The organism is Nocardia sp. NPDC047654, from assembly GCF_043205035.1.
In the GTDB taxonomy this organism is placed as follows: domain Bacteria; phylum Actinomycetota; class Actinomycetes; order Mycobacteriales; family Mycobacteriaceae; genus Nocardia.
On sequence record NZ_JBIDDF010000017.1, the window covers coordinates 55,776 to 156,356 of the forward strand.

Here is a 100,581-nt window from a genome sequence, read left to right on the forward strand (position 1 = left end):
AATCCCTACCCGACTAGCACGACCGTTGAAGTTCACTACCTGTGGTTGTTGGTGTACTCAACCGGACTTGGGCGTGACCTGACCCCGTTGGAGGCCGCGGCAAGGACCGCAGTCCGATGACGGTGTGGTGGCTCGACCATGGCCACGAGGATTTGTTCAGCTTTCTCGCCGAACATGAGCTGCTGGCCGATGAGCCGGATCTGTTGGAGGCGGCCCTCGACCTCGACATCCTCGTCCCAGGTGCTGATCGCCGACCACCCTGGATGGCCGGCTTCGTCTGGTCGTCGTCGTTGCCGTCGGTCCGCATGCGTGGATGCAGGTGTACACGCCGGTTGATGAGGTGGCGTGGGGAAAGTTGCGGGAGTTGTCGGCGATGAGTCCGCAGGAGCGGCGGCGTCCGTGGGCGGAGCATCGGGAGATGTATCACACGCTGAGGTTCGTGGTTCCTGCGGTGCCGTGGGCTGTCCAGATCCGGATGCGAGGAACCGCCGGCTGTGCTTACTCCGACAAGAAGATCGCCGAAGGCAAGGCCCGGAGGAAACGAAGCGCTTTCTCAAATGCCGCTTGGCCGATCTGTGCTGGCGGACGATGGCTCGGGACGAACGACGCACCGGACCAACCGAATCCAGCCATCACGCCGACGCGGCTTGACAGATACAGAGGTATCGCGAGTTGATGGCGCTCACCCGTTCAGGCCCCGGCGACCGGTTCGGGTAGCGCGGCAAGCTGGGTGGTCAGCTTTGCGCGGATCGCGGTGATAGCGTCGAGACCCAGCGGCAGTCGCAACGGCGGCGCGGAGGATCCGACGGCGGCGATGATCTGCTGTGCCGCATGGGAGGGGTCGCCGTGCGCGCTCGGGTCCAGATCGCTCAGGCGCTCGAGCGCCGCCTCGACGCTGTCGGCGTAGTCGGGTTGCTGCACGGGTGTCATGTCCAGCGCGGCAACGAAATTCGTGCCGAACATACCGGGCTCGACGATCGTGACCGAGATGCCGAGGTGTGCGACTTCCTTCGCCAGGCCCTCGTTCATGCCCTCGACGGTGAACTTGGTGGCCGCGTATAGACCCAAACCCGGCGAGGGAGCGGCGACACCGGCCACCGACGAAATCTGCACGATATGGCCACGTTTCTGCGCACGCAAGACCGGCAAGCAGGCACGGATCACGTTCAGTGATCCGAACACATTCGTCTCGAAGGCCGCTCGTACCGCACTGTCGGGGATCTCCTCCAGCGCCCCGAAAACCCCGTAGCCCGCATTGTTCACCACGACATCCAGACCGCCGAAATTCTCTACCGCCTGCGCCACCGCCTGCCGGGCCTGCTCGGCGTCGGTGACATCCAGCGGTACGACCAGAACGTGACCGGGATGGGCCGCCGCCAGCTCCTGCAACGACTGCGATCGCTCGGGAGTGCGCGCGGTCGCGACCACCCGGCCACCGCCGGCTGCCACTGCCCGGCTGATCTCGTAGCCGAATCCAGACGACGCACCGGTCACCAGCCACACCCGATCAGCATTCACGATGAACCTCCTTACCAGCCATTATTTACGATACTGACCATATCGTATTCAAAAGGATAGACTACTGCCATGGCAGAGTCGATGGGTGCGCGCGGGCCAGGACGACCACGTAGCGAGCGATCACGCAGAGCGGTACTCACCGCAGCGCGGGAACTGCTGACCGACCGCGGGCTGCCCGCGCTGAGCATGGACCACATCGCCGCGCGAGCCGGCGTCAGCAAGAACACCATCTACCGGTGGTGGCCAACCAAAGCGGCGGTGTTGATGGACGCCTTCACCGACGCCTTTGCTGACCGCGTGACGGCCCCCGACGATGGCGATGCCCTGACCCGGCTACGGATCCAGGTCCGGCGCGTGGCGCAGTTGATGAACACACCCGAGGCCCGTCGCCCATTCATAGCCCTGGTCGCAGCCGCCCAGCACGACCCCGAACTTGCCGCCGCACTACGCGAACGGTTCATCGACAGCCGACGCGCCGACGTGAGCCGGCTCATCGCCGCCGGGATCACCGACGGCCAACTCCGGGCCGACCTCGACACCGACGTCGTCATCGACCTGATCTATGGGGCGCTCTACTACCGGCTCCTCGTCAGCGGCGCGCAGATCGACCCGGCGTACGCCGACCGGCTCGTCCAGGCGCTGGCTCCCGTCCTGCGAACCTGAACAGCCAGCCGGCTGGTGGGGTTCTTTCCCCGACCAGCGGATTCGGAAACTCATTCCCCCTTTCTCTCGCATCCTGGCGGGGCCCCCTAATACTGCAACGGCACTCGGTTCGGGTTGTGTGCCTGCTTGGTTGTGATGTTGTTGCAGCGGAGTCTGATTCGATGTACGCGAGATCGGTGGCCGGTTCACGCGGTCGGAGCCGCGGGGCCGGGCGCGGAGTCTGTGACCGGGCTGATGGCGGGTCCGGAGCGGAAGAACGGGTGGACGCCGGCCGAGTGGGCGGGTGAGGTGAGTCCGGACGGGATGCAGCGATTGTTGCGGTGGGCGGACTGGGACATCGACGGAGTGCGCGACGACGTGCGCTCGTATGTGGCCGAGCGGCTCGGTGAGAAGGATGTGGTGCTGATCGCTGATGCCATCCGGACAATCGGGACGTCCTGGAACGTTGGGCTCGCGGCGACGAGGGCGAAAGTATGAGACGGAAGCGAACCCGGCCGCACGCGCCGAGCACGAGGCAGCGCTGATCCGCGGAGTGAAATCGGAAGGCGCGAACGCGGGCGCCGCGATCCGGGTGGCTGGAGCCTTGGGCGGAAACCTCTTCGAGCTCGGTAACGACCGCACCGTGACGCCGAAATCCCGGAAGATGAACTTGCCCCACGGGCTGGTGTACGTCGACTATCCCACCATCAAGGAGATGGCGATGGCGGTGGACTGGGCACAGGGCGGCTTCCTAGCGGTCCTGGAGGCCCACCCGGGGTAATCAGGCTGCCGCTCGCGGACTGGGCTGCGGCCGTGGGAGCCGTCGACGCGCTCACCGGCGAACCAGCACAGGCTGTTCCAGATGAGGTGCGCTCGCTGTTCGATCGGCTCGTGCAGTACGGCAACAACGGCTACGGCGACCGGCGGGGAAACTACTTCGTCCGGGAACTGGTCCCCGAGATCGCGGCAGACATCCGCGCGACCGGCTACACCAACGATTTCATCGCCAGCTACCTGCTCGCCTACGGGCTGACCGAGGACAACGAGAAAAGTCTGCGCAAGGTGATCGGCTTGGTCACATCCTGATCGCCGCCGGAGTCGCCGGTGGGCTGGTCACGCCGCCGATTTAAGAGCACCGGTTGTGGAAGCGGATGCACGAGTGCGGCCGACGATCTCGGTCGTCAGCTCGGATGCCGGGCTTGTCCGTCGAGGACCGTGACGTTCGCCAGGACGGCTGTATGCAGGCGGGTGTTCTCGGTGGCGAGTTCGTGGATGAGCTGGGCATAGACGACAAGTTGCTGTTCGAGTTGGGCTTTGTCGGTGCGTAGTTGCTCGTTGCGGGCGGTCAGGTCGACGACGCGGGCTTGAGATGCTGATAGGCGGCAGGCACTCCGTTGGCCTGGGTTCGCTTGGACTGGAACTCCTCCCGTAGGTCGGTGTGCTTGTGGGTCAGCACCCAACGTTTGACTCCGGCTTCGGCGGCCAGTTGCAGTACGGTCAACGCGCCGGTGGAGTTCGTGGGCGCACCGGACAGCAGCCGTTCCATAGCCGCGCGGATCGCGGCGCGCTCCTCGTCGTCGGTCATGGTCACCTGGTGCTCCGATGCTCGGCGATGATCTTCTCGATCCGGGTCAGCTCCCGCTGCTCCCGCATGGACCGGATCGGCGGCGCGAGCGGGTCGGCCACGGCGAGACGCAGTTGGTCGGCCTGCTGGGCAAGTTCGGCGATGTCACGGTCAGTGCGTGCGATGTTGGCGCATGTGGGACGACAATTGGTGATGTCGGGGGTGCGGCAGGTGCCCTGGTCATCGCCGACGAGCCGACAGGCAGCTCGCGCGGGGTCCAGGACACAGGTCATGGCGTTGCCTTCGTAGATCTGAAGATCGGGGTTAGCCAGCAGTGCTGCCGCGTCGCGGGATTGGCGTAGCACTCGCCCGGCGAAGCGGGTCGCCGATTCGACACGTTGGCGGTAGGCCTCGGCGGCGGGGCCGGAGACGTGCTCGCCGTCGCGCAGACGTTGGTGGGCGTCACCGGGGTCGCCGTAGTATCGGCCGAATTTCGGGCGGATATGGCGTCGCCGCTGGTCAGTGGGTGCGGGAAGTGCCGGGGCCGATGAGGCTGGTCAGTTCGCGCATCGCCTGCGGAGATGGTTTGAAGTAGCGGCGCAGGTTCTCGGCTTTGCGGTGGCGCGATTTGGCCATTAGTTCGAGCAGGCTTGCGCCGGATTCGCCGAGGTGTGTCAGGCCGGAGTGTCGGAGTTCGTGCAGGTCCCAGCCGGTGCCGGGCCCGTCGGTGGCGGTGGCGGCGTCGAGTAGGTCGCGGGCCTGGTCGTAGGACAGCCGCGCGAGTCCGGTGTCGGGGCAGAGGTCGCGGTCGGCGAGGTATTTGCCGGGCCGGGGGCGGCGGTGGGTCACGAATACCGGCCCGTGGGTGCGGTCGCGGATCAATCTCGGAAGTAGCCGGGCGGTGCCGGCGTCCCAGTACACGGTTTCCAGGACGTGTTCGTGGTGGGTGGCGCCGCGGCGGCGGGTGCGGGGTTTGGCGCCCTTGGATTTCACCCGGGCGCACCGGCCCGCCAGGTCGAGGTCCTCGATGTTGAGCTGGAGCAGTTCCTCTGCGCGAGCGCAGGTTTCGTACAGCATCCGCCACAGCGTCTTCTCCCGCAGATGGACCTCGCGGCGGGAAGTGAGCCGGTCGATCGAGGTCCGCGAGCGCACCGGTGTCTCGGAGTCCGGCGGGGTCGATCGCGCGGCCGACGCCGGGACTGCCGGGGTGTTCCAGCCTTGCTCGTGACACCAGGCAAGCCATTTCGCGACCGCGGCGCGTCGCGCGTTCCAGGTATTGACCGCCGCTTGGCCCCATAGAGTTTCGAGGGCTGCGCCGATCTCGTGGTCGGAGACCGAGTCCAGGGCCCGACTGGGGCCGGGTAGTCCGTCGGGACAGTGGCCGTCGAGCTGGTCGACGGTCTTGACGACCGCGATGCCGTAGGCACGGCGGGTGTTGCCGGGCCCGATGGTGTCCAGGAACGCCTCGGCCGACGAGCGCAGGGTGCGCGCCGGTGGGGTGCGCAGGCGGGTCACGCTCGCGGCCATCGGTACCCACCTTTCCGGCTTGTCCCGGATAACAGGGCCGGGTCGCGTTGTACTGCGGCAGGATCGCCGCAGGGCAGATCTGACGATACCCCGGATAACAGGCCGTTATCCGGGGTAGGTTCGCATCCGCCGAGTAGTGCTATCAGTCGCGCGGTTGCGGCGTAGGCAGAGCTGTGTCAAGCAACTGGGAACCAATCACCGATGCCCCCCTCCAGGAGGTCGAAGGCGCGTTCTGCCTCGGCGACTGCCACCGGATGCCGCTGGGCTGCGCTCTGGCCGTTGACCAGTGCGTGCCAGTTGGCCTCACTGAGGTTGCGTTGTACCGCGATGATCGCGCTGGCCGCGAGCCGCGCGTCCAGTTCCTTTGCTGGCCCGAGTGTCTGGGCGAGTGCAACCTCTCCAGTGGTGAGGAAGTGGGCAAGGCGAGCGGTCAACGCTGGGGTATTCAGTACCAATCGATAGCAGGCCAGCACCTCGGGCACGTCGCACAGGCCGGTGCTGGGTTCGTGATTGTCCAGGCCGGCGCGGAAGGCGGCTCGCAGAGCAGCCAGGGGTGCCTGCCCGTGTGCCCGGTTTCGTACCGCGCGGGCAGCCTCATCGACGTGGTCGGCGAACCGGTGTACGACGAGGTCCTCCTTGGAGGGGAAGTATTTGAACAGTGTGCGCTTGGACACCTCCGCGGCGGCCGCGATGTCCACAACCGACACCGCGTCGAACCCCTCAGCGAGGAACAGTCGGAGGGCGGCGTCGGAGATAGCTGCGTGAGTGTGCTGTCTCTTGCGCTCGCGCAGGCCCGGTTCGGGGGTCATGTCAGATAGTCTAGCCAAAATATAAACCGAGTATATAAGTAAACTTGGTGTACTTTTGTTGGTATGCGAATCGGCGTTGCCCTGCCAACGGACTACTACAACCAGCTCACCCCGGGTGTGAATCCCGTCGACTACCTGCTCGACCAGGCCCGCAAACTGGCCGGGCTCGGCGTGCCCGCGGTCTGGCTGACCCAGCGGTTCGACTACGACGCACTGGCGGTTGCCGCGCTGATCGGGCGCGAGTTGCCGGACATCACGGTCGGGACGGCGGTCGTCCCGATCCACCCACGCCACCCCAACGCACTGGCCATGCAGGCGCAAACAGCGCAGGCGGCCAGCAACGGCCGCTTCGAACTCGGCCTCGGCTTGTCGCTGCCGGACATCGCCGCCGGCTACGGCAACACCCACCCACGCATCCGCTACCTCCGCGAATACCTCACCGCCCTACGCGATCTGCTCCACACAGGCGCAGTCGACCACACCGGCGAGACGCTGGTGGCCAAATCACCGACACGCAGCATGATGCCGACGGTCCACTCACCGGTGCCTGTGCTGCTGGCCACTTCGGGCCCGCTGACCCTGCAGGTCGCAGCCGAACTTGCCGACGGTGCCCTCCCGCTGCTCACCGGTCCCAACACCCTGGCCGACTTCACGATCCCCACACTTGCTCGACACGCCGCGTCAGCCGCTCGGCCGACGCCCCGCGTGATCGGCATGGTGGGCGGCGTAGTCACCGCTGACGTCGCCGCCGCACGCGATCGCGCGGCGCAGCAGATGGACAGATACGGCCAGATGCCGACCTACCGTGCGTTGCTGGACCGTGAGAAGGTCTCCGATCCAGTGGAATTGGCCGTCATCGGCGACGAGCAGACCATGGTCGACGCGGTAGCTCGTTACGCCCAGGCCGGCGCCGACGAGCTGATCTTCGCGCTGACCGCAATGGGGTCGACGCGCGACGAGGAGCGAACCTGGGCGTTACTCGGCGAATTGAGCAGAACCCAGCCGCGCCTGAAGGCGAGCTGACCCGGACCAGCCGGCTGGCGTTGTCGATACTCGACACCCGTGACGGCAATGCCCATGAACCCTGTGCCCGACTGTGGAGGTTGTGGCGAGTACCCGCAGCATCCTCTTCCAACTCGAAGCCTCGGCCGTCATCGGCTGTTGCAGGAGCAGGTAACTGGACGTGGCGTGATCAGAACAGGGTGTCGCGTACACGTAGCGGCCGGTATCCGGTCGGGCCGAGTGCGGCGAGTTCGGCATCGATGTCGACCTCGATGGCGCCGAAGAAGTTGATGTTCTCGCTGTGAGCCGGGCTGATATGTGCCAGCACATCATCATCGATCCGGCGCCCGGCCCGGCGCATCTGCTCGACCGCGAGCCCGTAATACTCGGTGGTCCAAGCGATCACGGCGTTGGTGGCCAGAGTCAGGCACCACAGTTGCTCGGTCTGGTCCTCGAGCTGCCGGACGCGGATCACACCCTCGTGCGCGTAGAGCAGGTCCCGCCGCAGAGCGTGGAGGGATTCGCCCTTGTTGAGCTGGCGGGAAATCTTGCGGCGGTAGTCTCGATAGTTGAGGTTTTTCTGGTCTCTGATAACGCATGTCGTCGAGCAACTGCTGGCCAGCCCGGAGCCGCTCGGCGATCGAATCGCTCGTTGCGCCGACCCGCAAACCGGCCACTCGTGCTCCAAGACCCGCGCCGGTCGTCGTCGACGCACTCGGCATCCACTACTCCACCGCTCACCGGCACGTCGCCCAGGCCGGAGGTACCCGGGAATCACTACGCCCTCGGCGACCACGACCGGTGACGACCACGCTCATGGCCGAAGACTGACTACTCGAATAGGGGTCGCTGTCAGTCGCCTGATCAGCTGCCTCGAAGGAGCTCGATGTAGCAGATCTTCCACGTGTTGTCTTCTTTGGCGTAGCTGTACTTGCTGACGGTCGTTGATCTCGTCCGATCGCTCTTGTATTCGCCGGTCACGGTGACCTCCGCGGTAGCGTTGTTGCCGTCGACCGTGATCTTGTTGACCGACCAATCGATGATCCGACCGCCTCCGAGGCCCGGTGCTGCATGCGCCTCGGATGACATGAAGAAGTCGTGCAGCTCTCCGCAGCTAACTCGTTTGCCGGTATCGACGTCGAATTTCTCACCCGCGACGAGAAGACTGTGCGTGACCGATCTGATGGCATCGGTCGGATTATCGGAGCGGCTCGAACCTCCGCAACCAGCGATTCCAACGGCCAACCCGGCAACGAGTAGTACTGCCGCACAGAGGCTGACGAGAGGGTGCTGCTGTCTTCGGATGTTCATACCTGGTCGCCTTCACACGTTCTGTTGACCGAACGGCAGATAGCATGCATGTCCGTGGCCCTGCTCGTGACAGAAGTACGCCTATCGGTGGTGACACGCAGGGCAGTGGATCAGAACGGCGCGTCGCTGACGTAGGAGTGGGTTCGGTTAAGTCGCACCGCGAATGCTGCACCGACAATCAGGACAGTTGAATACACGGGGCATGCCAGTCTCCCCTTCGGGCCTGCGCTGCCAAGCCCGGCCAAGCTGGACGATGTCGTGGGCAGCCTGGTCGGATGCGTGGTGATCGCCAATCGGCGATCAGAGGCGACCTCAGGTCGCCAACCTGCAAACCACAACCGCGCCGTACTCGGCCCCATGAATCTCGACACCCGCTGGGCCCGGCCAGGATGACCGATGGGGGCCTGGGTTGGTCGCGAATCGCCGCGTGGTGGAGGGTTCGGGATTTTCCCTGCACGCAATTCCAGCTACGGCTGTAGCCCTAGGTGTGTGAGGGCGGTTCGCGGCTACCGTATGGACGGTCAGAATCGAGTGAAGCCGGTGAGCGCTCGCCGTACCGTCACCTCGCCGACGGGTCCAGCACGCAGCCCGTCGAGCACCTCGTCGGACATCTCGCCGTAGGTCTCGAACGACTGAATGCTGCAGTGCTCCATCACCTCCCGGATGTAGGGGTCGGACAACTTCCAGTGTGCGAGCACTGCCTCCGAGTCGCGATAGAGCTGGAAACTGTGTGCGAGCCCGCGGTCCTCGTCGAGAAAGACCTGCACCATCAGTTGCGGGCCATGCTCTTCGACGAACGCTACCGCCCGCTGTACGGCCTCCTCGAACTGTTCGAGATGACCGTCGGTTATCCGCATGGTGTTGTGGAACAGAATGGTCATTCCTCAATAATTGAACCTCGATCATGGTTGAGGTCAAGTCGAACCTGCTCGACGTCTCATCTCATACAGCTGCCGATGACCTCCCCTCGGCTCGTGGCCTGCCCCAGCAGGCGATCGTGGATGCGACGCCAACAGCTAGTTGAGGGAAGCAGCGAATTGAGCGAACCGGCCACTGTTCATAAATTGATGGTGGATTCAACTGGCCAATGCGACACCGGGTGGATTGCTGTCTGGTTGTGAGAGTAGCTGCTTGAGTGCTTCGGCAGGGCTGCGCCAGCCGAGACGTTTGCGGGGCCGGTTGCCGAGTTCGGCGGCGACGAATTGGAGGTAGTCGGGGTGGTAGCCGGACGGGTCGGCGGACACCGACGCCGCGTGGATCGTCTACCTCGAACAGGACAAGGGCAACAAGCCCAAGACCGTCCATGCGGTGGGAATGCGCGCCGGGCGCGGACGGGCTGGACAACGGCTACGAGCGCTTCGTGCACCAGGTCTGCACGCGACCAGGCGAGGTACACGATTCGCTAGTCTGGAATACCTACATCCGACCGCTCGTGGATCCGTTCGTGGAGACCACAACGACTTCCGGTACTGCGACGAGCTGCGTCGGTTCGTCTTCCGGCGGTTCGATGACCGGATCCTGAGTGGCTTGCCGGTTCGGGGTCTCCGTAGTTGATAGCGGCGGTGCGGCGGCACTTCTCCAGAGGGAGACTGGTTACAAGCCCCGCGACCAGTCGGCCCTGGGTCATCACGCATCAGCCACCATCCGAGCAGCGGGACGCCGACGTGCCGAGCGGCACCGAGACGATCGGCTCCCGCGTGAGCTCCACAACCTGACGGATTCGACTGATCTCAAATTGTCTAGTAGTTTCAGTATTATCTGAAACTACTAGAAGGATGGACGAGATGAGTAGGTCGGATTCCGACCGTGAGCGAGTGCTGGAGTGGGTCGAGCAGGTGGCGATGTTCTGCACCACGGAGTACGGGGTGCCGCCGATCGCGGGTCGAATCCTGGGATGGTTGCTGATCTGCGATCCGGCGGAGCAGTCGGCCGAACAGATCGCGGTGGCGGTCGGCGCGAGCCGGGCGTCGCTCGCGACCAATATGCGGGTGCTGACCGACGCCGGTTTCGTGCGGCGACGCACGAAACCTGGCGAGCGTACCCACTACTACCGGATGGACGACGACGCCTGGGAAACGGTCGTCCGGCGCCGTGTAGCGAGCCTGGCCGCATTCCGCGACGTCGCCGCCGCCGGAATGGAATTGGCGGGGACCGATACGGCGCGTGTTCGGCGACTGCGGACCGCGCACGAGGTCTACGACTGGATGACCAAGCGTCTCACCGAGGAACCCCTTCCCTTCCGAAAGGACGACAAGTGACAACCTCATCGACGCGCGGCGAGCGGACGGCGATCGTGGCCGGTGGCGGCATCGGCGGACTTGCCGCCGCAATCGGGCTGCGGCGGGCCGGATGGTCGGTCACTGTGCTGGAACGCCGCCCCGATCTTGGCGAGATCGGGGCCGGCTGGTCGTTCGCACTCAATGCCGTACGCGCGGCGGACGCACTGGGTGTCGGCGACGACTTGCGCGCGGTGTCGGTCCCGACGCAGGCCGGGGCGACATTGCGCACCCCCGACGGCCGCTATCTCATGCGATTCCGCCCGGATCTCGACATGGCACTGCTGGCGAACCATCGTTCCGATCTGCACCGCACACTGCTTGCGCACGTGCCTGCCGAATGCGTGCGCGCCGCAGCCGAAGTCACCGGTATCGAGCAATATGAGGGCGGGGCCGTGGTCGCCTACCGCACACCGGATGGTCCAGAGCAACTCACCGCTGAGGTGGTCGTCGGAGCTGACGGGATTCACAGCGCGGTACGCCGATCGGTCTTCCCGGATGCTTCGGGGCCGGTTTTCCAACGTATTCTGTGCTGGCGCGGCGTCTCCGCATCGGGTTCGGTGTGGCCCGTCGAGGGATTCCAGACCTGGGGCCGTGGTGCGCGGTTCGGCGCCCACCCGTTGCCCGGACAGCGCGTGTTCTGGTTCCTCACCGTCCGCCAGGATCAGCCCGGCGCCCGATACGACGACGATCCGGCCGAGATCCGCCACCGGATCGGCGATTGGCACGACCCGATAACCGCCCTGGTGGATGCGACACCTCCCGAATCGATACTGCGGCACGATATTTTCGACCTCGATCCACTGGACACCTACACCGACAATCGAGTGGTGCTGCTCGGTGATGCCGCTCATGCCATGACGCCGTTCCTGGCCCAGGGTGCCTGCCAAGCATTCGAAGACGCGACGGTGCTCACCGCGCAACTCTCGGGCGATACCGACATCCCCACAGCCCTGGCGCAGTACAACCGACTCCGCCGACCGCGCAGCCAACGGGTACAACGCCTGGCCCGCCGAGACCCGAAGATCAGCCTGTCCACCAACCCACTCGCATACGGGGTCATGACCCGGCTCACACAGATGGCCGGCGGCGCCGTCGCTGCCCGCAAATCCGCGCGCCTGTGGGACTGGACCCCACCCGCCCTGGACCAACACCACGCCAATCCAGTCGAGGGTGAATGACGGGACTTACGAACAGATCATGTTCGGTAGCGGCGAGGTGCGATGCGCCGCCGACGTCTAGCTGCCGCACGGCAGCCGCGACCCGGGCCCGCTTCCGGCGATAGTCATGGACACGGCGTGCACATGGTCAAGGAGGCCCTGCGGCCGCATGCGGACTACCTGGTTCGCGCCGGATACGCTGTGCTGGCAATCGATTACCGCAGCATCGGGTCCAGCGCAGGCGTCCCCCGCGGGCAGGTCTTTGCCGACCGCTACGTCGAGGACTTCCGCAACGGAGCCTCCTACCTGGAATAATGCGAGGACATCGACCCCCAGCGATCGGAGTGTGGGGCCACTGTCTCGGGGCGACAGTCGCCGTCCAGTCGCGGCTATCGACCGCAGAATCGGATGCGTCGCCTGCCAGAACCGCAGCATGTCCAACGGCTGGCGAGCCATGGAAAAGGGCCACGGCCGCGCCGGTGTACAGACGCTGCTCGACACGATCGACCGAGACCAGCAGCAGAGATTCACCACCGGCGCCGGACTGCGCATCCCACTGCTCAGCACCTGCGACCCCGCATCGTCGACTACCTCGCCTTGGCCGAAAAGAGGCATTCCCCACCTTCGACGAGGTAGAGGCAGAGTCCCTCGCCGATATCCTGACCAAACCACCGCCCGCTACTCCGGCCACAACGACCACAAAGCCAGCGAATCAGCTGACCAGGTCATCGCAGGCAGACCGCCCAGAGTACGCGCCAACATGCTCAGTATCGCCGCCTGAACGGCGGCAACCCGACCTGCCCGGCGCAACAGCGGATTTCTCAGATGCTGCGAGCGCGAGATAGATTCGATCGTCAACTGTTTGAGCGATCGGATGGTAGGCGCGAATACCCCTGAACGAGCCCCGAACCGCCGCAGACCGGTGCGGGGCTCATTCGGATTCGATAGGCCTGCCGACACCGTCGTGGTGCCATCGACCCTCGCGCCAGCGCGGCCGACCGCCCCGCCGAAGTCGCGCTTCCTGTCCAACTGCTGAGCAAGACGCGCGTGGCCCAGTTCGTTGTGATGCGGTGCGCGACGACTGGTTCGGACTGGCGCCAATCCTTGTGCATCACGTCGCCGCGATCACTCGCGGTGATGAGTGCGACTGGAATCGCAAACATCGCTTTAGCAAGAGCAGGGTACCGGTAGTAGGCGCCAGTTGTGGCGGAGTTGTTGGTCGTCAACGTTTCTCATTGTGGAGTGGCGAGTGGTTCGGCGATGCGTGCCGGGGTTGTGACGAGTGCAGCGCGTTCACCCGTGCGCCCTCCCGGCCCATGCCATGATGCGAGAAGCCCAACGCTCACCCGAAGGAGACAACAGTGCGACTCACCCGCCTATTGGCTTTGCCCGCCGTCGCGCTGCTCGGTTGCTGCGTCATGCTCGCCGGCTCGTCCTCCGCCCTCGCTGAGGGTCCCGGACTCGACGTCGCGGCCTTCGACTGTCCGCAGCCTGACGGACTCTTCCCTTACCCCGGGGATGTGACGAAGTACGTTCAGTGCTCGAACAATGTCCCGACCGTTTACAGGTGTCCGGACGGACTGAATTGGAACCGGACTGGCCAGTACTGCGACTGGCCGGCCAGCGCGGGCGCGGTGGCTGAAGTCCGGCAGCGGTAAGAGCGACGGAAAGAACAGCTCAGGATGTGGAGTGGCCCAGGCCAGGGTTCGGGTGTATGTCCGCAGCTGGCGGCGAGCGGCGGCGTGACCGGATTCCGTCGCGGCCAGTGGCGCTTGTGTTACTTCGGCGGACAAGATCTCTGGTCGGCAGTTCGAGCAGCGGCGAGTTCTCGTCGCGTTCTCGAGCTGCGCTCGCAGTACTTGCGAAGCGTGGCCAGCGTCTATGGCCGGGATTACTCCTGGAATCGGTAGCCCATCCCCGCCTCGGTGAGCAGATGCTTGGGATGTGACGGATCGTCCTCCAGTTTGCGGCGCAATTGCGCCAGATAGACCCGCAGGTAATGGGTTTCGGTGGCGTAGGAGGGGCCCCATACTTCGCGCAGCAGCTCTCGCCGCCCGACCAGTTTGCCGCGGTTGCGGACCAGCATTTCGAGCATGCCCCACTCGGTGGGGGTGAGGTGCACGGTCTCGCCGCGCTTGGTGACCTTTTTGGCGGCCAGGTCGACGGTGAACGATTCGGTGGTCACCACGGGTGCGGAGGCGTCGGGGTCGGTAGTGCCGCGGCGTACCGCAGCGCGTAGCCGGGCCAGCAGTTCGTCCATGCCGAAGGGTTTGGTGACGTAGTCGTCGGCGCCCGCGTCCAGCGCTTCGACCTTGTCGGCGGAATCGGTCCGGGCCGACAGCACGATCACCGGAGCCGAGGTCCAGCCGCGCAATCCGGCGAGCACCTCGATGCCGTCCATGTCGGGCAGGCCGAGGTCGAGGATCACGACGTCGGGGTGCCGGTCGGCGGCCGCGCGCAGGCCCGCGCCGCCGGTCGTGGCGGTGATCACCTCGTAGCCGCGGACCGACAGATTGATCCGCAACGCGCGCACGATCTGCGGTTCGTCGTCGATGACGAGCACCTTCGTCGCCACCGCCTCGGGCGTCTTCGCCACCGCCGCCTCCTGTGTCGTCACGTGGACACCTCACTCACCCGCGCGCGTCGTCTCGGGCGCGACGGCGCTGCCCGTGCCGTCCGCGTCCGGCGGCTCGCCGCCGGGCAGGTCGACCAGCATGGTCAATCCTCCGCCGGGGGTCGGCTCGGCGTGCACGGCGCCGCCCATGGCGTCGACGAACCCGCGCACCACCGACAGGCCCAGGCCGACGCCGGTGGTGTTGTCCCGGTCGCCGAGGCGCTGGAAGGGCTCGAACAGCTGCTCCTCGGTGCCGTGCGGTACGCCGGGCCCGGTGTCGACGACGGCGATCGAGACCCGGTCGCCGGTGCGTTCGGCCGTGACCCGGACCGTGCCCGCGCGTGGCGCGTGCCGCAGCGCGTTGTCGATCAGGTTGGCCAGTACGCGTTCCAGCAGGCCGCTATCGGCGAGCACCGAGACGTCGCCGACCTCGATGCGGACCCGGTCCATCGCGGCGCGGCGCAGTCCGCGCGCGCCCATCCCGACGCTCACCAGCGCGCGATGCACTGCCTCGTCCAGGTAGACCCGCCGCAGCCGCGGGGTGACCACGCCGACCGCGAGCCGGGAGGAGTCGAGCAGGTTGCCGACCAGCGCGGTGAGCTGATCTACCGATTCCTCGATTGTCTCCAGCAGTTCGGTGGTGTCCTGCGGGGAGAACTCGATGTCGTCGCTGCGCAGGCTGGAAACCGCCGCTTTGGCTCCGGCCAGCGGTGTGCGCAGGTCGTGGCTGACCGCCGACAGCAGCGCCCGTCGCAGACGGTCGGCTTCCAGCAGGGCTGCGGCGGCGCCGGCCTCCTCGGCCAGGCGCGTCTGTCGCACCAGGGCGACTGCCTGGTTGGTCACTGCGTTGAGCACCGGACGGTCGGCCGCCGCGAGCGGACGGCCGGCCAGCAGCAGCCAGTGACCGGCATCTGCCGCCTCGACCACGGTGTCGGCGTCCGGCAGCCGCCGTGGCGGGTCGATTCCCACCTCTGCGAGTACCTGGTCACCGGCTACCAGGGCGACCGCGCGCTGCGCGAAGACCTCCCTGATCTGTTCGAGCAGCCGGGGGAGATCCGCGCCGTGCAGAATCGCGCCGGAGAACATGGTCAGCAGCTCGGCTTGCCGGGACGCTTTGCGCGCCTGGCCGGTTCGCTTCGCGGCCAGATCGACCAGCGCCGCTACCGCGACGGCGACGATGAGCAGCACCACCACGGTGATGAAGCTGTTCGGCTCGGCGATGGTCAAGCTGTAGCGCGGCGGCGCGAAGAACCAGTTCAACAACAGGCCCGACAGCAGCGCCGAGAACGACGCGGGCACCACGCCGCCGAGCAGCGCCACCGCGACCACGCCGACCACGAACACGGCGCTGATCCCGCCCAGATCCAGCACGTCATCGAGGTAAGCGGCGCTGATAGTGCAGACCAGCGCCGGTACGAGAACGGCGGCGAGCCACGCGGCCACGGGTCGGCGCGGACGCAGAGCCGCGTACCGGAACCCGCGGTGGACCTGCTCGTGCGTCACCATGTGCACGTCGATCTTGCCGGAGCGCTGCACCACTGTGGAGCCGATGCCCTCGTCGAACATCCTCGCCCAACGCGAGCGACGCGATGTGCCGAGTACCAGCTGGGTGGCGTTCGCCTCGCGGGCGAACTCGAGCAGGGCGGTGGGGACGTCCTCGCCGGTGACGGTGTGCAGCGAGGCGTCCAGGCTGGCCGCCAGCTCACGCAGCCGCGCCATACGCTCGGTGGAGATCCCGGCAAGGCCGTCGCCGCGCACCACGTGCACCACCACGAGGTCGGCGCTGGATTTGGTGGCGATCCGGCTGGCTCGGCGCACGATGGTCTCCGATTCCGGGCCGCCGGTCACCGCCACGACGACGCGTTCGCGTGCCTCCCACAGCTCGGTGATCTGATGGTCGGCCCGGTACTTGGCCAGCGCGGCGTCGACCTGGTCGGCCAGCCACAGCAGCGCCAATTCGCGCAGGGCGGTGAGGTTTCCCGCCCGGAAGTAGTTGCGCAGCGCGGCGTCGATCCGCACGGCGGCATATACGTTGCCGTGGGACAGTCTGCGCCGCAGCGCTTCCGGCGTGATATCGACCAGCTCCACCTGATCGGCTTCGCGCACCACTGCGTCGGGCACCGTCTCGCGCTGCTGGATGCCGGTGATCTGCTCTACGACATCGTTGAGGCTCTCCAGATGCTGCACGTTGACCGTGGAGATCACGTCGATGCCCGCCTCGAGCAGGTCCGTCACGTCCTGCCAGCGCTTCTCGTGCTTGCTCCCCGGCGCGTTGGTGTGCGCCAGCTCGTCGACGAGCACCACCGCTGGAGCGCGCCGCAGCACCGCCTCGACGTCGAGTTCCGGGAAGGTGCTGCCGCGATACTCGATCAGTTTCGGTGGAATGCGCTCGATGCCGTCGAGCAATTGCGCGGTCTTCTTCCTGCCATGGGTTTCGACCACCGCCGCGACCACGTCGCGGCCCCGCTCCAGCCGCCGGTGCGCCTCGCCGAGCATGGCGTAGGTCTTGCCGACTCCAGGAGCGGCGCCGAGGTAGATCCGCAGCTGACCGCGTTTCACGTGTCCATCATCGCGCGCCGCGCGTCCTCGGCCGTACCGCCCTCGGTCGTTCCGGCGCGCTGTGCCGGGTTCCGGACCGCGCCCCTCGCACGTCACCGCCGCGCATGGTTCGCCTCGATCACCACGGCCTGGCGGGCGCGGGCCTGCTCGCGGGCGCCGAGCGCGCGGATGATCAGCGCGCAGCAGACGAACAAGACGACTACGGCTACTGCCGACATGACGATCCTCTCTTCCCGCCCGGCGGGTGATGCACCGGCCGCCCCGGCGTTCCCGGCCTGGCCGGCTCTCCACTTCTACCTTCGTCGCACCCGCGGACCTCGATTTTTACGGTGTGTTGACGGTTCACCCGAATACCTTGACGCGTTACTTGCGGACCTTGCCGGGGTGTCAACGAACCGCAAATGCCGTGGATCGGGGCGTCAAGAAGTCGTCAGGAAGCGACCGGAAAGGCCGGATGGGCGCTTCACTCGCTCTGTCGCGCCGAAGCATGGCGCGCGGATGGAGGTTGTCGAGCTATGTCGGTCGTGGTGTTCACCGCGCTCACCGTGGCGGCGTTCGCGCTGCTCGGGCTGGTCCAGCGCGGGGTGGAGAAGTTGTGACCGCGAATCTGATCGGTTTGGTTCTGGCCGTCGGCGTGGCCGTCTACCTGATCGCGGCGCTGCTGTTCCCCGAGAGGTTCTGAGTGAGCACGACAACCGCCGGGGTCGCTTTCGTGGTGGCCTTGATCCTGGCGCTCGCGCTGGTGCACGTGCCGCTGGGGGATTACATGTACCGGGTGTACGAGGGACGTCGGCATTCTCGTGTCGAACGCCTCGTCTACCGCGCGATCGGCGCGCAACCCGACGTCGAGCAGCCGTGGCCGGTGTACGCACGCAGTGTGCTGGCCTTCTCGGCGGTCGGCATTCTCTTCCTGTTCTTCTTCCAACTCTTGCAAGACAGATTGCCGCTGCACCTGAACGATCCGGGCACCGAGATGACGCCCGCGCTGGCCTGGAACACCGCGGTCAGTTTCGTGACCAACACGAACTGGCAGAACTACTCCGGTGAGTCCACACAGGGGCACCTGGTGCAGATGGCCGGTCTGGCGGTGCAGAACTTCGTCTCGGCGGCCGTGGGCATGGCGGTGGCGGTGGCGCTGGTGCGCGGGTTCGCCCGCAGGCACACCGGCGACCTCGGCAACTTCTGGGTGGACCTGGTGCGCGGCACGCTGCGCATCCTGTTGCCGATCGCGTTCGTGTTCGCGCTGGTGCTGGTGGCGGGCGGTGTGATTCAGAACTTCCAGCTGCACGATCAGGTGGCGCAGACCCTGAACGGCACCCAGCAGACGATCACCGGCGGCCCGGTCGCCAGCCAAGAGGTGATCAAGGAACTCGGCACCAACGGCGGTGGCTTTTACAACGCCAACTCCGCGCACCCATTCGAGAATCCGAACGCGTGGACCAATTGGGTGGAGATCTTCCTGCTGTTGGTGATCAGTTTCTCGCTGCCCCGCACCTTCGGCCGGATGGTGGGCAGCCGCAAGCAGGGCTATGCGATCGTCGCGGTGATGGCGACGATCGCACTGATCAGCGTCACGCTGACCAACCTGTTCCAGCTGCAGCACCACGGCACCGTGCCGACCGCGATAGGCGCCTCGATGGAAGGAGTGGAACAGCGCTTCGGTGTCTCGAATTCGGCCACTTTCGCCGCCTCGACCACACTGACCTCCACCGGCGCGGTCGATTCGTTCCACGACTCCTACACCAGCCTCGGCGGCCTGATGACGATGTTCGACATGCAGCTGGGTGAGGTCGCGCCGGGCGGCACCGGGTCGGGTCTGTACGGCATGCTGATCCTTGCGGTGATCACGGTATTCGTCGCGGGCCTCATGGTCGGGCGCACACCGGAGTATTTGGGCAAGAAGATCACGCCGCGTGAGATCAAGCTCGCCGCGTCGTACTTCCTGATCAGCCCGCTGATCGTACTGATGGGCACGGCCGTGGCCATGGCGCTGCCCGGCCAGCGCGCGAGCATGCTGAACTCCGGGCCGCACGGTCTGGCGGAGGTGCTGTACGCCTTCACCTCGGCGGCCAACAACAACGGCTCGGCGTTCGCGGGCCTGACCGGCAACACCGAGTGGTACAACACCGCGCTGGGTCTGGCGATGCTTTTCGGCCGTTTCCTGCCGATCATCTTCGTGCTCGCCCTGGCCGGTTCGCTGGCGCGGCAAGGCGCCACGCCCGAGTCGATCGGCACGCTGCCGACGCACCGGCCGCAGTTCGTCGGCATGGTCGTCGGCGTGACGGTGATCCTGGTCGCGCTCACCTTCCTGCCCGCGCTCGCGCTCGGGCCGCTCGCCGAAGGAATCCACTGACATGTCCAGTCCCGTCATTGATGAGAACGTCGCCGCGCAGACCGTGCTCGCGCGGCCGCGGCGGGGCACGAGCGTCCCGAGTGGAGTGCTCGACCCGAAGCTGCTGCTGACCTCGCTGCCGGACGCGGTGCGCAAGCTCGATCCACGCACGCTGTGGCGCAACCCGGTGATGCTGATCGTCGAACTGGGTGCGGTGTGGTCGACCATTCTCGCGCTGGTGGACCCGACCTTTTTCGCCTGGGCGATCGTCGTGTGGCTCTGGCTCACCGTGATCTTCGCGAACCTGGCCGAGGCCGTCGCCGAAGGCCGGGGAAAGGCGCAGGCGGATACGCTGCGCAAAGCCAAGACCGACACCATCGCGCGGCGGTTGGTCGAGTGGTCGCCGGGTGCGCGGTTGGTCGAGGAACGGGTCGCCGCGCCGGACCTGCGCCGCGGCGATCACGTCGTGGTCGAAGCCGGGCAGGTGATCCCCGGTGACGGCGACGTGGTGGAGGGCATCGCCTCGGTGGACGAGTCGGCGATCACGGGTGAATCCGCCCCGGTGATCCGCGAATCCGGCGGTGACCGTTCGGCGGTGACCGGGGGCACCACCGTGCTGTCGGATCGGATCGTCGTGCGGGTGACCCAGGAACCGGGCCAGAGTTTCATCGACAAGATGATCGCGCTGGTGGAAGGCGCGAGCAGGCAGAAGACGCCGAACGAGATCGCGCTGAACATCCTGCTCGCCGCACTGACGATCATCTTCGTCTTCGCGGTCGTCACCCTGCAGCCGATGGCGATCTTCAGCAAGGCGAACAACCCGGGGGTGCCGGACACCTCGGCGCTGGACGGGCACGGCGTGACCGGCATCGTGCTGGTCTCGTTGCTGGTGTGCCTGATTCCCACGACCATCGGCGCGCTGCTGTCGGCCATCGGCATCGCGGGCATGGATCGGTTGGTGCAGCGCAACGTGCTCGCCATGTCCGGGCGCGCCGTCGAGGCCGCCGGGGACGTGAACACCTTGCTGCTGGACAAGACCGGCACCATCACCCTCGGCAATCGTCAGGCCGCGGACTTCGTCCCGGTACCGGGCGTGAGTACGGACGAATTGGCCGACGCCGCACAGCTTTCCAGCTTGGCAGACGAGACCCCAGAGGGGCGCTCCATCGTGGTCTACGCCAAACAGGCGTACGGGCTGCGGGAGCGGACGCCGGGTGAACTGATCCACGCACACTGGGTCGAGTTCACCGCGCAGACACGGATGTCGGGCGTCGACATCGATGGCCGCCTGCTGCGCAAGGGGGCGGCGAGCGCGGTCACCGAATGGGTGCGAGCCCATGGCGGTTCGGTACCGAGCGAACTCGGCGCGACCGTGGACGGGATCTCCGCGGCGGGCGGCACTCCGTTGGTCGTCGGCCGGGTGGCCGACGGATCGGCGGACGTGCTCGGCGTGATCCACCTCAAGGACGTGGTCAAGCAGGGCATGCGGGAACGGTTCGACGCGATGCGCCGGATGGGCATCCGGACGGTGATGATCACCGGCGACAACCCGCTGACCGCCAAGGCCATCGCCGACGAAGCCGGGGTCGACGACTTCCTGGCGGAGGCGACCCCGGAGGACAAGCTCGCGCTGATCAAGCGGGAACAGGACGGCGGACGGCTGGTCGCGATGACCGGTGACGGTACCAACGACGCACCCGCCCTGGCGCAGGCCGACGTGGGCGTCGCGATGAACACCGGCACCTCGGCGGCCAAAGAGGCGGGCAACATGGTCGATCTGGACTCCGATCCGACCAAGCTGATCGAGATCGTGGAGATCGGCAAGCAGTTGCTCATCACCCGGGGCGCGCTGACCACGTTCTCCATCGCCAACGACATCGCCAAGTACTTCGCCATCATTCCGGCGCTGTTCGTGACGCTGTTCCCCGGTCTGGACCGGCTCAACGTCATGCGCCTGGCCAGCCCGCAGTCGGCGATCCTGTCGGCGGTGATCTTCAACGCCCTCGTCATCGTGGCGCTCATCCCGCTCGCGCTGCGCGGGGTGCGCTACCGGCCGTCCCACGCGTCGAAGTTGCTCAGCCGCAACCTGACCGTCTATGGGCTGGGCGGCGTCATCGCGCCGTTCCTCGGCATCAAACTCATCGACCTCGTTGTCCACTTCCTCCCCGGGATGTCCTGACATGCGCTTTTCAACCTGGATCCGACAGCATCTCGCCGCATTGCGCGCCTTGCTCGTGCTCACGGCGATCACCGGGATCGTCTATCCTCTCGCGGTTTTCGCGGTCGCCCAGTCGCCGGGGCTGCGGGAGAAGGCGGACGGATCACTGGTCGACGCCAACGGAACGACCGTGGGCTCCAGCCTCATCGGGCAATCGTTCGCCGACGCCGACGGCGCGGCCCTGGCGCGGTACTTCCAGAGCCGCCCGTCGGCCGCAGGCGACGGCTACGACCCGATGTCCACCGCGGCGAGCAATCTCGGACCGGAGGACATCGTCGACACCCCCGCCCGCGCGAGCCTGCTCACCACCGTGTGCGCCCGCAGCAAGGAGATCGGCGGCCGTGAGGGGGTCGACGGCAGCCGTCCCTACTGCACGAAAGATGGTGTGGGCGCGGTGCTCTCGATCATCGGCCCGCGTGGCCCCGACGGGGATGTGTCGCATCCCGTGCAGGTCGTCAGCGTCAACGAGGCGTGCGGAGCCCAGCCGTTCCTTGGCACGTATCGCGGGGTGCGAGTCGACTGCGCCGAACCCGGGCGGGACTACTCCGTGGGCCGCATCGTGCCGATTCGCGGCAACGCCCCCGATGCTCCGGCGGTGCCCCCGGATGCCGTCACCGCGAGCGGCAGTGGGCTGGACCCGAATATCTCTCCCGAGTACGCGGCCATTCAGGTGGCGCGGGTCGCGAAGGCGCGCGGCGTGACCGAGGAGCAGGTGCGCGCCTTGGTCACCAAGCACACTGCTGGTCGAACACTAGGATTCCTCGGGCAGCCGCAGGTCGATGTCCTCCGCTTGAACCTGGAGCTGGATCAGCGTCACCCCTACCAGGGTTGAGTCTTCGCGAAAGTACGAGATCGACCGCCTCCGGCCACCCTCGATACTCCGTGACAGGGTTCCAGTGGTAACCGCGCGAAAACAACGAAGTCCGGGTAGCAACTGGTCGGGGTGATTCCTGGTTCCGGCCGCGGCGCGAGGTGTTCGGTGCCCGGCTCGGCTACCGCCGAGATTGGTCGGTGTGCGGGAGGGCCGGGTTCGTGGCGACGAGGGTGTTCGCGAGCGAGGAGTCGGAGCGTCCGCGGAGGTCCCCGGAGATCAGCAGCGAGAAGTTGTGCCTCCGTCGCGCCGCGTCTTGTCGACTTCGATCGCGTCTACGGCGCGATATGGTGCGGGCCCAGGTTGAGAAGGAGCACGGCACATGGTTACCGAGACACAGGCCGGTTCGCCTGCGCACACAGCGGGTCGCGGCCCGGTACGTGCCGCGGTGGTGGTGGGCGCGTTGGGGGTGGTGTTCGGTGATATCGGCACCAGCCCGATCTACACCTTGCAGACGGTGTTCAACCCGGCGGATCCGCATCCGGTCCCGGTCAGTACCGCCAACGTGTACGGGGTGGTCTCGCTGATCTTCTGGTCGGTGATGATCATCGTCACCCTCACCTATATCTCGCTGGTGATGCGCGCCGACAACGACGGTGAAGGCGGGATCATGGCATTGATCACGCTGCTTCGGCGTCTCGGCGGAACACGTGGCCGCCGCGCAGCCGCTGTCCTGGCCGGCGTCGGAATCTTCGGTGCCGCTCTGTTCTTCGGCGACAGCATGATCACGCCCGCCATCTCGGTGCTGTCGGCGGTGGAGGGACTGAAGATCGTCGAACCCGACCTGGAGAACCTGATCATCCCGATCACGGTGGTCATCATCATCGCCCTGTTCGCTGTTCAGCGCCGCGGCACCGCCACCGTGGGGCGAGTGTTCGGGCCGGTGATGATCCTGTGGTTCCTGGTAATCGGCGCCCTCGGCATCGCGGAGATCGTCCGACATCCGGAAATCTTGAAGGCTCTGTCGCCGACATATGCGCTGAGTTTCGCCATCGGGCATTTCCACATCGCGTTCTTCGCCCTGGCCGCCATCGTCCTCGCGGTCACCGGCGCCGAGGCCTTGTATGCCGATATGGGCCACTTCGGCCGCAAGGCCATCACGTGGGGGTGGATGGGGCTGGTCCTGCCGGCCTGCACGTTGAGCTACTTCGGGCAGGGCGCACTGATATTGGGTGACCAGGCCACCGTCAGTAGCCCGTTCTTCCTGCTCGCTCCCGGCTGGGCGCGGCTACCGCTGGTGCTGCTGGCCACCGCCGCGACAGTGATCGCCTCCCAAGCGGTGATCACCGGCGCCTTCTCGGTGGCCTCCCAAGCCGTGCAGCTGGGGTACCTGCCGAGGCTGCGCATCGCGCACACCTCGGAATCGACCATCGGGCAGATCTACGTTCCCTGGATCAACTGGCTGCTCATGGTGTCGGTACTGACCCTGGTCTTCGCTTTCCAGTCCTCCGCCGCGCTGGCCTACGCCTTCGGTATGGCGGTGACCGCGACGATCACCATCACGACACTGCTGTTCTTCTATGTGGCCCACACCAAATGGCGCACCCCGCTGTGGCTGGTGCTGCTCGGCGCGATCCCCCTGCTGGCCATCGACGCACTGTTCCTGGCAGCGAACCTCACCAAGCTCGTCCACGGCGCCTGGTTACCGCTGCTGATCGGCGTCACCGCGTTCACCGTGATGATCACCTGGGCCCGCGGCCGTATCGTCGTCACCGCCGCACGAGAGAAGGCCGAAGGACCGCTACGCGAATTCATCGATCAACTCCGGCACCGGGAACCACCGCTGGCCCGAGTCCCGGGCACCGCGGTTTTCCTCAACCGCGGCAGCCGGACCACACCCCTGGCGATGCGCGCCAACGTGGAGCACAACGGCGTCCTACACGAACACGTCGTGATCCTGTCGTTGGAGACCCAGCCCGTCCCCCGCGTCGCCGAAGCCGACCGTGTCCGCATTGATGCGCTCGGTTACACCGAGGACGGCATCATCCATGTCACCGCCTATCACGGGTACATGGAGCCTCCCAACGTGCCGCGCATTTTGCGTCGGCTGGATCCGGCCCGCACCGAAGGCCCCATCTCGGTGGACGACGCTTCCTACTTCCTGTCCAAGATCGAACTGAAGAAAGGCGACGCGGCCACCATGGCGGCATGGCGCAAACGCCTGTTCATCGCCACCTCCTTCATCACCTCCGACGCCGCCGACTACTTCGGGTTACCCCGGGAGCGGACCGTGATCATGGGCTCCCAGGTCGAGGTATGACCAGTCGAAAGCCACGACTCGCCGCCGCCGGCAACCAGGATGCGACCGACGAACTCGTCCAACTCGCCTCTGAACGCAACGACATCGATAAATTGCGCGAGCTCGCCGCCAACGGCAACACCGACGCCGCCGACCTACTCGACGAACTGACCGAGGAATAGTCAGCAGCCGATCGTCTCCACCCGACACGCTCCGAGGTCCGGTCGGGTGGTGTTCGTTTCTGGCACAGTCCCTGACCGCGGCTAGAGATGTCGAGATTCGCAACGAAATCGCTTCGCCGCCGCGGGCAACGCGACGCCGCTTACCTTCTCGCGGAACTGTCAGCGGAGTAGTGACCCGCTCCCGGCAGTCGCCCGCCCCCCGAGCCGGTGCAGGGCTGGGGTCGCCGAGCAACCGGCTCCGGCGGTCATTCCCTTCTCTTGCCGAGGTCCGTGCTGATGGAATCCTGATAGATGTCGGCGTGGGTTTGTGAGTCTTTCACCAGGTCATCGCAGAAAGCTGCGACATCGTCACCGATGAGTTCCAGAACTCCTTTGCCGGTCGCGACCCCTTCCTCGAAGAAATCGAGCATGCTCGACAGCAGGCTGGTCCCACCGACCAGTTCGACCGGCCCGATCTTGAAGAAGTACTTCTGGCTCTCCTCGTAGACGATCTTGTAGTCGGGAGGCAGCGCCTTGACCCGCGCCACGTGCGCCCGCCATTCCCGCTTGCCTTCGATGATGTCGCGAATGCCCACGTCATACTCCTAGCCGGCCCAGTTTTCGTGCCACGTTCTTGTTCAACTGTTCGCGCCACTTGTCGCGAAAGCTCTTCGCTCCTTCTTCGCCGGCGATCGCCGCGCAGAAGCCTTTGATGTCGTCGCCCAGCGCCTCGTGGACACTCTGTCCCTCCGCTGCTGTTTCCTCGAGCAGGCCCAGGACGCCATCGAGGATCGGCATCAAGTTGCGACCCGTGATGTCGGAGTAGAGCGAAAGGTGGGTGCTGATCTCTGCCCACGCCGCTCGATACTCGGCCGGAAGAGTCTCGGCTCGAGCTTCGAAGGCTTTGTATTCCCTGGTCAGATCACTTCCCGTGATCGTCTCCCAGAAGTTCATCGTTCGGTTCCCTTGAGTTGATTGATGCGCGATGAGATGTACTCCCATTTCGACCAGAACGTCGCGAGCTCTGCACGCCCGGCGTCGTTGAGGGCGTAGAACTTGCGTGGCGGGCCGACTTCGGACGGTCGTTTCGACACGTCGACCAGCCCGTTCTTCTCCAATCGCACCAGGATCGCGTACACCGTTCCTTCGACGACGTCGGCGAAACCGAGTTCGTTCAGCCGGCGCGTGATGGCGTACCCGTATGTCTCCTCGGTGCCGATGATCTGGAGGACACAGCCTTCGAGCGTGCCTTTCAGCATCTCCGTCAAGTTGTCCGTGGCGACCTCCTTCGATCGTGACCACTATTCAGTGTCGCTGACTACCACTAGACTGTAACACAGAGTAGTGGCCGACGAATGGGCCTTGACCAATAGGTACTCAGTGTTACCGCGAGCAGTGGTCAGTGGCAGTGAGTAGCAGGTCCGAGAGGTGGTGAGCATGGAATCGACCACGAGGATGCCCGAAGGTAAGCCGCAAGGCATCGTCCTGACGATCGAGGGGGCAGCGGCGTGGGCCGGGGTTGCTGTAAGCCCCGTGCTTTACATCAATGGCCACGTCGCCACGCAGCGGAACTGGCGACGCGTGATCGCCGAGCTCGGGCAGGGCTGGCGCCACATCACCTACGACATGCGAGCCCGCGGCAAATCCGGCACGTCATCGGACTATTCGTTCGAGACCAACGTCGCCGAATCGACGCCGTGCTCGCAGCCAGAGGTGTGCAGCGGGCGCTGGTGGTGGGCTGGTCCTACGGGGCTTTCGTCGCGGCGCACTGGGCCAGCCGCAACCCCGATCGGACCGGGGGGCGGTCCTGGTCGAGGGCGCACAACCGCACGACTGGATCGACGAGATCGATATCGAGGCGATGCGCAAGTTGTGGCGGCGGTTGAGCTGGGTGATGCCGCTGCTACGCCCGATCGGCATGGCACCGCGGATGACCGCAGAACAGATGGCCCAGAGCAACATCGAGGTCGGCGGGATCGCCCGCGAACGTGTCTTGGGCCCGGTGATGGACAACATCACCGTCCCGACCCGGTATGTCAGCGCCTCCGGGTCCTCGCTCGGCAGCAAAGGCGATGAGCAGGAACGCATCCGCGCCAGCCTGCACAAGGTGGTCGAACGCAACCCGAACATCCAAATCCACGCGAAGGTCCCCAGCAACCACGGCAACATCCTGCGCAAAGACTTCCGCGCCATCGCCGAAGCTGTTCGCGCGGTCGCTGGGCCTGACCGCGAACATCCTGATGACAAGACCCACCCGCACTACCACCAGCCGAGAGGGTGTGGCCGAGGCACGGTCAAGATCGTGACCCGGACTCACCCTGTCGACGAACTTGTTGGCGGGAGTGTCGGGTAAACGGCGGATCTGACCCCGGTGTTGGTTAGTTTCCGGTCGGGGTGATCCGGCCTTCGAAGGTGATAGCGAACGCGTTGAGTGCGGGCTTCCACCTCATCGCCCATCGTGCCTTGCCGCGCCCGGTGGGGTCCAGCGAGCGGGTGACCAGATACAGGCACTTCAGCGCCGCCTGCTCGGTCGGGAAATGCCCGCGCGTCCGCACCGCCCTGCGATAGCGGGCGTTGAGGGACTCGATGGCATTGGTGGAGCAGATGACCCGCTTTATCTCGACGTCGTAGTCGAGGAAAGGCACGAACTCACTTCACGCGTTCTCCCACAATCTGACGATCGCGGGATACCGTGGCCCCCACTTCGTGGCGAACTCGCCGAACCGCTCTTTTGCCGCGGCTTCGGTCGGTGCGGTGTAGACCGGCTTGAGATCACGACTCATCTGGTCCCAATACTGCCGGGCGGCGTATCGGAAAGAGTTGCGCAGCAGATGGATCACACACGTTTGCACGATCGTCCGTTCCCAGACGGTGGTGATCGCCTCCGGCAAGCCTTTCAGCCCATCGCACACGGCAATGCACACATCGGCGACGCCACGGTTCTTGATCTCGGTCAGCACAGCCAGCAAAAACTTGGCGCCCTCGCCACCGTCGCCGGCCCACAACCCGAGGATGTCGCGCTCACCGGCCACAGTGACACCGATGACCACGTAGATCGGACGGTTGGCGACCTGGCCATCCCTGATCTTCACGTGAATCACATCGATGAACACGACCGGATACACGCGATCGAGAGGCCGGTTGCACCAGTCGGTCATCTCCGCGACCACCTTGTCGGTAATCGCGGAAACGGTGTCCTTGGACACCGAAGCAGCACCGTAGATCTCGGCGAAAATGCGCCGAGATCTCCCCGGTCGTCAACCCCTTCGCGGTCAGCGACAACACGATCTCATCGACCCCCGACAACCGCCGCTGACGTTTCCTGACGATCTTCGGTTCGAACGTCGAGCTGGTGTCACGCGGCACGTCGATCTCGACCGGACCGATCTCGGTGACCACCGCTTTCGAGCGAGTTCCGTTGCGAGAGTTGCCCGTTCCACGCCCGGTCGGGTCGTGCTTCTCATAGCCGACATGCTCGGTCATCTCCGCTTCCAACGCGGTCTCGAGCACGGTCTTGGTCAGCTGGTTGAGCAGCCCACCCGGCCCGACCAGGTCGATCCCCTGTTCCTTGGCCTGCTTCAGCAGCTGCTCGGCTAACTTCTTGGTATCCGCCGCGTCCTTCTTCGCCACGGCGTCGAGTGTCTCCGACACTGCTCGATCCTTCCCGCCGAACCGTCAGGTCCGGCCAGTCAGACCAAGGTCAAATCCGCCGTTGTTCCGACAGTCCCGTCCCCTGCGGTGTCATCACGATGGTCAGGCCGTCGAGCAGCCGTTCCAATCCGAATGCGAACAGTGATTCCAGGTCCACTTCGGTGTTCGGCTCGGTGAGCTTGGTGATCAGCGGTCGGTCGACGGCGAGCCGGGCAGCGCCCCATTGTTTGCTCGTCATTCCGGTGTCCAGTTCGGCGCGGGCTTCGCTTTCGATGTTCATCGCTGTGCCCCGCACGTAGTTGACCAGGGTGGCGTAGACGTGGAGCCGGGTGGAGGAATCCAGTTCCAAGCCGTCGAAGGCGCGTAGCGTCCACAATCCGTAGGCGATCATTGCCGGCAGGGTGGCCGGGCGGGTGATGGACACCAGCGGCGGTACCCATGGATGACGCTGGTAGACACCCCATTGCAGTTGTGCGGCCACTCGCAGATGTGAGCGCCACGCCGGGGCCGGTTCGGGGTAGTCGATCTCGGCGAACGCGGCATCGGCGAGCAGTTGGGTGAGTTCGGCGTCGGCGTCGAGGTGGCGGCGAAGGGTCAGCGTCGCGACGCCGAGTTCGACGGCTACTGCCCGCAGGGACAGTGCTGCCAAACCGCGGCTGTCGGCGATCTGCATCGCCGCCTGCACGATCTGCTCGCGTTCGAGCCCTGCGGAGTTTCGCGAGGGCAACCGACGCGCAGCGACCACGGCACCGACCCGGGAGGTTGATTCGATGGTGCCCGAGTGTTTGAGGGCGGCCAAGGCTTTGGTGGCTGTGGCGATGGCGACGCCCCATTCGCCCGCGATGGCCCTGGTGGTGGGAACCGGATCGCCCGGCCGCAGCTCTCCTGCGGCAATGCGCCGCTCGATCTCGGCGACGATTCGAAGGTAGGGCGGTCGGGGATCGGTCACACCATCATGCTGGCATGAGTCAGTGGTCGGGCAGCCAGTTGCCGTGCAGGCCCAGCGGTACGCGGGCGGGCAGATGGATACGCGCGACGGGTTCACCGGTGAAGTCCTGGGCGGCCAGCACGACCAGATCGGCGGCGTTGCGGTGCGGATCGTGTATGTAGGCGAGTAGGTATCCCTGGTCTTCCCCCGGCCCGGCGGCCACGAACACGGCCTCGCCCACAGTTTCCTCTGCCCCGAACGCGTGCACATCTACGGTGCCCCGCTGAAAATCGTGTTTGACCAGTACGTTGGTGAAGGCCTCGTGCGGGGCCGCGCCCTCGGATACGAACGGTATCCCGTACAGGGCTGTCGCGGCGGAATAGCCGTAGCGGTGAGGGCGTGCGGCGTAGGCGTCGTTGATGCGGGGAAAGTCCTGTGGCCGGTCGTCGATGCGTTGCTGCTGGACCGTGTCGGTGGTGATGGTCCAACGATCCAGGACCGGCCGGATCGCGCCGGGATCGGCGGGATCGAACGGGCCCTGCGCGGTGACCAGGTCCACGACGACCGAATCACCGTCGTCGTAGGCGTTGAGCGTATGACTGACGTGCACAGGGTCGATATCGTGCCAGCGCACCTCACCACCCGTCCGCGGCATCACGCCCACACGTGTGGGGTGCTCCGGCAGCCATCGGCAGTCGAATCCGTCGAAACCCAGCGGAGTATCCCAGAGCACCACGTGGTTGCCGGTGAGCGCGAAGTCGTGCAGAAACGGGGTCCGTGGCATCTCGATCGGTACGACGCGAACCACCGCCCCAGCGGCATCGGTCACGATGTACTGCACGAACTCACGGCCGGGCATATAGGACAGGGAATGCAACTCCCCAGTGCGTGGGTCGTGTTTGGAGTGGGCCCCTGCGGTGAACCCCTCCGCCGTCGCTCCCAACTGGGAAAATCCCACGGTGTTCAGCTCGTCGTCCAGCAGCGCCGGCGGCAATCCACCCTCCGCCATGGCCAATGTCTGCCCCGCATGTTCGATCACATGCACCATGGGCGCGAATCCCGGGACACGCACGAAACGGTTGCGGTACCACTCGGCCCGCCCGTCACGCAGCCGTACCCCGTGCACCATGCCCTGACCCATTCCCCACACATGCGTGCCCGGGTCCTCAACGGCCGCCGGATTGGGACCGTTACGCACATACCGCCCATCGAGTTCGGCCGGGATACGCCCGGTCACCGGCAGGTCGTAGGCCGTGACCTCCACCTCTACCGGCGCGAAATGACTTTCCAGATACCTCATGAGAACACGGTAGGCACCGGCCCGCCAAAGGCGCTTCCGCACACCACAACCACCGCGCTGTGCACTAGTACAGGCCACCGCGTGGCGGCCGATTACACGAACCCAGCCAACAGCCGCACTGCAAACCTGTCCATAAAAGGACAGAAAAAGAACAACCACATGCCGATCAATATCGTTGACCAGCTATATTCCTTACAGTCTATGTCCAAAAATGCATGGCATTACCGCGCGTTCCAGAAGACCGACCGCGGCTGCTCCGGGTTGTCGAGGCCCGGCGGTCGAACGCTGTCGAAGTACGCCCCGTCCATCAACTCTTGCCAGCGCCGGCACTGGCTCAGCAGACCCTCGGCAGTCCACCCGGGACGGATCGGTGCAGTCGACGAACAGGCAGCGTTCACAGCGCTGGCTCTTGGCAACGAATCTCGATCGCGTATGCCTCTTGTTCGAGGTGTGCACTTGCGCGGGCCGGTATCAGGTGGGTCTGTCGCGCCAGTAACCATCGAATGGGGACGAATTGGGGATCAGCCGGATCCCGGCGCCACGGACGGGTTTGGGGCCCAAACATTCCTGCGTGACGCGACGGCGGCGTTGTGATCGGCTCATCGGGCGGTTCGGGCACGGACGAAGGGGAACTGTACTGGGGTCGGGTTGCCGGGCCGATGGGCTTCGATGAGGTCGAGGTGTTTGGTGAGGCCGGACAGGCTGGTGATCCGGGCTTGGCTGGAGGGAGTACCGGCGAGCAGGATTTCGATTCGGCAGTCGCTGATGACGTTGGTCGGTGTGGAGCGGTCGAGGGTGACCACAATGGTGGTGATCGGTTGCAGGCCTTGGATCAATTGGTCATCGCTGATGTCGGAGGGCTCGTAGTTGAAGGTGAGAACTTCCGGGCCGGAGCATTCACCGATGAAGCTCCAACCGCGGACACGCAGCATGATGGCCAGCCCGCCGAAGACACGCATGTCTTCTTCGGCCAGCGGGTGCCCGCAAGTGGTGCCCAAAGCCTGCAGGACGCTGACCGGCGGGTAACGGCCATGCCAGATCTGCGACTGCATCACGGTGAGACCAGCTGCCCGTGGTGTCGCACGGTGGCGGTTTGCGTGTGCTGTGGCCATGGCCAGTGATGTTCGCAGCTCGGTTGCCGATCATCGTGCTGACACGCGCAGCCAGTGTCGTACCGGCCTTGCTGGTGTGGTGGTCAGTGCTGTTGGTGCCACATCCAGGGTGTATCTGGAGTTTGCCGAACTGGACGCTTGTGAGATTGAAAGTGGTCCGAACTGTGGATTGGATCGGCAAATGCCTCTGGCCCCACAGCGGTTCGAGGGTGTGAGCATTATCGTTCGCCTCTTCCAGTGACTTCTCGCCCAGCGGTCAGGCGATCACCCAGCCCACGCCACGCCGAATCCGTTGACGGTCGCCGAGTTCTGCCGAGTCGTCGCGGCATAATCTCTCGACACGTTGTGGGAGAAAAACCGACCGACCGACTGTTCCCCAGGGTGGCTGATGTCGCGGTTTGCAGCCCTTTGATACACGTTTCGACAACCGAGAGACCGGACAGCTTGCTGTCGACCGAGGCATGACTGTCGGATCCACCCAATGATGACTCGAACCGCGCCGATCGCTGATTCGGAGAGGAGTGATTTTGGGTTTCACCGAAGTCGACAGCGAGGACGCTGTCGCCGAAGCCGTTGTGAGCGTGCTCGAACGCGACAATGTGCGTGATTCCACGCTGTGGCCGAAACTCGCCGAGTCCGGCCTACTCTCGGTAGCGCTGCTCGAGCGCTGCGGCGAGGACACGGGCCTGCTCGAGGTGTCGGCCATGCTCACCGAGCTCGGCACCGACGCTGTGCAAGTACCGGCCTTGGCAACGCTCGGATTCGGAGTGCTACCACTGGCGCAAACAGCTCCCAAAAGCTTGACGCAGAGAATATTCCGTGCTGTAGCGCAGGGCGCGATACTCACCGCCGCGCTCAATGAACCCGGTTCACCGTTCGTGGCGACCCCGAAGACAGCAGCGGTCCTCGGGGGTGGGTCGGTGCGCATCACCGGTCACAAGGTGTGTGTGCCGTATGCCGAGTCGGCACGCTGGATTCTGGTGCCCACGGATCGCGGTGTCGCCGTCGTGGAATCCTGCACACCTGGTGTCAGGTGTGTCCGAAGCCCGGGTGTGAGTAGTGCACCGGAGTATTCGGTGTACTTCGAGCAGGCCGAGATCCCCGCAGAACAATTGTTGATCGACGGCGCCGCGCCACTGCAGCGGCTGGCGGTGGCAACCATCGGGTCCGTCGCCGACGGGCTGCTGAAAGGACTGCTGAGGGTGCTCACCGAACACATCCGCATCCACCGTCAGTTCGGGCTGGCACCCGCCGCATTCAACGCGGCGAGACGAGAGTTCGAAGAGGTCCATGACGTGTCGCGGCTGCTGCAGACAGCATTGCGCTCGGCGATCCAGTTGCTGTTACAGCGAGACGACCACCCCCAGTACGACGAACGCGTCCGCGACGAACTCGGCACGCTCGCTCACTGGATCACTGCCCAGTTACCCGCAGCGATGAGCAAATGTCATCGCCTGCACGGCGGCCCAACTACCGCAGAGCCGTTCCACCGCTACTACGCACAAGCCCAAGACCTGGTGCGCTGGCTCGGCGATCAGTCGATCCCGATGTTCTCTCCCCCGGGAGAAGGTCCAGCACTCCCAAGCTTGAGGCCGGCCGCAGATACGGAAACGGGAGACCTCATGGCCGGCGTAGCGGTGGCGGGAAGGCGGACCTGACCGATGCCGAGCGGGTATGGCCGGCGCGTTGCTACTGCCTCGCGGTAGAAACGGCGCGCCGCCCACCACTGCGGACGAACGGCAGCTCATCGACGGGATCCGGTGGCGGACTCCGGGTTGGTTGCCGTGGCGCGATAATACCATCGCGGTACGCCAACGGGGGGCGGCGATGTACGAGCTTTCCGGCGCTGGCGCATCAGGAGGATGTTTCGGACAGTCCCCACGCGCCGAGCGGGTCGCGGGAGTACCAGTGCCCGGTCCATTCCCGACCGGACTCCAGGGCGGCATAGAACTCCGCGTCATCCGGCAACTCGGGGGTGTGAGCGTGCACGATTCCGGGCTGAGCGCGGTAGAAGCGGCGGGCGCGTTCCACCGAGCGGGCGGCGTATTCGGCGCGGTAGGCACGCTGGATGATCAACCATTCCTCGGTCATGCGCGCGCCCGCGCTGCCTCCGTAGTCGAGAGGGTAGTGCATCTGGTACTCCAGCCGCGCCCACTGCTCGCCGGCGCGGTCGTGCAACCACGCGATCCACGCGGGCAGTTCTGGCTGCGCGGCAAGCGCACGGGCAACGAATGCGCTTCCTGCGGTGGGGCTTTCCGGATCGCATCGCACCGCGGAGGCAGCGGAGTCGATGCGGTTGCATTCCAGGTCCTTCCGATGCCTACCTCCCATAGCAGCCAACTATAGATCTTGAATCGGGTCGCTGGTGCCGGTTCCTTGCTCGGCGAGGGAGGTACCGAGCGAGGCCTTACGGTGCGTAGCTGTTGTCAACGCCAGCCGAAATCAGCCGGGCGCGACATCTGTCCTCTGCGCTGTCACGAATCACCGAAGTGCTTGTGACAGCAGGCATGTTAGATCTCGCGCATCCGGTGTGCCTGGAAGCGGGGGTTCACGCGTGTCGCGAGAGTTGTCGTGGCGTTGGGCCTGGCAGTAGCTGGCACCTGCAGCCGCTCGCCAGACCCAACATTCCCAGTCTGGGCAAAGCCATGGGCAGGCGGCCGGGATTTGCGTGGGTTTGCGCCATTGTGGGGTTTCGACCGCATGATCCGGCTGGTTTCGGTTTCGGCGCCCGCACCGAGACATCGATCCTCACCGGATAGCCTGGTTATTCGCAGGGTTCGACGTTCACGACGTACTCGAGGTCTTTGATCTGGTCGGCTACCCCTGCCGGGGGCACAGAGGACGACGCGGTCGGTGCCGCTCGTGCGACCAGGCCCGGCTGGGCCCGCGCCACCGGCGGTTCCGGTCTCGGGCTGGCGATCGTCACCGAGATCGTGCTGCCGTGACCGAACCCGGAGCGCTGACGATGAGTCCCATCTCGAGGATATCGCCCACGATGCTGATCGTCTTCCCGGCTGCGGTCAGGCCGGTGCTGCGATGGGCGATCGTCCAACGCAGCCATTGCGTGAAACTTCAGCAGCTGGAAGACCGAGAAGACGGTTTCTGCCGGGATGCCATCCGGGGCATCCTCGGCGAGCAAACCGGCAGCGCCCTCACCTCCACCACCTCGCGGGCCGCGGGGCGACGTGCGCGACTCGGCAAGATCGATCGAACGCCCTGCCTTCGAACTGCACTGCCCGCACATGCCCACGCGCATGCGCACCGAAGCCGACGCAGGCCCAACCTGAGGTTCCACCGCTTCCTTGGAGGGCTCTGAGCATGGTCCGATAGGACCGGGAAGGAGCCCCGCGTGGCAGCACCGAAGAAATACCCGGACGACCTGAAGGCACGAGCGGTCCGGCTGTATCTGGAGTCGGACCCGAAACCGACGATCCGCAAGCTCGCCCAGCAGCTGGGTGTCCATCACGAGGCGCTTCGGAACTGGATCCGCCAGGCCGGTACCGGTCAGCGACCGCAGCCAGCGGCGACGGATTTGGCCGAGGAGAACAAGCGGCTGCGTAAACAGGTCGCCGAGCTGGAGCGGGTCAACGACATTCTGCGTTCTGCGAGTGCGTATTTCGCTTCGGAGCTCGGCCAGACCCGGAGGTGATCGTGCGGTTCGTCAAGAACAGCGGGCACCCGGTCGAGCTCGTATTGCGGGTACTCGGGATCGCCTCGTCGACCTATTACTGGTGGTGCAAACGCCTGGAACAGCCCTCGGCGCAGCAGGTCTCCGACGAAGCATTGCTTGCCGAGATCGTCGATATCCATACCAGCTCCGGCGGCACTTACGGGTCTCCTCGGTGCATGCGATGCTGGCGCGGCGCGGCATCTCGGTCGGCCGCAAACGGGTGGAGCGGGTGATGCGTGGCGCCGGGTTGCAGGGCGCGTTCCTGCGGAAACGGTGGCGCACCGCCTCGACCCACGGTCGGGCACCTGCCCGTCACGATGATCACGGCTGGTGTGGCCGATCGTGCGGTGGGCGCCTGGATCGCCGACGGGTGCAGTAAGTCGACGGTGAAGAACACCTTGGCGGTGTGGGGCCGCGTGATGGATCAGGCGGTGCGTGATGAGCTGATCGACCGGAATCCGGTACAGGTTTCCGGCTGGCAACGGCAGTTCGCGCAGGTCGAGGACGAGTTGGAAGACCCGCGTGCACTCGCCCTGCCCGATTGGCAGACGCTCACCGCGTTGGCGGATGCGCTCGTCGCTGCGTCGGCGGACAACTACCGCGGTTGGGGTGAGGTGGTGATCTTCGCAGCCTGCACCGCCACCCGCATCGGCGAGGTCTCCGGCTGCCGGGTCACCGATATCGACGTGGATGACTGGGTGTGGACGCTGCGACGGCAAACCACTCCTGGACCGGGCGGGATGCAGGACAAGGGCACGAAAGGGAAACGGGCACGCAAGATTCCGATCATCGCGGAACTCCGCCCGCTCGTGTCGCGCCGGATCGCCGCGATAGGGGACAAGCCGGAGGCGCGGTTGTTCGTCGGCCCCCGCGGCGGACGCATCTCGACCGGCGTCCTGCGGCGGGCCACGCACTGGGACGACGTGGTCGCCGCACTGGGCTACGAGCATCTGCGGCGGCACGGGCTCCGGCACACCGGCCTGACGTGGTCCGCCGACGCCGGCGTGCCGGTGCATCGGCTCCAGAAGATCGCCGGACACCGCGATCCCCGGATCACCGAGCGCTACCTACACCCGGACATCAAGTCCTTGCAGGATGACGGCAACCTGCTCTCGCAGCATCTACGGTCCCCACGTGGTCCCCAACTCCGCGTGGTCGGCGAATGAAGAAAGCCCCTCCGACGCTGGTCAGAGGGGCTTTCTCGTCTGTCGGGCTGACAGGATTTGAACCTGCGACCACTTGACCTGGGTTCAAGTTTCCTGGACCGATCCGAACCCATCTCATCGTGCCTGTTCAGAAGGCAATTCCGGCGAAACTCGGTGCTGGAGAAGCCCCATCGTATCCGGACATTTCCCGCCGAAAGTGTGAGATTTTGGTGAGATGGGTCAAGTCGGTCGCATGCGTCGCCGTTTTGGGCCCCGGGCATGGACAGAGGGTGCGGGTTCCAGCTGGCTTTGGGTGGCCCACCTGCGGTATCTGGCCGCGGTCGGCTGCGTACGCCCGATCGTGAGTTACGCGCGTCCTTCGGCGTGTCGGTGAGTGGACACACCGAAACATTCTCAGGGCGGCTATTTCATAGCAAACTTCGGTCTGCGGCGTATAGGCGGGATTTCCGTCCCTCACCGAGCGTGCGCCTCAAGCGAGGTGTCGCTCGGCTTGCTTCCTCGAACACGTCACGGGGTGACCGGCCACGCCCGGGGCTTCATGCCAACGGCTGAGTCACCCTCGAACCGGGAACGTGTTACCGGCTTGAAGTGCCCGCAACATGTTCGTTGCCTTGGAAGCCTCGGATGTCGGAGGTGCGGCGCTTGCCGATCCATCGGCGGGTACCTGCAGGTTGCGCGAGCACTGAGGTCGTGGTGGTGGACTCGGGTGCGAAACAGCGCGCGCGGTTGGCAGGGACGCCGGGGGCTGGTGTGGCGGCGTGATTGCAGTGGGTGGCCCGGTCGGACCCTCTGATCGGGCGAGTAGTTCTCCGACTGCGCCGGTCGCCTGAGGTAAAAACAGGTATACCGCGGGTCATTCGGCCGTCGCCCACCGCGTCTTTCCAGAACAGGCTGGAGCGGAACCGGTCAGCATCCTCTCGTGGAGGCCCGTATGCACCCGCCAGACCTGAAGCACCCTGCGAATTCCCTCGGCGACGACAGGCAGCCGTGCGCGGATGACATGTTGATGATTCACCGCTGCGTGCGGTGTGCCAAGCTGCTCGCGCCGATCACGTCCGGGTGTTCGTCCTGCGGATCCGACGAGCTCGAGCGTGTGCCGTCGTCTGGTGCGGGTTCGGTCGTGTCGTGGCGGGTGGTGGATCGGGCCCCGACCGACCGGCGAGGCGGGTTGGTGCCGCTGACGATCGCGATCGTGGCGTTGGACGAAGGTCCGTGGGTCTGCACCTCCCTGGAAGGGGAGATCCCCCGATCGCCGAACGGGGCGGTGCGCGTCCGGTTCCAGCCCCATCCGTGGGAGGACCGGTTCCCTGTCTTCGCGGTCAGTGCAGATCCGCGGGCTCGACATATCGGTCCATGACCACCGGGAGGGTCAACTTCTCACCGTGGACCCTGATCACCGGAGTAAGGAGAGGGTTGTGGCCGACCGCGAGGGATCGGCGAATCTCAGGCAGGACCGAGCCCATAGCGCCGTATCTACGACTATTTTCTGGGCGGCAAGGACAACTACGCGGCCGATCGAGAGGCTGCGGTCGTGCTCGCCCACGCTCGGGCACTTAGAAGGCCACGTGGCCTTCTAGGCGCGCCACCATCGGGTCCCGGTCCTCGTAGCTCCAGATCACCGGTTCACCCCGTCGCCGTCGCAGTGCCGGTACGTGGCCACTCCTTTGAACGGGCACACCGTGCTGAGCCCTTCGGCGCGCGACAACGGAACCAGCAGGACCTGCTGCCGCAACTCCGGGCACTGGGTGCGTGGACGCGGGCTGGCGGGGGGCGATGCCACCCTCGTTGGTCTGGAGGAATGGCCGGGCGTGGCGGTTCTGGGGCAAAGGGCGGTGTTGTGTCGCCCGTGCGGGTGTCCGCGAGGAGGAAGCGGAGATTGATATTCCGTCGGTAAGAATTCTCCGGCGATAGGCTGAGGGAAAGAGGAGTGCATCTGGCGGAAGGTGGGAGCGCGACACGGCCTATGACCGGAGACGATCCGCTGCAGACGCGCCGTGAGGTGGTATCACCGGTCACGGTGGAGTTGGACGCCGCTGGTTTCGAGGACGCAGTGGAGATCGGTCGCGGGGGTTTCGGGGTGGTGTATCGCTGCTGGCAGCCGAGGCTGGATCGGATGGTGGCGGTGAAGGTGTCGACCGCGGATCTGGATGCGGACAATCAGGCGCGGTTCTTGCGGGAGCAGCGGGCGATGGGCCGGTTGACGGGGCTGCCGAACATCGTCACCGTGCTGGAGGTCGGTACGACGTCCAGTGGGCGGCCGTATCTGGTCATGCCGTATTACCCGCGGGATTCGTTGGATGCGTGGATTCGCAAGAATGGTCCGCTGCCGGTGGAAGGCGTGTTGGACATCGGGGTGAAGATCGCGGGGGCCTTGGCCGCCGCGCATCGGCTCGATATCGTGCATCGGGACGTGAAACCGGGCAATATCCTGCTGACCGAGTACGGTGAGCCGGCCCTGGCTGATTTCGGTATCGCCCACATCGGCGGTGGGTTCCGGACTGCTGCGGGTACGTTGACCGGTTCACCCGCGTTCACCGCGCCGGAGGTTCTCGAAGGCGAAGTCCCGACGCCTGCGGCGGATGTGTACGGGCTGGGGGCGACGTTGTTCTGCGCGTTGACCGGTCATGCGGCGTTCGAGCGCCGGAGCGGGGAGAACATGGTGACCCAGTTTCTGCGAATCACCACCCAGCCGGTGCCAGATCTGCGGGAGATGGCTATCCCAGGGGAGGTGTCGGCGGTGGTGGAGAGCGCGATGAGCCGTGACCCGAAGAGGCGGCCGTCGGCGGCGGCTCTGGGGGAGAGCCTTCGGCAGGCGCGGCAGCTGCTCGGATTCCCGTCGGGTGAGATGGCGTCGGAAGGCGAGATACCGCTCGTTCATCGGGGCCGCGAATCACTGACCGGAGGAGGGATTCGGCCGGTCGCGGCGGTCGGCCGGATTGACCAGGGCAATCTCCCGTTAGAGCTGACCAGTTTCATCGATCGCCGCCGCGAGTTGGCGGAGGTGAAGAATCTGCTGGCGGCCTCGCGGCTGGTGACGCTGACGGGGATCGGGGGGGTCGGGAAGACGCGGCTGGCGCTGCGGGCGGCGTCGAAGGCCCGGCGGGACTTCATCGGCGGAGTGTGGTTGATCGAACTGGCCGACGTGTCGGACCCGGCGTTGCTCGTCGGCGTCGTCACGGCCGCCCTGGGTGTGCGGGATGTTCCCGGCGCGCCGTTGGTCGAGGTCGTGGCGCGCTTCATCGGTTCGCGAGACGTGCTGCTCATTCTGGACAATTGCGAACAGGTGGTGGAGGCGGTAGCGGAGCTGGACGAGACGTTGCTGCGGGTCTGCCCGGGACTGCGGTTGCTGGTGACGAGCCGGGAGCCGCTGAATATTCCAGGGGAAGCAGTGCTGCGGGTGCCGCCGCTGACGGTCCCCGATCCCGAGCGTGAACCGGCCATCCGGGAGATGCCCCGTTTCGACGCGGTGGCGTTGTTCGCCGACCGCGCCGCCGCGGCCGTCCCCGGTTTCGAGCTCGACGAGGACAACAAAGCCACTGTCGCCCGGATCTGTGCCCGGCTCGACGGCTTGCCGCTGGCGATCGAATTGGCCGCGGCTCGGATGCGCACGATGTCGGCCGCCCAGATTCTCGAGCGCCTCACCGATCGCTACGCCTTGCTGACCCGTGGTAGTCGCACCGCGCCTACCCGGCAACAGACGCTGCGGTGGTGCATCGACTGGAGCCACGCGCTGTGTACTGCGGCCGAGCAGCGGATGTGGGCGCGGCTGTCGGTGTTCGCCGGAAGTTTCGAGCTCGACGCCGCCGAACAGATCTGCGGTGGGGATGCGGTGCCGCCGGATCCGCTGGAGGTGTTGTCGTCCCTGGTCGACAAGTCGATCCTGATCCGGGAGGAATCGAACTCGGTCGTACGCTTCCGAATGCTCGAAACGGTCCGCGAGTACGGCCGCGCGAAGCTGCGCGAATTCGGCGAGGACAAGGGTCTGCGCCGACGGCATCGGGACTGGTATCAGCGGTTGGCGTTGAACGCGGAAGCCGACTGGATCAGCGACCGGCAGCTCGACTGGATCGCGCGACTCGAGCGCGAGCTGCCCAACTTCCGTGAGGCGCTGGAATTCTCCTTGTCCGAGGAGGGCGAGGACGCGGCGGCAGCGGGATTGCGCACCGCCGCCGCGCTGTTCCAGTTCTGGTCTTTCCGCGGTATGTTCTGGGAAGCCCGGTCTTGGCTCGACCGCGTCATCGACCACTCCGGCCCGCAACCGCCCTCCGAGCGCCTCAAAGCATTGTGTGTCGGAGCGTGCATGGCGGCGTCCGTGGAGGATTTCGAGTCGGCGGCCGTACTGCTGGAGCAGGGCCGGATACTTGCGCGTCAGGCTTTCGCCCACACGGTGACTCCGGCTATCGAGGGGCGGATCGAATACACCGCGGGGTTTTTGGCGATGATGCGCGGTGACGCGGCTGCGGCCTGCGATTTGCTCATACAGGCGGTCGAGATGCTCCGCTCCAATGGACCCGACGATATTCTCGTCAGCGCTTTGACCGTTGCCGGCTGGGCATACGAAGTGCGAGGTGACATGGCTCGCAGCGCCGAGTGCTACGGCCAGGTGGTTGCCATCACGGAGGCGCGAGGCGAACTGTTGTATCGATCGATCGCGCTCCGTGGTTCGGGTGTTGTCGCGTGGCGGCGAAACGAACGCGACCGTGCCCGGCAACTGCTCGAGCACGCTTTCCGTGTCAGCGCGCGGGCGCACAGCCCGGTGACCATCGCCTACGCTCTCGAAGCGCTGGCCTGGACAGCAGCCGACCGCAGTGCCGAGCGTGCGGCCGTCCTGATGGGGGCCGCACAGCGAATCTGGCCCTCGGGACCCCGCGAAGGAGTCTTGCTTCCGGCCACGGCGGTCTTCCATGACGAATGTGAGCGGATAAGTCGTAGTGCGCTCGGAAATCGGCGGTTCGACGCGGCTTTCCGGCGAGGACAGATGATGGACACCGACGCTTGTGTCGCCTATGCACTCGGCGAGAGAGCGAGTGACACCTCGCCGACATCCGTGAATTTGACCAAGCGCGAACGGCAAGTCGCCGACCTTGTCGCCCAGGGACTGAGCAACAAACAGATCGCGGCCGAATTGGTGATCTCCCACCGCACCGCCCAAGGCCACGTCGAACACATCCTGACGAAACTCGGCTTCAATTCTCGCGCTCAGATAGCGGCCTGGGTCGTCGGTGAAGCCGAAAACCGCAATTCTTGATTCCTATCGCCGTTGTCCACCTGATTGCCCGCGGTTCGCAGCGCTCGCAGCTGACGCGATGGACGGAGAGCCAGGCTTGTGTCTGGACATGGGTGAGGTCGGGATGGATGGCCTCGGCGGTCGCGAGCAGCTGCGGCAGCAGGGTACTTGCGCACGGCCGCCGCCGAGTACCGGGCGGCTTGCGTAGAGATGTTGACCGCAGCGATCACGGCGCCGATGTGGTCGCGGATCGGCGCGGCAAGTGACCGCAGCCCCTCCTCGAGTTCCTGATCGACGATGCAGTAGCCGTCGGCGCCCAACCTTGGCCACTTACTTGCGCAATCTGTCGGTGGTGATGATGGCCCGTGCTGTGAGAGGGTGCGAGGGTGATGTGTGCGAGGTAGTCCTCCAGCGAGGCGTCGGACAGCCCGGCCAGCAGCACCCGGCCCATCGAGGCGGCGTACGCGGGGAAGCCCCGGGCCACCGCCCGCCGCTTCCTGCTCACCCTGGTCCGTACACCACGTCCGCGCCGTCGAGAACGTGCGCGGTGATGCGCAGCCAGACCCGACCGGGCCGGGCGGGCGTCTCCGGGCCGCAGGAGGCGATGATTCGGCCGCTGCGTGCCGGCGATGTGGCCGTGCCGGTGCCGGCGCAGCTGTGAACAGGAGCTTGCCGATGACCGAACACTCGGGTTTCGCCGCCCGTCCCGACTATCGGGTCGATGTCCACGCCCGGCGCAACCTGGTCACCGTCGAATTCGGTGATCGCATGGTCGCGGAGTCCACGAGAGCGCTGCTGGTCGACGAACAGGACCACGGACTGGTGTTCTACCTGCCCCGCGCCGATGTGCTGGTTCCGTTGCCGCGCGCCGAAGGGCTCAGCACGGTGTGCCCGTTCAAAGGAGTGGCCACGTACCGGCACTGCGACGGCGACGGGGTGAACCGGTGATCTGGAGCTACGAGGACCGGGACCCGATGGTGGCGCGCCTAGAAGGCCACGTGGCCTTCTACCAGGACCGGGTGCGGCTTCGCGTCGAAGTGGCGACGCCCGCGGTGAGCTGGCGTACGGCCTGAACCGCGGGTGACGTCATAGGCTGAGCTGATCCGGCCGCACGGTGTCGTGCCAACCGCAGGGCAAGCCGCAGGTGGTGGAGACGACCGTCTCACGCCGACCGTCCCGGTAGGCACGGACTGTCGCGGAGGCCTGGGCGAAGTGGCCGCAGCGTGGGCACTTCTGAAAGTAGTCCAGGATGTCGTGGACCATGATGGCGTCGAACGGTTCCTCACTGCCGGTCGGCCGTGGCGTGTCGGCCGGGCGAAGGCCGGGCCGCGTTCGCGGCTCGGGTGGGCGTGGTCGGTTCATCGGCTCGGACTCCCGTCATTACAGGTGGCGGATCAGCGCGCGGTCACGGCGTCTCGAGGGCATCAGAAATGCGCGGCACCGCCATCGATGGAGAGTGGCACTGCGGTGATGTACTTCGACTCGTCGCTCGCCAAGAACAGCACCGTGTCCGCGATTTCTTCCACGGTTGCGGACCAGCGGGGCAAGAAGGGGGTGCCCATGCCGTTGAGTAAGGGATTGGTCTCGCCGGCGGCCGCCATGGCGGCCCGCATGTTTCCCGATCCCATGGGGGTCTCCACAGCGCCGGGATGGATGCTGTTGACGCGAATGTCGTGCTTGCCGAGTTCGGCGGCGAAGGCTCGAGCCATTCCGGTGACGGCGTGCTTGCTCGCGGTGTAGTGCACCATGAACGGCTGCATCTTCGCACCGGCATAAGAACTGGTCAGCACGATCGAGCCGCCGCGCCCGCCGACGACGAGGTGCGGTGCCGCGACCATGACGGTGTTCCACACGCCGATCACATTGGTGTCGATGACATTCCGGAATTCCTGCGGGCTGATCCCGTCCCAAGGGTTGGGAACGCAGATTCCGGCATTAGCGATGACGATATCGAGTCGGCCCAGTTCGGCCACTGCGGCATCTGTGGCCGCTCGCAGAGCGTCGATATCCCGCACGTCGGCGATGGAGGCGATAAGCCTGCCGCCCCGTTCCTTTACCAGGCGCGCTGTTTCGTCCAAATCATCCGGGGTGGGGGAGTCGTAGGGCACGCCAGGCAGCGGGCCGGCCAGGTCCAAAGCAATGATGTCGGCGCCCTCACTGGCCAGCCGCACTGCGTGCGCCCGGCCTTGGCCGCGCGCCGCACCGGTGATGAGCGCGACTTTGCCCGCTACACGTCCTGCCATGGTGGGTCCTTTCATGGGGTTGTTCCTGCCGGATTCCGGCGAGTCCGGTGGTGGTGGCGAGGTGTGCCCCCCGGTTCATGCTGTGCTCTTGACGACCGTCCTCCGCCACTGTCGTCGCAGTTCGGGTTGTGAAGGCGAATGTTCGGCCGGCGAGGGCCAACTTGTTCCTCGGGTGCGTGTTTTGTCGCCCTGTATGCGCGAATCTCCGGTGGTCGGTGATGGCGGGGTGCTCGGCACCGCGGGCGCCGGCCTTCGCGTACAGTCCGCCGATCGGTCGGCATTCGTGATTGCGACCTCGGTCCTGTTGTCGGTGGAAAGGCGCTGCCTGGACGAGCTCGCGAACATATCGATGAAGTTAGCGGATCGCCTGGCCGCGAGGAAGGCTTTGGTAAATTTAGTTAGTTTATTGATCTCATGCGGAGGTTCTGGTCTACTGCGGTGGAAGCTCCTACGACGGCCGTCGTGAGAGCGATCGGAGTCGATCCAAGAGGCTCGACAACTCGGGTCGAGGAAGGAGTGATCGTGAAGTTCCTCTACTCGATGAGCGGTACGGTCCGGGAGAACTCCGCGTTCTCGCGAGTACGAGGGCTCTGACGGAACTGGCCCGCGCGGCGGAGGAGGCCGGGTTCGATGGCTTGTCGTTCGACGACCATCCGGCCCCGCCGCGGCGACGGCGTGCAGATCCGGGAGGGCATGACTGTTTCGACCCGTTTGTCGCCCTGGCCGCTGTTGAGGCGGGAACCACGTCACTTCGATTGTTCACTTCGCTAGCGGTGCTTCCGTACCGCAACCCTCTTCTGCTTGCGAAGATCACGCCACGCTGGACATCGTGTTTGGCGGCCGGGTTGAGCCGGGCCTGGGTACCGGGTACCTGCCGGACGAGGCCGCAGCTCTCGGCGTCGACTTCTCTTGTTCGGCCCTTCGACGCAGAAGCAGATGTTGCGGACAGCTACTGCAGCTGGAGCAGGAAGGTGCAAATCCGCATGGCCTCCAAATGATCGAGCTCGACACCGGAGCAGTGACACGCGGGAAGCTGGCCGGCCAAGTTGCGGTTGTCGTCGGCGGCGGGCAGGCGCCAGGCGAGACCATCGGCAACGGGCGTGCGGCGTCGCTGACCTACGCGCGGGCGGGCGCTCGGGTCTTGGTGGTGGACCGGGACCTGGTCAGCGCGGAGCAAACGGTGCGGATGATCGTCGAAGAAGGCGGGATCGCGCAGGCTCATCGCGCCGATATCACCGATGAAGAGGATTGCCGTTCGATCCCTGCTGCAGCTGTCACCGCATTCGGCCGGATTGATGTTCTGCACAACAACGTCGGCATCGTCCCCGGCGGGTCGACCGAACAGTTGAGTGTCACCCAGTGGCGCACAGGGTTGGAGATCAACCTCACCGGAATGTGGTCTACCTGCAAGTACGCCCTGCCGCACCTGCGTGAACAGGGCCACGGCGCCGTGGTGAACATCTCTTCGCCGGCGGGCCTGCTGGCCAGCGGTGAGGCGATCGCCCATTCGACCGCCAAGGTTGCCGTCAACTCGATGACCCGTGCACTGGCGCTCGAGTACGCGCCGCACGGGGTGCGGGTGAACTGTGTGGCTCCAGGAATGATCGATACCCCGATGGGCGTGGATCGAATTGCCGACGCCACCGGCAATTCCCGGCAGCAGGTAGCGGCCGCGCGTGCATCGAAGCTTCCCATGGGGCGCCAGGGCACGAGCTGGGACGTGGCCAACGCGGCCCTGTTCCTCGCCTGTGATGATTCGGCCTTCGTAACCGGGGTCGTTCTGCCGGTCGACGGCGGCGGTGCACTGCGGACCGGGGCCCGCTGAAGCATCGCCTCTGCAATCAGAGCAGCGGCATGAGCGGTGCAGGTTCGAATGTCACCGGTAGTTCGGCCAGGGCTCGCTGGAAGAGGCCCGGACGCCACTGTAGTTCGTTGCCGGCCACGGCGAGCCGAAGTTCGGGGAGGGCGTCGAGCAGCTGATCGACGGCGCTCTGCGCCATCAGATAGGCCATCGACCGGGCGGGACAGGCATGTGTCCCCGCGCTGAAGGCCAGGTGGGACCGGTTGCCGATGTGGTCACCGGTGGCGATCTCCGGATCGCGGTTGCAGCCGGCCGCACTGACGATGACGGGCTGGTTCGCGGGTAGCCAGACGCCGTCGATCAGGATCGGTTGCCTGGGGTAGGTAATGCTGTTGTTGGGCAGCGGCGGATCTTCGAAGAGAGCCTGGTCGAGCGCATCTCGGGTGGACAGAGCACCGCCGACGACTCCGTCGCCGAACCTGTCGTCGATCAGCAGCAGCCGCAGAGTATTGGTGATGAGGTTTTGCACCGGTTCCATCCCGATGCCGTAGAAGACCAGCAGTTGTTGGAGGATCTCCTCGTCGTTCAGGGTGCTGCCGTGGCGGAGGAGGCTGGTGGTGAGGTCGGGTCCCGGCTCGGCCCGTTTAACCGCTACCAAGTGTCGCACCGCGTTCTCGAATGCTCGGTTACCGTCTTGGGAATCCGTGCCATCGAGAATCGCCGCGACGCTGGCCGCGGCTCGCCGGCTGATCTCCGGTGGGCATCCGAGCAGCTCGTTGATGACCATGAAGACGAGCGGGCCGGCGTACTGTGTGACGAGGTTTGCTGCGCCGGTGGTGCAAAAAGCGTTGATCAGCGGCACAGCGGTGCGTTGGACTACGCCTTGGATGGTGTGCAGGTCGAGTTCATCGAGAGCTGTGCTGACGACTGTGCGCAGTCGAGCGTGATCTTGTCCGGCGCTGCGCATAGCGATCGGGCGCCAGCGCAGAACTTCCAGTACCGGGCTGTCAGTCGGTACGGTTACTTCCCAGGCGCGGGGATCGGCCGGGAAACGCGCAGGGTCGTTGAGGATGGCCAAACCTGCTCGGTAGCCGATCACAAGGGTGGCGGGTACACCGGGCGATAGTTCGACCGGGACGAGCGCGCCGTATTTTCTGCGCATCTCCAGGTACGCGCCGTGTGGGTCGGCGCTGAACTCGGAGGAATACAGCGGGACGCGCGGGGCATCGGTCGATACGAGATCCGACGGGGGTGTGATCAATTCGTTCTCCGGGCACGGGAGGATCGGTGCGACAGCTTGCGGCCGAAAAGCTGTTGGTCCGGCTGCTCAGGACATTAGCGCAGTCCGCTGAATCGGGACGGGTGATCATCGGATACGAGCGTTCTATCGTGACGAGGCGACCGTTTCGTCGTATCTGGCATACCTCTACCCGGGCGGTCTGGAAACAGCGTTGTCACCGGACAGACTGCCCGTCGATCCAGACGTGACGGACGAGCGTTGGGTCTGGTGCGTCGAGGGCGGCTTGCAGTGGTGTTTCGAGCAGGACGAGATCGGCGGCAGTTCCAGCCCTCACCCGGCGAGACCGCAGCGTACCGTCGCGCAGGTATCCAGCGAATACGGTTTTCACCGGAACTCGTTCGTCCGGGCACAGGTCGCGAGTCGCGGCGGCGCGCATCACGGCCCAGGGGTCGATGGGGCCGTAAGGTGCATCGCTGCTGGGCAACACCTGGACCCCAGCGGCCAGCAGACGGGCGAAGGGATAGAGGTAGGGAAGGTCGTCGGGTTCGACTTCGTCGATGTATCTCCGGCGGTTCACCACCGGAAACGCGGGCTGAGTGACGACGGTGAGCCCGCGTAACAGTTCAGGCTCGGGTACGACAGCGCCGTGTTCTATGCGGTCCCCCTGACGGACGCCCGTTTCGTTGAGAACTGCCAGGGTCAACAGCAGCGAGGTCCGGGTCACACAGTGCACGGCGACGGGTAGATTGCGTCGCCGTAGCGTGCGGACACGGTCGAGGAGTTCGTCATAGGTCGGGAGGTCGTGGTCGTGTAGCAGGAGTTTTCGTTCCCCCAAGAGGGTCACACGCTGGGGCAGGTGTGGGGGTATTTCGGTGAGTCCGGGTGTCGCGTCGGTGACTCCGGTAAGGCCGAATGCAGCCAGTTCGTCGCCGAGCGCGCGCAGGTCGCCATGCGGCGGCCAGGTCCCGCGAAGAAGTTCGTCGAGTCGCCAGAGCCGTCCGGTCGGGATACCAGCGGAGTCACGTTCGACACCGGGTAGATGCGGGAGCGGCTCCAGTTCGCTGAGTGCGCAGGTGTTGAGCATCCACAGCGCGCCGGATCGGTGCTGGACTCGTACGGGGCGGTCGGGCACGAGCTGGTCGAGCGTGTGGCGATCGACGGACTCGTTGCCGCCCACCGCGCGGATCCTGGCCGCGTGGGAATCGAGTAGAGCGTCCAAGCCGCGTGAGCAGTCGACGGATTCTCGGGCAGCGGCGGTTGCGTGCAGATGCAGGTGGTGGTCGTGCAGACCGGGTACGAGTGCTCCGCCACGCCCCTCCACCTCGGTCTCCCCGTGGGCGGCCAGCGCGCGCCCCACCTCGGTGATCCAGCCGCCGACGATTCGGACATCGACAGCTGTTGTCCCGTTGGGCAGTTCGACATCGCGGATCATCCAGCTCACAGCAGTGACTCCAGCGTATGCGCGCCGTGAGCCGGAGCGGTTCTGGTTGTGGTTCTGCGGGGTGGGTTGAGGACCGGGAACGTCCCCGCCGCACAGTCGACCCACCAGTTCTCCCCCCTGCGGGAAACCGAATGCGGTTCCGGTGGTCTCATGGCCGCTGTGGCGGCAACGTCGTGCATCGAGATATCGACGAGCCGTGCGTGGGTGTCGAGCAGAGCCTCGGAGGCCTCGGCCGCGGCAATTACGCCGGTGAGCGGATCCGCGATGGCGTCGCCGCACGGCAGCGGGGTGCCGTCGCTGTCGACGAGGTACAGGCCCGCGCCGGCGGCGATATCGTCGCCGAAACCGACCCGGTCGGACTGCCGCCCGCGGGCGGTGATCGACAACCAGGACACGCCGGATCCGACGAGCGCTTCGGCATCGAGACCGAGGCGCTGCAGCGCGCGGGGCCGGGATGCTTCGATCACCAGGTCGGCACTGGCCACCAATCGGGCGAGGCGGGAGCGGTCCGTCGCGCAGCCGAAATCGATCGCTACACAGTACTGACCGCCGTGCAGAAGGGAATAGAACTCGGTAGGGCCGCGGCGGGCACCGTCTGGGCGATTGATGCTCTCGACTTTGATCACTTCGGCACCGCTGCATGTGAGCAGGTGGCTGCACAGCGGGCCTGCCCACAGGGCACTGAAGTCGACGATCCGAGGGCGTTCGCGGATCCATGTCCGGTGACCACCGGTGTTGCGCCGTACCGGTTCCCGCTGGGGAACCGGTACTTTGTCCGGAATTATGCCTCCCGGCAGACCGAGCAGGACCAACCGCTCGTCCGCCTCCGCAACGGTGGTGCGGCGGGCCCAGTCCTCGACCGCGGTCCACGGATTACCCGCGATGTCCGCTTCGACGAGGGCGGGGACCAAAGCGATATCGGCCGGTCGCGCCAGCGAAAGCCCGATAAAGCCGTCGCCGGCGCGGACGGCTCGGTAGTGCCCACCGCACGACCAGGGCGCGTTCCTGGTGAAGCCCGCAATGGCGGCCCGCTCGGACAAAACGGTGACATCCGGAAGATCCGCGCAGGTGCCAGTGCGTGCCAGCGCGGCCGCGCCGACTCGGGCCAGCGCCTGCTCGACAACGAGGGCGGGATGGCCGGGGGAGGCGAGGGGTGGGCCGCTAGGCCGCCCGGTCAGCGCCATCGCGCCGGAGCGTGCCCAGGCGGCGAGTGCCTGTGCCGTCACATCATGCTCCTTCCAGGATGGCGTTGCGATGAGCATGCTTCGTGGTGGCCGCGGAGGCGGTGCCCGGCGTCACCGATCGAGCAGGCTCGGCAGGCGCTTTCCCATGATTTCGGTGGCCTCCTCAACGATCGCGGTGACAACCTCCGCGCACGACCCGATCTCCTCGATCAGTCCCTGTGCCATACTCGCCCACCACATGCCGTCCTCCATATCGCCGGCCCCGAGCACGTTGGCGCGGCCGCGGGTGCCGGAAGCGAGTTCGGCGACGTCGGCGAAGGTAGCGCCTGGTCGGCGTCCGATCTCTGCGATCCGCTCGGAGATCCCGTTGCGGGCGACGCGAGCGGTGTTGTGGAACTCGCGGAACACCAGCAGCGTATCGCGTTCGGTATTGGCGACGATCTGCTGTTTGACGTTGGTGTGGATGGGTGCCTCGGTGGTTGCCATGAACCGGGTGCCCATGTTGACTCCGTCGGCGCCCAGGGCGAGCGCGGCGGCCAGGCCGGCGCCCGTCGCGATACCGCCGGAAGCGATGACGGGTATGTCGAGCCGCGCGACGGCCGCTGGGATGAGCACCAGGCCGGGCACATCGTCCTCGCCCGGGTGTCCCGCGCATTCGAACCCGTCGATGCTGATCACGTCGACCCCCTTGCGGGCAGCGGAAATCGCGTGGCGGACGCTGGTGGCCTTGTGGATCACCTTCACTCCGGCCGCCTTGAAGTCCGGCAGGTGCGGTTCCGGGCTGGAGCCCGCCGTCTCGACTACCTTCACGCCCGACTCGATGATGACAGCACGGTAGTCGTCGTAGGGAACCGGTTCGATCGTCGGCAGAATCGTGAGGTTCACCCCGAAAGGTCGGTCGGTCAGTTCCTGGGTGCGGGTGATCTCCGCGGCCAGGGCCTCCGGAGTCGGCTGGGTCAGCGCCGTGAGGAAGCCGAGCGCTCCTGCTTCCGCGACAGCCGAGATGAGTTCGGCGGTGCCCAATCCGGTCATCCCGCCGCAGATCAGGGGGTGGTCGATGCCGAATAGCTCGGTGACCCGGGTTCGAATCATGCGTGTGCCCTCTCCTACACGATGACCGTCTGAGGTCATCAGTAATCTGATTATACTTATTATGAAGGTATTGAATGCTGCAGAGTGAGGAGCACACCGATGGCCCTGCGGGAACCACCACGACTTGCGTCCATGCTGCCCGTCGATGCGCTGGCCGGCCGGGTCGCGCTGGTCACCGGCGGCGGGTCCGGCCTCGGGCGGGAGACGGCCACGGCCTTCGCGCGCTGCGGCGCCGCTGTGGGCCTGGTCGGCCGGACCCTGGCCAAAGCCGAGGAATCGGCGCGGCAGATCGCTGCGGAAACCGGAGTCCGGGTGATCGGGGTGGGTGCGGACGTGCGCAAGGGAGATGAGGTCGCCGCGGCATTCGAAGCGGTGGAGCGCGAGCTCGGGCCTATTTCCATCCTGGCCAACAACGCCGGAGCGAACTTCGCCGCAAAATCGGCGGATCTCTCGCCAAACGGTTTCGCGGCGGTGTCCCGAATCGCGCTGGAAGGCACCTTCATCACCTCGGCCGAATTCTTCCGCCGGTATCAGGACGCCGGTCTGCGGGAGGGTTCCATCATCAACAACGGCGCGCAATATCAGGCCACCGGCTATCCGGGGGCGGCCGCGTCGTCGAGCGCCAAGGCTGGGGTAGCCACACTCACCCAGTCGCTGGCCGCCGAATGGGCCGGTGACGGGGTCCGGGTGAACAGTATTGTCGCCGGGTGGTTTCCGCACGAGGGATCACGGACCGCCACCGCCGAGGAGGCCGACGCCAGAGTCCGGCCCCGGCTCGTGGCCGGCCGGGTGGGGAGGTTACGGGAGATCGGCTGGCTCGCGACGTTTCTCGCGTCGCCCTACGCCGCTTACGTAACTGGCCAGAACTTCCATCTGACCGGTGCCGACCATCTGCGTAGGCGCCCGATCGGTTTCCCCTACCTGCCGGTCGATGAGCGTGACAACCTGTGGGAATCCGATCTCACCGACGGCACAGAATTCGAAACGGAGGAGCTGCGATGACGCGCGGACTGCCCACCCCACCGGCTGATGTGCACCTCGCACTGCCCGCGGCCACGCTGGCCGGCTCCAAGGCTGTGCTCATCGGTTCCGGGTTCGCGACCCGGACGGCGCACGAGGCGCTCGCCGCGCTCGGTGCCGACGTGGTATTTTCCGATGCCGCCGATCCGGGGGAAGCAGCGCGGTGGGTAGGGGCTGCCGACGCCGACATTCTGGTCTTGGGCGCCACACTGTCGCCACCGCGCCCGGCCGAGGATATCGGCCCGGCCGATTGGCGCGACGGCCCCGGCCGGGAGCTGGCGACCGCCTTCGCGGTACTCAGCGCCTTCGGGGCGCGTCGCGGCGAACGAGGCGGCGTCGCGCTTGTGCTCCTGGATCCGGTGGCGCTGCTAGGCGGGCCGGGGGTGAGTGCGGCGGCGGCCGCCCACGCCGGACTCGTTAACCTCGCGCAGTCGCTCGCCGTCGAGTGGGCACCGCGCGATATCCGCGTGAACGCGCTCGCGGTCGGCCGCTTCGAGGGCGGCGACAGCTTCGGCGGCCTGCCGGGGAACATTCCGGCCCTGCGGCTGGGGCAGGCGCGGGAACTCGGATGGATGGTGAGTTATCTGTGCTCGCCGTTCGCCGCCTACGTCACCGGTACCTGCGTGACCATCGACGGCGGGGACTCGCTACGGCGCAACTTGCTCGAGCCGCGGTACTCGCCCGGGGAGTTCCTGGCGACCGCTACATCGCCTGCGGCGCAGATCGTCTGAGCACACTCAGAGTATTTCGGATCGGATCGGATCGGCTCGGAGCCCTGCGGCGGGCCGGTGCACGCGACCGCGGCGGTTGACAACGGCAACCACGCCGACGACCGCCGCGGTCGCCAGTACCGCGGCTGCAGGCCCCGCAAGATCTGCCAGCAGGCCGTCGAGTACGGCGGCGAGTGGGCGTGAGCCGGTGAAGCACACCAGCCACAACGCCATGACCCGTCCACGGTAGGCGGCCGGGATCCGCTCCTGTATGGCGGTGGTCAGGCCGGTCAGGGCAACAGTCATGCCGATCCCGACGACAGCGAAGCCGATGAGGGCGGCGACCGGATTGTGGACGACGGCCACCGCGATCAGGCCGGTGGTGAGCAGCCACAGTCCGGTCGTGCCGCCGGACCATCGCGGAGCGAACCGCTCGATCAGAGCGCCTGCGAACAGCCCGGCGAAGGCGCCGGAACCGAATGCCGAGGTGATCAGGCCGGCGTACTGCTCGCCCTGTCCCAGTGCTTCGGCCAACGGCGGTCCCAGTGTTGTCGTCGGTTCGGTGCCGATGCCGATGGCCGTGACCCCGATCAGAAGGAGCAGTAGCGGTCGGTCGGCCACGACATGGCGCACCGACGACCACACCGAGAAACTCTGCTGGTCCCGGTCGATGTGCTGTTCTGTGCTGGCTTGGAATCGCTTGCGTAGCCAAGACGTCGGCGCGACGAAGATCAGGTGCGTCGCGGCGGCCAGGGCGAATATCAGCGCAGGGTCAGCTACCAGCATCAGCAGCGCACCGGCGGCGGGGCCCGCGGCCCGTGACACCGTGAGCGGTGCGGTGTTGAGCCGCATCGCCCGGGGTAGCTCACCTGTGCGAATGATCATCGGCACGATCGCTTGGAGGGCCGGCCCGCTGAGGGTGAAGCCGATACCGGTGATAAGCGAAGCCGCCACGATCGGTCCCGGGCCGAGTCCGTCACCGGTGAGAAGTACCCATCCCGCGAGCCCGGCGGAGCCGATTGCGCAGACGATCCGGCCGAGCACCATGGCCGACACCAGATGGCCCCGGTCGGCGTACTTGCCGCTGAGAGGAGCGAGCAGGACCTGCGGGGTGAACTGCACCGCACTGACGATGCCGACCCACAATGCCGACCCGGTGATCTGGAAGACGAGGATCGCAGCGACCACATTGTGCACCCATACGCCGACCCCGACGGCGAGTTTGCCCCAGAAGATCGTGCCGAAGAGGGGGTCGAACAGGAGCTGGAAGGAGTTGCGTGGCGGTAACTGCGTCGACTGATCGGGTGAGCCCGTTTCCCGGGCGGAAGTCACTGCTGCACCTCATGTTTCGGGCCGGGAGAGCGGTTGGGCATCTTCACGGCAGCCGACTGTGTGGCGCGGGCGTCGACGCGCACCAGCCGGTGGCGGAACCGCCAGCGGCCCTCGTGCGGGACGAGCACGTCGCGGTACCTGCCCCAGTGGTCGAGTCCCTGCGGGCCGAGTACCTGGAAATAGGCGGCGGTCCGTATCTCTGTGTCGGTCACCAGCTCGAAGTCGATATTGATGACGAAATGCCGGATGAAAAAGCCTGGGGTCTCCGCCGTGCCCCGGTCGCGCTGGTTGGCGGCGAGCCTGGTGACGATCTCATCGCGGCCGGTGGCGGTCCATGCCGAGTGCACCTCCAGCGTCCCTTCGGGAGTGAAGCACGCGGCCAGCTCGTCGAGTCGTCCTCGGTCGCCGGCGATGGCGTAGCGGGTGATGGTGTCCCGCACCGATTCGCGGGCGGCGAGATCGTGGATGTCGGGGCTCATGCGACGGGAAATCGGTGGTCGGTGGTGGTCATCATGCCTCCTGGGTTCGGTACGACGGATACACTTACGTTGTATCAGTAAGTTCATTAAACGATTGACGCGCTTGTCGTGCGACCGAAAGGAGCCGCTGTGCCGGAAGCAGTAGTCGTCGCGGCCGTCCGCACCCCTGTTGCCACCGCCGGAAAAGGCACGTTGAAAGATGTGCCCGCTGAGGAACTGGCCACCCTGGCAGTCGGTGCGGCACTGGAGCGTTCGGGGCTGGCGTCGGAGGACATCGACGATGTGGTCTTGGCCGAATCTCTGTACGGCGGGGGTGTGCTGGCCCGCTATGCCGCCGTGCAGGCCGGTCTCACGCACGTCCCGGGCCAGGCGGTCAACCGGCACTGTGCGGGCAGCTTGACCGCGGTGGCGAACGCCGCCGGCTCGATTCGCAGCGGGATGGACCGCGCGGTGATCGCCGGAGGCGTGCAGTCGAGCTCGACCAAGCCGACGCTGAGCTGGCGAGACCTCCCCGGAAGGGAGCCGCGCGAGGGGATGCTGCCGACGTTCCCCTACTACGACGGTTACACCGATGACGTCACCGTGACGGTCGGCTGGAACACCATGGTGGAGGCCGGGCTCACCCGGGCCGAGGTCGATGCCTGGGCTCTGCGCTCCCATCGGCGGGCCGTCTCGGCCATCGACGCGGGTGTCTTCGCCGATGAGATCGTCTCGGTGCCGCTGGTCGGCGAGGGGGGCGCGCGGCAGGAGTTCGCCGTCGACGAGCATCCGCGCCGGGATACGACCGCCGAGCGACTCGCCGCGTTGAAGCCGCTGCACCCGGAAATTCCAGATTTCGCGATCACCGCCGGTAATGCCAGCGGTGTCAACGATGCGGCGGCCGCGCTGATGCTCGTCGGCGACGATCTGGCAGCGCAGCGCTCGTTGCGGCCGCTGGCCACGGTACGTGCGTGGGCCTCGATCGGGGTAGCGCCGCACCGGATGGGTCTGGCGGCCACCGAAGTGATCCCGGTGGTGCTGAAGCGGGCGGGGCTGGACCTGGCCGATGTGGACCTGTTCGAAATCAACGAAGCATTCGCTCCCGTTCCCCTGGCCTCCTGCCGTTTGCTGGATATCGATGAAGAAAAGGTCAATATTTTCGGCAGTGGCTGCAGTATCGGGCACCCGGTCGCGGCGTCCGGCGCTCGGATGTTGACCACACTGACCCACGAACTGCGTCGGCGTGGCGGGGGGATCGGGCTGGCGGCGATGTGCGCCGGCGGCGGAATGGGAGGCGCGGTACTGCTCGAAGTCCACTGAGTTCCGGGGTTGGCCGGGTCCCCGGTATCGCGAACCTCAATCCTCTAATATAGTTAGATGAATAATCTAATGAGAGGATGTGTAATGGCCGACGCTGCCGACCACGACGGGATCATCAAGGAGGAGGACGTCGCGCAGGCCCGCAAACTGTGCGGCCACTACTTCGCCGAGAAGAACGCCGAGCTCTACACTGCCGCGCACGCGGACGCCCTGCGCAACTTCGCGCAGGGCTACGGTGACGACAACCCGCTCTACACCGACGAGGAATACGGTGCAAATACGCTCTGGAAGACTCAGATCGCACCGCCGTTGATCGGCGTGGCGGTCAACAAGCCGCTGCTGGGTGATCCCCGTCCGGCGGATCTCAAGCGACCGGCCTTTCGCGGGGTGCACAATTTCGTGTCGGGCACCGAATGGGAGCTGTACCGGCCCGTGCGATCCGGTGACACGCTGTACACCTTTCAGGGCTACGAGTCGGTGGAGGAGAAGGAATCGGAGTTCGCCGGGCGAACCGTCATCATCAGACGGCGCCACATCCGGATGAACCAGAATGGGGAAGTCGTCTCGGCCGCCCGGGTAATCCTCATCCATGCCGAGCGCAAGGCTGCCCGGTCGCGTAAGAAATACACCATCGAACCGGCTTCCTATACCGCTGCCGACCTGGCCCGCCTCGACGAAATCTACGCGGCCGAGCATCGGCGCGGCGCCGAACCGCGCTGGTTCGAGGACGTTTCGGTCGGTGACACCCTGGGTCCGATCGCCAAGGGGCCGCTCACCTCTACCGACATCATCGTCTTCCATGCCGGCGGTTACGGATTCACTCCGTTTGCTCCGACAACCAGTCGTCTCGCCCACCGCAATCGTCATCGCATCAAGTCGTTCTACGTGGACAACGCTCAAGGGGTTCCCGATGTGGCGCAGCGGGTGCACTGGGATTCGGACTGGGCGCGACAGGTCGGTGCGCCCATGGCCTACGACTACGGCGTGATGCGCGACTGCTGGCTGTCGCATCTGGTCACCGACTGGATGGGTGACCATGCGTGGCTGCTGCGGCAGTCCAGTGAGATCCGCAAGTTCAACTACATGGGCGATTCCCACGTGCTCACCGGCGAGGTGGTCGCCAAGCGGGTCGAGGACGGACATCCGGTGGTCGATCTGGAGTTGCGCGGCCTCAATCAACGCGGGGAGAACACCTGTCCTGCCACTGCCACCGTTGTGCTGCCGAGTCGTGAACACGGGAATGTCCGGCTGCCCGATGTACCCGCCGATCTGGCCGAGGAAGCAGCGCGCATGATGCGTCGCCACCACGAACTCCGCGCCGCCGCGCGGGGCTGAGACATGCAGGAGTCGATATGACTATCAAGGGCCTCGGTACCGCCACGAACACGGCACTGATCATCAGCGAGTGTCAGAACGGGATGACCGATCCCGCGCACTCGACCAATGACCTGCTCTCCGGGCAGGTCACCAAGCGGAATGTGATCGGCAATATCGATACCCTCGCCGCCGGGCTCCGGCGGCTCGGCGTGCCGATCTTCCATGTCACCTTTCAGGGGCTGACCGGTTTTCGAGGGTGGGCGGCCAACAGTCCCCTCACTGCCAGTATTCGGAAACGGCCGCTGGTCGAAGGGCATGTCAGCGTGCGGATCAACCCCGGTATCACTGTCGACCCGGACGACATCATCGTTGCGCGCCATCGCGGGCTGACTGCCTTCCACGGCACGGAACTGGAATATCTGCTGCGCAACATGGGTGTACAGAGCGTTGTCGTCACGGGGGTCTCGCTCAATGTGGCCCTTCCCGGGAGTGTCATCGAGGCGGTCAATCGAGGTTTCTCCGTCGTGGTTCCGCGGGACTGTGTCTCCGGAGCAACCGACGAGACGCACGATTTCGTACTGACCCACATGCTCCCTGTGCTGTCCACCGTCACCACCTCGCAGCAGATCCTGACGGAATTCGCGATGGGTGATGCCGCGAAATCGTGAATCAGATTACTCCTTGCAATCGTCTAACTGATATGGCAGATTGCTAGTGATAAGCAACACATCTGGGGCCCCAGTGGTATGGAGGCCGAGAATGGAGCAGTGATGACAGCAGTGCATGCAGAGGGGCGGCCGGATATCCCGGCGGAGCTCGTCTTCGACTACGACATGTACTGGGATGACCGGATCGCCGCCGACCCGCACGAGGGGTGGCTCGCTCTGCGCGCAGAGACGCCCGATGTATTCTACACCCCCCGCAACGGCGGGCACTGGGTCGCGGTCGGCACGGACGCGATCACCGCGATTCTGCGTACACCGTCGACGTTCTCGAACTCGAATCAGCTCATCCCGAAACGGGATGCGATGCCCCGGATGATCCCGGAATCACTCGATCCACCCGAACACCTGCTGTACCGACGTCTGATGATGACCTACTTCGAGCCGAAAGCGATCGCTCATCTGCGCACGCAGGCCGAGCAAATGGTGGATTCGCTGATCGCGGAGGTGCGCGACAAGGGTGAATGCGAATTCGTCTGGTCGATTGCCCGCCCGATGCCGGTCAAGGTATTCATGCAGTTCGTCGGATTTCCACTGGAGCGGTTCGAGGACTTCGTCGGCATGATCGACGCCTACTTCGGCGGCCGTACTCCGGAGACCGCCGCGCCTATTCTGGCCGCGATCGACGATCTCATCGAGGAGAAGAAGCGTCACGACACGGGCGATATCTTCTCCCGGCTGGTACGTGCGGAGTTCCAGGGCCGGTTGCTGACCCACGAAGAGCTGCAGTCCATGGGCTTTCTGCTCTTCCTCGCGGGCCTGGACACCGTCACCACTGGGATGGCGTACGGGATACGGCATCTCGCTCGGTTTCCCGAACACCAGGAGGAACTGCGCCGGTCGCCGGAGCTCATCCCGAATGCGGTCGAGGAACTGCTGCGGGCCTACACCTACACCTCGGTGCCCCGGCTGATCACCCAGGACGTCGAACTCTGTGGCGCCCCGATGAAGGCGGGCGACATGGTGCTCCCGCTTCTTGCCTTCGTGGGCCGGGACGGGTCTCTGAACGAGCGTCCCGACCAGGTCGACTTCCATCGAGAGAAGCGCACCCACTTCGCCTTCGGCAGTGGTGGGCACACTTGCCTGGGCCGTCATCTGGCCAAACTGGAGCTCAATGTGCTCTACGAACGCTGGCTCGCCCAGATGCCGACATTCCGGCTCGACGAGTCCAAGCAGGTCGGCCGGGTGCGAGGTGGTTCGGTGACGGAGATGCCGCACGTGTGGCTCACCTGGCAGCCGCAGTGAGCACGGCCGATTCGTCGGCGCCCCGCGACATCGTGGTGGTCGGCGCCGGTCAAGCGGCCGCCCAGGCCGTCGGCGCGATCGCCGGCGCCGGCCATTGTGGGCGGGTCACCGTCATCGGGGACGAACCGGTCGCGCCGTACCAGCGCCCACCGCTGTCCAAGGGCTACCTCAAGGGTGCCGTCGACGCCGAGCGGCTCCGCCTCCGGTCGGCCGACTGGTACGAACAGCACGGTGTGGACCTGCACACCGCGCAGACCGTTGTGAGCCTCGATCGCCGACAGAAAACCGTCACGACCAGCGGCGGGCGCGTGCACTCCTTCGATGTGGCCGTGCTCGCCACCGGCTCCCGAGCCAGGAAACTCGCGGTACCGGGGACTGATTTGCCCGGCATCCACCGTGTCCGCACCCTCGCCGATATCGACGGACTGGCACCCGGCATGGTGGCGGGGAACCGGCTGCTGGTCGTTGGCGCCGGATTCATCGGGCTCGAACTCGCCGCGGTGGCACGCGGTCTCGGCCTCTCAGTGGTGATCGTCGAGTCGGCGCCACGGTGCCTGGGCCGGGTGGCAGCGCCGGAGACCGCGGCCGTACTGGCCCGCGCGCATGAAGAGCGTGGTGTCCGATTCGTCTACGAACGTACGATCGTCGGCTTCACCGGCAACAAGCGGGTCGAGTCCGCTCACATGGACGACGGGTCCGAAGTGCCCTGTGATCTCGTCGTCGTCGGAATCGGCGCCGTGGCCAACCAGGAACTGGCGGCCGCGGCTGAAATCAACTGCGACAACGGCATTCTGGTCGATCTGGACGGTCGCACCAGCGATCCGTCGATTTTCGCGGCCGGTGACTGCACCAACCGTCCACTGGGCCAGGACGGTACGCGTGGGCGTCTGGAAAGCGTTCACAACGCGATCGAACAGGGAAACCTGGTCGCCGCCGCTGTCCTGGGACTGCCCCGGCCCAAACTCGATGTGCCGTGGTTCTGGTCCGATCAGTACGACCTGAAATTGCAGATGGCCGGCGTCGCCTTCGATCCGGACCGGCTGGTCGTCCGGCAGGGACCGAACGGTTCCGGGTTCGCGGCATTCCACCTCAAAGGGAGCCGGGTGCAGGTCGTCGAAGCGATCGACGCCCCCGCCGCCTTCATGGTCGGTAAACGCCTGATCGCCTCCGGCCGGGAGGTGCGGGACGAGCACCTGGCCGATCCCGAATTCGATATCAAGCAGTTGATGCGGGCGAGCTGACGCCCGCTGGAGGTTCACATGGTCACCATTACGTTCCGGTGGGCCGACGGGTCCGAGCGCACCGTTGAGGCCAAACCGGGAGAATCGGTCATGGAAGTGGCAAAACGCCATGATGTCGACGCTATCGTCGCTGAATGCGGTGGCAGCTGCGCGTGCGCGACCTGTCACGTGATGTTCGAGCCGAAGACGTTCGCGAAGGTCGGAGACCCCTCGGAGATCGAGGCTGCGATGCTCGATTTCGCCGAAGAGCGCAGCGAGACCTCACGCCTGTCCTGCCAGATCCAGGTGGAACAGGAACTGGACGGTCTTGTGGTTCAGCTGCCCACGCGGCAGCAGTGATCGCGAAGGCAGCGATATGACGAAACACCTGCGAAGCGCGGTCCGCCGGATCTCGCTCATCCTTCTCGCGCTCACCCTGGCCGCATGCGGTTCGGCCGAGCGCGGCGTCAACAGGACCCCTGATCCCGGCGCCACCTTGAATACCGCCAATATGATCTCGACCGAAACCCTTGATCCACATATGATCCAGAACGAGCTGGTGTACCTGCTCTCGGCACCGTACCTCGCCTACGACCAGCTGTTCGTGCTCGGCCCGGACGGCGCGCCCCAGGGCCGCCTCGTTGAGAAATGGTCAGTGTCCGAGGACGGCCTGCGGGTGACCATGAAACTGCGTGAGGACGCCAGTTTCCGGGACGGTAGTTCACTCGACGCGGCGGTGGTCGTGGCGAATCTGGAGCGGGCGCGCACGCTGCCCAGCCCGCTGATCAAGTCCCAGATGGCTGCCGTGGTGGGGAGCGAGGTGACCGCGCCCTACGAGGTCGTCGTAACCTTGGGCGGCCCGACGCCGGTCCTGCCCTATTTGCTGGCGGGTGGCGCTGGATACATCATGAATCCGGTGCTGTTCCGCGAGGGCGACCCGGCAACGCAGACTGACGGCTCGGGTGCCTACCGCGTGGAAAGCTTCACGCCCCGAGAGCGAGTCAGCTATGTGCGCGACCGCGACGACTACTGGGACCGCGAGGCGGGTAAGTTCGCGCGACTCGTGCACCGCGCGATCCCGGACGCGACCGCGTTGGCCAACGCCTTCGCGGCCAGGCAGGCCGATATCGGCCAGATGCAGCCCAACGAGGTGAGCAGCCTGACCAGACGTTCCGATATCACGCTGCATCGCGCCGGCGCAGCCTACGCGATGGATCTCTACCTGAATTTCACCGAGGGACCGCTCATCGATCAGAAGGTCCGGCAGGCGGTCAATCACGCCTACGATCGGCGCGCGGTGGTCGACGTCATGTTCCCGGGGTCCGAGCCGCGCTGGCAGCAGGCCCGGGCTGGCCTTCCCGGATTCGATCCGGCGCTCGAGGAAATCTACCCCTATGACGTGGAGCGGGCTCGGGCGTTGCTGACCGAAGCGGGCTACCCGGGCGGAGTGGAACTCGGCGAGGTACTCGTCAGCTCGTCGGCACCACAGGGACTGGAGGATCTTCTGACTCAGCAGCTGGCTGCGGCGGGAATCAAAATCACCACCCGCCGGGTCGATGCGCTGCAGGCGTACCAGTTCTGGAACCAAGGCCGTAATGCCGGCATGATCGCATACGCGAGTTACGGGATGGAGTACAGCCTCGGCGCGTCCTACCGCTGGAAACTCCGCCAGCCCGGCACCATGCCCGCCGAGTTCACCACCCTGCTCACCGCCGCCGCGGACTCTCGCTTGCCGGACGCCGAACGGGACAAGGGATATCGAAAGGTGTCCGACTATCTCGCGCGGCAGGCGCTGTCCGCGCCGCTGGTCTGGGTGAGCTATCCGTGGCCCACCAGCGACCGGGTGATCGGGTTCGATCCCGCCACCACGAACTACAACCGCAACGTCGGGCCCCACGACTTCCGGCATGTCGCCGTGGCCGCCCGCTAGACGTTTCGCACCATAAGGAGAGCAGGACAATGGACTCGAAAGTCGCATTCATCACCGGGGTCGCCCGTGGTCAAGGCCGCGCCCATGCGGTGAAGCTGGCGGGCCGGGGCTTCGGGATCATCGGCATCGATATCTGCGCCGATATCCCCTCGATGGATTACCCCAACGCGAGCCCCGAGGATCTGCAGGAGACGGTCCGAGCGGTCAAGGAGGCCGGCGGCGAGATCGTAGCGCTCCAAGCCGACGTTCGGGACCGGGACGCACTACAGCGCGCGCATGACGAAGGGGTCGGGAAGTTCGGCCGGATCGACGTGCTGATCGCCAATGCCGGCATCACCAGGTTGTCGACCGGCGGAGACCGGGCGACCATCTGGAAGGATGTCATCGACGTGAACCTCACCGGGGTGTGGAACACCGTCGAGGTCGTCCTGCCGACGATTCGCGCCGGCGAGCGTGGCGGGTCGATCGTCATCACCAGTTCCTCGGCCGGGCTCAAGGCCACGGGCACCGACAAGGCCGGGGCGCAGGCCTACACCGCAGCCAAACGCGGGCTCGTCGGCCTCATGCAAGTCCTGGCAAACGAGTATGCGCCGGAACGGATCCGGGTTAACACCATCCACCCGACCGGCGTCGTCTCCGGGATGACCGTCAACGACTCGATGAAGGCGCTGCACGAAGCTGCCGCTCGCGGTGAGAAGACGACGATCGGCGCCATGCAGAACGCCTTGCCGATCGACATTCTGCAGGCGGAGGACATCGCCAACGCCGTGGCCTGGCTGGTCTCGGACGAGGCCCACTACATCACCGGTGTCGCGCTGCCGCTGGACGCCGGCTACACGGTCAGATAGTTGCCCGAGACTTGGATAGGAGCACCCGAATGACATTGGTGACCCCGAAGGCTCACCTTCGGTACGGCGACAAGGTACTGGACGAGGGCAGCGGGGGGTTCTTCGACCACCGGCACCCCTTCACCCAGCAGGTCCAGGCGCGGATTCCGCTGGCGGGGGCCAAAGAGGTCGACGAGGCGGTCGAGCTCGCCGACTCTGTAGCCGGGGAATGGCGACGCTGGAGCCCCGAGGCTCGGCGCAACGTGCTGAACAAACTGGCCGATCTGCTGCTGGAGCACCGGCAGGAGTTCGCCGAACTCGCCGCGCTGGACGGCGGCACCCCGACAAGCTACGGCCTCGGTGGGGTCGACAATGCCGTGAATTGGACGCGTTACTACGCCGGCTGGTGCGACAAACTGTCCGGGGAGTTGCTGTCCACCCTCGACACCCGCGGGCAGTTCGCCTACACCGCCCCGGAACCGTACGGTGTCGTCGGCATCATCATCACCTGGAATGGTCCGCTCATCTCACTGGGTATGAAGGTCGCGCCCGCACTTGCGGCGGGGAACTGCGTGGTCGTCAAACCTTCGGAGTTCACGCCGTTCGCACCGGATCTGTTCGCCAGGCTGGTCCGGGAGGCCGGGATTCCCGACGGTGTGTGCAGCATTCTGTCCGGTGGTATGGAGGCCGGCGAGGCGCTTGTCGCACATCCGAAAGTCAAGAAGATCTCGTTCACCGGTGGGCCGGTCGCCGCTCGACACATTATGCGGAGTTGCGCTGAACTGCTCAAACCCGCGGTCCTCGAACTGGGCGGGAAATCGGCGGCGCTGGTGTTCCCCGACGGCGGCGACCTCGATATGCTCGCGGCCCGCGCGCTGCGCTGGAGTATCGGCGTCTTCGCCGGTCAGGGCTGCGTCCTGCCCACGCGGCTGCTGGTGCACGAGGATATCTACGATGACCTTCTCGACAAGCTGGTCGAGCAGGTCCGTGGCTACAAGGTGGGCGATCCCTTCGATCCGGAGGTGACGGTAGGGCCGCTGATCAACGCGGCGGCGGTCGAGCGAGTCTGCGGAATGCTCGACCGAGCCCGAAGCGAGGGCGCCGGGCGCATCGTTTTCGGTGGTGGACGGCCCGGCGGCGAGCTGGCCGACAAGAACTTCGTCGAGCCGACCATCATCGCCGACGCCGATCCCGAGCACGAGATCGCTCAGGTCGAGATCTTCGGCCCGGTGCTGCTGGTCATGAAGTTCTCCACCGAGGACGAGGCGGTTGAACTGGCCAATGCCACCCCGTACGGGCTGGGTGCCTTCATCCACTCGACCGACCTGACCCGGGTGCACCGGCTGGCCGAGCGACTGAACGCGGGGGGCATCTACGTCAACGGTGCCAAACCGAACCTGCCGCACACGCCGTTCGGTGGCCTCGGGCTCAGTGGTTTCGGTAAGGAGGGCGGTCGGGCAGGTATCGACGAATTCGTCCATTACAAGACGGTCAGTATCGTCGAGAACATCTAGACGAGTAAGTCCGTACCTCGGACATGGGCGGAAGGCGTCTGAAGTCATTGTGTGACGAGCAATCTCGACGCCCTCCTGACGGCACTGCACGGGAAAAGCGATGATGAATCGGCAGGTCCGCGCTGGATGGGGCGGGCGCCGGTTGCTGACCGATTCGGGACTGGTGTGTCTGGCGGTGGCCCAGTCGCCGCTGGGGTTCACCTCCGAGGCGCACTGGCTGCGATACGCCCGCGCGCATCTGACCCGGATCCGTATCTGCCGCAGCAGTCCGGCTACAACAAGCGGCTGCGGGACACGCTCGGGCTGGTCAAGCTGGTGATCCGGATGCCGGCTCGCTCCGGCGATTTTCGGCTCGATTATTGCTGGACCGCGTTGACCGACTCGATCAGCTGACGGACCTTCTTCAGCGTGTACTCGCTATGGCCGCCGCGAACCGGCACCAGAGCCTGGTCGGCGCACCGAATACCCGGTCACTGATCGCGTACGACCACTGACCAGAGCTTCGGACTTACTCGTCTAGCAGCGAAGTGTCGCCGCGAGGCCGACACCGCGCAAAAGCCGGAAATATACCGGATCTGAAAGGAACAAAGATGAGGAAAATCGTCACGGTGGCCGCGGGTCTCGTCGCCGCGGTCGGGATCGCTTCCGGCTCGGCCGGTGCCCAGCCCGGAGCGGAGGAGGCGGTCGGTTTCACCGCCCACGCCACCGATACCCAGTCCATCATCACGACCGATGCCGGATCGATGGTCGTCGAGGACGGCGTGTTCAAGATCAAGGCCGCCAACGGTGACGTGCTCACCGGCACGCCGCTGACCTTCCGGGTCGACGACTTCGAGTTTCCTATCGTCGCCTATATCGCTGGTCGCACCGCCACTCTGACCCCGCAGTTCGATATGGCGCACGCGGTCTACAAGCCGGTGGCCCTGCCATTCGAGGACAAGGCGCCGTGGAAGAACGACTACGACCGTGAGCAGGCTGCCTGGGCTCGCATGACCAGCACCATCGTCATGGGTGCCACCATCGGCACTCTGATCGGCGGTATCGGCGGCGGCGCCGTCGGCTGCGTCCTTGGCGGCATCGCGGGCGCGACCGTCGCCTCGGCGGCGATCGTCGGCCTGTTCGGTGCGTTCATCCCAGCGGCGGCCATCGGCTGCCTCGGCGGCATCATCGCGATCGGCGCCCTGGGCACCCTGGCGGGCCAGATCCTGGTCACCGCTCCGGTGGCGATCGGTGCCGCCATCCAGTACTTCGCCACTATCAACCAGCCGTCGGTCGCACCGGCCAAGTAGGTAGCGGGGAGGAACACCCAGCTCGTGCGCTGGGGGACGACAGACCCCGTCCGGCCTTCGAGCCGGGCTGGGTTCGCGTTTCACGACGACCAACAGCCGTACCGCAGTACGAGTGTGCCGGGCCGACGCAGCTGACGGAACTGTCAATCTGCGCCCGTGGAGATCCCGATACTTACTCGAGACAGCACGTGCGACAACGTTCGACAGTACTGACACAGCGAGCGGTTCGGCATAGCGCCATACGCCACTTGCAGTCGGAACCGCTCTGCGTCATCCGCGCTATAGGTAGGAAGAAGCGGCCCACAACCCGTGACGATTCATCTCGGACCCGAGGCGTCGCGGATCTTGTCCACGACGCCGGCATTGTCGTTGTCGGTGATCTGCCACCCGTCTGGTGTGCACCCCGGTCCGGATGCCGATCCTGTGGTCGCTTGCCGACCCGAAAGTTGGTGAAACGCGAGGTTCTTCGGCCATGCTCGCAGCTGACACCGCGGTGGCTGCCGAGCATGAGGGCATTCTGCTGATCTGTGACAAGGGGTTCGCCGGTCACGAGTTCGAGACGCTGATCAGCGAGTACGGGATCACAACGCTGCGGCCCTCACGCAAGGACGAGAAGGCCCGCTACGGTGAGCCGCTGCTGAAGAAAGGTGCGCCAGCTGATCGAGTCGGTCAACGACACCCTCGAAGGCCAGCTCGACCTCGAAGACCACGGCGGACGCTCCTGCCAGGGAGTAGCGATCCGCGTCGCCCAGCGCGTGCTGGCGATGGCCGCCGCGATCTGGCACAACCACACCATCGGCGCACCGGTCACCCCGGTCACTGATCTCCTACGACCACTGACCGGGCCGGGCGCCCCGCCGCGTGCGGGGGTCACCGCTCATTATCATTCTTTTTCAGCTCGAGGCGCTCGACGAAATCCTTGGCGCGCAGCAGCTTGCCGGTCCAATCGAGTGCTCTACCGCTGGTGACCAGGTGGACGACCGCCGCCGACGGCACCTCCATCTCCACCAGGCGCGCCCGGTGCTCTGGGCTCAGGTTCTTCAACGCGGCCACCCGTTCGGTGCGGACCGAGCCGGGGTCGAGGGCGACCACCGCGACGCGTTTGTCGCGCAATTCCCCGGCCACCACATTCGTCAACCGGTTCACCGCGGCCTTGCTCGCCGCGTAGGCAGGGGAGAAGAGCCGTCCGGCCGCCAGATCATCGGAGAGATCACCCGCTCGCGAGGAAATGTTGACAATCGTGCCCCCACCTCGGTCAACCAGGTGCCCGGCCGCGGCACGCATGACCGCGAAGGTGCCGTGCAGGTTCGTGTCGAATTGTCGCTGCCAGTCCTCCCAGGACATCTCGGCGAGCGTGCGGCCCCCGGAGCCGGTGGCGGCCGCGTTGTTGACCACCGCGTCGAGGCCGCCGAACTTCTCTACGGCGCTGTCGACGAGGCGGTCGGCGTCTGCGGGGATCGAGAGATCCGTGGCTATCGCGATCGCGGAACCGCCGGCGGCCTCGACGTCGCGCACCGTTTCGGTGAGACTGCCCGTCGCTCCGGACGGGTTCAGCGTGCGGGCGGCGAGAACGAGCTGGTGTCCCTGTTTGCCGAGGTCCAAGGCTATCTTGCGGCCGATCCCACGGCTGGCGCCGGTGACGATGACGACTAGTGGTGACATGACCCGAGTGTATCGGATCGGTAACTTCATTTAACCCTTTTGTTGTAAAAAGATCTTATTCATTTAACCTAATCTGAGTATGCGGACGCCACGGTAGGCGCGCCCGGGTACGAGGTGAGGAGAGTTCGTAATGCCACGAATGCGGCGGCTGGGTCTGGTCGGCGCGGTCCTTGCGATGCTGATCGCGACGGGCTGCGGGGGGTCGGGGTCATCCGGTGAGGTCGACAAGAACGCGGCGCTGCGCGCGGCGTGGACGGTCGGCATCACCACACTGGACCCGCATATGCAGTCCTCGGAGATCATTGCCGACCGGTTCGGCCTTTTCAGTCTCTATGACCGGCTGTTCACTGTGAAGAAGGACGGCTCACTCGGGCCGATGCTGGTTCGGGACTGGCGCTATGCGCCCGATGGCAGGTCGCTGTCGATGACGCTGCGCGAGGATGCGAGCTTTGCCGACGGCACCGCACTCGACGCCGAGGTAGTTCGGGCGAATCTGGAGAGGGCCCGGACGCTGGACAGTCCGGTGGTGAAGGGTCGGATGTCGGTGGTCGAGGCCATCGAGGTAACCGGTGAGTACGCGCTCACGGTGCGTTTGAAGCAGGACAGTTCGACGCTGCCGTACGCGCTCGCGGAGATCTCCGGGATGATTATGAATCCGAAGCTCTTCCAGCGGGGGAACCCCGCGGTCCAGGCGGACGGAACAACTCCGTATCGGGTGGAGAGCTTCACCCCCGGCGAGAAACTGGTATTGGTCCGGGCCCGCGACGACTACTGGGATCCGAACGCCTGGCAGATCGGGCGCATCGAACACTCCCAGATCGCCGATTTCAATGCGATGGTCAATGCGGTGCGGGGCGGTCAGATCGATATCTCGCAGTTCCAGCCGAACCAGGTGGCGTCGCTGGGGAACGCGCGCAAACTCCAGGTCATCCCGGTGCCGACGAGTCAGGGCTTCGATATCGCGCTGAACTACGACAAAGCGCCACTGAACGATGTGCGGGTCCGGCGGGCCATCAACTATGCCCTCGACCGCAAGGCGATCGTCGACGTGTTCTATCCCGGCTCGGTCGCGAAGTACCAGTACTACCGGGAAGGTATGGCGGGCTACGATCCGCAACTGGAGAACACCTACGCCTACGACCCGGTGAAAGCGCGTGCACTTCTCGCCGACGCCGGCTACCCGAACGGGCTGGACATCGGCAACGTACTCGTCGACACCTCGACGTTACCGGGCGTCATCGATGTGGTGCGGGAACAACTGGGCGAGGTGGGGATCACCCTGCGTAGTGAGGCGGTCGAGGTCATGCGGAGTTTCCAGAGGTGGCCCCGCGGTGACGATGCCGCGAGGATCCTTTCTGTCGCCGGCGGCACCAGCCCTGTTGTCGGAGCTCAGGAAAACTGGCGAACCAAGACGCGGAACGCCGCAGCTACAACGCCGGAATTCGAACGGCTCTTCCTAGCGGCAGCGCGGAATACCCAGACCCCTGGGGAAGCACAGGCTGCGGCCCGGGCGGTGAACAGGTATGTGGTGGAGCAGGCATGGCGAGCGCCGCTCGTCTGGCAGAACGCCATGTGGGCGGTATCCGACCGGATCAAGGGATTCAGCGCGGATATCGACTTCGCGACGACCCAGGGCCCGTACGACTGGCGCTATCTCACGCTCACCAAGTGAACAACCAGTCCGAGTGAGCGGGCGGACCGGGATGCCCGGTCCGCCTGGCCCGGGCGCGAAGGAGTGGAATATGGACCTGGGTATCAAAGGTAGGGTTGCGCTGGTCACCGGCGGTAGCCGGGGAATCGGCCGGGCAACGGCGATCGAACTGGCCCGGGCCGGTTGCGATGTCGCTGTGGTCGCGCGCAATAAACCCGCCATCGATGAAGCGGTCGGAGAGCTTCGCGGGCTGGGCGTGTGTGCGGTCGGCATATCCGCCGATTGCGTTACCGAGGACGGGGTGCGTGAAGCCGTCGCCCGCACCCGTGCCGAACTCGGCGATCCGTCGATTGTCGTGTTCAATGTGGATTCCGGGCCGCGCGGCGCCTACGGGCAGGTGAGCGACGACGATATGCTCGCGGGCTTCCGTCACAACGTGCTCGCACTCAAATGGCTGGTCGACGAGACCTCGGCAGCGATGCAGCAAGCCGGATGGGGCCGTTATCTGTCGATCGCCACCATGGCGTTGCGTCAGCCCCATCGGGCGCTGTCGCGGCTCGTGGCCGATACGACCCGGATGGGTACCGCGGGGCTGAACAAGAACCTGGCGAACCACCTCGGACCCTCCGGTATCACCTGCAACATCCTCGGCACGGGTTCGATCGAAACCGCGGCATTCCAGGCGACATTTACGCAGAAGGCCGTCGAGCTGGGCATCTCCTACGAAGAAATGGTCGAGCGCAAGGTGGCCGATATTCCGGTGGGGCGACTCGGTAAGCCGGAGGATATGGCGGCCGCGGCGGCGTTCCTCTGCTCGGATCGGGCAGGGTTCATCACCGGGCAGCTGCTTCTGATAGACGGCGGCCGGGTCGAATCCGTGTTCTGATCCCCGATCCGGTTTCCGATGAGGGCGGGGCCTCCGGTTGCGGACGGAGGCCCCGTTGCGGCGCGTTCAGGCGAACAGATCCACCACGGGCTTGTTCTTCAAGCTGCCCTTGAACAGATAGGTGGCGGCCACCTCCATATGGTTGCGCCAGTGCTTCTCGGCGCCGTCGGCATCCTGCTCGACCACCAGGTCGATGAAGCGCTGATAGGCGCGGATGACGCGCTGGAAGCGCTCCGGTGATTCGTCCTCGTCGAAGCTGAGCGCTACCCGAAGATAGAGATGGGTCGAAACGATGTCCTGCAGGACCCCACCCTGAATAGCCATGGTCTTATTGCCCGACCGCTGCAGGATCAAGGTGTGGAACCGGTAGGTGAGATCGGACCAGCGCTCTGGCTCCGGTACTTCCCGGTGCCCCGCCGCGGTGACCCGCTTCAGTTCATCGACGACACTCTGTAGGTCGGCGATGTCCTGGTCGGTGCGCCGGCGGGCCAGCATTGCGGCGCACGCGGGCTCCGACACCATCCTGGCCTCGTAGACATCGTCGATGGTGGTGCCCTGGAACTGCAGGAGTAGGCCGACCGACCGTGCGGCCACGGAGATATCGGGTGCCATCACCTGGGCACCGCCGCGGCTGCCGCGTCGCACGCTGATCAGCATCTCCGCTTCCAGAATGCGGTAGGCCTCACGCAATGTGGGCCTGGAGACGCCGTACTGATCCATCAGCTGGGTCTCTGGCGGCAGCGTTTCGCCGGGGGTGAGTTGACCGCGGACGATCTGGCGACGCAGATCGGTGGCAATGAGCTCCGCGGTCTTCGGTGCTCGCATGAGACGCCCCACCTGCGGAGCGGCACCGGGTTGTTCAGTCATAAAGCCATATTAGTTGAACTTGTTTCCAAATGACGGATCGTACGTCCGTGTTGCGGAACCCATCCGTTAAAAGCGTATAATTAGTTAGCCATTAACTCATGGCCGATGCCGCCGCTTCTCCCTTCCAACTGCGCGGCTGTGGCCCGACTCTCGCCGATGGAGCAGCTCTATGACCGATGTGACAGCCGAACTCGAGGTCGAACGCCGGGCGGACATCCTCTGGATCACCCTGGACCGGCCGACTCGGCGCAATGCGCTAACTGTGGACCTCGTCGAGGCCATCGGTGACGCCCTGGCCGAAGCGGATCGCGCCGGGGATATCCGTGCCGCCGTCCTCACCGGTGCAGGCTCCGCCTTCTGCGCCGGTGGTGACCTGCCGAGTCTCGCCGCGGTGGCCGAGGGCGGGCCTCGGTCGGCTACCGACGCGATATACAGCCGGTTCCACCGGATGGTCGGACTGCTCGGGTCGGTCGCATTCCCGGTTATCGCTGCTGTGAACGGGCCCGCGATGGGCGCGGGTCTCGACCTGGCCATGGCCTGTGATCTGCGGATCGCCAGTGCCGAGGCGAGGTTCGCGAGCTCATGGATCAATGTCGGCTTGGTACCGGGTATGGGTGGCGCGCATCTGCTGACCCGGGCCATCGGCAGTACCCGGGCCGCGGAACTCGTTCTGCTCGGGCGCACGATCGATGCCGCTACCGCGCACTCCTGGGGTCTGGTGAATTCGGTTGTCGCGCCCGAGGAACTGCACACCGAAGCCGAATCGGTCGCGACTCGCCTGGCCGGTTTCAGTCGTCCGGCCGTGCAGAGCAGCAAGGCGTCGCTGCGCCGTGCCGGCCTGTCCGCGTTCGACGCGGAGTTGGCCGCGCTCGGCGCCGTGCAGGGCGGCCTGCTGGTTGGTGACGATTTCCGGGCGGCCACCGCGGCAATGACGCGGGGTGCCCGGTGAGTGCCGCTGACGTGGGGCGCCCCGCGCTCGAGCTCCGGGGCGTCCTCGAACAACTGCTGCCGGTCCATCGCGCGCAATGGGGGATGGACGACTCGTTCGCGGCTCGGCTGGCCTGGCAGCGCCTGCTCGCCGATGCGGGGTGGGCCGCACCGGCCTGGCCCCAGGCGTATGGCGGAAAAGGGCTCGACGCGGTCGACCGCGTCGAATGCGACCGGGAGATCGCCGAGTCCGGCGCATTGCCGATGGCCGGTGTCCTCGGGCTGCAGAACGTCGGGCCCGCCCTGATCATGTTCGGCGACGCCGACCAGCAGTGCTCCCTGGCGCGCATCCTGCACGGCGACGAGATCTGGGTCCAGGGCTTCAGCGAGCCCGGTGCGGGCAGTGACCTCGCGGGCCTGCGTACCCGCGCCGACCTCCGTGGGGACACCTTCGTCGTCAACGGGCAGAAGGTATGGACAACCGCCGGTATGGAAGCGACCCATATGTTGCTGCTGGCACGCACGGATCCGGACGCACCGAAGCATCGAGGTATCTCGGCGATCCTGGTCGACCTCGACACTCCGGGCGTCGAGCGGCGGCCGCTGCGGCAGATCACCGGAGAATACGGCTTCGCCGAGTTCTTCTTCACCGATGTGGAGATACCCCGCGCCGGTTTGCTCGGGCCGCTACACGGCGGTTGGGCGGTGACGACGAAAACGCTGGGCTATGAGCGCACGGGAGTCATCAACAGCGCGGCGCGGCTGGAGCGAGAGGTGCGCGAGCTCGCGCAGACGCTGGAGGTTCGGGACGCCGTCCTGCGGGATCAGCTCACTCAGCGCTGGATCGAGGCCCGGCTCACCGCTCTCATGGGGGCGCGGGCGCTCGCCCGGTTGCGCGACGGCGAGAGTCCGGGTGCGGAGCAGTCGATCATCAAGTTCGCCTGGAGTCAGGCGACCTCGCGGCTGGGGGAAACGGTTCTCGATGTTTCCGGGCATGCCGGAATCCTGGCGTCTTCACCGGCGGCGCGCCGGTTTGTCGCGAGCCGCTCGTCGACGATCGCGGCCGGGACGACAGAGATCATGCGAAACCTGCTGGCCGAGCGTGTCCTGGGCCTTCCTCGGGAGCCCGGGTGATGGGCATAGCGCGGAATCTCCCTCAGCACTTGGCGCGGGTATCAACGCTAAGATATAACTATTTATACTGAATCATCGAATGGAGGTGGCTGTGGTAGGTCTGCGTAGCCGATATGCGACGTTGTTGGCGGAGGCGCCCGACGAAGCGCGGGCCGTCGACTTCGAGGATCGGTGGCACCACTGGGTGGCGATGCGTACGCTCGCCGGCCGCCTCGACGACCTCCTCGGTGACCGGGGACTGGCCGCCGCGAGCCGGGTCGGTTTCGTGATAGAGAACCGCCCCGAGCATGTGGCGGGCGTGCTCGGGCTGCTCGCGTCCGACCGCTGCCTGGTCACGCTGAACCCGCTACAGCCCCCGGAACGACTTGCCGCCGATATCGCGAAGAGTGCGCTACCTGTCGTCGTCGCCAGTACTGCGATCCTGCGCGACGAGGCAATCCGTGCGGCGATCGAATCCGTCGGCGCGGTGATCGAATTGCGCCCGGACTGGAAGCTCGAACACTGCGGCGGGGAAGTATCGGAGGACGCGATCGTCGCCAACTCCGGCGTCATGATCGAAATGTTCACCTCGGGTACGACCGGCCCGCCCAAACGGATCGAACTGACCGATTTGCAGCTGGACCGGGCGGTCTCGGCCACCGCGCAACCGCCGGACAAACGGTTGCTGCGCAGCAGTGTCAGCTTGGTGGTTGCTCCGCTGGTGCACATCGGCGGACTCTTCAGCGTGCTGGCGCCTTTTTACGCCGGCCGGTCGATCGCGATGTTGCCCAAGTTCTCGGTCGGCCCGTGGGTGGAATTGGTGGCACGTCACCGTCCGCGTGCGGCCGGGCTCGTCCCCGCGGCGCTGCGAGCCGTGCTCGACGCCGATGTGCCCCCCGAACGGATTGCGAGCCTGCAGGTCGTGACCTGTGGTACCGCGGCGTGCCCACCCGAGCTCGCTGCCGCCTTCTACGACAGGTACGGGATCCGGGTACTGATGACCTATGGGGCCACCGAATTCGCTGGAGCGATCGCGGGTTGGACCAAGCCCATGCACGAGAAATGGTGGGACGGCAAGCAGGGAAGTGTCGGACGGGCCCGTCGTGGTGTCGACCTGCGCGTGGTCGGTGAGGACGGGCGCGAGCTGGTGCCCGGTCAAGAAGGCATCCTCGAGATACGGACGGCCCAGTCGCCCCAGGGGCCTGGAGTATGGGTGCGCAGTAGCGACCGGGCGGTCCTCGATAACGACGGGTTCCTCTTCATCAGAGGTCGCACCGACGACGCCATCATCCGCGGAGGCTTCAAGATTCAACCCCGCCTCATAGAGGATGCGCTGCGGCGCCACCCGGGGGTCCGCGAGGCCGCCGTGGTGCCATTGCCGGACAAGCGCTTGGGGCACGTGCCCGTGGCCGCGGTCGAAGTAGCGGCGAACGGCGCCCGGCCGACGCCGGAAGACCTGCGCAACCTCTGCCGGGACGTGCTGACACCCTACGAGGTGCCGGTATTCGTCGCGGTGCTGGACGAACTGCCCCGAACACCGTCGGCGAAAGTCAGCCGAATCGATCTACTGGACCGGATCACCGCCGAGATGGACCGGGATCCCGCCGAGGCCGCGCGATGAGAGCAAGGATCGCGATGGCGGCAAGGATATTGAGGAAGGTGATGCCATGACCACCCGGGCAGCAGCCGATACCGCCATCGTCGGTATCGGAGCTACTCCCTACTATCGGCGCGGTGAGTCGTCGCCGCAGTCGATCAACGAGCTGGCCGGCAAGGCGATCGTCGCCGCGTGCGAGGACGCCGGACTGTCAGTGAAGGACATCGACGGATTTGCCTACTACTCGACGGCTCGCGCGGGCTACGGCGGGAATCTGGAGACCGGCGAATTCGTCGAGATGCTGGGAATTCCGGAACTGCGCTTCACCGCGACGCTCACCGCCGGTGGCGGCGGCTCCGCGGGCGCGATCGGGTTGGCCCGCGCGGCGATCGTGGCCGGTGACGCGGACGTCGTCGTCACCGTGATGGCGCTCCAGCAGGATGTGATCCGCCTTGGCGAGATCACCGCAACCAAACCGGTGGAGCCGTTGAACTCGTTCGTGGTGCCGTCCGGTATCTCCGGGCCGGGCCACGCGCAGTCGATTCTCGCGCGCCGGCACATGCACCTGTACGGGACAACCCGCGACGCGTTCGCCGAGGTTGCGATCTCCACTCGTCTGAACGCGGTCGACCGCCCGAAGGCGCGCTTCCGTGAACCGCTCACCCGGGAGCAGTACTTCGGCGCCCGAATGATCTCTGAGCCGCTGTGCCTCTACGACTTCTGCCTGGAGAGCGAGGGCGCAGTCGCGGTGATCACCACGAGCATGGAGCGGGCGCGGGACCTGAAGCAGAAGCCGGTTCCGGTGCTGGCCGCCGCGCACGGCGGTGTCCGCGAATGGGGCCGCGCCTTCAACTGGTACGGGATGCCCGATGAGTACTTCGCTTCTTCCGGGCACCGCCCGATCGCCGAGCGCCTGTACAAGAAGGCTGGTATCGGTCCCGCTGATATCGATGTGGCGCTGCTCTACGACCACTTCACCCCGATGGTCGTCATGCAACTGGAGGACTACGGCTTCTGCGCCAAGGGTGAAGGTGGGGCGTTCGTGGAGAGCGGAGCCATCCGTTACAAGGGTGGGTCGATCCCGGTGAACACTCACGGTGGTCAGCTCTCCGAGGCCTACATAGTCGGGATGACTCATATAGTCGAGGGCGTTGAGCAGCTGCGCGGGACCGCTGTCAATCAAATCGCGGACGCCGAACTAGCCCTCGTGACCGGCGGACCGGCCACCCTGCCGGTCAGCGGACTGATCCTGGGAAGTGACCGATGACCACACTGTCCACCGTGCGGCCGGGAGAGACCGTCCGCATCACCACCGATAGCGCGACCGAGCCGTTCTGGCAGGCGGCCAAACAGAGGCGCCTGGTGGTGGCGCGGTGCGGGCGATGCGGACACCATCGCATGCCACCCACCCCCTTCTGTCCCGAATGCAGCTCCACCGAGACCGAATGGCCGGAGCTGAGCGGTGCGGGAGAGGTCTACAGCTACGCCGTGATCCACGGTTTCCCCGGCCATCCCGACCTGGTCCTGGTCGCCGCGGTTGTGGATCTGGCCGACGCGCCCGGGACCCGTCTGGTCACAAATATCGTCGGAGTGGATCCGGAGACGGTCGAGATCGGGATGCCGGTGCGGGTCGATTTCACGCCCATCGCCGACGGCTGGTTGCTTCCGGTGTTCCGGGCAGCGGAAGGAGATGCCGGTGTCATCGGCTGAAGAACAGGAAGAGCTGCGCAGTCTCGTTCGGGGGTTTCTGGCGGATCGCTCCTCCTCGGCTCGGGTGCGGGACCGCATCGAAGCCGGCGCCACCCGCGACGACGCGGTCTGGCAGCAGATGGCGGACCAGTTGGGACTGCAAGCCATAGCGATCCCCGAGGAGTACGGCGGCGCGGGGTACGGGCCGGTGGAGCTCGGTGTCGTACTCGAGGAAATGGGCCGACGGCTGTACGTTGGGCCGTACTTCTCAACTGTGGCGCTCGTGGGGCAACTGTTGACCGAGACCGGTGACGAAGAAGCCCGGAAGCTCTGGCTACCCTCGATCGCCGACGGTTCGCTGACCGCAACCCTCGCTGTCACCGAGGAATCGGGGTCCTGGGATCCGGCGACCTTCACCACGCGGGCCGACGCCACAGCCGCGGGCTGGCGGTTGACCGGTGTGAAGTCGTTCGTGCTCGACGGGGCCTCCGCCGGGTTGATCGTCGTCGTCGCCGCGACGCCTGACGGGCCGGGCTTTTTCGGCGTCGACTCGAGCGCGCCCGGCCTGAGTGTGACCGATCTCGACGGCCTCGACCTGACCCGGTCGCTGAGCCGGGTCGAATTGGCGGACACTCCGGCGGTTCGGATCGCCGCCGAGGCCGACGGTACGGCTCTGGTAGAGCGCGTGCGTGATCTGGCCGTGGTGGCGCTGGCCGCCGAACAGGTGGGCGGCGCCGCGGAAGTGCTCGAGATGGCGGTGGAGTACGCCAAGCTCCGCGAACAGTTCGGGCGGCCGATCGGGTCGTTCCAGGCGATCAAGCATAAATGCGCCGATATGCTGCTCGAGGTCGAATCGGCGCGCTCGGCCGCCTACTACGCGGCCTCGGTGGTGGCCGCGAGCGGGACCGAATCCCGGATCGCGGCCGCGCTGGCCAAGGCATACTGCTCCGAGGCCTACACCCATGCCGCGAAGGAGAACATCCAGATCCACGGCGGGATCGGGTACACCTGGGAACACGACGCGCACCTGTATCTCAAGCGGGCCAAGACCACCGAGGTGCTGTTCGGCTCACCGGTGGAACATCGCGCGCGGCTGGCCGATCTGATCGGACTGTGAGCGTGAAAAGCGAAAGCGACGAGGAGTTCCGCGCTCGATTCCGTGCCTTCCTGCAGGAAAGTCATCCCGGCCGTGGACCGAAGGATCCACAGGAACGCGTCGCCTGGCAACGGGCTTGGCAGGCAACGATGTTCGACCGCGGTTTCGCCGGACCAAGCTGGCCGGTGGAGTACGGCGGTATGGACCTTTCCTTCCCTAAACAAGTCATCTACCAGGAGGAACTCACCCGCGCCCGGGTACCGCGGGCACTCGGAACCGGCCAGGGCATCGTGGCCCCGACCATTATCGCGTACGGCACCGAGGACCAGCGAAACCGCTGGCTCGCGCCGATGCTGCGCGGGGACAAGATCTGGGTACAGGGCTACTCCGAGCCGGGGGCCGGTTCGGATCTTCCCGGCCTCACCACCTCGGCGCGGCGCGAGGGTGACGAGTACATCGTCAACGGCCAGAAGGTGTGGACCACCCAGGGACCACTGGCTGACGTGATCTTCGCGCTTGTGCGAACCGGAACTCGCGAGTCCCGTCAGGAGGGAATCACCTACCTGGTGATCGACGCGCACGCACCCGGCGTCCAGATCCGGGAACTGCGTGATATCACCGGAGGTCACGCGTTCGGTGAGATCTACTTCGACGACGTCCGGGTGCCGGTCGCGGACCGGATCGGGGAGGAGAACGGCGGGTGGCCGCTGGTGCGGACCAGCCTCGGCCACGAGCGTGCCGCCGGCGCGATGAACCAGGCCGCCAACTATCGGCGGGTCCTCGACGAGTTCATCGAACTGCTGCGTGAGCGCGGTCTGGACCGGGACCCGCTGGTCCGTGACCGCATTGCGGAACTCGAAACGGAGGTGCGGATCATGCGGTACAACGCGATCCGGGTCGTCTCCGACATCATCGCCAAGGGCGAACCAGGTCCGGCTTCCTCTGTGTCGCGGTTGCTGATCACAAGGTTCGAGCAGCGGCTGCACGAATTTGCGGTCGAGGCCCTCGGTCCCGCCGGACTGGTGGGACGCGGCTCCGTGCACGCCGTACAGCGGGGTCGATGGCTGTACGGATTTCTTCGAACCCGGGCCTCCACGATCGGCGCCGGCACGGCGGAGATCCAGCGCAACACCGTCGCCGAGCAGGTGCTGCGGCTACCACGCGATCCAGGCATGCCCGCGCGGGTGTGACGCCTTGCACAACAGAATCAATCATTTATAAAATTCAGCCAATAGTGGGCGGGCGGATCGCGATGTCGGGGGCACCGGTTCGGCAAGCGTGAAGGAGTGACAATGACCGAATTCGATGCGGTGGAAGGCCCGCTGGCCGGGATCCGGGTCCTGGACCTCACGCTGACTCTCCCAGGTGCCATGGCGACGCAGTTCCTGGCCGACGGGGGTGCGGATGTCCTGATGATCGAGCCGATCGGCGGTAGCCCGCTGCGAACCACGGCTGGGTGGCCGGGGCTCGCGCGCGGTAAGCGCAGCCTCGAACTCGACCTGCGCGACAGCGAGAACCACGACCGACTCCGTGAATTGGTGGCCGAATCCGACGTGGTGCTCACCGCGCTGCGCCCTGCGACCGCGGAACGGCTGGGTTTGACACCGGCGCGTTTCGCGGCCTGGAATCCGCGGGTGGTCAGCGCAGCCGTCACCGGATTCGGGGCCCGGGGCCCGCTGGCCCATATCAAGGGCTACGAGGGGCTCGTGATGGGGAAGTTCGGCTTCTACCAGAGCCTGCACGACGCCACCCCGCGTCCCGGGCAGGCATTTATCAGCACCCCGTACGCATCGTGGGGCGCCGCGCACACAGTGGTGCACGGCATCCTGGCCGCACTCTACGAGCGTGAGTTCTCCGGCCACGGTCAGCACGTCGAGGCCGATCTCATCCGGGGTGTCGCGACCATGGACACCTACAACTGGTTCAAGGAATTGGTCGGGCAGCGGTGGCCGGGTGCCTTCGCCAACATGGGCGGGCCCTGGGACGATCGGGCTCGACCACAGGCCCGGCTGATCTACAGCCTGCTCATAGCCCCGACCAAGGACGGTGTCTGGCTGCAATTCGCACAGATCCAGCCCCGGTTGTTCAAAGCCTTCATCGAGGAACTCGGACTGGCAGAGGAGCTTGCCAAGCCCAAATGGGAAGGGATGCCGGATTTCCCGGATGTGGAGCGTCGGGTGGAGCTCTGGGAGATCATGATCGAGAAGGTGCGGGCCCGCACCTACGCGGAATGGGAACAGGTCTTCGACCGCAATCCCAACATCAGCGCTCAGGGTTTCCGGAGCCCCGCCGAGGCGCTGAACCACCCACAGTTGCAGCACGAGGGGCGCGTGGCAGTGATCGAGAACCCTGAGCTCGGCCCGGTGCGTCAGCCTTCCACGATGATCCAAGTGGATGGGCACGCGCTCGTGCCGCTGCGACCGGCGCCGCGCCTGAACGAGCATGCCGACCGCGCGCCGGCGAAGGCACCGGTGTCCGATGCTCCGGCCGAGCCGCCCGCCGGCCTGCTGCCTTTGACGGGTGTAACGGTCCTCGAGTTCGGGATGATGTTCGCCGCCCCCTACGGTGCGACCCTGCTGACCGATCTGGGAGCACGGGTCATCAAGGTCGAGTCGCTGGAAGGCGACGAGATCCGCCGGCTCGTCGCCTTCCCCGAGGCCGGTGGGTCGAAGGTGTTGCAGGGCAAGGAATCCGTGGCCATCGACATCTCCACGCCGGAGGGCCGGGAGATCGTTCACCGGCTGGCCGAGCGGGCCGATATCGTGCTGCAGAGCTTCCGCGCCGGCGCCGCTGCGCGCGCCGGAGTGGACGCGGAGACCCTGAAGGCAATCAATCCCGACCTGATCTACCTCAACGCGCCGGGCTACGGCACCGACGGGCCGTTCGGTGGTGCTCCGGCCTACGCCCCGTCGATTGGTGCCGCCTCCGGGCTCGCGCTGTCGTCGGTGCCCGGTGCGGCCGGGTCTACGGAAACGCTGGACGAGATCAAACGCAGCATTCCGGCGCTGCACACCGGTGGGATGAACCAGAGCGTGCAGGCCGACGGTGTCGCGGCGCTCGGTGTGGCCTCGGCGCTCCTGCTGGGCCTGCTGGCCCGGCGCCGTGGGCGGCCGGTCGGCACCATGACCACGACAATGCTCGCCTCGTCGACCGTGGCGCTGATGGACCGAAATCTGAGCTACGAAGGGATGCCGGAGATTTCGGAGCCGGATCCGGAGCTCTACGGGCTGTCGCCGCTGTATCGGCTGTATCGAGCCGCGGACGGCTGGATCTTCCTGGCCGCCCCGGCGGAGCGGGAATGGGACTCTCTGGTGCGCGGACTGCGGCCCTGGACCGATCTATCCGGCGACGACCGATTCGGCACCGTCGCCGAGCGTCGGGCCCACGCCGACGCGCTGTCGGGGGTTCTCGCGCAGGTGTTCGCGCAGCGGCCCAAACAGGCGTGGGAGGACGACCTGACGCTGGCCGATATCGGCTGTGTCGCCTGTGCCGACGAGGTACCGGAGAGCAATCTGCAGAGTGACGAGGGTTTCGCGCTCGGCCTGAGTACCGAAGCCGTCAGTCCGGTGTTCGATGAGTACCGGCGACTGGCTCCCGCGACGACGTTCTCGCGGTCTGCCGTCAAGGCCGATTCGAGCTGTCTTATCGGCCAGCACACCGACGCGATACTCACCGAGATGGGAATAGGCCCTGACCGTATCGCGGAACTGCGCGAACGCCGCATCGTCGGCTGATCGGGCCGTGTCGGCGCGCCCCGTCGCGCCGGCACGGGTGGTGTCATACGGCGGTCAGGCCGGCCTGTTCGGCGAATTCGGCGACGGCGTCCACTGCCTCGGCCGGGCGTCGCCACGGCGTGACCACCAGCCGGTCGATGCCGAGCGCGGCGTAGGCGTCTATCAGGCCGGCGTCGAAGCCTTGGCCGAACGGTGTGATCGCGGTCGTCTCGAACGCCTGCTCGGTCCGGCCGAGCTCGGCACGAAGTTCGCCGATCCGGCGCAGGCACACGGCGATCTGCTCGACCGGCGCGCTGGACCCGAACCATCCGTCGCCGCGCAGTACCGCGCGGCGCAGCGAGGCCTCGCTCTCCCCGCCGACCAGGAAGGGGGGCCGCGGACGGGAGACCGGTTTGGGCTCGAACCCGACCTCGTCGAAGCGGTAGTAGCGGCCCGCGTATCGCGGGCGCGCTTCGGTGAACAGTAGATCGAGCACTTCGAGCAGTTCATCGGTCCGCTTACCCCGGTTGCCGAATTCTCGGTCCATGATGTCGAATTCGTCCTTCATCCAGCCCACTCCGAGGCCCAACGCGGCCCGGCCGCCGGAGAGGACGTCGAGTGTGGTGAGCGCGCGGGCAAGGTGCATCGGAGCGTGCAGCGGGGCAACGAGTACTCCCGTGCCCAGTGTGACTCTGCTGGTCACCGCTGCCAGATGGGTCAGCGTAGCGAACGGTTCGAGGAATCGGGAGTCCGGGCTGAAGGGTGGGCGGCCGCCATTGCGGGGGTAAGGAGTCTGCAGCCGTACTGGAGTCGCGACATGCTCGCCGTACCACAGCGAGTCGTAGCCGAGTTCTTCGGCGCGCCGCCCAACCCGAGTGAGATCCGCGGCCCGTACCGGGACGATGTTGAGACCGAATCGCATCGTGGAGCCTCCGCTCGTTCGCTGTGCCCACAAGAGCGGGCAAAATAAGTTAACTAAATAAACCAAACTATCTTGACAAGCTGATTTTGCCTTGCGAAGGTGATCTGCACGTGGCGCACGTCACGTCCGGCGGTGCTCGATCTCGGCCGGCTCGTTCCGAAGGAGGCGAACTCTCCTTATGCTCCGTTTCTTCGGGACGCGAGTGGTGTCGGTCGCACCGCTCCTGTTCCTACTCACGGTCGTGGTGTTCGCACTGGTCCAGATCGCCCCGGGCGACCCTGCGGCGATCATCGCGGGTCCCGACGCCTCCGCCGAGGCGGTTGACCGGATTCGTCAGGACCTCGGCCTGGATCGGCCGGTTCTGGTGCAGTACCTCGACTATGTCGCGAACGCACTGCAGGGTGACCTGGGTACCTCGTACTCGACCGGCGAGTCGGTATCGGACCGGGTACTCACCCGGCTGCCACGCACCGCGTCGATCGCCGTGCTCGCCATCCTGATCTCGGTGCTGCTGAGCATCCCCATGGCGGTTTTCGCAGCGCTGAAGCGCAACTCCTGGATCGATCGGATGATCACCAGTACGTCGGTGGTCATGCTGGCGCTGCCGCCGTTCGTGCTCGCGGCCCTGTTGATCGCGTGGTTCTCGCTCGGCGGACTGCAGATCCTGCCGCCCGGTGGTTACGCCGAGATGAGCGAGGAGGGTTTCACGGAATGGCTGCGCTACGCCATCCTCCCGGCGATCGCGATCTCGACGATCAGCATTGCCGAACTCGCCCGCCTGGGCCGCGGCTCGCTGGTGGACATCCTCGAAGAGGACTACATCCGGACTGCCCGGGCCAAGGGCCTGTCGAGCTGGCTGGTCGTGGGTAAGCACGCGGCCAAGAACGCCGCCATCCCCTATGTCACGATTCTCGGGCTCCAGGTAGGCCGCATCGTCGGTGCCGCCGTCATCGTCGAAGCTGTCTTCAACGTCCAGGGCTTCGGGCAACTGGGTGTCGAAGCAGTGCTCACCAGGGATCTTCCGACGATGCAGGGGGTGGTGCTCATCAGTGGTGTGTTCGTGATCGTGACGAACCTGCTCGTCGACATCTCCTACGGCTACTTCGACCCCAGGACCCGCACATCATGACCGTGAAAACCGTCGAACGACGTTCGCTGCGCATCTCCTACCGCCCGGGCCGCACCGCCCGCCGCTTCGCCCGTGACAAGGTGGGTGTCACCTGCCTCGTCCTGCTCGCGGTGGTGCTGCTGCTCGGACTGACCTCCCTGTTCTGGACCCCCTACGACATCACGGCACAGACGCTGGTCGATCGCCTGCAGCCACCGTCCGCGGATCACTGGCTGGGCACCGACTCGCTGGGCCGCGATATTCTCAGCCGGCTCATGGCGGCCACGTGGACCGCGATGCTGTCCTGTTTCATCGGTATGGGCATCGCCGTGCTCGGCGGTGTAGCGCTCGGTATTCTCGCCGGATTCCTCGAGGGGCTGCTGGACTGGTCGTTGAGCCGGGTCAACGATGTTCTGCTCGCGCTGCCGCCCCTGCTGTTCGCGGTGGCCATCGTCGGTGCGCTGGGGCCGAGCCTGACCAATGCCATGATCGCAGTCGGGGTACTGCTATTGCCTCGGTTCTTCCGGCTCGCACGAATCACCACGGTGCAATGCAAGCGAGAAGACTATGTCGAGGCCGCCCGAGCTGCCGGCGTCGGTAATCTGCGCATCGTTGTACGGCACATCCTGCCGAATATCGCGTCGCCTCTGATGGTGCAGATATCCTTCGCCGCCGCAGTGGTGATCGTCTCCGAAGCGGGCCTGAGTTTCCTGGGTCTCGGCGCTCAATCTCCCACGGCGAGCTGGGGATCCATGACCCGCGAGGGCTTCGACCGGCTCGCCGAGAGCTCCTGGAGCATCATCCCTCCGTCGGTGATCTTGGTCGTTGCCATTCTGCTGGTCTCGCTGCTGGGAGACGCCCTGCGCGATGCCGGCGGTCGCCAGCAAGCCGGACGATCGTGAGGACATGAGATGACAGAACTGATGAAGGATATCGACTCGACCGTGCCCGGGAGTCGCGCAGTCACCCCGGTGCTGGACCTGCGCGACCTGAAGGTCGAAGTGTCCGGTGACGGTCGATGGACCACGTTGGTCGACGGCGTGGACCTCACTGTGGCGGCCGGTGAAACCGTCGGTCTCGTGGGCGAATCCGGGTCTGGAAAGACGATCACCTCGCTCGCCGTGATGCAGCTGCTGCCGGCGAACGCGCGCTTGACCGGGTCGGTGCGCCTGGGCGGTCGCGAACTGGTCGGGTTGCCGGAACAGGAGCTGAGTGCCTTGCGCGGTGGCGCCATGGGCATGATCTTCCAGGAGCCCCGGCGCAGCTTGAACCCGGCGTTCAGCGTCGGGGATCAGGTGGCCGAATCCATCCGCCGGCACGAGGGAGTGGACCGGAAGGCCGCATGGGCGCGTGCGGTCGAGCTGTTCGATACTGTCGGCATCGCCGACGCCGCTCGCCGGGCGCGGGACTATCCGCACCAGTTCAGTGGTGGCATGTGCCAGCGCGTAATGCTCGCGATAGCCCTGGCCTGCCACCCGAAACTGCTGATCGCCGACGAGCCGACCACTGCGCTGGACGTCACCGTGCAACGCCAGGTTCTCGAGCTCATCGGCGACCTACAGGCCGAGTTGGGGCTCGCGGTGTTGCTCATCACCCACGATCTCGGTGTGGTGGCCGAGGTCTGCGACCGCGCCGCGGTGATGCACAGGGGTCGGGTCGTCGAGCACGCGAGTGTGACGGATCTGTTCGATCGGCCGCAGGACCCCTACACGCGCCGGCTCCTCGCCGCCCGAGTACTTCCCGATCCGCCGCCGGCACCGGAGGCGGCCGGTGAACCGGCCGATGTCCTGGTCGTGCGTGGGCTGCGCAAGGACTTCGTACTGCAGCGCAACGCATTCGGTCGCCCCGCGCGCGTACATCATGCGGTACGCGGCGTGGACTTCTCGGTGAAGGCTGGGGAGACCCTGTCGGTGGTCGGTGAATCGGGCGCCGGTAAATCGACGGTGGGGCGGATGGCGCTGCGCCTGGTGGATCCGGACGCGGGCCGGATCGACATCCTCGGGCAGGACATCGCGCGGCTGAAGGGCGCGGAGTTGCGCCGAATGCGGGCGAAGGCCACGATGATCTTCCAGGATCCGTACAAGTCGCTGAATCCGAAGCGGCAGATCGTGCACGCGTTGGCCGAGCCGATGCTGGTGCAGGGCGGTTACAGCCCAGCTGAGAGGTCCGAGCGGATTCTCGCTCTTATGGACCGGGTGGGTCTGGGGCCGCAGTTCCTCGAACGCTACCCGTACGAGATGTCGGGTGGGCAGTTGCAGCGGGTGGCGATCGCGCGGGCTCTGATCACCGACCCGCAGATCGTGGTGTGCGACGAACCGGTAGCCGCGCTGGATATGTCGATCCGGGCGCAGGTGATCGAGCTGCTGCGCGAGCTGCAAGTCGAGCGGAAGCTGGCGTACCTGTTCGTTTCGCACGACCTGTCGCTGGTCCGAGCGATCTCCGATCGGATTGCGGTGATGCGACAGGGTGAGATCGTCGAAATCGGTACGCCGGATGAGCTGTTCGCCAATCCCCAGCATGCGTATACGTGTCAGCTTCTCGGCGCAGTGCCGGCTCCTCATCCGCGGGAACGTACGTTCCGAGTGGTGCCGGCGGCATGACAGGGGCACAGGAGCAGGGCGGTGAGCCGGCTGGGGGAATATCGGTGCCGCCCGAGTTGACCCCGCGTGGCCCGCTGGGGCCCGCACCCCGGCGTCGGCCGGGCTCGGTGCGCCGGACCTCCACGATAGATATGCGCTGGCCCGCGGGGCCGGGCACCCAGTTGCGGTTGGACGGGCGGGTGCGCGATCTGCGTACTCCTCTCGGCGGAGGTCCGCCGGAGATCCTCGATTTCGCCGGTTTCGCTGCGGGGGTCGAGGCTGCCACCCGGATGTTGGAATGGCTCGAGACGGTACCGGAGCACCCGGGTACCGAGGCGCTGATCGGCCTGCGGGGTGGCAGTAACTCCCGCGGGGTGCTGGCCGAGGTGATGGACGCCGAGGCGGCGGCCGGCGCCGGATCGTATCTCCTGCTCGACGACATCGCCGGCGCCACCCTGATTGCCGGTTTCGCGTACTCGCGATGGTTCTCCGAGGGCGAGGTGGCCACCATCAATCGGCCGCCACTGCGCCCGATGACCGGAGTATGTACCGGGTTCATGCCCGGCTCCGGCGCGCTCATGCCCGACGGTACTGGCAGATGGGACCGGCACACCGCACCGGTACCGGAACTCGATGCCGGCGACGACTCGTGGGCCTGGCACGAGCTCGAGCGCATCACCGCCATGTCTATGCGCCGGGCGCGCCGGATCGATGTCTGGCTGGAAAACGAGACGATCATGATCGACTCGATGTTCCAGGACAGCGCCACGGTGCCCGGCGGTGGCCGCGTCGCCGTCCACGAATACCGCCTCACAGGAGAGGCCGATCCGCACGGTACGGTGCGGCGACTGGACGCAGAGCCGCGGGTGCTGCCCTACCACGAATGCCCTCTGGCGGCACGCGGGTTGGAATCGCTGATCGGGCTGCCGCTGCGGCAACTGCGCACCGAGGTGCTGAACCGGCTGCCCGGAGCGGCCGGCTGCACCCACCTCAACGACGCCGCCCGGGCACTGGCGGAGGTTCCAGCGCTCGTCCGAAGTCTGGTATCCGAAGCGGAAGACTGATGTGCCCCGGGGAGTTCTGTTGTGCCGTGCGCACGGAGCGGTAAGGCCGTGGCGCGGGTGGGCAGCCCGCGCTGGTCAGTCCAGCAGAAGTCCGGCGGTATCGGTGGAGACGGGCGCGGTGAGCATGCCCACCCAGCCGTCGACATAGCTCAGCAGGCGGACCTCGCTGAGGTTGCGGCCGGTCCGGGCATGCTCGCCGAGTAGGTTCAGCACGCTGTTGGTTGTTTGGTAGGAACGGCTCCGGCGCACGCGCTCGGGCAGATGCGCGACGGAGTCCGCGATGAGCCGCTGCAGATCGGCGTTGTTCCAGGACGAACCGATCTGTTGCGGCCAATAGCGGGTCCGTACCTCGGGTTGCTCGGAGAGACGGGCCAGGAACGCCGCGTATCTGCTGCCCTCCCGCACAGTGTTGGCGAGCGGCCGGACCACTACCCACACCACCGACCGTGGGTCGTGTTGCCGGCCGGTGCGGACCAGTTCGTCGATCATCCGGGCGCGCTCCTCATCGATCCGAAGCTGCCGGTCGAGCACGATCGCGCGCACCAGTCCGTCCTTGGAGCCGAAGTGGTAGGCGATCGCCGAGGAGTTCGACTGCCCGGCCCGGTTGCGGATCTCGCTCAGGGTCACACCCTCGACGCCGCGTTCGGCCATCAGTGCCTCGGCCGCGTCCAGTAACCGGGTGCGGGTGGCGTTACCTGCGGTATGTGAACGCCGGGATGGGGCACCGCGCGGCGGCGGTGTCGAGATCGTGCTGTCGGGCGACATAAGTTAATTGACCCTTCTCAGCTTATGGCTCTTGGCTGGTGACACTCCTGATGGTATCAATGAAAACATAAGAAGACGCTATTAAGTTTGTAGCGAGCCGTGAGAATAGCGGTTCGGTACCCAGCAGGAGGCTGTGATGACCAAGATCTGGACCAACTCCGGTGATTCCCACTTCCTCGAGCCCGCCGACCTGTGGCAGACCCGGTTGCCGCAGCGCCTGGCCGAGCTCACCCCGCGGAGTGAGAAGGATCCCGACGGCGAATGGGAGACGGTGCACGTGGACGGGCAGTCGTTCCGTCGCAAGCTGCCCACCTCCGCGCTGGCGGAGTTCAAGGAGGACTCCTATCGGGCAGTGGGAGTGCGTGACGCAAAGGCGCGCATCGGCGACCTGGACAAGGAGGGTGTCTGGGGCGAGGTGATCTTCCCGTCATTGGGTATGTGGGCGTCCACCTTCCGGACCCCGGAGCTGCTGAAGGCGGCGCTGCGCGCTTCCAACGAGTGGGCGCTCGAGGAGATCGTCCCGGTATCCCCGCGATATGTCGTGACCGCCCAGATCCCGACTCTGATCGTCGAGGATGCTGTTGCCGAACTGGAATGGGCGGCCGAGCAGGGCTTCCGGACGGTGTTCCTGCCGACGACGCCGCACCCCAAGGCGCCGGACTGGCACCGCGACGACTGGGAGCCGCTCTGGGCAGCCGCGGAAGCCGCGGATATGGTGCTGTCGTTCCATGTCGGCACCGATCCGGTCGACATGGCCTCGGCCGGTGCGGGCATCGTCTACCGGGGCCCCGGCGGGGCGGTGCTGAACTATGCCGAGACCACGTTCTCGGGGCAGCGCGCGATCATGAAAATGGTCGCCTCCGGAGCATTGGATCGGCACCCGAGGCTGCGGGCGCTGATCTCGGAAGGTGGCGCGACCTGGATTCCGTTCCTCGGGGACCGGCTCCTCGAGGGCTACCGTCAGCACTACAAGATGGTGCGGCCGAAGCTCTCGCGCGATCCGAAGGAAATCTTGATGACGCAGGTCTACGCGTCGTTCCAGCACGACGAGACGGCGGTCGCGGCACACGACGCGATGGGCTACAAGAACGTCATGTTCGGCTCCGACTACCCGCATATGGAGGGCACGTTCGGGCACACCCAGGACACTTTGAAAAGCCTGTTCGACGGTGTCAGCGAGGAGACCCGGCTACGTATCACCCAGGGCGCGTTCTACGACTTGTTCCCGCAGGTGCCCCCGGTGCCGACCGGGGACAACGTCTGAGGCGGCGCGGTCCGGGCCGAGCAACGAACAGGAGAGTGGATATGGACGACCACGACGAAAGCGCGCTACACGAGAAGCCGTTGGAATTCATGACCTCGATCGCCAACGCCGGGGGTTACTGCGACGGACAAGCCGTCCTGCCCTATGAGGACAAAGCGGGCTACTACGCCTTCTGCTCCTGTGGTAACTGGCGGGTGGATGCCGAGTCGCAGGAGGCGGGCCTGCGGCTGGCGCGAGTGCACACCGGAAGCGTCTCGGCATGACGGGCGCGGCGGGCGGCGCACAGTTCGCTGTCGCGGACCTGGCGAGCGTCGAATTCGAGCAGGAAACCACACCGTGGCTCATGATGGCCGAGCGATTGCGTGCCTTCCTCGACAACGTCGCCGCGATGCCCGCCGACGACCGGTTGGTCGCGGAGCTCGACGAGACGCTCGAGACATGGAACAAGCGGCTGGCTCCGGCGGCGGTAGGGGAGGGTGAACGGACGTTCGGTCGTGCGATGCGCGCGCACGGCCGCGGACAGACGATGGCGCCGAAGATCGTCTACGAGCACGTGGACGCGACCGGTGCCGAGGGCACGGTCCGCTTCGGCAGCTACTTCCTGGGTCGCAACGGTGCCGCCCACGGGGGTGCCATCCCGCTGATGTTCGACGAGATCCTCGGCCGGTTGTCGAATGCGGGCGGTCGGGCGGTCGGGCGCACCGCGTACCTGAAGACGGATTATCGCGCGATCACGCCCGTCGACACCGAACTGCGGGTTCATGCCTGGCTGGTGTCCGAAGAGGGTCGTAAGCGGGTTCTGCGCGCGGAGTTGCGGCACGGTGACGTGTTGTGTGCCGAAGCCGAGGGATTGTTCATCGCGCTGCGACCGGGTCAGCCCTAACGAGCAACCGTCTGGCAATACTGCTTAATTATCAAACTCTTTATGCTATTCTCGTGCTTGGCGTGAGGTGCGACACGGTGGAAAGGTGGATCATGGGCCAGGACGTCACAGGTGAGGTGCTCGTCGAGCGCAGGGACGGAGTCCAGATCATCACCATCAACCGCCCCGGGGCCAAGAACGCTCTCGACGGGGCGGCCGCCCGCGCCATCGCGGCGGCGGTCGACGAGCTCGACGAGGATGCCGAGTTGCGGACCGCGGTTCTCACCGGCGCGGGTGGGACGTTCTGTTCGGGTATGGATCTGAAGGCATTCACCGCGGGCGGTGAGAGCCCGGGTCTGCCGGGCCGTGGATTCGGTGGGATCACCGCTCGACGCCCGCGTAAGCCGCTCATCGCCGCGGTCGAGGGCTGGGCGGTGGCCGGTGGATTCGAGCTTCTACTTGCGTGCGATATGGTCGTCGCCTCCGAGAAGGCACGGTTCGGTGTTCCAGAGGTGAAACGCGGACTGGTGGCCGCGGCCGGTGCGGCGTTCGTGCTGCCGCAGCGACTTCCGCATGCCGTTGCCATGGAAATGCTGCTCACCGGCGACCCGATCGACGCCGGCCGGGCGCGCGAGCTGGGACTGGTCAATCGGCTGGTGCCGGAAGGTCGAAGTCTCGCGGGCGCGCTCGAGCTGGCTCTCGCAGTGGCCGGGAATGGTCCGCTCGCCGTCGCGATGACCAAACGTCTCGCGCTCGAAGGGCGGGATTGGACTTTCGCGGAGGGTATGGAGAAATCGGTATCCCTGACCCGCGAAGTATCGGCGTCCGCGGACGCCCGGGAAGGTGCACGAGCATTCGCCGAGAAGCGTAAACCCGTGTGGACCGGACGTTGACGATACGAGCCCGTGCAGGACTCGGTACAGCAGGCACGTGCAGCAGGAGGTAAATGTGCAGCTCAAGATGGGACAGGCGCTGACCAGCGCGGTTGACGACACAGCGGTCATCGTGACCAAGGCGCCGGCCGGGGACGTCCTGTTGACGTGCGGCGGCGTGGAGATGGTGCCCAAAGGCGTCCAGGGCGGCGGTGAACCCGACCCGTCTCAACTCGGCGGATCGCTACTCGGTAAGCGCTATGTCGATGCCGGCGGTGTGCTCGAGGTGCTCTGCACCAAGGGCGGGCGCGGCACCCTGGCGCTCGACGGCGTCGCGCTCGAGGTGCAGGAAGCCAAATCGCTTCCGGCGTCGGACTGAAAGGCCGTCCGATATGCGTTTGTCCATGTTGCTCGACATGACCTGCGACGGTTTCGGTGAGCGCGCGCTCATCGGCCGTACCGGCGCCACGATCAGTGCCACCGGCCTGCGGGCCCGGGCCGGGTCCGGAGCGGCCCGGCTGCACGCCGCCGGGGCCGATGCGGTGGTGTATCTCGCGGTCAATGGCCCGGCTTTTCCCGTGGCAATGTTCGCCGCGTCGCGCGCGGGTATTCCCTTGGTGCCGATCAACTACCGGCTCGGAACCGAACAGTTGCGCAGGCTGCTGGCGCGGCACCCCCGAGCCTTCGTGATCGCCGACGAACCCGGGCACGAGGCATTGGCCGAGCTGGGGCTCGCGGCGGTCACCCCCGACGAGTGGCTGTCCGATACCGCCGAACCGGTCGCGGTCGAGCCGGAGGAACCTTCGGACCCGGACGCGACCGCGATCGTCATCTACACATCGGGCACGACCTCCGAGCCCAAGGGAGTTCTGCTACGGCACGCCAACCTGGTGTCCTATGTGGTGGGCTCGGTCGAATTCGGCGCGGCGTCCCCGGACGATGTGGCGCTGGTGAGCGTCCCGCCGTACCACATCGCCGCGGTCGCGAACGTCATATCCAACCTCTACGCCGGTCGTCGTACCGTGGTGCTCGAGCAGTTCCGGCCGGAGGAATGGCTGGAGGTCGCGCGCACCGAACGGGTGACCAACGCCCTGGTGGTGCCGACAATGCTGGCCCGCATTGTCGACTGCGCCGCGGACAAGTCGGTGCCCGACCTTCGGACCCTGGCCTACGGCGGCGCGCCGATGCCGTTGTCTCTCATCGAGCGCGCGTTGCACGCCTGGCCCGAGGTCGGCTTCGTCAACGCCTATGGTCTCACCGAAACGAGCTCGACTATCGCGGTGCTGGATCCAGAAGACCACCGCGCGGCACTCGCCGCCACGGATCCGGCGATCCGGGCCCGGCTGGGTTCGGTCGGCAAGGTGCTGCCTTCGATCGAGATCGAGATCCGTGACGCCGACGGCAACACGCTGCCCCCCGGCGTACCCGGACGGATCTGTGTACGGGGAGAACAGGTGTCGGCGGAGTACGCCGGCATCGGCCGCATGGTCGACGACGAGGGATTCTTCGACACCCGCGATCAAGGTCATCTCGATGAGGGAGGCTACCTGTTCGTCGGCGGCCGGATGGACGACACCATCATCCGTGGTGGCGAGAACATCGCCCCCGCGGAGATCGAGGATGTTCTGTTGCGGCATCCGGCCGTGGTGGACGCCGTGGTCGTCGGTGTGCCCGACGACCAGTGGGGGCAGCGGCTGGAGGCGGCCGTGGTCACCCGTGACGTGGTCGACTCCGGTGAGTTGCGCGAGTTCGTCCGGGCTGCCCTGCGCTCGAGCAAGACCCCGGACCGGATCTGGTTCTGGCCGGAGTTGCCCCGCACCGAGACCGGCAAGCTGATCCGGCGGGATGTTCTCGCGCGCATGGCGGAGCAGGTGTCCGAGCCGGTATGAGGGAACAGGAAGGGGCCGGTCGGCGCGTCAGGCGTCGGTCGGCCCTTCCTCTTGTCGGGGAACCGGTTCGGCAGATCGAATCTTCTCCTGTACCCGGGTCGCGGTGCTGCGCACCGCCTCGATGACCGCCTGTGGCGAATCGAGCGGAAGGTGATGGTGACCGTCGGGGACCGCGGTGATCACCGCCGTGGGCAGGATCTCGGCCAGCCGCCGCGCGGCGGCGGCACTGGGGACACGGCTGAGTTCGCCGTAAACGTAGGTGACGGGGCAGGCCAGGCGACGTAGTGCGGTGTCGACGATGTCGTCCTCGAAACGCCACAGTGCCTGGGGGTCGAATTTCCAGCACCAGCGGCCGCCACGGCGGGTCAGGGCGTAGTCCGCGATACCGCGTAGTTCCGCAGCACTCGGGCGTGGTTGCACGGGAAGCAGCCGGAACCGGTCGCGCGCGGTCTCCTCGTCGGCGTAACTACCGGTCCGGCGATCCGAATCGGGGCGCTCGGGCCGATCGCCCGGTACCGGGAACAGAGAGTCCAGCAGCACCGTGCCATGGATCTCCTTCCCGGCGGTGGCCGCAGCGACCACAGCGGCACGGCCGCCCATCGAATGACCGACCAGGACGACGGGGCCGTCGGCGAGCCGGGCCGCGGCCCGGATCTCCTGGCCGTAGACGGTGGGACCGTAGGTGTCGCGCCAGGCGCTGTCACCGTGGCCGCTCAGGTCCAGCGTGATAACCCGGTGGTCCGTGCTCAGGTCGGGAACGACGAGATCCCACCAGCGCCGGTGAGCGCCCGCTCCGTGCACGAGCAGCAGCGTGGGCACGGTGAATTCGCTCGCAGCACCGGTGATGCCGTATCGCAGTCGGGTTCCCGCCACCATCAGATCTCCGGTCCGTTCGGCCGGTGCGGTGGGTGGCGCCGGCATCACAGCCCGGCCCGCCGCCGCGCGGCGAACAAACCTGCCTGCGCGACCAGCTCCGCCCGCAGCGCCTCGGCGAGATCTTCGGTGACCGACGTATCCGCGATGGACTTGGCCGCGGCCAGTGCCTCGGGATCGAACCCGGCCATAGTGCGGGCGAGCTCCAGTACCCGCTCGTCCAGCGCCTCGGGCTCGACCACAAAATCGACCAGGCCCCAGCGCAGCGCCTGGTCCGCGTCGATGCTCTCGGCGGTCATCGCGAGGAATTTGGCGCGGGACGGCCCGGCCAGCCGGGTGGTCAGCGGAATACCCCCGGTGTCGGTGACGAGCCCGTGGCGGATTTCCGGGAAGGCCAGCCGCGCTGTGGGATCGGCTACTCGCAGATCGCAGGAGAGCGCGGTTTCCAGTGCGCCCCCGAGCACGTAGCCCTTGAGAGCTGCGAGCACCGGTTTCGCGCTGTGCAGGATTTTCAGCTGGCGGGCCTGGGCGCGGGCGATGAACTCCTCGTCGCTCGCGCCGTCGGGTCGCTGTCCCAGTTCGCCGACATCCCGTCCGGAAGAGAAGGAGCGGCCCTCGCCGCGCAGCACGATCACTCGTACTGCCTCGTCGGCGAGCGCGCGGTCGAGCGCTGCCTCCCATTGCCCGGTCATGGCATCGTTGCGGGCGTTGTGCTTGGCCGGGCGGTTGTAGGACAGTACGGCGACCCCCGCGTCGATGCGTTCGAGGACCAGGGGTTCGGCGCTCACTGTTGGGCCGCTTTCATCTGGGCCAGTTGGTCCTCGACGCTGACGAACTCCGGCATCCGCAGCCCGCGACGCAACCAGTTGCCACCGTCGACCACCAGTGTGTGGCCGGTGACGTAGGACATATACGGGCTGCACAACAGGGCCGTCGCCCACCCCAGCTCCCGGACTTCACCTGTCCGGCCCGCGGGTATGCGTCCGCCCTCGGCGGAGTAGCCGTCGGGACGGGCGCTGCGCATGGCGGCGACGTGATCGTCGTGCGGGAACAGACCCGGTGCGATCGCGTTGACCCGGATCTCCCAGGGCGCCCATTCCACTGAGAGCGACTGGGTCAGGTTGACGACTCCCGATTTGGCGGCCGCGGATGCCGCTGTACCGGGACCGCCGGTCCACGCGTAGGTGGCGGCGATATTGACGATGGATCCCCCCGTGCCGGCCGCGATCGCGCGGCGAGCGAACTCGGTCGAGCAGTAGAAGGTGCCGTCCAGCACGATGGAGGTGATTGCGCGCCAGCCGTTGGGTGACAAGTCGCGGGCCAGCGCGGGGAAGTTGCCCGCCGCATTGTTGACCAGGATGCCGATGCCGCCCAGCTGGGCTTCGATCGCATCGAAGCAGGCGGCGACCGCGTCGGGCTCGCGGACATCGAGCGAGACGCCCACGGCGGTGCCGCCGGCCTCCTCGACTGCGCGGATACCCGCCTCTCGGTGCCCGGCGTCGCGACCGGCAATGGCGACGGCGGCGCCGAGCCGGCCGAGTTCGGTCGCGATCGCCTTACCGATACCGGTGCCGCCTCCGGTGACCAGTGCGACTGTGCCGTCGAACGTTCCGGGCGGAAGGGGCGTGCTGCCCAGGGGTGGCACTTGGATCGGCATGGGACCTCCTGGCGGAATAGGACTGCTCGTCGGGCAACGAGTCCATTAACATATATATCAGTTATCCGATTGTAGGAGGTATGGCGGCAGTGGGCGAGGAGACGGTGGGTTACGAGACGATCCTGGTCGCGCGAACCGGCGACGGTGTCGCGACGGTCACGCTGAATCGGCCGGAGGCGATGAATTCGTTCAACCAGCGCATGCGTGAGGAGTTCGCCGCGGTCTGGGCCGAACTCAATGCCGACGACGAGGTGCGAGCGGTGGTGCTCCAAGCGGCCGACGGGCGGGCTTTCAGTACCGGGATCGATGTGAAGCAGGGGCTCGTTCATCCCGAGAACATCTGGGCCAAGCGGGATCCGGGGGAGATGCTCGGACCGAAGTCGAACAAGGTGTGGAAACCGGTGGTCTGTGCGGTGCACGGGATGGCTGCCGGTGGTGCGTTCTACTGGATCACGGAGAGCGATATCGTCATCTGCTCGGAGGAGGCGACCTTCTTCGACCCGCACGTGAGTTACGGCATGGTGGCAGCTCTGGAACCGATCGGCCTGTCCTATCGGGTGGGGGCCAGTCACGCGCTCCGGATGGCCCTCATGGGGCTCGATGAGCGGGTGACCGCGTCGACCGCATTACAGATCGGTCTGGTCACCGAGGTGGTGGCGCGCGCGGAACTTCGGGCCCGGGCGCATGAGATCGCCGCTACGATAGCGGCGAAACCCACCTCCGCGGTGCAGGGAACGGTCCGGGCGTTCTGGGAATCTCTGGATGTCGGCCGCTCCACGGCGTTGGAGCGCGGCCTGGCGTATGCCACCATCGGTAGCCCGGACGGGATCCGGACCGTCGACCGGTCGACCTACGTCAAGCCGCGGCCCCGGCTGCGGTAAGCGGGGCGGGTGCGCTCGGAGCGCACCCGCTACTTGGCGCCTTTCGGTGTGAACCGCAATCCGCCGTCGAGCCGGATGGTCTCGCCGTTGAGGTAGATGTTCTCGCAGATCTGCTGCGCCAGCTGCGCATACTCGGCGGGGCGGCCCATTCGCTTCGGGAACGGCACCGCCGCGCCCCACATTTCGTCCAGTTCCACGGGATCGGCGTTCTTGAACGCGGGTGTGAGGAAGGTGCCGGGGGCGATGGTCACCACTCGGATGCCCAGCGGGGCGAGGTCGCGCGCCAGCGGCAGGGTCATCCCCACGATGCCCGCCTTGGCGGCGCCGTAGGCGGCCTGGCCGATCGTGCCCTCATAGGCGGCAATCGAGGCGGTGTTGATGATGACGCCGCGTTCGCCGTCGTCGAGGGTTTCGGACGCGGCGATCGCCTCGGCGCCGAGCCGTGCGATATTGAACGTGGCGGAGAGGAACACGTCGATGACCCGGGTGAATTCGCTCTGTTGCTGTGCGACCCCTTCCTTGTTCAGCACTCGCTTTCCGCCGGGGCCGCCGTGCGCGGCGACCGTGACGCGCAGTGGCGCCATATCGGCGGCTGCGGCGAGGGCCTCCCGGACGTCGGCTTCGTCGGTGACGTCGGTGCGTACGAATACCGCTCCGTCCCCGAGCTCTTCGACGACGGTCTTGCCCTTCGTTTCGTCGAGGTCGGCTATGACGACCTTGGCGCCCGCGGCGTGCAGACGCCGCGCGGTCGCTGCCCCGAAACCTCCACCGCCGCCGGCGACGAAGGCCGAATTTCCAGCGAGCTGCATATGCTTTCCTCTCAACGGGCCCGGGTCCGTGCGGAACCCGGGGTCACCGGGTGTGGCTGATCACGCCCTCTTGGCGCGTGGTGGCGAGCAGATGCCCGTCCGCCGCGTAGAGCTGTCCTTCGGTGAGTGCTCGTCCGCTGCCCGCCCACGGCGTGTGCTGCTGGTGTAGCACCCAATCGTCGGCCCGACCCGGTGCGTGGAACCACACCGAATGGTTCACGGTCGCGACGACCGCGCCGGGATCCTGGACCGTTACACCGTGATGCATGGCGGCCAAGCCCAGCATCAGATAGTCGGTCAGGTACAGCAGGGCGGCCTGGTGCTGCGTGGGATCCGGCGGGAGCGGGGTCGCGCTGCGCAGCCACAGCGACTGATGCCGGGGAGTCCGCTCGCCTGTCGCGACGCGGGCCCGGTACGGCCCGCCCGGGAAACGGAACTCGACCGCGCCACGTTCGGCAAGATCCAGGTACCAGTCCAGAATCTCGGCATCACCGGCCAGCTGTTGCGCGGGGTCGGGGATCTTGCCGGGCTGCGCAGGCATTTCGAACGGGTTGTCGTGCGTGAATCCGCTCTGCTGCCGGTGGAACGACAGGGTGGTGTCGGCCACCTGCCGTTCGTCTTGCCGGGCTTGGACCCGCCGAGCGGTGAAACTGCGTCCGTCGCGCAGCCGGGTCACCGTGTACACGGTGGGGGCGGCGGAATCGGCCGGGCCCAGGAAGTGGGTGTGCACCGCGTGCAGTGGGCGGTCCGCCTCGACTGTGGACGCCGCGGCGACCGCCGCCTGGGCCATGGTCTCGCCGCCGAACTTGCGGCGCGATGGATGTGATCGAGGTGCGGCGCGAAAGTGGTGCTCGCCGATCCGGTCGAGTGTCAGGATCTCGGCCAGCGTACCGAAGGGCGCTCGCGCGGTCTCGACGTTTTGTGGCATGAGCTATATCGTATAATTATCTAGCGATATTGTCGAAGTGGATGACGACGATCGAAATCGGTGCTGCGACCGCGGGTGGCGTGGATATCCAGTCGCGGGGTGAGTCCGCCACTGAAGGAGTGACATGGATCTGAAGTTCTCGCCAGAGGACATCGCCTTCCGGGAGGAGGCGCGGACCTGGCTGGAGGAGAACCGTCCGGCCGAACCCCGGCCGAACGAGTGGCCGGATGCGCGCGACTTCGACGTCGCCTGGCAGAGGACTCAGTTCGAAGCGGGCTGGGCCGGTATCTCCTGGCCCGCGGAATGGGGCGGCCGCGACCTGTCGATGCTGCAGCAGCTGCTCTGGTACGAGGCCTACGCGAGGGCGCACGCGCCGGGTCTCGGTGTGAACTTCGTCGGAATGAGCCATGCGGGTCCGACCCTGATGGCTCGTGGCAGTCACGTGCAGCAGGCCGCGCACATCCCGCAGATCCTGCGCGGTGAACAGATCTGGTGCCAAGGGTTCAGCGAGCCGAGCAGCGGCAGCGACCTGGCGAGCCTGTCGACCCGCGCCGAGATCGACGGCGACGACCTGGTGGTCAACGGCCAGAAGATCTGGACGAGCTATGCGAATGTCGCCGACCGGCAGGAGCTGCTCGTCCGCACGAACCCATCTGCCCCCAAACACAAGGGCATCACTTGGGTGATCTGCGATATGTCGCTGCCGGGCATCGAGATCCGTCCGATCCGCAACATTGCCGGCCAAGAGGAATTCTGCGAGGTCTTCTACAACGATGTTCGCATTCCTCTGACCAATGTGGTCGGCGGTGTCGACAACGGCTGGTCGGTGGCCATGTCCACGCTGTCGTTCGAGCGCGGCACCGCGTTCATGGCCGATATCGTAGAACTCGCCAATACCCTCGAGCGGCTCGTCGAGCAGGCCAAAGCGGCGCCGGCGCCGCTGGGCAAGGGCCGCGCGTACGACGACGAGGCCGTCCGGGTACAGGTCGCCGAGCTTCGCGCCGAGGTCGCGGCGCTGCGCGCGCTGAACTACGCCACGGTGTCGCGGATCGCGCGCAACGGCAAGCCCGGAGTCGAGGGGTCGATCGTGCGCTACTACTTCTCGCAGCTGTTGCAGCGCACCCAGGCTCTCGGCGTCGATGTGCTCGGTGCGAGCACGGTCGGGCCGGAGCGCTTCTCCCCGTGGGCACGGGGGCAGCTGAACGCCTTCCGGGCCTCGATCGCCGCGGGCACCAAGGATATTCAACGCAACATCATCGGCGAGCGCATGCTCGGCCTCCCCAAGGACAGGTAGAGACCGCATGGACATGCTGTTCACCGCCGAACAGGAGGGGATGGCCGCCTCCTTGGCCAAATTTTTGACGACCGTACTGCCGCGTGCGGCGCTCCACGCGGCCGACCGGCCCGGCCAAATATTCGATTCACTCGCCACGGAACGCTATTGGTCGGGCTTGGCGCAGATGGGAGTGTTCGCCCTCGGCGTCGCCGAGGGCGCGGGCGGCACGGGTCTTGGTGTCGCCGACCAAGTGGCTGCTTTCCGCGAACTCGGCCGGCACGTCGCGGTGGGCCCGGTGCTCGGCACCGTGCTCGCCGCGCAGGCCGCCGCGGCCGTCGGTGACCATGCGCTGTGCGAATCCTTCGTGGAAGGCGGCGCCCGGGCGGCGATCGCGTTCGGGCAATCGGGCACCGAACCCGAGGTGGGCTCGCGGATCCTCGGGAGCTTCCGCGTGCACGATCTGGAAACCGCCGATCACATCCTCGTGCTCGACGGAGAGGCGGTGGCCCTGATCCCGGCCGAGGGGCTGGAGGTGAGCGCTGTCGACGCGGTGGATCCCACCGCGCCGATGACGATCGCCGAAATCGATCGGCCCGCGAGTCTGGTGCATATCGATGCGGGCGTGTGGCGGTGGGGCACGGTCCTGCAGGCGGCAACTTTTTGCGGGCTGGCCGAAGCGGCCCTGGCCAACTCCGCCGATTACGTCAAGACCCGGGAGCAGTTCGGCAAGCCGATCGGCGCATTTCAGGCCGTGAAACATCGGTGCGCGGAAATGGCCGTGCGCGCGGAAGCCGCGTTCTTCCAGACCGTCTACGCCGCACTGGTCGAGGACGAAGGACACGCGGAGCCCGACTTCCATGCGGCGGCCGCGCTCGTGGTCGCGCGCGACGCCGCCCGACTCAATGCCGCCGACAACATCCAGAACCATGGTGGCATGGGCTTCACCGCGGAGGCCGATCCGCATCTGTTCGCGCGCAGGCAGATCGCGCAGAACAATGCTTTCGGTTCCCGCCGACACCAGTTGGAGGTCGTGGCCCGGGCGGAGAATCCGCTGTGACGCCCAGATACCGCGCGGGCGTGCGCGGATGAGATGGAGATCGTTTTCTCGCAACTGGCCACGGAGTTCGCCCGAGAATCACTCGAACCGGGAACCTTGGTGGCGCGGGGGAACGTCGCGGAGTTCGAGGCGCCCGCCGGTGTCTATAGATGTGACGGGGAGGGCGCCTACTGCGCACTGTCGGTGGACGGTGACGAACAGTGGCGGAAGTTCTCCGTTGCCATCGGCCGAGACGACCTCGCCCTTGATCCGAGGTGCGCGACCTCCGCGAATCGCGTCGCGAACCGCGAGGGTCTCGACGCGATGGTTGTCGACTGGATGGCCACGCGTACGCCAGGCGAAGCACAGCGAGTGCTCCAAGAGTCCGGCGTCTCCGCCGCGGCGGTCGCTCATGTCACCGACCTGATGAGTGACCCGGCTCTGGTAGCGCGTGGTCAGATCGCCCTACTGGCGCAACCCGGTTACGACGAGGCGATACCGGTCACCGCCGGGCCGACACTGTTCGAGAACCTGCCTGCGCCCCGCGACCCGCTCCATTGATGGCGCCCGTGCCGTACTGCGTGAGTGCCTTGGGATTACGGACGTCGAGATCGGTTCACTCGCCGAGTCGGGGGTGGTCGAGATCCGGGACGAGCCGCCGGCCTCTCCTCGCTGACTGCGGGGACATGTGTTGGGGGGGGGGGGGGGGGGGCCGGGGGGGGCGGGGGGGGGGGGGGGGGCGGGGGGGGGGGGGGGGGGGGGCCGCCCGGGGCCCCCGGGGGGGGGGGCCCCCCCGGCGCGGGGAGAGGCGGGGCGCCCCCCCCCCCCCCGCC

104 protein-coding genes, 1 tRNA gene and 4 pseudogenes (1 of these 109 cut by a window edge) are annotated in these 100,581 nt (G+C 66.2%); 70 read left to right on the forward strand and 39 right to left on the reverse strand.

Going from position 1 to position 100,581, the window contains the following annotated elements; genetic code table 11:
• Positions 1–17: the end of an MFS transporter gene (locus ACGF7Y_RS30500; protein ID WP_393239861.1), read on the forward strand. It extends 1,252 nt beyond the left edge of the window; the window shows 17 of its 1,269 coding nt (coding positions 1,253–1,269); its start codon lies beyond the left edge, outside the window; its stop codon occupies positions 15–17.
• Positions 18–690: 673 nt separating this feature from the next.
• Here the strand turns inward: ACGF7Y_RS30500 and ACGF7Y_RS30505 are convergent.
• Positions 691–1,518 carry an SDR family NAD(P)-dependent oxidoreductase gene (locus tag ACGF7Y_RS30505; protein WP_393239864.1) on the reverse strand — a complete coding sequence of 276 codons (828 nt, stop codon included), beginning with the start codon at positions 1,516–1,518 and terminating at the stop codon, positions 691–693.
• A gap of 69 nt (positions 1,519–1,587) precedes the next feature.
• Here ACGF7Y_RS30505 and ACGF7Y_RS30510 point away from each other — a divergent pair, with 69 nt between their 5' ends.
• The 5 genes and pseudogenes from ACGF7Y_RS30510 (at position 1,588) to ACGF7Y_RS30530 (ending at position 3,488) form a co-directional block, all read left to right on the forward strand.
• A complete protein-coding gene (locus ACGF7Y_RS30510) occupies positions 1,588–2,181 on the forward strand; it encodes a TetR/AcrR family transcriptional regulator (RefSeq protein ID WP_393239867.1) in 594 nt (197 codons plus the stop codon).
• 161 nt (positions 2,182–2,342) lie between these two features.
• Positions 2,343–2,595 (forward strand): annotated as a pseudogene (locus tag ACGF7Y_RS30515) (IS701 family transposase); the annotation flags it as partial.
• A 118-nt stretch (positions 2,596–2,713) separates the two neighbouring features.
• Positions 2,714–2,941 carry a hypothetical protein gene (locus tag ACGF7Y_RS30520; protein ID WP_393239870.1) on the forward strand — a complete coding sequence of 76 codons (228 nt, stop codon included), beginning with the start codon at positions 2,714–2,716 and terminating at the stop codon, positions 2,939–2,941.
• A 32-nt stretch (positions 2,942–2,973) separates the two neighbouring features.
• Complete coding sequence (locus tag ACGF7Y_RS30525) at positions 2,974–3,246, forward strand: hypothetical protein (protein WP_393239873.1); 273 nt, start codon at positions 2,974–2,976, stop codon at positions 3,244–3,246.
• A 113-nt stretch (positions 3,247–3,359) separates the two neighbouring features.
• On the forward strand, positions 3,360–3,488 hold the full coding sequence (locus tag ACGF7Y_RS30530; protein ID WP_393239876.1) for a hypothetical protein: 129 nt from the start codon (positions 3,360–3,362) through the stop codon (positions 3,486–3,488).
• Positions 3,489–3,505: 17 nt separating this feature from the next.
• On the opposite strand, the gene ACGF7Y_RS30535 is transcribed toward ACGF7Y_RS30530, so the two are convergent.
• The 4 genes from ACGF7Y_RS30535 to ACGF7Y_RS30550 all read right to left on the reverse strand — a co-directional run bounded on the left by ACGF7Y_RS30535 (position 3,506) and on the right by ACGF7Y_RS30550 (position 6,060).
• Positions 3,506–3,751: a hypothetical protein gene (locus tag ACGF7Y_RS30535; RefSeq protein ID WP_393239879.1), complete on the reverse strand. Its 246-nt coding sequence runs from the start codon at positions 3,749–3,751 to the stop codon at positions 3,506–3,508.
• Positions 3,748–4,089, reverse strand: a complete 342-nt coding sequence (locus ACGF7Y_RS30540; protein ID WP_393239882.1) for a hypothetical protein — start codon at positions 4,087–4,089, stop codon at positions 3,748–3,750. The genes ACGF7Y_RS30535 and ACGF7Y_RS30540 overlap by 4 nt, the downstream gene beginning before the upstream one ends.
• 154 nt (positions 4,090–4,243) lie before the next feature.
• Entirely contained in the window at positions 4,244–5,251 is a 1,008-nt protein-coding gene (locus ACGF7Y_RS30545; RefSeq protein WP_393239885.1) for a tyrosine-type recombinase/integrase, read from the reverse strand.
• A 176-nt stretch (positions 5,252–5,427) separates the two neighbouring features.
• Positions 5,428–6,060: a TetR family transcriptional regulator gene (locus ACGF7Y_RS30550; protein WP_393239888.1), complete on the reverse strand. Its 633-nt coding sequence runs from the start codon at positions 6,058–6,060 to the stop codon at positions 5,428–5,430.
• 63 nt (positions 6,061–6,123) lie between these two features.
• On the opposite strand from ACGF7Y_RS30550, the gene ACGF7Y_RS30555 reads away from it, so the two are divergent.
• Positions 6,124–7,083 (forward strand): TIGR03564 family F420-dependent LLM class oxidoreductase, encoded by a 960-nt coding sequence (locus ACGF7Y_RS30555; protein ID WP_393239891.1) that lies wholly within the window; start codon positions 6,124–6,126, stop codon positions 7,081–7,083.
• Positions 7,084–7,252: 169 nt separating this feature from the next.
• On the opposite strand, the pseudogene ACGF7Y_RS30560 reads toward ACGF7Y_RS30555, so the two are convergent.
• From ACGF7Y_RS30560 to ACGF7Y_RS30575, 4 genes and pseudogenes are all read right to left on the reverse strand, one after another.
• Positions 7,253–7,624 (reverse strand): annotated as a pseudogene (locus tag ACGF7Y_RS30560) (Tn3 family transposase); the annotation flags it as partial.
• Between the two features lie 302 nt (positions 7,625–7,926).
• A complete protein-coding gene (locus ACGF7Y_RS30565) occupies positions 7,927–8,373 on the reverse strand; it encodes a hypothetical protein (protein WP_393239894.1) in 447 nt (148 codons plus the stop codon).
• A gap of 521 nt (positions 8,374–8,894) precedes the next feature.
• Entirely contained in the window at positions 8,895–9,254 is a 360-nt protein-coding gene (locus ACGF7Y_RS30570; protein ID WP_379042596.1) for a hypothetical protein, read from the reverse strand.
• Positions 9,255–9,449: 195 nt separating this feature from the next.
• Positions 9,450–9,617, reverse strand: coding sequence for a hypothetical protein (locus ACGF7Y_RS30575; protein ID WP_393239897.1), 168 nt, complete (start codon positions 9,615–9,617; stop codon positions 9,450–9,452).
• Between the two features lie 540 nt (positions 9,618–10,157).
• Between ACGF7Y_RS30575 and ACGF7Y_RS30580 the strand changes: the two genes are divergently transcribed.
• The 4 genes from ACGF7Y_RS30580 to ACGF7Y_RS30595 all read left to right on the forward strand — a co-directional run bounded on the left by ACGF7Y_RS30580 (position 10,158) and on the right by ACGF7Y_RS30595 (position 13,467).
• Entirely contained in the window at positions 10,158–10,631 is a 474-nt protein-coding gene (locus tag ACGF7Y_RS30580; protein ID WP_393239900.1) for a GbsR/MarR family transcriptional regulator, read from the forward strand.
• The gene (locus tag ACGF7Y_RS30585) at positions 10,628–11,830 is read left to right on the forward strand and encodes an FAD-dependent monooxygenase (RefSeq protein ID WP_393239903.1); all 1,203 of its coding nucleotides are present in this window, start codon (positions 10,628–10,630) and stop codon (positions 11,828–11,830) included. Before ACGF7Y_RS30580 ends, ACGF7Y_RS30585 begins: the two co-directional genes overlap by 4 nt.
• Before the next feature lie 117 nt (positions 11,831–11,947).
• A complete protein-coding gene (locus ACGF7Y_RS30590) occupies positions 11,948–12,124 on the forward strand; it encodes a hypothetical protein (protein ID WP_393239906.1) in 177 nt (58 codons plus the stop codon).
• Between the two features lie 1,103 nt (positions 12,125–13,227).
• Entirely contained in the window at positions 13,228–13,467 is a 240-nt protein-coding gene (locus tag ACGF7Y_RS30595) for a carbohydrate-binding module family 14 protein (RefSeq protein ID WP_393240039.1), read from the forward strand.
• A 233-nt stretch (positions 13,468–13,700) separates the two neighbouring features.
• Here ACGF7Y_RS30595 and ACGF7Y_RS30600 read toward each other — a convergent pair whose 3' ends face one another.
• The 3 genes from ACGF7Y_RS30600 to ACGF7Y_RS30610 form a co-directional block, all read right to left on the reverse strand.
• Entirely contained in the window at positions 13,701–14,384 is a 684-nt protein-coding gene (locus ACGF7Y_RS30600; protein ID WP_393240042.1) for a response regulator, read from the reverse strand.
• A 51-nt stretch (positions 14,385–14,435) separates the two neighbouring features.
• Complete coding sequence (locus tag ACGF7Y_RS30605) at positions 14,436–16,982, reverse strand: ATP-binding protein (protein ID WP_393239909.1); 2,547 nt, start codon at positions 16,980–16,982, stop codon at positions 14,436–14,438.
• 92 nt (positions 16,983–17,074) lie between these two features.
• Positions 17,075–17,200, reverse strand: a complete 126-nt coding sequence (locus ACGF7Y_RS30610; protein ID WP_267468492.1) for a hypothetical protein — start codon at positions 17,198–17,200, stop codon at positions 17,075–17,077.
• Between the two features lie 183 nt (positions 17,201–17,383).
• Here ACGF7Y_RS30610 and ACGF7Y_RS30615 point away from each other — a divergent pair, with 183 nt between their 5' ends.
• From ACGF7Y_RS30615 to ACGF7Y_RS30645, 7 genes are all read left to right on the forward strand, one after another.
• Positions 17,384–17,581, forward strand: a complete 198-nt coding sequence (locus tag ACGF7Y_RS30615; RefSeq protein WP_393240052.1) for a hypothetical protein — start codon at positions 17,384–17,386, stop codon at positions 17,579–17,581.
• On the forward strand, positions 17,578–17,664 hold the full coding sequence (gene kdpF, locus ACGF7Y_RS30620) for a K(+)-transporting ATPase subunit F (protein WP_063709536.1): 87 nt from the start codon (positions 17,578–17,580) through the stop codon (positions 17,662–17,664). The genes ACGF7Y_RS30615 and kdpF overlap by 4 nt, the downstream gene beginning before the upstream one ends.
• Entirely contained in the window at positions 17,665–19,335 is a 1,671-nt protein-coding gene (gene kdpA, locus ACGF7Y_RS30625; protein ID WP_393239912.1) for a potassium-transporting ATPase subunit KdpA, read from the forward strand.
• A 1-nt stretch (position 19,336) separates the two neighbouring features.
• Entirely contained in the window at positions 19,337–21,493 is a 2,157-nt protein-coding gene (kdpB, locus tag ACGF7Y_RS30630; RefSeq protein ID WP_393239915.1) for a potassium-transporting ATPase subunit KdpB, read from the forward strand.
• Position 21,494: 1 nt separating this feature from the next.
• Positions 21,495–22,364 (forward strand): potassium-transporting ATPase subunit C, encoded by an 870-nt coding sequence (locus ACGF7Y_RS30635; protein ID WP_393239918.1) that lies wholly within the window; start codon positions 21,495–21,497, stop codon positions 22,362–22,364.
• Between the two features lie 361 nt (positions 22,365–22,725).
• Positions 22,726–24,663 carry a potassium transporter Kup gene (locus ACGF7Y_RS30640; RefSeq protein ID WP_393239921.1) on the forward strand — a complete coding sequence of 646 codons (1,938 nt, stop codon included), beginning with the start codon at positions 22,726–22,728 and terminating at the stop codon, positions 24,661–24,663.
• Positions 24,660–24,824 carry a hypothetical protein gene (locus tag ACGF7Y_RS30645; protein ID WP_393239924.1) on the forward strand — a complete coding sequence of 55 codons (165 nt, stop codon included), beginning with the start codon at positions 24,660–24,662 and terminating at the stop codon, positions 24,822–24,824. The genes ACGF7Y_RS30640 and ACGF7Y_RS30645 overlap by 4 nt, the downstream gene beginning before the upstream one ends.
• Positions 24,825–25,069: 245 nt before the next feature.
• Here ACGF7Y_RS30645 and ACGF7Y_RS30650 read toward each other — a convergent pair whose 3' ends face one another.
• Genes ACGF7Y_RS30650 through ACGF7Y_RS30660 form a run of 3 tightly spaced genes read right to left on the reverse strand, consistent with a single transcriptional unit; the run spans position 25,070 to position 26,062 of the window.
• Entirely contained in the window at positions 25,070–25,399 is a 330-nt protein-coding gene (locus ACGF7Y_RS30650; RefSeq protein ID WP_393239927.1) for a DUF1048 domain-containing protein, read from the reverse strand.
• Position 25,400: 1 nt separating this feature from the next.
• Complete coding sequence (locus ACGF7Y_RS30655; protein WP_393239930.1) at positions 25,401–25,757, reverse strand: DUF1048 domain-containing protein; 357 nt, start codon at positions 25,755–25,757, stop codon at positions 25,401–25,403.
• Positions 25,754–26,062 (reverse strand): PadR family transcriptional regulator, encoded by a 309-nt coding sequence (locus ACGF7Y_RS30660; protein ID WP_393239932.1) that lies wholly within the window; start codon positions 26,060–26,062, stop codon positions 25,754–25,756. Before ACGF7Y_RS30660 ends, ACGF7Y_RS30655 begins: the two co-directional genes overlap by 4 nt.
• 602 nt (positions 26,063–26,664) lie before the next feature.
• On the opposite strand from ACGF7Y_RS30660, the gene ACGF7Y_RS30665 reads away from it, so the two are divergent.
• Complete coding sequence (locus ACGF7Y_RS30665; protein ID WP_393239935.1) at positions 26,665–27,156, forward strand: hypothetical protein; 492 nt, start codon at positions 26,665–26,667, stop codon at positions 27,154–27,156.
• 25 nt (positions 27,157–27,181) lie between these two features.
• On the opposite strand, the pseudogene ACGF7Y_RS30670 reads toward ACGF7Y_RS30665, so the two are convergent.
• The 4 genes and pseudogenes from ACGF7Y_RS30670 to ACGF7Y_RS30685 all read right to left on the reverse strand — a co-directional run bounded on the left by ACGF7Y_RS30670 (position 27,182) and on the right by ACGF7Y_RS30685 (position 31,734).
• A pseudogene (locus ACGF7Y_RS30670) lies at positions 27,182–28,454 on the reverse strand (IS256 family transposase).
• 49 nt (positions 28,455–28,503) lie between these two features.
• Entirely contained in the window at positions 28,504–29,403 is a 900-nt protein-coding gene (locus ACGF7Y_RS30675; RefSeq protein WP_393239938.1) for a GntR family transcriptional regulator, read from the reverse strand.
• Between the two features lie 19 nt (positions 29,404–29,422).
• Positions 29,423–30,682: a carotenoid oxygenase family protein gene (locus tag ACGF7Y_RS30680; protein WP_393239941.1), complete on the reverse strand. Its 1,260-nt coding sequence runs from the start codon at positions 30,680–30,682 to the stop codon at positions 29,423–29,425.
• A gap of 599 nt (positions 30,683–31,281) precedes the next feature.
• A complete protein-coding gene (locus ACGF7Y_RS30685; protein WP_393239944.1) occupies positions 31,282–31,734 on the reverse strand; it encodes a hypothetical protein in 453 nt (150 codons plus the stop codon).
• Between the two features lie 58 nt (positions 31,735–31,792).
• Between ACGF7Y_RS30685 and ACGF7Y_RS30690 the strand changes: the two genes are divergently transcribed.
• The gene (locus ACGF7Y_RS30690) at positions 31,793–32,035 is read left to right on the forward strand and encodes a hypothetical protein (protein WP_393239947.1); all 243 of its coding nucleotides are present in this window, start codon (positions 31,793–31,795) and stop codon (positions 32,033–32,035) included.
• Between the two features lie 286 nt (positions 32,036–32,321).
• Entirely contained in the window at positions 32,322–33,452 is a 1,131-nt protein-coding gene (locus ACGF7Y_RS30695; protein ID WP_393239950.1) for an acyl-CoA dehydrogenase, read from the forward strand.
• A gap of 196 nt (positions 33,453–33,648) precedes the next feature.
• Here the strand turns inward: ACGF7Y_RS30695 and ACGF7Y_RS30700 are convergent, their stop codons facing one another.
• Positions 33,649–34,125, reverse strand: coding sequence for a hypothetical protein (locus ACGF7Y_RS30700; RefSeq protein WP_393239953.1), 477 nt, complete (start codon positions 34,123–34,125; stop codon positions 33,649–33,651).
• Positions 34,126–34,598: 473 nt separating this feature from the next.
• Between ACGF7Y_RS30700 and ACGF7Y_RS30705 the strand changes: the two genes are divergently transcribed.
• From ACGF7Y_RS30705 to ACGF7Y_RS30725, 5 genes are all read left to right on the forward strand, one after another.
• Positions 34,599–34,739 carry a hypothetical protein gene (locus ACGF7Y_RS30705; RefSeq protein ID WP_393239956.1) on the forward strand — a complete coding sequence of 47 codons (141 nt, stop codon included), beginning with the start codon at positions 34,599–34,601 and terminating at the stop codon, positions 34,737–34,739.
• A 50-nt stretch (positions 34,740–34,789) separates the two neighbouring features.
• Positions 34,790–35,110, forward strand: coding sequence for a hypothetical protein (locus ACGF7Y_RS30710; RefSeq protein WP_393239959.1), 321 nt, complete (start codon positions 34,790–34,792; stop codon positions 35,108–35,110).
• A gap of 33 nt (positions 35,111–35,143) precedes the next feature.
• Positions 35,144–35,443 (forward strand): transposase, encoded by a 300-nt coding sequence (locus ACGF7Y_RS30715; protein ID WP_393239961.1) that lies wholly within the window; start codon positions 35,144–35,146, stop codon positions 35,441–35,443.
• Between the two features lie 202 nt (positions 35,444–35,645).
• On the forward strand, positions 35,646–35,843 hold the full coding sequence (locus ACGF7Y_RS30720) for an IS3 family transposase (protein WP_393239964.1): 198 nt from the start codon (positions 35,646–35,648) through the stop codon (positions 35,841–35,843).
• Positions 35,797–36,630, forward strand: coding sequence for a tyrosine-type recombinase/integrase (locus tag ACGF7Y_RS30725; protein WP_393239967.1), 834 nt, complete (start codon positions 35,797–35,799; stop codon positions 36,628–36,630). Before ACGF7Y_RS30720 ends, ACGF7Y_RS30725 begins: the two co-directional genes overlap by 47 nt.
• A 42-nt stretch (positions 36,631–36,672) precedes the next feature.
• Here ACGF7Y_RS30725 and ACGF7Y_RS30730 read toward each other — a convergent pair.
• Positions 36,673–36,742, reverse strand: a tRNA-OTHER gene (locus ACGF7Y_RS30730).
• Between the two features lie 894 nt (positions 36,743–37,636).
• Between ACGF7Y_RS30730 and ACGF7Y_RS30735 the strand changes: the two genes are divergently transcribed.
• Together ACGF7Y_RS30735 and ACGF7Y_RS30740 are read left to right on the forward strand one after the other, a co-directional pair.
• On the forward strand, positions 37,637–37,987 hold the full coding sequence (locus ACGF7Y_RS30735) for a Zn-ribbon domain-containing OB-fold protein (protein WP_228820035.1): 351 nt from the start codon (positions 37,637–37,639) through the stop codon (positions 37,985–37,987).
• Between the two features lie 114 nt (positions 37,988–38,101).
• Positions 38,102–38,164, forward strand: a pseudogene (locus ACGF7Y_RS30740) (SAM-dependent methyltransferase); the annotation flags it as partial.
• An 81-nt stretch (positions 38,165–38,245) separates the two neighbouring features.
• On the opposite strand, the gene ACGF7Y_RS30745 reads toward ACGF7Y_RS30740, so the two are convergent.
• Positions 38,246–38,410, reverse strand: coding sequence for a DUF427 domain-containing protein (locus ACGF7Y_RS30745; RefSeq protein WP_228819972.1), 165 nt, complete (start codon positions 38,408–38,410; stop codon positions 38,246–38,248).
• A gap of 183 nt (positions 38,411–38,593) precedes the next feature.
• On the opposite strand from ACGF7Y_RS30745, the gene ACGF7Y_RS30750 reads away from it, so the two are divergent.
• Positions 38,594–41,878, forward strand: a complete 3,285-nt coding sequence (locus ACGF7Y_RS30750) for a protein kinase (RefSeq protein WP_195065816.1) — start codon at positions 38,594–38,596, stop codon at positions 41,876–41,878.
• Here the strand turns inward: ACGF7Y_RS30750 and ACGF7Y_RS30755 are convergent.
• Complete coding sequence (locus tag ACGF7Y_RS30755; protein WP_393239972.1) at positions 41,830–42,177, reverse strand: IclR family transcriptional regulator C-terminal domain-containing protein; 348 nt, start codon at positions 42,175–42,177, stop codon at positions 41,830–41,832. The two genes, ACGF7Y_RS30750 and ACGF7Y_RS30755, sit on opposite strands and share 49 nt — an antisense overlap.
• Positions 42,178–42,532: 355 nt before the next feature.
• On the opposite strand from ACGF7Y_RS30755, the gene ACGF7Y_RS30760 reads away from it, so the two are divergent.
• Both ACGF7Y_RS30760 and ACGF7Y_RS30765 read left to right on the forward strand, forming a co-directional pair.
• A complete protein-coding gene (locus tag ACGF7Y_RS30760; RefSeq protein WP_393239975.1) occupies positions 42,533–42,805 on the forward strand; it encodes a DUF427 domain-containing protein in 273 nt (90 codons plus the stop codon).
• The gene (locus ACGF7Y_RS30765; protein WP_267469269.1) at positions 42,802–42,930 is read left to right on the forward strand and encodes a hypothetical protein; all 129 of its coding nucleotides are present in this window, start codon (positions 42,802–42,804) and stop codon (positions 42,928–42,930) included. The genes ACGF7Y_RS30760 and ACGF7Y_RS30765 overlap by 4 nt, the downstream gene beginning before the upstream one ends.
• A 351-nt stretch (positions 42,931–43,281) precedes the next feature.
• Here the strand turns inward: ACGF7Y_RS30765 and ACGF7Y_RS30770 are convergent, their stop codons facing one another.
• Entirely contained in the window at positions 43,282–44,100 is an 819-nt protein-coding gene (locus ACGF7Y_RS30770; RefSeq protein WP_195065818.1) for a mycofactocin-coupled SDR family oxidoreductase, read from the reverse strand.
• A gap of 425 nt (positions 44,101–44,525) precedes the next feature.
• On the opposite strand from ACGF7Y_RS30770, the gene ACGF7Y_RS30775 reads away from it, so the two are divergent.
• Together ACGF7Y_RS30775 and ACGF7Y_RS30780 are read left to right on the forward strand one after the other, a co-directional pair.
• A complete protein-coding gene (locus ACGF7Y_RS30775; protein WP_393240046.1) occupies positions 44,526–45,098 on the forward strand; it encodes an LLM class flavin-dependent oxidoreductase in 573 nt (190 codons plus the stop codon).
• Complete coding sequence (locus ACGF7Y_RS30780; RefSeq protein WP_195065819.1) at positions 45,095–45,925, forward strand: SDR family NAD(P)-dependent oxidoreductase; 831 nt, start codon at positions 45,095–45,097, stop codon at positions 45,923–45,925. Before ACGF7Y_RS30775 ends, ACGF7Y_RS30780 begins: the two co-directional genes overlap by 4 nt.
• Positions 45,926–45,941: 16 nt before the next feature.
• Here ACGF7Y_RS30780 and ACGF7Y_RS30785 read toward each other — a convergent pair whose 3' ends face one another.
• The 4 genes from ACGF7Y_RS30785 to ACGF7Y_RS30800 all read right to left on the reverse strand — a co-directional run bounded on the left by ACGF7Y_RS30785 (position 45,942) and on the right by ACGF7Y_RS30800 (position 50,858).
• Positions 45,942–47,162, reverse strand: a complete 1,221-nt coding sequence (locus ACGF7Y_RS30785; RefSeq protein WP_195065820.1) for a cytochrome P450 — start codon at positions 47,160–47,162, stop codon at positions 45,942–45,944.
• Between the two features lie 193 nt (positions 47,163–47,355).
• Positions 47,356–48,573 carry an amidohydrolase family protein gene (locus ACGF7Y_RS30790; protein ID WP_393240049.1) on the reverse strand — a complete coding sequence of 406 codons (1,218 nt, stop codon included), beginning with the start codon at positions 48,571–48,573 and terminating at the stop codon, positions 47,356–47,358.
• A gap of 5 nt (positions 48,574–48,578) precedes the next feature.
• Positions 48,579–49,808 (reverse strand): CoA transferase, encoded by a 1,230-nt coding sequence (locus ACGF7Y_RS30795; protein WP_393239980.1) that lies wholly within the window; start codon positions 49,806–49,808, stop codon positions 48,579–48,581.
• Between the two features lie 69 nt (positions 49,809–49,877).
• Positions 49,878–50,858: a nitronate monooxygenase family protein gene (locus ACGF7Y_RS30800; protein ID WP_195065822.1), complete on the reverse strand. Its 981-nt coding sequence runs from the start codon at positions 50,856–50,858 to the stop codon at positions 49,878–49,880.
• 99 nt (positions 50,859–50,957) lie between these two features.
• Here ACGF7Y_RS30800 and ACGF7Y_RS30805 point away from each other — a divergent pair, with 99 nt between their 5' ends.
• Together ACGF7Y_RS30805 and ACGF7Y_RS30810 are read left to right on the forward strand one after the other, a co-directional pair.
• Positions 50,958–51,860 carry an SDR family oxidoreductase gene (locus tag ACGF7Y_RS30805; RefSeq protein ID WP_195065823.1) on the forward strand — a complete coding sequence of 301 codons (903 nt, stop codon included), beginning with the start codon at positions 50,958–50,960 and terminating at the stop codon, positions 51,858–51,860.
• On the forward strand, positions 51,857–52,609 hold the full coding sequence (locus tag ACGF7Y_RS30810; RefSeq protein WP_393239984.1) for an SDR family oxidoreductase: 753 nt from the start codon (positions 51,857–51,859) through the stop codon (positions 52,607–52,609). The genes ACGF7Y_RS30805 and ACGF7Y_RS30810 overlap by 4 nt, the downstream gene beginning before the upstream one ends.
• Positions 52,610–52,615: 6 nt before the next feature.
• Here ACGF7Y_RS30810 and ACGF7Y_RS30815 read toward each other — a convergent pair whose 3' ends face one another.
• The gene (locus tag ACGF7Y_RS30815; RefSeq protein ID WP_195065825.1) at positions 52,616–53,920 is read right to left on the reverse strand and encodes an MFS transporter; all 1,305 of its coding nucleotides are present in this window, start codon (positions 53,918–53,920) and stop codon (positions 52,616–52,618) included.
• On the reverse strand, positions 53,917–54,399 hold the full coding sequence (locus ACGF7Y_RS30820; RefSeq protein WP_195065826.1) for a nuclear transport factor 2 family protein: 483 nt from the start codon (positions 54,397–54,399) through the stop codon (positions 53,917–53,919). Before ACGF7Y_RS30820 ends, ACGF7Y_RS30815 begins: the two co-directional genes overlap by 4 nt.
• 129 nt (positions 54,400–54,528) lie before the next feature.
• Here ACGF7Y_RS30820 and ACGF7Y_RS30825 point away from each other — a divergent pair, with 129 nt between their 5' ends.
• From ACGF7Y_RS30825 to ACGF7Y_RS30875, 11 genes are all read left to right on the forward strand, one after another.
• Positions 54,529–55,698 carry a thiolase family protein gene (locus ACGF7Y_RS30825; protein ID WP_195065827.1) on the forward strand — a complete coding sequence of 390 codons (1,170 nt, stop codon included), beginning with the start codon at positions 54,529–54,531 and terminating at the stop codon, positions 55,696–55,698.
• A gap of 84 nt (positions 55,699–55,782) precedes the next feature.
• Positions 55,783–57,033, forward strand: coding sequence for a MaoC family dehydratase N-terminal domain-containing protein (locus ACGF7Y_RS30830; protein WP_393239988.1), 1,251 nt, complete (start codon positions 55,783–55,785; stop codon positions 57,031–57,033).
• Between the two features lie 17 nt (positions 57,034–57,050).
• Positions 57,051–57,683 carry a cysteine hydrolase family protein gene (locus ACGF7Y_RS30835; RefSeq protein WP_393239991.1) on the forward strand — a complete coding sequence of 211 codons (633 nt, stop codon included), beginning with the start codon at positions 57,051–57,053 and terminating at the stop codon, positions 57,681–57,683.
• Between the two features lie 102 nt (positions 57,684–57,785).
• The gene (locus ACGF7Y_RS30840; RefSeq protein ID WP_195065830.1) at positions 57,786–58,982 is read left to right on the forward strand and encodes a cytochrome P450; all 1,197 of its coding nucleotides are present in this window, start codon (positions 57,786–57,788) and stop codon (positions 58,980–58,982) included.
• Entirely contained in the window at positions 58,979–60,223 is a 1,245-nt protein-coding gene (locus tag ACGF7Y_RS30845) for an NAD(P)/FAD-dependent oxidoreductase (protein ID WP_195065831.1), read from the forward strand. The genes ACGF7Y_RS30840 and ACGF7Y_RS30845 overlap by 4 nt, the downstream gene beginning before the upstream one ends.
• An 18-nt stretch (positions 60,224–60,241) precedes the next feature.
• Positions 60,242–60,562, forward strand: a complete 321-nt coding sequence (locus ACGF7Y_RS30850; protein WP_195065832.1) for a 2Fe-2S iron-sulfur cluster-binding protein — start codon at positions 60,242–60,244, stop codon at positions 60,560–60,562.
• Between the two features lie 16 nt (positions 60,563–60,578).
• Entirely contained in the window at positions 60,579–62,132 is a 1,554-nt protein-coding gene (locus ACGF7Y_RS30855; protein WP_195065833.1) for an ABC transporter substrate-binding protein, read from the forward strand.
• Between the two features lie 29 nt (positions 62,133–62,161).
• Entirely contained in the window at positions 62,162–62,980 is an 819-nt protein-coding gene (locus ACGF7Y_RS30860; protein ID WP_195065834.1) for a mycofactocin-coupled SDR family oxidoreductase, read from the forward strand.
• 29 nt (positions 62,981–63,009) lie between these two features.
• Positions 63,010–64,473 (forward strand): aldehyde dehydrogenase, encoded by a 1,464-nt coding sequence (locus ACGF7Y_RS30865; RefSeq protein WP_195065835.1) that lies wholly within the window; start codon positions 63,010–63,012, stop codon positions 64,471–64,473.
• Between the two features lie 51 nt (positions 64,474–64,524).
• Positions 64,525–64,866, forward strand: a complete 342-nt coding sequence (locus ACGF7Y_RS30870) for a hypothetical protein (RefSeq protein ID WP_195065836.1) — start codon at positions 64,525–64,527, stop codon at positions 64,864–64,866.
• A 197-nt stretch (positions 64,867–65,063) separates the two neighbouring features.
• On the forward strand, positions 65,064–65,762 hold the full coding sequence (locus tag ACGF7Y_RS30875; RefSeq protein WP_195065837.1) for a hypothetical protein: 699 nt from the start codon (positions 65,064–65,066) through the stop codon (positions 65,760–65,762).
• Between the two features lie 870 nt (positions 65,763–66,632).
• Here the strand turns inward: ACGF7Y_RS30875 and ACGF7Y_RS30880 are convergent.
• Positions 66,633–67,424 (reverse strand): SDR family NAD(P)-dependent oxidoreductase, encoded by a 792-nt coding sequence (locus ACGF7Y_RS30880; RefSeq protein WP_195065838.1) that lies wholly within the window; start codon positions 67,422–67,424, stop codon positions 66,633–66,635.
• Positions 67,425–67,563: 139 nt separating this feature from the next.
• Between ACGF7Y_RS30880 and ACGF7Y_RS30885 the strand changes: the two genes are divergently transcribed.
• Together ACGF7Y_RS30885 and ACGF7Y_RS30890 are read left to right on the forward strand one after the other, a co-directional pair.
• On the forward strand, positions 67,564–69,096 hold the full coding sequence (locus ACGF7Y_RS30885) for an ABC transporter substrate-binding protein (RefSeq protein WP_195065839.1): 1,533 nt from the start codon (positions 67,564–67,566) through the stop codon (positions 69,094–69,096).
• A gap of 70 nt (positions 69,097–69,166) precedes the next feature.
• On the forward strand, positions 69,167–69,961 hold the full coding sequence (locus ACGF7Y_RS30890) for an SDR family oxidoreductase (RefSeq protein WP_195065840.1): 795 nt from the start codon (positions 69,167–69,169) through the stop codon (positions 69,959–69,961).
• 66 nt (positions 69,962–70,027) lie between these two features.
• Here the strand turns inward: ACGF7Y_RS30890 and ACGF7Y_RS30895 are convergent, their stop codons facing one another.
• Positions 70,028–70,828, reverse strand: coding sequence for a FadR/GntR family transcriptional regulator (locus ACGF7Y_RS30895; RefSeq protein ID WP_195065841.1), 801 nt, complete (start codon positions 70,826–70,828; stop codon positions 70,028–70,030).
• 169 nt (positions 70,829–70,997) lie between these two features.
• On the opposite strand from ACGF7Y_RS30895, the gene ACGF7Y_RS30900 reads away from it, so the two are divergent.
• The 8 genes from ACGF7Y_RS30900 (at position 70,998) to ACGF7Y_RS30935 (ending at position 80,984) form a co-directional block, all read left to right on the forward strand.
• Positions 70,998–71,777, forward strand: coding sequence for an enoyl-CoA hydratase/isomerase family protein (locus ACGF7Y_RS30900; protein WP_195065842.1), 780 nt, complete (start codon positions 70,998–71,000; stop codon positions 71,775–71,777).
• A complete protein-coding gene (locus ACGF7Y_RS30905) occupies positions 71,774–72,889 on the forward strand; it encodes an acyl-CoA dehydrogenase family protein (RefSeq protein ID WP_324195978.1) in 1,116 nt (371 codons plus the stop codon). Before ACGF7Y_RS30900 ends, ACGF7Y_RS30905 begins: the two co-directional genes overlap by 4 nt.
• Before the next feature lie 91 nt (positions 72,890–72,980).
• On the forward strand, positions 72,981–74,489 hold the full coding sequence (locus ACGF7Y_RS30910) for a class I adenylate-forming enzyme family protein (protein WP_393239999.1): 1,509 nt from the start codon (positions 72,981–72,983) through the stop codon (positions 74,487–74,489).
• A 46-nt stretch (positions 74,490–74,535) separates the two neighbouring features.
• Positions 74,536–75,732, forward strand: a complete 1,197-nt coding sequence (locus ACGF7Y_RS30915) for a thiolase (RefSeq protein WP_195065844.1) — start codon at positions 74,536–74,538, stop codon at positions 75,730–75,732.
• Positions 75,729–76,175 carry a Zn-ribbon domain-containing OB-fold protein gene (locus ACGF7Y_RS30920; RefSeq protein WP_195065845.1) on the forward strand — a complete coding sequence of 149 codons (447 nt, stop codon included), beginning with the start codon at positions 75,729–75,731 and terminating at the stop codon, positions 76,173–76,175. The genes ACGF7Y_RS30915 and ACGF7Y_RS30920 overlap by 4 nt, the downstream gene beginning before the upstream one ends.
• Positions 76,156–77,271 (forward strand): acyl-CoA dehydrogenase family protein, encoded by a 1,116-nt coding sequence (locus tag ACGF7Y_RS30925; RefSeq protein ID WP_195065846.1) that lies wholly within the window; start codon positions 76,156–76,158, stop codon positions 77,269–77,271. Before ACGF7Y_RS30920 ends, ACGF7Y_RS30925 begins: the two co-directional genes overlap by 20 nt.
• Positions 77,268–78,440, forward strand: coding sequence for an acyl-CoA dehydrogenase family protein (locus ACGF7Y_RS30930; RefSeq protein WP_195065847.1), 1,173 nt, complete (start codon positions 77,268–77,270; stop codon positions 78,438–78,440). The genes ACGF7Y_RS30925 and ACGF7Y_RS30930 overlap by 4 nt, the downstream gene beginning before the upstream one ends.
• A gap of 102 nt (positions 78,441–78,542) precedes the next feature.
• The gene (locus ACGF7Y_RS30935; protein WP_393240004.1) at positions 78,543–80,984 is read left to right on the forward strand and encodes a CaiB/BaiF CoA transferase family protein; all 2,442 of its coding nucleotides are present in this window, start codon (positions 78,543–78,545) and stop codon (positions 80,982–80,984) included.
• 43 nt (positions 80,985–81,027) lie between these two features.
• Here the strand turns inward: ACGF7Y_RS30935 and ACGF7Y_RS30940 are convergent, their stop codons facing one another.
• Positions 81,028–81,885, reverse strand: coding sequence for a TIGR03619 family F420-dependent LLM class oxidoreductase (locus tag ACGF7Y_RS30940; RefSeq protein WP_195065849.1), 858 nt, complete (start codon positions 81,883–81,885; stop codon positions 81,028–81,030).
• A 178-nt stretch (positions 81,886–82,063) separates the two neighbouring features.
• Here ACGF7Y_RS30940 and ACGF7Y_RS30945 point away from each other — a divergent pair, with 178 nt between their 5' ends.
• The 4 genes from ACGF7Y_RS30945 to ACGF7Y_RS30960 are packed head-to-tail and all read left to right on the forward strand — an operon-like array spanning position 82,064 to position 86,636.
• Positions 82,064–83,014, forward strand: coding sequence for an ABC transporter permease (locus ACGF7Y_RS30945; protein WP_195140522.1), 951 nt, complete (start codon positions 82,064–82,066; stop codon positions 83,012–83,014).
• Complete coding sequence (locus ACGF7Y_RS30950; RefSeq protein ID WP_195140523.1) at positions 83,011–83,895, forward strand: ABC transporter permease; 885 nt, start codon at positions 83,011–83,013, stop codon at positions 83,893–83,895. Before ACGF7Y_RS30945 ends, ACGF7Y_RS30950 begins: the two co-directional genes overlap by 4 nt.
• 9 nt (positions 83,896–83,904) lie before the next feature.
• A complete protein-coding gene (locus tag ACGF7Y_RS30955; RefSeq protein WP_195065852.1) occupies positions 83,905–85,593 on the forward strand; it encodes an ABC transporter ATP-binding protein in 1,689 nt (562 codons plus the stop codon).
• Positions 85,590–86,636 (forward strand): DUF2889 domain-containing protein, encoded by a 1,047-nt coding sequence (locus tag ACGF7Y_RS30960; RefSeq protein WP_393240009.1) that lies wholly within the window; start codon positions 85,590–85,592, stop codon positions 86,634–86,636. The genes ACGF7Y_RS30955 and ACGF7Y_RS30960 overlap by 4 nt, the downstream gene beginning before the upstream one ends.
• Positions 86,637–86,711: 75 nt before the next feature.
• Here the strand turns inward: ACGF7Y_RS30960 and ACGF7Y_RS30965 are convergent, their stop codons facing one another.
• Positions 86,712–87,401, reverse strand: a complete 690-nt coding sequence (locus ACGF7Y_RS30965; RefSeq protein ID WP_195065853.1) for a TetR/AcrR family transcriptional regulator — start codon at positions 87,399–87,401, stop codon at positions 86,712–86,714.
• Positions 87,402–87,537: 136 nt separating this feature from the next.
• Between ACGF7Y_RS30965 and ACGF7Y_RS30970 the strand changes: the two genes are divergently transcribed.
• The 6 genes from ACGF7Y_RS30970 to ACGF7Y_RS30995 all read left to right on the forward strand — a co-directional run bounded on the left by ACGF7Y_RS30970 (position 87,538) and on the right by ACGF7Y_RS30995 (position 92,288).
• Positions 87,538–88,665 (forward strand): amidohydrolase family protein, encoded by a 1,128-nt coding sequence (locus tag ACGF7Y_RS30970; protein WP_393240013.1) that lies wholly within the window; start codon positions 87,538–87,540, stop codon positions 88,663–88,665.
• A 41-nt stretch (positions 88,666–88,706) separates the two neighbouring features.
• Positions 88,707–88,928, forward strand: a complete 222-nt coding sequence (locus ACGF7Y_RS30975; protein WP_195065855.1) for a hypothetical protein — start codon at positions 88,707–88,709, stop codon at positions 88,926–88,928.
• Positions 88,925–89,548 (forward strand): PaaI family thioesterase, encoded by a 624-nt coding sequence (locus ACGF7Y_RS30980; RefSeq protein ID WP_393240017.1) that lies wholly within the window; start codon positions 88,925–88,927, stop codon positions 89,546–89,548. The genes ACGF7Y_RS30975 and ACGF7Y_RS30980 overlap by 4 nt, the downstream gene beginning before the upstream one ends.
• A gap of 92 nt (positions 89,549–89,640) precedes the next feature.
• Entirely contained in the window at positions 89,641–90,420 is a 780-nt protein-coding gene (locus tag ACGF7Y_RS30985) for a crotonase/enoyl-CoA hydratase family protein (protein ID WP_195066119.1), read from the forward strand.
• Positions 90,421–90,475: 55 nt separating this feature from the next.
• Positions 90,476–90,778, forward strand: a complete 303-nt coding sequence (locus ACGF7Y_RS30990; protein ID WP_195066120.1) for a hypothetical protein — start codon at positions 90,476–90,478, stop codon at positions 90,776–90,778.
• A gap of 13 nt (positions 90,779–90,791) precedes the next feature.
• Complete coding sequence (locus tag ACGF7Y_RS30995; protein ID WP_195065856.1) at positions 90,792–92,288, forward strand: class I adenylate-forming enzyme family protein; 1,497 nt, start codon at positions 90,792–90,794, stop codon at positions 92,286–92,288.
• A 27-nt stretch (positions 92,289–92,315) separates the two neighbouring features.
• On the opposite strand, the gene ACGF7Y_RS31000 is transcribed toward ACGF7Y_RS30995, so the two are convergent.
• From ACGF7Y_RS31000 to ACGF7Y_RS31010, 3 genes are read right to left on the reverse strand one after another with little or no spacing between them, the layout of a single operon-like run.
• The gene (locus ACGF7Y_RS31000) at positions 92,316–93,164 is read right to left on the reverse strand and encodes an alpha/beta fold hydrolase (protein ID WP_393240021.1); all 849 of its coding nucleotides are present in this window, start codon (positions 93,162–93,164) and stop codon (positions 92,316–92,318) included.
• A gap of 44 nt (positions 93,165–93,208) precedes the next feature.
• Positions 93,209–93,949 carry an enoyl-CoA hydratase/isomerase family protein gene (locus tag ACGF7Y_RS31005; RefSeq protein ID WP_195065858.1) on the reverse strand — a complete coding sequence of 247 codons (741 nt, stop codon included), beginning with the start codon at positions 93,947–93,949 and terminating at the stop codon, positions 93,209–93,211.
• Entirely contained in the window at positions 93,946–94,818 is an 873-nt protein-coding gene (locus tag ACGF7Y_RS31010; RefSeq protein ID WP_195065859.1) for an SDR family oxidoreductase, read from the reverse strand. The genes ACGF7Y_RS31005 and ACGF7Y_RS31010 overlap by 4 nt, the downstream gene beginning before the upstream one ends.
• A gap of 80 nt (positions 94,819–94,898) precedes the next feature.
• On the opposite strand from ACGF7Y_RS31010, the gene ACGF7Y_RS31015 reads away from it, so the two are divergent.
• Positions 94,899–95,699, forward strand: coding sequence for an enoyl-CoA hydratase/isomerase family protein (locus ACGF7Y_RS31015; RefSeq protein ID WP_393240024.1), 801 nt, complete (start codon positions 94,899–94,901; stop codon positions 95,697–95,699).
• Between the two features lie 29 nt (positions 95,700–95,728).
• Here the strand turns inward: ACGF7Y_RS31015 and ACGF7Y_RS31020 are convergent, their stop codons facing one another.
• Together ACGF7Y_RS31020 and ACGF7Y_RS31025 are read right to left on the reverse strand one after the other, a co-directional pair.
• A complete protein-coding gene (locus ACGF7Y_RS31020; protein ID WP_195065861.1) occupies positions 95,729–96,508 on the reverse strand; it encodes an SDR family NAD(P)-dependent oxidoreductase in 780 nt (259 codons plus the stop codon).
• A 43-nt stretch (positions 96,509–96,551) separates the two neighbouring features.
• Complete coding sequence (locus ACGF7Y_RS31025) at positions 96,552–97,436, reverse strand: acyl-CoA thioesterase (RefSeq protein WP_393240027.1); 885 nt, start codon at positions 97,434–97,436, stop codon at positions 96,552–96,554.
• Positions 97,437–97,560: 124 nt separating this feature from the next.
• Here ACGF7Y_RS31025 and ACGF7Y_RS31030 point away from each other — a divergent pair, with 124 nt between their 5' ends.
• The 3 genes from ACGF7Y_RS31030 to ACGF7Y_RS31040 are packed head-to-tail and all read left to right on the forward strand — an operon-like array spanning position 97,561 to position 100,309.
• Positions 97,561–98,730 (forward strand): acyl-CoA dehydrogenase family protein, encoded by a 1,170-nt coding sequence (locus ACGF7Y_RS31030; RefSeq protein ID WP_195065863.1) that lies wholly within the window; start codon positions 97,561–97,563, stop codon positions 98,728–98,730.
• 7 nt (positions 98,731–98,737) lie between these two features.
• Complete coding sequence (locus ACGF7Y_RS31035) at positions 98,738–99,769, forward strand: acyl-CoA dehydrogenase family protein (protein WP_195065864.1); 1,032 nt, start codon at positions 98,738–98,740, stop codon at positions 99,767–99,769.
• A 33-nt stretch (positions 99,770–99,802) separates the two neighbouring features.
• Complete coding sequence (locus ACGF7Y_RS31040) at positions 99,803–100,309, forward strand: CoA transferase (protein WP_393240030.1); 507 nt, start codon at positions 99,803–99,805, stop codon at positions 100,307–100,309.
• Positions 100,310–100,581 lie beyond the last annotated feature (272 nt).

Bases quoted from the DNA above. Each gene is read 5' to 3' on its own strand.
- ACGF7Y_RS30510 (WP_393239867.1), top strand. From the start codon at position 1,588: ATGGCAGAGTCGATGGGTGCGCGCGGGCCAGGACGACCACGTAGCGAG.
- ACGF7Y_RS30545 (WP_393239885.1), bottom strand. From the start codon at position 5,251: ATGGCCGCGAGCGTGACCCGCCTGCGCACCCCACCGGCGCGCACCCTG.
- ACGF7Y_RS30550 (WP_393239888.1), bottom strand. From the start codon at position 6,060: ATGACCCCCGAACCGGGCCTGCGCGAGCGCAAGAGACAGCACACTCAC.
- ACGF7Y_RS30555 (WP_393239891.1), top strand. From the start codon at position 6,124: ATGCGAATCGGCGTTGCCCTGCCAACGGACTACTACAACCAGCTCACC.
- ACGF7Y_RS30565 (WP_393239894.1), bottom strand. From the start codon at position 8,373: ATGAACATCCGAAGACAGCAGCACCCTCTCGTCAGCCTCTGTGCGGCA.
- ACGF7Y_RS30570 (WP_379042596.1), bottom strand. From the start codon at position 9,254: ATGACCATTCTGTTCCACAACACCATGCGGATAACCGACGGTCATCTC.
- ACGF7Y_RS30580 (WP_393239900.1), top strand. From the start codon at position 10,158: ATGAGTAGGTCGGATTCCGACCGTGAGCGAGTGCTGGAGTGGGTCGAG.
- ACGF7Y_RS30595 (WP_393240039.1), top strand. From the start codon at position 13,228: ATGCTCGCCGGCTCGTCCTCCGCCCTCGCTGAGGGTCCCGGACTCGAC.
- ACGF7Y_RS30610 (WP_267468492.1), bottom strand. From the start codon at position 17,200: ATGTCGGCAGTAGCCGTAGTCGTCTTGTTCGTCTGCTGCGCGCTGATC.
- ACGF7Y_RS30615 (WP_393240052.1), top strand. From the start codon at position 17,384: ATGCCGTGGATCGGGGCGTCAAGAAGTCGTCAGGAAGCGACCGGAAAG.
- kdpB (WP_393239915.1), top strand. From the start codon at position 19,337: ATGTCCAGTCCCGTCATTGATGAGAACGTCGCCGCGCAGACCGTGCTC.
- ACGF7Y_RS30635 (WP_393239918.1), top strand. From the start codon at position 21,495: ATGCGCTTTTCAACCTGGATCCGACAGCATCTCGCCGCATTGCGCGCC.
- ACGF7Y_RS30640 (WP_393239921.1), top strand. From the start codon at position 22,726: ATGGTTACCGAGACACAGGCCGGTTCGCCTGCGCACACAGCGGGTCGC.
- ACGF7Y_RS30645 (WP_393239924.1), top strand. From the start codon at position 24,660: ATGACCAGTCGAAAGCCACGACTCGCCGCCGCCGGCAACCAGGATGCG.
- ACGF7Y_RS30655 (WP_393239930.1), bottom strand. From the start codon at position 25,757: ATGAACTTCTGGGAGACGATCACGGGAAGTGATCTGACCAGGGAATAC.
- ACGF7Y_RS30660 (WP_393239932.1), bottom strand. From the start codon at position 26,062: ATGCTGAAAGGCACGCTCGAAGGCTGTGTCCTCCAGATCATCGGCACC.
- ACGF7Y_RS30665 (WP_393239935.1), top strand. From the start codon at position 26,665: ATGCGCAAGTTGTGGCGGCGGTTGAGCTGGGTGATGCCGCTGCTACGC.
- ACGF7Y_RS30680 (WP_393239941.1), bottom strand. From the start codon at position 30,682: ATGAGGTATCTGGAAAGTCATTTCGCGCCGGTAGAGGTGGAGGTCACG.
- ACGF7Y_RS30685 (WP_393239944.1), bottom strand. From the start codon at position 31,734: ATGCAGTCGCAGATCTGGCATGGCCGTTACCCGCCGGTCAGCGTCCTG.
- ACGF7Y_RS30690 (WP_393239947.1), top strand. From the start codon at position 31,793: ATGGCCAGTGATGTTCGCAGCTCGGTTGCCGATCATCGTGCTGACACG.
- ACGF7Y_RS30700 (WP_393239953.1), bottom strand. From the start codon at position 34,125: ATGGGAGGTAGGCATCGGAAGGACCTGGAATGCAACCGCATCGACTCC.
- ACGF7Y_RS30710 (WP_393239959.1), top strand. From the start codon at position 34,790: ATGCTGATCGTCTTCCCGGCTGCGGTCAGGCCGGTGCTGCGATGGGCG.
- ACGF7Y_RS30720 (WP_393239964.1), top strand. From the start codon at position 35,646: ATGCTGGCGCGGCGCGGCATCTCGGTCGGCCGCAAACGGGTGGAGCGG.
- ACGF7Y_RS30735 (WP_228820035.1), top strand. From the start codon at position 37,637: ATGATTCACCGCTGCGTGCGGTGTGCCAAGCTGCTCGCGCCGATCACG.
- ACGF7Y_RS30750 (WP_195065816.1), top strand. From the start codon at position 38,594: ATGACCGGAGACGATCCGCTGCAGACGCGCCGTGAGGTGGTATCACCG.
- ACGF7Y_RS30760 (WP_393239975.1), top strand. From the start codon at position 42,533: ATGACCGAACACTCGGGTTTCGCCGCCCGTCCCGACTATCGGGTCGAT.
- ACGF7Y_RS30770 (WP_195065818.1), bottom strand. From the start codon at position 44,100: ATGGCAGGACGTGTAGCGGGCAAAGTCGCGCTCATCACCGGTGCGGCG.
- ACGF7Y_RS30780 (WP_195065819.1), top strand. From the start codon at position 45,095: ATGATCGAGCTCGACACCGGAGCAGTGACACGCGGGAAGCTGGCCGGC.
- ACGF7Y_RS30790 (WP_393240049.1), bottom strand. From the start codon at position 48,573: ATGATCCGCGATGTCGAACTGCCCAACGGGACAACAGCTGTCGATGTC.
- ACGF7Y_RS30800 (WP_195065822.1), bottom strand. From the start codon at position 50,858: ATGATTCGAACCCGGGTCACCGAGCTATTCGGCATCGACCACCCCCTG.
- ACGF7Y_RS30805 (WP_195065823.1), top strand. From the start codon at position 50,958: ATGGCCCTGCGGGAACCACCACGACTTGCGTCCATGCTGCCCGTCGAT.
- ACGF7Y_RS30810 (WP_393239984.1), top strand. From the start codon at position 51,857: ATGACGCGCGGACTGCCCACCCCACCGGCTGATGTGCACCTCGCACTG.
- ACGF7Y_RS30820 (WP_195065826.1), bottom strand. From the start codon at position 54,399: ATGAGCCCCGACATCCACGATCTCGCCGCCCGCGAATCGGTGCGGGAC.
- ACGF7Y_RS30830 (WP_393239988.1), top strand. From the start codon at position 55,783: ATGGCCGACGCTGCCGACCACGACGGGATCATCAAGGAGGAGGACGTC.
- ACGF7Y_RS30835 (WP_393239991.1), top strand. From the start codon at position 57,051: ATGACTATCAAGGGCCTCGGTACCGCCACGAACACGGCACTGATCATC.
- ACGF7Y_RS30840 (WP_195065830.1), top strand. From the start codon at position 57,786: ATGACAGCAGTGCATGCAGAGGGGCGGCCGGATATCCCGGCGGAGCTC.
- ACGF7Y_RS30850 (WP_195065832.1), top strand. From the start codon at position 60,242: ATGGTCACCATTACGTTCCGGTGGGCCGACGGGTCCGAGCGCACCGTT.
- ACGF7Y_RS30855 (WP_195065833.1), top strand. From the start codon at position 60,579: ATGACGAAACACCTGCGAAGCGCGGTCCGCCGGATCTCGCTCATCCTT.
- ACGF7Y_RS30860 (WP_195065834.1), top strand. From the start codon at position 62,162: ATGGACTCGAAAGTCGCATTCATCACCGGGGTCGCCCGTGGTCAAGGC.
- ACGF7Y_RS30865 (WP_195065835.1), top strand. From the start codon at position 63,010: ATGACATTGGTGACCCCGAAGGCTCACCTTCGGTACGGCGACAAGGTA.
- ACGF7Y_RS30875 (WP_195065837.1), top strand. From the start codon at position 65,064: ATGAGGAAAATCGTCACGGTGGCCGCGGGTCTCGTCGCCGCGGTCGGG.
- ACGF7Y_RS30880 (WP_195065838.1), bottom strand. From the start codon at position 67,424: ATGTCACCACTAGTCGTCATCGTCACCGGCGCCAGCCGTGGGATCGGC.
- ACGF7Y_RS30885 (WP_195065839.1), top strand. From the start codon at position 67,564: ATGCGGCGGCTGGGTCTGGTCGGCGCGGTCCTTGCGATGCTGATCGCG.
- ACGF7Y_RS30890 (WP_195065840.1), top strand. From the start codon at position 69,167: ATGGACCTGGGTATCAAAGGTAGGGTTGCGCTGGTCACCGGCGGTAGC.
- ACGF7Y_RS30895 (WP_195065841.1), bottom strand. From the start codon at position 70,828: ATGACTGAACAACCCGGTGCCGCTCCGCAGGTGGGGCGTCTCATGCGA.
- ACGF7Y_RS30900 (WP_195065842.1), top strand. From the start codon at position 70,998: ATGACCGATGTGACAGCCGAACTCGAGGTCGAACGCCGGGCGGACATC.
- ACGF7Y_RS30915 (WP_195065844.1), top strand. From the start codon at position 74,536: ATGACCACCCGGGCAGCAGCCGATACCGCCATCGTCGGTATCGGAGCT.
- ACGF7Y_RS30920 (WP_195065845.1), top strand. From the start codon at position 75,729: ATGACCACACTGTCCACCGTGCGGCCGGGAGAGACCGTCCGCATCACC.
- ACGF7Y_RS30925 (WP_195065846.1), top strand. From the start codon at position 76,156: ATGCCGGTGTCATCGGCTGAAGAACAGGAAGAGCTGCGCAGTCTCGTT.
- ACGF7Y_RS30935 (WP_393240004.1), top strand. From the start codon at position 78,543: ATGACCGAATTCGATGCGGTGGAAGGCCCGCTGGCCGGGATCCGGGTC.
- ACGF7Y_RS30940 (WP_195065849.1), bottom strand. From the start codon at position 81,885: ATGCGATTCGGTCTCAACATCGTCCCGGTACGGGCCGCGGATCTCACT.
- ACGF7Y_RS30945 (WP_195140522.1), top strand. From the start codon at position 82,064: ATGCTCCGTTTCTTCGGGACGCGAGTGGTGTCGGTCGCACCGCTCCTG.
- ACGF7Y_RS30950 (WP_195140523.1), top strand. From the start codon at position 83,011: ATGACCGTGAAAACCGTCGAACGACGTTCGCTGCGCATCTCCTACCGC.
- ACGF7Y_RS30955 (WP_195065852.1), top strand. From the start codon at position 83,905: ATGACAGAACTGATGAAGGATATCGACTCGACCGTGCCCGGGAGTCGC.
- ACGF7Y_RS30960 (WP_393240009.1), top strand. From the start codon at position 85,590: ATGACAGGGGCACAGGAGCAGGGCGGTGAGCCGGCTGGGGGAATATCG.
- ACGF7Y_RS30965 (WP_195065853.1), bottom strand. From the start codon at position 87,401: ATGTCGCCCGACAGCACGATCTCGACACCGCCGCCGCGCGGTGCCCCA.
- ACGF7Y_RS30970 (WP_393240013.1), top strand. From the start codon at position 87,538: ATGACCAAGATCTGGACCAACTCCGGTGATTCCCACTTCCTCGAGCCC.
- ACGF7Y_RS30975 (WP_195065855.1), top strand. From the start codon at position 88,707: ATGGACGACCACGACGAAAGCGCGCTACACGAGAAGCCGTTGGAATTC.
- ACGF7Y_RS30980 (WP_393240017.1), top strand. From the start codon at position 88,925: ATGACGGGCGCGGCGGGCGGCGCACAGTTCGCTGTCGCGGACCTGGCG.
- ACGF7Y_RS30985 (WP_195066119.1), top strand. From the start codon at position 89,641: ATGGGCCAGGACGTCACAGGTGAGGTGCTCGTCGAGCGCAGGGACGGA.
- ACGF7Y_RS30995 (WP_195065856.1), top strand. From the start codon at position 90,792: ATGCGTTTGTCCATGTTGCTCGACATGACCTGCGACGGTTTCGGTGAG.
- ACGF7Y_RS31000 (WP_393240021.1), bottom strand. From the start codon at position 93,164: ATGGTGGCGGGAACCCGACTGCGATACGGCATCACCGGTGCTGCGAGC.
- ACGF7Y_RS31010 (WP_195065859.1), bottom strand. From the start codon at position 94,818: ATGCCGATCCAAGTGCCACCCCTGGGCAGCACGCCCCTTCCGCCCGGA.
- ACGF7Y_RS31015 (WP_393240024.1), top strand. From the start codon at position 94,899: ATGGCGGCAGTGGGCGAGGAGACGGTGGGTTACGAGACGATCCTGGTC.
- ACGF7Y_RS31020 (WP_195065861.1), bottom strand. From the start codon at position 96,508: ATGCAGCTCGCTGGAAATTCGGCCTTCGTCGCCGGCGGCGGTGGAGGT.
- ACGF7Y_RS31025 (WP_393240027.1), bottom strand. From the start codon at position 97,436: ATGCCACAAAACGTCGAGACCGCGCGAGCGCCCTTCGGTACGCTGGCC.
- ACGF7Y_RS31030 (WP_195065863.1), top strand. From the start codon at position 97,561: ATGGATCTGAAGTTCTCGCCAGAGGACATCGCCTTCCGGGAGGAGGCG.
- ACGF7Y_RS31035 (WP_195065864.1), top strand. From the start codon at position 98,738: ATGGACATGCTGTTCACCGCCGAACAGGAGGGGATGGCCGCCTCCTTG.
- ACGF7Y_RS31040 (WP_393240030.1), top strand. From the start codon at position 99,803: ATGGAGATCGTTTTCTCGCAACTGGCCACGGAGTTCGCCCGAGAATCA.